Consider the following 115,343-nt stretch of genomic DNA (forward strand, 5'->3'; position numbering starts at 1 on the left):
GCATCGCTCGAGAAGTTCTCGCAGATCAGCGAGTGGTTCGACAAGATGCGCCGCGCGTTCGAAAAGGAAGGCTACAAGTCGAAGGCCTACCTGAAGGCGCAGGAAACGATCCAGACCGAACTGATGACGATCCGCTTCACCGCGCGTACCGTCGAGCGCCTGTGCGACACGCTGCGTGCGCAGGTGGACGAAGTGCGTCAGGTCGAACGTCAGATCCTGCACATCGTCGTCGACAAGTGCGGCATGCCGCGCTCGGAATTCATCGCACGCTTCCCGGGCAACGAGACCGATCTCGACTGGGCCGAGAAGATCACCGCCGAAGGCCATTCGTACAGCGCGGTGCTGTCGCGTAACGTCCCGGCGATCCGCGAACAGCAGCAGCGCCTGCTCGACCTGCAGGCGCGTGTCGTGCTGCCGCTGAAGGACCTGAAGGAAACCAACCGCCAGATGGCGGCCGGCGAACTGAAGGCGCGCCAGGCGAAGCGCGAAATGACCGAGGCGAACCTGCGTCTCGTGATCTCGATCGCGAAGAAGTACACGAATCGCGGCCTGCAGTTCCTGGACCTGATCCAGGAAGGCAACATCGGCCTGATGAAGGCGGTGGACAAGTTCGAATACCGTCGTGGCTACAAGTTCTCGACTTACGCGACGTGGTGGATCCGTCAGGCCATCACGCGTTCGATCGCGGACCAGGCGCGCACGATCCGTATTCCGGTTCACATGATCGAAACGATCAACAAGATGAACCGCATCTCGCGGCAGATCCTGCAGGAAACCGGTCTCGAGCCGGATCCGGCAACGCTCGCCGAGAAGATGGAGATGCCGGAAGACAAGATCCGCAAGATCATGAAGATCGCGAAGGAGCCGATCTCGATGGAAACGCCGATCGGCGACGACGACGATTCCCATCTCGGCGACTTCATCGAGGACAACAACACGGTCGCGCCGGCGGATGCAGCGCTGCATGCCAGCATGCGCGACGTCGTGAAGGATGTGCTCGATTCGCTGACGCCGCGCGAGGCGAAGGTGCTGCGGATGCGTTTCGGTATCGAGATGAGCACCGACCACACGCTCGAGGAAGTCGGCAAGCAGTTCGACGTCACCCGCGAGCGGATCCGTCAGATCGAGGCCAAGGCGCTGCGCAAGCTGCGTCACCCGAGCCGTTCCGACAAGCTGAAGTCGTTCCTCGAAGGGAACTGATTTCCAGCGTCTCTCCTGCGAACGCCGCCGGCATCCGCGTGATGCCGGTGGCGTTTGTCTCCTTTGTTGTTACAATGCCGGCCCGGCTTCGTTGCCGGGGTCGCGTGTAGCACGCGTCGTCATTCACCGGGGCTTGTAGCTCAGCGGTTAGAGCAGTCGACTCATAATCGATTGGTCGCGGGTTCGAACCCCGCCGGGCCCACCAGATTCGCTTCCAACGTTGTCCGAGGAAGTCTCGAAACCCGCGATGCCATAAGGCTTCGCGGGTTTTTTGTTTCCTGCGGTGTCCAGGGGATTCCATGGACAGTGACAGGGCAAGCGAGGGCGGCCGGTGGATTTTTCCCGTTATCTGTTGCCCCCGGACCTGTGCCAGCTTCGCGAATCGCCGTGAGTCCGGTGCGGCCATGCTCGGCGCCCGAGCGACGGCTATCGGACGATAGGGCCGTCCGTGGCGTGACGGATTGGCCCCGAGGCGGCGCCTAGAAATCCGAGCGCACCGTCAACATCACGTTGCGCGCGTCGCCGAATACGCTGTAATAGGTGCTGGGCGGACGAATGTAGTACCTGCGATTGAACACGTTATTCAATTGCAGCGACGCCGTCACGTGCTTGTTGAAACGATATCCCGCTTGTGCGTCGAAAACCGCATAGCCACCCTGTTCGACGCCACGCGAAATACGCGTTTGCGCGAGCATGCCGCCCCCGATCGAGAATCCGCGTAACGGGCCTTGCGAGAGCGTATATCGGGTCCACAGCTTGAACAGATGCTTCGGATCTGTGCCGTCGGTGAGATCGGGCGAATCGTTCTCGTAGTGGGCGTTCAGATACGTGTAGCCAGCATAGAGATTCCAGTCCGGCGTCGGCTGGCCGGTGAGTTCGAGTTCGATACCCTGATTGCGTGCCTTGCCTGCGGATACGTAATAGAACTGATGGGCAGGATCGGCAACGGCACGGTTGTCGTCGTTGATGCGGAACAGCGCGGCGTTCGCATTCAGGCGGCCATCGAGCAGGCTGCTTTTCATGCCCACTTCATACTGCTCTCCCGAGCGCGGCGGCAGGCCCGGCCCCGAGTACGTGCCTTGCGTTTGCGCATCGAGGAAACGCGCATAGTTGGCATAGGCCGTCAGCGACGGCACGATGTCCCACAGCAAGCCGGCGGACGGCAGGAAGCGATGATTGACCTGCGCGTTGGTCGTCCAGTCCGCGACGCTCGGCAACGTCGACTGCGTGCGGTCTTGCAGGAACGCCTCGCGGCCGCCGAGCACGAGCGTCAGCGGCGCGGCGAGCTTGATGCGCGCCTGCGCATAGACGCCGTATTGCACGGTGCGGTGATTGGTGCCGAACGTGTACGGTACGTCCACGGCGGGTACCGCATTGGGATCGTAGAGACTGTAGGCGCCCCCGTACGGGCCGCTCAACGCGCGGTAACCCGACTGCGCGCCCGAGGTCATCACCGCGTAGTTCGCGCCGATGGTCAGCGTATGCGTTTGCCCCCAGAGGCAGACCGGGCCGGACACATTGGTGTCCGCGCCGAACCAGTCGTAGCTCGTGCGCTGCCGCTGGTCTCCGAAACGCGCGAGGCCGTTTGCGGTTGCGCCGGGGCCGGAGTACGCGTAGTAGGCCTTGGAGAGTTCGTGGCGGTAGAACAGCGTGGTCGAGGCTTGCCACGCGCTTTCGAACCGATGCACGAGGTTGGCGTTGACCTCTTGCAACGAGGTGTACGCGTAGTTCCAGCTCGGGCTGAAGTTCCGCGTATATTCGCTCGGCACGCGCCCGGTGAGCGCGGTACGCGTGCTGTTCAGCACGCCGCCCGCACCGTAATCGATGCCGGAAATCGGCGAGACCTGATAGCCGCCCGAGAGCGACAGCGTCGTGCGCGGCGTGAGGTCCCAATCGAGCGCACCATAGGCCATCGCCTCCTTGCTGCGCGTGCGCTCGATGGATTGCATACCGGTGCTGCCCACGAGAACGGCACGTCCGCGCAGCGTGCCGTCCTTGTTCAGCGGCCCGGTGACGTCGATCATCTGGCGCACGCTGCCGAACGAATCGACCTGTGTTTCCGTGGCGAGGTGGAACTGATCCTGTGGGCGCTTGCGCACGAGATTGACGACGCCGCCCGGCTCACCCATGCCATCGATCGAGCCTGCCGGGCCGCGCAGGATTTCGACGCGGTCGTACATCGCCAGATCGAATTGCAACTGGTACTGCAGGCCGCTCAGTGTCGGGACCCCGTCGAATTCAATGCCGAGCTGCGAGCCGCGCGCGCGGAAGTACGCGGTACCGTCGCCGTAGTCGATCGAACTGACGCCGGTCACGGAGCGCAACGCCTGCTGGATGGTCGTGACGTTCTGGTCGTCCATCCGCTCGCGCGTGAGCACCGAGACCGAGTTCGGCGTCTCCTTGATCGATTGCGCGACTTTTCCGCCGATGGTGGCCCACTTCGCAGCGTAGCTGCCGCTGCCTTCGGTGGTCGCATCGGCGTCCCTTGTGCCCACCACCGTCAAGGCGGGCAGCATGTCGCCGGCCGGGGCCGGCGTGCCTTGCGCGTGCGCCCACGAGGAGGCGAGGCACAGCGCCGAAAAGGCGAGCGGGGCACCGCTGCATCGTCCCGTCGTCGCGCGCCGTGCGCGCGGGTGGTCTATTCTCGTTGTCATGGTTGATCATCCCGATGTTGAAAAATGTCGAACTGCTTCCTCCCGCCAGCGGCGGGTTGAAAAATGGGGGGACGATCGTTATCGACGGGCATCTGAGATGCCTCGTCTATCTGTAAATCAATGCACTACTGAATAACTTCCGGACCGACATCGTGGTCGATCCCGCGACCCGTGACGCAATTACCGCCGCAACCCGCGCAGCATCACGAGCGCGACGAGCCACGGTCCGCCGAGCAGCGTGGCGACGAGGCCGGTCGCGATTTCCTGCGGAAAAGCGATCTGCCGCCCGAGCCAGTCCGCCGTCACCATCAGCAGCGCGCCGAGCGTTGCGGCCAGATAAAGCTGCGGCACGGGGCGGCGCGCACCGGAAAACCGAGCGATATGCGGCGCGATCAGCCCGACGAACGACAACGGCCCGACAATCACGGTAGCCGCCGCCGTTGACATGGCCGCCAGCAGCAGCAACGCGAAGCGCGCGCGACCCACGGGCACGCCGACGCTCGCCGCGACGTCGGTGCCGAGCGCAAGAGCGGCGAGCCAGCGTCTGGTCAGCGGTGCAACGGCGAGCGTCAGGAGCGCCAGTGCCGCGACGCTCCAGGCGATGTCGGGCGCGACGTAGTAGGTGGATCCGATCAGCAGATCGACGAGCACGCCCGCGCGCGGATCGCCGCTTGACATCAGCGCGCCGACTACCGCGTTGAACAGCGCACTGATCGACAGCCCGACGAGCAGCAGGCGCTCGGGCGCGAATCGCGCGCGCCGTCCGAACCAGACGAGCAGCACCAACGTCGCGAACGTGCCGGCCACGCACCCTGCCACCAGTGCGGCGGGAACAAGGTGGTGACTGAGAAACAGTACGGCAACCATGCCGAACATGCCGCCGGAACCCACGCCGAGCACGTCGGGACTCGCCATCGGATTCGCGCTCATGCGTTGCAGCAGTGTTCCCGCGACGGCGAGCAGAGCGCCCGCCGCCAGCGCCGCGACGAGGTGGGGTACGCGCCAGAACAGCAGGCTTTCGATTTGCGTGAGCGTGGCGACGCTCGCGCCGGCGGGGCCGCGAGAGACCGCCAGCGACAGCACGCATGCGAGCGGTAGCAGCATGACCCACGCCAGCGCCATCGCGCGAGGCGCGCGACGCTCATGCCGGGGGGCTGCTGCAGTATGCGCATCGGGCCGCGTGCGCAAACGCGGCAGCAACCCGACGAGCAGCGGCACGCCTACGATCGCGGTCGCGCTTCCGGTCGCGATCACGTGCGCGGAAAACATGTCGGCCCGCGCGGCCGTGCGCACGATTTCATCGGTGAGCCACAGCAGCGCCGCGCCGGTGAGCGGTGACCACACGAGCCGCGCGCGCAATTGCCGCGCGCCGGCCAGGCGGGCCAGCAACGGCGCGGCCAGGCCGATGAAGCCGATGACGCCCACTTCGGCGACCACGAACGCCGTGAGCGCGACCGCGACGAACAACGCAGCGCCGCGCACCCATCCGACCGCGACACCAAGATGGCGCGCCGTCGTGTCGCCTGCGTCGAACAGACTCAGCGGACGATAGAGCAGTGCGGCGGCGCCCGCGCAGGCGGCGAGCTGCATGCCCAGATGCAGCGTCGGTTGCCAGCCGTTCTGGTCGAGCGCGCCGCCCCCCCAGATCTGCAAGCCTGCAAGCCGGTCGAAATGCACCACCGAGATCGCGAGACTGATCGCGCCGCAGTACAGGTTCACGACCATGCCGCCGAGGATCACGCCGAGCGGCGACATACGTTGCGCCCATGCCAGCGCGAACACGACGAGCATCGCGGCCGCGCCGCCCGCCAGCGCCAGCGTGCTTCGACCCATGGCCAACCAGCCGGGCATCCAGATCGTCGCGACAGACAGCGTGAGATACGCGCCGGGGAACACCCCGAGCGTCATGGGTTCCGCGAGCGGATTGCGCAGCACCTGTTGCATCAGCGCGCCCGCGAGACCGAGTGCGGCGCCGCACAGCAGGGTCATCGCGACGCGCGGCAGCAGGCTGTAGTGGACGAGCAGGGCCCCCACGTCCTGCGTGTCTGCGGTGGCCGCGAGCGCGCGCCACAAGGATGCGCTCGCCAGTGCGCGATGCACGTCCGTGGCGGTGAGGCACGCGGCGAGTACGGCCATGGCGCCGACCAGCGCCAGGCGCCGATCGCTTGTCCGCGCGATGCGTCCGGCCAGCACGAGATTACGCAAGGCCGCCTCCGCCTTGCTCCAGTGTGGCCAGTGCGATCGAGACGGCCGCGGCGAAGCGGTGCATCGACACCAGTCCGCCGAAGGCCGCGATCACCGGCAGGACTGCGACGCGTTTCTCGCGCACGGCAGGCAGCGCACGCCACAACGGGCTCTCGTTCAGCGCGGCACGCACGGCGGCGCGCAGCGGACCGATCAGCAGGATGTCCGCGTGCGGGACATCGAACAGGCGTTCCAGCGAGACGGCGGCCGAGCCGGTGACGGAGGTGCGCCACGGCGTGGCGACCGTTCGGCTCGCCGCGTCGCGAGGATGGGCGGCATTGTCGACACCGATGCGCGCGAGCACGTCGTCGAACAGACTACCCGTGCCATAGACGCGAAAATGTCGCTCGTCGAGTGCTTCGGCGACGATCACGGCTCGCGCCGGGTGAGCCCCGGTGTTCGCGATCCGGGTGGCCACCGACGCGAATTCCCGTTGCGCGGCGGCGATCAGCTCGGTGGCGCGTAGCGGCGCATCGATCGCTCGCCCCATCGCGGATGTTTCGTCGCAGAGCACCTCGAGAGGCCGTGCAGCGCTCATGTATGTGCCGAGCGTGAGCGTCGGCGCGATGCGTCGCAGCGGCGTCATCAACGCGGCATGCGCCGGCGTGACGATGATGAGATCCGGCGCGAGCGCGAGCAGCACCTCGAAATTCGGCTGATAGAGCAGGCCGACATCGGCGACGCCGGGCGGCAACGGCGGCGTCACGATGCCGCTCGCATACCAGTCGGGCAATGGAATGCCGACGGGCGCGCGCCCGAGTGCGAGCAGCGTTTCCGTGAGTTCCCAGTTGAGCACCACGATGCGATGCGGGAACCGCGTGACCGCGGCAGCGACGCATGGCGCGGAGAACCATGGGCCTGAGCCGGCGAGCGCGGTGAGCGCGACGAGCAGTTGCCGGCGGCGCGGATTCGCAACGAGCAGGTTCATGCCGGAAACCCCAGGCGCCGCCCGCTGACCGGATCGGCACTCACGCGCATCGGCACGCCGTAGATCGATTCGAGGTGCACCGGGTTCATGATGTCGGCGGCGCGCTCGCGCATCAGCAGACGGCCCTCGCGCAGCGCCACGATACGGTCGCAGAACCGCGCGGCCATGTTCACGTCGTGCAGAACGACGACGGCGCTCATCGCCCTCGTCGCGCAGAGCGTGCGCACGAGTTCGAGCACGGAGAGCTGATGGTTGAGGTCGAGCGCCGACGTCGGTTCGTCGAGCAGCATGCAGCGGCAGTCCTGTGCGACCAGCATCGCCAGCCATGCACGCTGACGCTCGCCGCCCGACAGGACGTCGACGGGACGATCGGCGTGACGGAGCACATCCGCTGCACGCATCGCGCGCTCGACGTGCGCGGCGTCTTCTTCCCCGAAGCGACCGAGTGCGCCATGCCACGGATAACGCCCGAGGGCGACCAGTTCGTGCACGGTCATACCGTCGGTGGGCGGCGTCTGCTGCGGTAAATACGCGACCTGACGCGCGAACTGGCGTGCGCCCCAGCCGGCGAGCGGCTTGCCCGCGTAGCGAATCGTGCCGGCAGTGGGGGCGAGCTGACGAGCGAGCAATTTGACGAGCGTGGATTTGCCCGAACCGTTGTGCCCGACCAGTCCGGTCACGCATGCGGGTTCGAGCGCGAGATCGATCGATTGCAGCAGGGGACGGCCGCTGGCGACGTACGACACGCGTTCGAGCGAGAACGTCGCGGCAGGGCCGGTGTTGCCGCATGCGGAGCGGGCTGCTTCGTCGCGCACGATTGGGCTCATGCCGCGCTCGCCATGTCGTTGCCGCCCGTACGCCGCGCATGGTCCGTGTCGGCGGTAATCGCGGCGATTCGCCCGTTCTCGAGCTTGACGAGCCGGTCGGCAAGATCGAAGTAGCGATCGTCGTGCGTGATGACCAGCACGGTCTTGCCGTTCGCCTTCAGCGCGGGCAACAGCGTGCGATAGAACACGTCCTTGAAGGCCGGGTCCTGATCGGCCGCCCATTCGTCGAAGACATAGAACGGTCGATCCTCCAGGAATGCGACCAGCAGCGCGAGGCGTTTGCGCTGACCTTGCGAAAGGGCGAGCGTGGAGAACGTGCCGTGCTCGATGCGCACCTTGTGGTCGAGTTGCAGCGCGACGAGCAACGTACGTGCCATCCCTTCGCGTTCGCCGGTCAGGCCGAGCAGCGAATCGAACAGATGGAAATCGCTGAAGACCACCGAAAAACGCTGTCGATACGCGGCGCGCGTCGCGTCGTCCACGGCGACGCCGTCGACGAGCAGACGGCCGCGCTCGGGCGCGTAAAGGCCGACGAGCAGCTTCGCGAGCGTGGTCTTGCCGCTGCCGTTGCCGCCGACGAGATACACGAGTTCCCCCGCGTCGAAGGTCAGATCGATGGGCCCGAGCGTGAACAGGCCATCGTCGCTTTCGCGCACATAACGATGTTCGACACCCTCGAACACGATGCGCGAGAATCCCTCGGCCGGGGCCGGTGCGGTGGCGGAATCGGCGTGATTGCCTGGTTCGGCCGGCAGCGCCGCCTCGAGCTCGCCGATGCGCTCGAACGCAACGCGTGCCGAGTTGAGCGACGGCAGCGCCGCGAGCAGCCCTTCGACCGGCATGATCAGATAGAGGAACACGAGCGCGTAGCCCGACATGACGTGCGCGTCGGCGCCGAACAGATGCGCGAGCACGAAAGTCGTCAGGCCGACGAAGCCGAACAGCAGCAAATTTCCCCAGCTTGCCGCGAGCGCGTGCAGCACATAACCGCGCGTGCGCTGCACGCGCACCGCCTCCACGTGCGGTGCGAGCTCGCTACAGACGAACGCGTTCGCACGCGCGCGATGCAGCTTGAGTTCCTTGGCGCCGTCGAACAACGCGCGAAACCGGTTCAGCAGCTTGTCCTCGCGGTCGCGCGATGCGCGCAGATGACGCAGCGCGCGGGTGCTCACCAGCTGCGTGCCGAGCGTGCCTGCCCCGAGCACGCCCAATGCGACCGCCAGGATCGGCAGCGACAGCATGCCGAGGTACGCGAGACACCCGACGATCACGGCGCCCTGCATCGCCATGGAGGGCAGGCTCACGAAGAACACGACGATGCTGTCGAGATCCTGGGTCAGCGCGCCCATCGCGCGGGCCGCGCCGCAGCGCTCCAGATCGCGGAACGACGCGGCGGTAATGCGGCCGATCGTCTGCATGCGCAGTTGCGCCTTGACGCGTTGACCGAGATACATGAATAGCGCCTGCGAGCCGATGCGCGTCACGAGTACCAGCGCGGCGAGCAGCACGAAGCGCATGCCCAGGTGCATCAGTTGTGCGCCCGACGCTTGCAACGCCTGATTGATGAGGGCCACGAGCGCCGCGTTCGCGAAGCCGCTCGCGAGACTCGCGAGCAACGCGACCGGCAGCAGCCAGCGTGAGTAGCGGATCAATGAGGCAATCAGAGGCATAAGTGGCGGAAGGTTCGTGCGGACGTGCAAGCTGCATGTGTCGTGTCTCATACATGAGAATGAGACGTATTAAATATGTCGGACGGGATTTGGCCGTGACCATTGATGGATAAGGAGATTAATGCCTCAAGCCGCCGAAAGGTAGACACTCGATATCGATTTTTTGACAAAATTTGGTGAATTTGAAATATCATGGCTCACCTCCTTTCGACCGTCTCCGATGAAGGCCTTCCTGCTCAAGCGCTATCCGCTGGCGCGGGTGCCGCTGCCGCGCGAAGTGGCCGCCACCCTCGTGAATTACCGTCAAGGCGAACGCGTTGCCTGGCATCAGCATCGTCATGGCCAGCTCGTCTTTGCAGCCAAGGGCGTCGTCCGCGTGCTCACACCGGCCCGCACATGGACACTCCCGCCGTCGCGGGCGGTGTGGCTGCCGTCGGACGTCGATCACGAACTGCACGCCGTGGGCGACACCGCGCTATGCAGCGTCTATGTGGAGCCCGAGGTGTTTCCGTGGTCCTGGGAAGAACCGGCGGTCATCGCCGTGTCGGTGTTGCTGCGGGAGCTCGCGCTCACGGTGGTCGACGGGGCGGATACTTATACGGCCACGAGCCGCGCCGGGCTGGCCGCGTCGTTGCTGATGAAAGTGCTCGCGGAAACGCCGAGCCTCGCCGAGCCTGGTGTGCCCTTGCCACGCGACGAACGCCTGCTCAAGCTGTGCGAGCACATGATGAACGACCCCGCGAGCGATCTCACGCTGGACTTCTGGGGCGAGCAATTCGGCGCCAGCGGCCGTACGCTCGCGCGCCGGCTGCATGCCGAGACGGGGCTGACGTTCGTGGCCTGGCGGCAGCAGATGCGTGTCGCGGAAGCGATCACGCGCCTCGCGCTCGGCCAGTCGGTTGCACAGGTGGCGAAGGATCTCGGGTATCGCAGCGCGAGCGCGTTCATCGTCATGTTCCGGCGGATCACCGGCGAATCGCCGCAGCGATATCTCGCGGCAGGTTGAGCGGCATGATTCGGACGGTCGGCGGTTCGGCGACATGACCGGCGGAAAACACGGAAATGGTGCAGTACCGATCGCAATCGAAGTATGCTGTGGCGCGGCACGGCCCGTGCGCGATACGCGTCGCGCAACGGACGGCCGACCCGCGCCGTGAGTCATCCGGCGACCAGAAAAACAGACTTCGCCGGGAGTGGGGACGGTCATCATGACCATGCTGCGTTCGTGGGGTGCGATTCTTTCGTTGCTGGCGCTCGTTGCGTGCGCCAGCCTTCCGCCGCAGGCCGATCGCGCGCCGACGCATGCGTTCACCGATACGGAACACACTCGCCTGGGCGCGGCGTTCCAGCAGCAGGCCAGCGCCCATCCCGGGCAGGATGCGTTCCATCTGCTGACCGATCCGGTCGATGCGCTGGATGCGCGCGTGCTGCTGGCCGACCGGGCCGACCGGTCGCTGGATCTTCAGTACTACATCTGGCACGACGACCTGACCGGACATGAACTGGCCGATGCGGTCATTCGCGCGGCCGATCGTGGCGTGCGCGTGCGCGCGCTGCTCGACGATCTCGGCACGAACGCGGACGACCGCAAGCTGCTCGAGATCAGTTCGCATCCGAACATCGAGATCCGGTTGTTCAATCCGGTGGCCACGCGCCGGTTCAAGAAGATCGGCACGGTGTTCGAGTTCGCGCGCGTCAACCGGCGCATGCACAACAAGGCGATGATCGCGGACAACCAGGTGGCGATCGTCGGTGGCCGCAATATCGGCGACGAGTACTTCGGCGCATCGTCGATGCTGGAGTTCGGCGATCTCGACGTCGTCGTCCACGGTCCGGCCGTGAAGGACATCTCGACCGAATTCGATACGTTCTGGAATTCTCCGTACGCGTATCCGATCGATGCGCTGGTCGGGCACGATGCGGCGCCGGGCGGGCTCGATCGCGAGCGCGAACGGCTGCGCGACTACCTGCGGGCGATGGAGGACAATCCGTACGTGCTCGAGGCCCGGCAGCGGCTCGACCAGATCGTGCATGGGCAGGGCACGGAACTGTCGTGGGGGCACGCGACGGTGCTGTACGACGATCCGTCGAAGATCGCGCATGCGCCGAAGGACGCCGACGGACACCTGATGCCGCAGCTGCGTGCGCTTGCATTGCAGCCTCGGCACGACCTGCTGATCGTGTCGCCGTATTTCGTGCCGGGCAAGGAGGCCGTCGAACGATTGCGGGCGCTCACGGCGCGCGGCGTGCGCGTGACGGTGCTGACCAACTCGCTTGCGTCGACCGACGTGGCGGCCGTGCATGCCGGCTACCGGCATTATCGAAGCGATCTGGTGAAGGCCGGCGTGCGGCTCTACGAGCGGCGGCCGTCGGGCGACAAGAGCATTTCGAAGCAGGTCATCATCGGCTCGTCGCGCGCGTCGCTGCACGCAAAGACCTACGTGTTCGATCACACGAGCATTTTCATCGGATCGATGAATCTCGATCCGCGCTCGTTGAACCTCAATACGGAGATCGGCGTTTACTGCGAGAGCCCGGCGATTGCGTCCCAGGTGGCGAACGATCTCGAAGCGCGACTCGACCGGATCGCGTGGCGTGTCGAGTCGCGCACCGATGCGGCCGGGCAGGGGCGGCTCAAGTGGATCCAGACCGATGCGGACGGGAAGGTCACCGAGATCGATCACGAGCCGGAGGTTTCAGCGGCGCGACGAATGGAAGTCTGGTTTCTGGGGTTGTTTCCGATCGAATCGCAACTGTGAGCGCCGCTCAGCGGCGCGGGCGGCCGAATCGTTCGATGACGGCCGCGAACTGCGTCGTCGCCGTTTCGATCGTCGCGTCGTCCAGCCCGGAATAGCCGAGCACGAAGCCGTTGTACGCGCGGCCCTCGCCGACGCGATAGCTGCTCAGCGGCTGCAGCAGCAGGCCATGCGCGGAGGCGGCGCGCGCGACTTCGGCGTCGTGCAGCGGCGCCGCGAGATCCGCCGACAGATGCATGCCGCCCGGGCTGTCACGCACGCTCAACACGGTGCCGAGGTGGCGCGCGAGGGCCGCCTCGAGGCGGCTGCGCCGGTCGGCATAACGCGACTTCATCGTGCGCAGATGCCGTGCAAAGAGGCCGGTGTCGATGAATTCGGCCATCGCGAGCTGATCGGCCGAATGACCGCGATGGACGAGCTCGCGCAGCGTCCGGGTGAAGCGCTCGACGAGGGCCGGCGGCACGACCATGAAGCCGAGCCGAAGCGCCGGAAACATCGTCTTGCTGAACGTGCCGAGATAGCAGACCGGCGCGTCGGGATGCAGGCCCTGTATCGCGGGCAGCGGCTGGCCGCCGTGACGGAACTCGCTGTCGTAGTCGTCCTCGATGATCCATGCCCCGCACGCGCGTGCATGCTCGACGAGCGTTGCACGCCGTTCCGGGCTCATCAGCGCGCCGAGCGGGTATTGATGCGAGGGCGTCGTATAGATCAGCCGGGGCGGCTGGTTACGCCACTGCTCGTCGGTGGGCGCCATCCCTTCGTGATCGACCTCGATCGGCACGAGATTCAGGCCGGTCGACCGGAAGGCCGTCCGGGCGCCGTTGTAGCAGGGATTCTCGAGCCAGCCGTATTCGCCGGGATTCGCAAGCATGCGCGCGCACAATTCGAGGCTGCCTTGCGTGCCGTCGGTGATGAATACCTGGCCCGTGTCGCAGCGCACGCCGCGCGACACGCGGATGTAGGCGGCCACCGCGCGCCTGAGTTCGGGCAGCCCTTCGACCGGGCCATACGCGAGCTGCGCGGGCTTGATGGTTTTCCACGTACGCTCGATGCAACGACGCCACTGCGCAACCGGGAATTCGTCCAGTGACGGGAGGCCGGGGACGAACGGCAGCATGCGTTCGGGCTCGGGATCGGCGCTCTCCAGCCCGTGCACGCGCGCCGACAGTTGCACTGACGGCGAGCCGTCGTCATGCGTGGCGCCTGCCCGGCCGCATCCGTCCCATAGCGTGATCGTGCCGTTGCGCGTGGCGGCCACGAAGCCTTCTTCCGCCAGGCGCTCGTACGCATAGACCGCCGAATTACGGGCAATGCCCAGCTCGGCCGCGAGCACGCGCGTCGATACGAGCCGCGTGCCGGGGGGAAGATGCCCGTCGAGCAGCAGTGCGCGCAGGCTCCGGTACAGCGCTTCCTGCTGGCTGTGTCGAGTCGTGCCGTCCTGCCGGGAGCGCGACGAGATGAGCAGCGCGAGATCCATGGGCTGGTTCCAGAAATTTCCGTTGTGCTGGTTCTTTTGAAGATGCCACGCGCATCGTATCGTTCACGTTCTTGCGATGTGCCCCGGCGCGCGGGGCGTTCCTGCGATCGTCGAGCGTATTGCACGTGCGTATTGTGATCGATTTGACGCGCGGCTGTCGACGCGCCCGGCGGCCGTACATGCGGGCGTCAACGCCTCACGATACCGATTTGATTAACTTTGTAGTCCGAATATATGAAAATCATGACCGCCATTTCTTCCTCGCCGCTGACCACCATTCGCCGCCTGTCCGAGCTGGCCAGTCACGATCGCGCGATGCTCCACCGCATCGTGGACGAGGCCTATGTCTGCCATATCGCGTTCGGCGACGGCGAGCACACGCACTGCATCCCGACCGCGCACTGGCAGTGGGGCGACGACCTTTATATTCATGGATCGAATGGCAGCCGGATGATCAAGGCGCTGTCGGCGGGCGTGCAGGCTTCGGTCGCGATCACGTTGCTCGACGGCCTCGTGCTGGCGAAGTCGGCCTTCAACCATTCGATGAATTACCGGTCCGCGGTGATCTACGGGCGGTTCGACGCGGTGGAGGACGGTGCGGAAAAACGCGCGGCGCTGGACGCCTTGATGGACAAGATCGCGCCCGGCCGCAGGCATGAAGCGCGGCCGGGCAATTCGAAGGAAATCAATGCGACCAGTGTGCTGCGGATTGCGATGGACGAAGCGGCGGTGAAAATCAGCGATTCGCTGCCGTCCGACAAGGACGAGGATCTGGCGTTTGCGGTGTGGACCGGAATACTGCCGCTGAAGACGGCGCGCGGCACGCCCGTGCATGCGGACGGCGGCGTGCCCGTGCCGGACTACGTGCGGAGCTGGGCCGATTGATCGGCGGATCGCCCGACGGCAGCGCGGCATTCGCGCTACCGTCGGCGGGACTTACCCCGGATGATGCTCGTGCGACTCATGCTGCGGGTGGGACTCGGGCGGGTGCGGATGCGGTGCCGCCGCGTGCTCGGTTGCCGGTTGCCGAGGGCGCGGTGCCGCGTGTTCCTGCAGCGGCGCTTCGGCGTGCGGCTGCATCTCCTTGCGTTGCTGCTGCTGAGCCTCGTTGCGTCGCTGGGCATCCGCGCGTTGCTGCTGCGCTTCGTTGCGTTGCTGGGCGTCCGCGTGTTGTTGCTGCGCTTCGTTACGTTGCTGGGCCTGCGCGCGTTCCTGTTGTTGCGCTTCGTTGCGTTGCTGCAGCGCTTCGCGTTGCTGCGCCGCGTTGTGCTGTTGCATTTCCTCGCGTTGTTGTTGCTGTGCTGCCGCATGATTTTCCTGCGCGGCTGCACGCTCCTGTTGCATCGCCTGCTGCCGCTCGTCGTGCGTCGTGCCGGACGGATGCTGCGCCGGTGCCACGGCATGTGGCGCATTCGCACGGTTCTGCGCGAATGCTTCTGGCGCGGGTCGCGTGCCGGGGCGCGCGTCGTTCGCGCCGAAGTGCGGCATCGTCATCGGCGCTGCGCCCGCGCGCGGCGCCATGGCCTGTCCGCGCATCGGTTCGGCACCCGGCTGTGCGGCATTGCGTTCGATCGTCGTGTTGTTGGTGGTGACGTTGCCGCCGTAGTTGTTCGTGATGCGCGTGTTGCGGATGTTGGTGATGTTGTTGATCACGGTGGTCGACTTCGTCACGTACGTGGTGTGGTTGTACACCACGGCCGGGCGCTGCCACCCGTCGTTCCACCTCGGGCCTTCCGGATGCGGTGCCCCCCAGTTCACGCCCCACGCATGCCAGCCCCAGTCGTGGTGTCCGAAGATCGCGGCGCCGACGGCGATGCCGACGCCGAACGTGATCACGCTGGCCGCCACGACTTCGCCGGTGCTGTATGCGGGCGGCCGGTAAACGTAGCCGGGGTAGGCCGATACCGGCTCGCCGTAGACGACGGTCGGGTTGTACGACGGCACGTACACGATATCCGGCTGCGCGGGCTCGATCTCGATTGCCTGCCCGGGCGGCGGCACGATCGCCGGCCCGGCGTACCCCACGGGCGCGTCGGTGGCCGGCGTATAGCCGGTCGGCGCGGCCCGCGCGACTTGCGTGACGCGTATCTGGCCGCCCGAGCGGAGATGGCCGGACGTGTGGGCGCGCTGGCGCATCACCTGGATCGCGTTCATCACGTCGGTCGGATCGTTGTAGTACGCCTGGCCGAGCGACGTGGTCCAGACCGGGTTCGACGCCATCTGCGACAGCACCGCGGGGAAGGCGGTCAGCGCCTTGACGGACGGATCCCACGGCTGCGCATCGGCGGCCGCCGCGAGTGCCTGCCCCTTCAATGCCGGATTCTGCGTGACCCAATTGTTCGCGGCGCTCACCTGGTCCGGATACGTCGCACCCGCCAGCACCAGCGCGACGAGCTTGTCGGGGAACAGCGCGATCGGCGCGACCATCTGGTAGAGCTGGTCGGCGCTCGGCGGCGTGTAGGCAACGGGTGTCGAGGCCGGCTGCGCGGCCGCGGCCGCGCTCGCGTCGCTCGCCGGTGCGGCGGGGCTGCCGTCGCCGTTCTTGTTGCAGGCCGACAGGCCGAGCAGCGACACGATGAGGGACGAAGCGATCAACGTCCTGACGGGGCGGTGTGCACGTGTGTTGTTCATGTTGTTGTCCGTTCGGTGTGGAGGCAGCGTTGGCAGGCACGCGGGCTGCGCGATCGGCTTGAGCACCGTGCCGCGATCGTCCGCGCCTGCGCCGGCGGCAGCGGCCGGCGCAGGCGGCAAGATCGTGTTCGCATGATGGAAGTCCCGCGACGAATCGTCATATTCGGTTAAACGCACGACACGCGCGGAAGTTGTCGGAGCGTTGTGTAACAGTGTGTACCTTGCGGTCCGTAAGCGGGCGGGCACCCGGCGGGTAAGGAACCTGAAAGTTGCTGGCGCAACGATTGCAAGGTCGGCGCGCGTATCGTCCCGCCCGATGCCGCTTCGCGAGCTGACGCGGAATGCAGAAAACCCGCGACGGCTTGCACCTGTCGCGGGCTTTTACGCGGTTGCGTGCGGTCCCGGGCGCGCGCAACGACGCGCACGCGGAACCGCGTCGGTCATCGGCGCATCAGCGTGCGAAGTCCGACGTGCTCTGGATGAATGTATTCAGCTTCGAGATGTTCACGCTGCCGAAGCCCGTCGTCGCGTCCCAGCCGGCCTTCGCCTTGTAGCCGTACGTGCCGCTGCCGTTGTTGCCGGACGTGACGTCGTGCAGCAACGCTGCGTTGGACGGGAAGTACTTGTAGATGCTCGACGCGGGGAAGCCGAGCGCATTGTTGTTGGCCGACTGCAGCCGCGCCCAGATGCCCGTGAAGATCGGCGCGGCGAGGCTCGTGCCGCCTTCGTTGTTCAGGTAGCCCGAGCCCCACAGCGTGTCGGAGGTCTGGCCGTTCACGACGAGAATCGCGCCGGTGCGCAGGTCGGCGTCGAAGCCGACGTCGGGCAGCGCGCGCTTGGTCGAGCCGGTCAGGGTCGACGACTGCCACGTCGGCGCGGCCTCGTACTTGCTGTACCCGCCGCCCGTCGACCACACCGTGCCCGGCTGCCAGCTCGGATCGTTCCAGACGATCTCGCTGTTGTACGCGTTGGTCGACGTATTCGTGAACAGCGTCGTGCCGCCTACGGCGATCACGTACGGCGACGTGGCCGGTTCGCTCACCGTGTAGGTCGAGCGCGACGGCGTGCCGCTCGCGCATTCGTACGCGCCGTGGTCGCCGGCCGACACGGAGAAGGTCTGCCCCTGCGCGACCGCCTGTTTGAAGATGGTGTCGTCGGTGGCCTGCGAGCCCGTGCTGTTGGCGGACGATTCGCACACGCCGAGCGACACGTTGATCACCTTCGCGACGTTGTCGGTCACGGCCTTGTTGTAGGCGGCGGTGATCGCGGTGAGCGTCATCGACGGCGCCACGTAGAACACGACCTGCTTCACGGCACCGCCTGCCGAGCCGACGATCGACTGGCTGTCGAGGTTCCATTCGACGGTGCCGTCGGTGTCGGTGTACGAACTGCCGGACGGGCCGGTCTTCACGATGGCGCTTGCGATCGTGCCGAGGCCGTTGTTCGCCGCGAACGTATTGAGGTCGCTCACCGTCTGCGACAGGTCGCCTTCGGAGATGACGCCGACGGTGGTTTGCGACGCGTTCGGCACGCCGTCGCCGCCGTAGATCGACGAGAACTCGGTCGGGTTGTGCGGCACCGCCGACGCGCCGGCCGGAATCGTCAGGTTGCTGGTGTTGCCTTGCGGCTTGCTGCCCGCACCGGTATGCATCAGCTCGACGTTCTGCAGCCCGAGCACCGCACCCACGATGTTGCCGATCGCGTTCGGCACTTGCGCGGCATCGGTATTCGCATAGACGCTGCGGCCGTTGCGCGTGAAGCGCTTGAGCGTCGTGCGGAATGCGGACTTGACGGTCGCCGCGGTGCCGGACGCGGATACCAGCAGGCGGTTCGGCGCGACCACGATGTTCACGAAACCTTCCTTGCGCAGGTGCGCGACGACGGACGCGACCTGCTGGTCGGTCGGCGCATATTGCGCGGCGAACTGCGCCGGCGTGAGGAACTGCCTGTAGTGCGGCGAGCCGGGCGTATGCAGATCGCGCAGGTACTGGTCGAGTTGCGCCTCGTTGCGCAGGTTCAAGCCGAGCACGATGTCGACCGATTCGCCGGGCGCCATCTCGATGGCCGACGCGGCGGCGGCGGCCGTGCTCGCGGCGGGCGCGCCGGCGGTACCGGCTTCGCTCTGCTGCACGAGCGGCAGGAATCCCTTGGTGCGGGTTTCCGTCCAGCCTGCCGCCGGTGCGGCATGGGCGGTCGCCATGCCGAACGAAGCGAATGCCGCGGCGGCGAGTGCGAGCTTGACGATGCGAATGTGCTTGTGTTTCTTGTCTGCAACCTGATTCATTTGAATTACCCCTCCGGTTGAACATCGAACGGCACGAACAACAACGGTCGACAGCGGTGCGGATCGTGCACCGCCGCTTGCTGCCGCATGCGTGCGGATGGCACGGACGCGACAGGGCCTTTCACCCGATCCGGAGAGATGGGTTTGCTCCGGGGGCGAAATACGGAAAACGCGATAACGGGAGGGCTGCGTCGCGCTGCGAGGCAGCCGCGCCGGACTGGATGCGGGCGGGATTGCTAGAGCAACAGTTTCGTTGTCCTGCTCATTTGATTCGATCCTTCGGCCCGCTGCCGGATGACAGCCGTCCAATGAGATGCATCGGGATATTGCATGCGCCGGTGTGCGAGAAAATCAGCCGGCGGCGAGCACTGCGGTGCGGCGGAAGCGAAAAAACGTAGAGCGGAATCGATTGCGTGGTGAGCAATCCGTCAGATTGCTTGCATCGGAAGTTATCAAGAACGAAAGCGCAGTGTCAAACTTTTTTTGATTATATGAAACAAAATTAAACCGAATAAAGCGCAATGATTTTGAAAAGATCGACGGCATTTTGTAATGCTCGAAACCGACAAGGAAGGTAATGCCGGAATCGATTCGTCGATCATTTCCGATTCGTTTCGTAATGGCCGGTTGCTATCGAGGAAACGCTCGAATGGCCGGCGGGTGCCGCGGAAGGTCGAATTCGAGAACGGCATTGCCGCGGGGCGAGGCGAGATGGCGCAACTGCCCGCCGTGCGCCTGGACGATCGCGCGCGCGACGAACACGCCGAGCCCGGATTCGACGAATCGTCGCGAACCTTCGTCTTCGATCCGGACGACGGCGCCCGCGGCGCGATCTTCGACGAAGAGCTTCAGCGTGGCCGGCGCGGAATGGCACCGCAGGTCGTCGAGCAGCGCGAGAACGGCCTGCCGGATGCGCGCGCCGTCGCAGGTCACGACGGTTGCGTCGGTCGTCAGATCGATGACGAACCCCGCTTCACGAAACGCTTCGCGGACCGAATCGATGGCACCGGCGATTTCGCGGTCGAGCGCCGTCGAGCACAGGTCGAGCGTCAACCCCTCCGGCCGTTCGGCAACCTGAAGGTCGTCGACGAACCGGAACAGGTCGTCGACATGGTGAAGCAGCGCGTCGCTTGACGATGCGTCGGCTTCGTCGACGAGCCCCTTGATGGCTTCGAGCCGGGTTTCGAGTGCCCGGAGATGTTTCAGTTGATGGGTCATCGCATTGAAGTCCTCGATGAAGCGCGACAGGCCGGACATGCAGCCGTCGCGGGAAATCGCACGCGCCGACCGATCGCCGGCGGCGATGCGGGCGGTGTCGGCGGCCATCGCGTCGGGTGCCGCGAGCGTACGGCGCATCTGCCGGAACAGGTCGAACGCGGCGGCCAGCAGGCACACGAACAGCACCGTCGCGAGCATCAGGTAAGTGGACGCGCTGCCGGTCATCGTGCCAGCCGCTGCATCGTGCGGGAATGCCGCCGGGTGACGCGACGCGTAAAGCAGGAAGGCAACGGTGCAGGCGGTCAGCACGGCGACGATTGCGTCCAGGCCGATCGCCTGTCCGATTTGCCGGCCGGGCTTCGCCGGCAACGTCACTGCAGGCCCCGCAGCCGGTAGCCGACACCGCGCATCACTTCGGGCATGCCCGGTGCGCCGGCCTGTTCGAGCTTCTTGCGCAGCCGGCAGATGTGGCTGTCGACCGTGCGCTCCAGCGCGCTCACGTCGGCCATGCACGCATCGAGCAGTTCGCCGCGCGTGAACACGCGGCTCGGCGATCGCGCCATGTGAGCGAGCAGCCGGAATTCCGTCAGCGTCAGCGTGATCGGTATCTCGGCGGAATCCGTCCGCACGCGGGCCAGATAGCTGTCGGTGTCGATCTCCAGGTCGCCGACGCGCAACATGAGCGCAGCCGGTGGCGCGGCCGACCGGCGCAGGATCGCGCGCAGCCGCGCGACGACTTCGGCCGGGTTGAACGGCTTGACGATGTAGTCGTCCGCGCCGGCGTGCAGCGCCTGCAGCCGGTCGAGGTCGCGGTCGAACGCGGTGAGGACGACGACGGGCGTGTTGCCGCGCCGCCGCAGCTCGGTGAGCACGTTCCAGCCGTTTTCCCGCGGCATCTTCACGTCGAGCAGGATCAGGTCGGGCTTCAGGTGCGGCTGTACGTCGAGCACCGCTTGCCCGTCGGCGACGCGGTAGGTGCGAAAGCCGTCGTGCGTCAGGTATGCATCGAGGATGTCGGAGATATCGGGTTCGTCTTCTGCAATCAGTATCAGGGAATTCGTCATGGGGTTCGCCGTGCGATGTCGAACAATCGGGGCAGCCCGTTGCCGGGCCGGATCGCGCCGTTCCGTCCCGCTGCCGCGCGGGATGGAGCGGCGCCGTTCGTTCAGTTCTGCACCACGCTCGCCGACGGTGCGACGTCCTTGTCCGTCAGGCCGCCGCCGAGCGCCTTGTACAGTGCAACGGCGTTGCCGAGCTCGCTGCGACGCAGGTCGAGCAGCGCCTGCCGTGCCGAGTAGAGCTGCCGCTGCGAGTCGAGCAGTTCCAGCCGCCCCTCGACACCCGCGCGATAGCGCAGGTTCGACAGGTCGGTGCGGCGCTCGGCCGAGCCGACCACGCGCGTCTGCGCGTCGATCTGCCGTCCGAAGGTCTCGCGCCCGGCGATACCGTCGGCTACTTCGCGGAACGCGGTCTGGATCGAGCGTTCGTACTCGGCGACGGCACTCGACTTGCGCACTTCCGCGAGACGCAGCTCGGCGCGCAGGCGCCCGCCCTGGAAGATCGGCACCGTGACCTGCGGCGCGAAGCTCCACGTGCGTTGTCCGCCGTCGAACAGGCTGCCCATCGCCGGGCTGAGGAAGCCGATCGACGACGTCAGCGACAGGCGCGGGAAGAACGCTGCGCGTGCGGCGCCGATATCGGCATTGGCGGCGACGAGATTCTGTTCGGCTTGCTGGATATCAGGACGACGGAACAGCAGTTCGGACGGCAGCCCGGCCGGCAGTTGCGTCATCACCGGTTGCTGCTGAAGCGGCACCGGCTCCGGCAGATCCTTCGGCAAATCGGTGCCGACCAGCAGGCGCAATGCGTTGCGTGCCTGCTCGACGGCGCGCGTGCGCGCTTCGAGATCGGCCGTGGCGCTCGCGACCTGGCCTTCGGCCTGTGCGATGTCGACGCCGCTCGCCTGATGCGCATCCTTCAGGCGGCGCGCGAGGTCGAGCGACTGTCGCCAGTCGGCGAGGGTGCGCTCGGACAACTGGCGTTGCTCCTGCGCGAGGCGTTCCGCGAAGTACGCGTCCGCGACGCCGCCGACCAGCGAGATCTGCACCGCGCGGCGGCCGTGATCGGTTGCGAGGTAGCGCGCAAACGCCGCATCCGACTGCGACTTCACGCGACCGAACAGGTCGATCTCGAACGCGCTGATGCCGACGTTCACGCCGTACTGGTTCTGCGTCGTGCCGAACAGCGGCGGACTCGACTGCGTGTCGTCCGACGTACGCTGGCGCGTGAAGCTCGCGCCGGCGCCGATCGACGGCAGGCGCGCGGAACGCTGGACGCCGTACTGCGCTTCGGCGGCCTCGACGTTCAGCGCCGCGACGCGCAGGTCGCGGTTGTTCTCGAGCGCGAGCTCGATCAGCCGCTGCAGGCGGCGATCGCCGAACATCGTGCGCCAGCCGAGATCGGCGGCGTTGGCCTGGAGGTCGGCGGCGGCGGCGGCGGCCGTGTAGGCCGTCGGCGCCGGCATCGAGGGCTTGACCAGCGTCGGCGCGAGCGAGCAGGCCGACAGGGCGAGGACGAGGGGGAGAATGAGCAATCGCATGGCATCAACCTTCCTGTCCGTGAGTCGGGGCGGCCGGCTGCTTGCGGGAAGCCCGCCATGCGCCGATGCGCTCCTGGATGCTCGTCACGAACACAAAGAAAACAGGGACGAAGAAAATGGCCAGCACCGTGGCGGTCACCATGCCGCCGAACACACCGGTACCGATCGCGTGCTGCGTTTCGGCGCTGGCGCCGGTCGCGATCATCAGCGGCACGACACCGAGGCCGAACGCGAGCGAGGTCATCAGGATCGGGCGCAGGCGCAGCTTCGACGCCTGCACGGCCGCTTCGACGAGCCCCTTGCCTTCCTCGCGCAGCTGCTTCGCGAATTCGACGATCAGGATGGCGTTCTTCGCGGACAAGCCGATCACGGTGATCATCCCGACCTTGAAGAACACGTCGTTCGGCATGCCGCGCAGCAGCACCGCCCCGATCGCGCCGATCAGGCCGAGCGGTACCACCAGCATCACCGACAGCGGGATCGACCAGCTTTCGTACAGCGCGGCGAGCACGAGGAACACGACGATCATCGACAGCACCATCAGCATCGGCGCCTGCGACGCCGACTGGCGTTCCTGCAGCGACTGGCCGGTCCACTCGACCGCGAAGCCCGGCGGCAGTTGCGCGGCGAGACGCTCCATCTCGGCCATGGCCGCGCCGCTCGACTGGCCCGGTGCGGCGTTGCCCGAGATCCGCGCGGACGGGTAGCCCTTGAAGCGCACCATCTGCAGCGGCGTCTCGGCCCATACCGGGCGAACCACTTCGGACAGCGGCACCATGCCGCCGGCCGCGTTGCGCACGTACAGCTTCATCACGTTGTCGATCTGCATGCGCGCCGGCGCGTCGGCCTGGATGATCACCTGCTGCATGCGGCCCGCGTTCGGGAAGTCGTTCACGTAGGTCGAACCCATCGCGGTCGACAGCGTGTCGCTGAGCGTCGTGAACGACACGCCGAGCGCTTGCGCCTTCGCACGGTCAATTTCGAGGCGGATGCTCGTGCCGGCAGGAAGGCTGTCCGGGTACACGCCCGCCACGACCTTGCTTTGCGCGGCGAGTTCGAGCAGCTTGACTTCCGCCGCCTTGAGCGCCGCCGCGCCCTGGTTGGCACGGTCTTCCAGACGCATCGAGAAGCCGGAGCTGTTGCCGAGTTCGTCGATCGCCGGCGGCAGCAGGCTCATCACCGTGCCTTCGGTCACGCCGGCCATCGCTTGCTGCGCGAGCATGCCTTCCTCGAGGGTCGACGCGCCGCCCCGGTTCTTCCAGTCCTTCATCACGGACCAGTTGATCGCCGCGTTCGGACCTTGCCCCGAGAAGCCGTAGCCGATCACGGAAATGCTCGACTGGATTGCCGGACGCGAAGCAAGATGCTTCTCCAGCGTCTCGACCACGTCGTGCGTACGTTCGGCGGTAGCGTCCGCGGGCAGCAGAAAGCTGGTGATGAAGTAACCCTGGTCCTCGTCCGGCAGGAACGACGACGGCAGGCTGCGGAAGCCGAACACCAGGGCGCCGGAGATCGCGACGAACACCAGCATCACCCGGCCCGTGCGGCCGACCAGGCGGCCGACGCGCGTCTCGTACCATTTCGTCAGGCGATCGAAGCGGCGGTTGAACCAGCCGAAGAAGCCGCGTTTCTCGTGATGGCCCGGTTCGAGCGGCTTGAGCATCGTCGCGCACAGGGCCGGCGTGAGCGTCAGCGCCAGCAGCGCCGAGAACAGGATCGACACGGCCATCGACATCGTGAACTGCTGGTAGATCACGCCGACCGAGCCGCTCGCCATCGCCATCGGCAGGAACACCGCGGTCAGCACCAGCGTGACGCCGATGATCGCGCCGGTGATTTCCTTCATCGCCTTCGAGGTCGCGTCCTTCGGCGACAATCCTTCCTCGGCCATCAGGCGCTCGACGTTCTCGACGACGACGATCGCATCGTCGACGATGATGCCGATCGCGAGCACCATGCCGAACATCGTCAGCACGTTGATCGAGAAGCCGGTCATCAGCATCACCGTGAACGTGCCGAGCATCGCGACCGGCGCGACGATGGCCGGAATCAGCGTATAGCGCACGTTCTGCAGGAACAGGTACATCACGAGGAACACGAGCACCATCGCTTCGAGCAGCGTGTGCAGCACCTTCTCGATCGAGATCTTCACGAACGGCGACGTGTCGAGCGGAATCGAGTAGGTCATGCCGGACGGCATCGACTTGCTCAGTTCGGCCATGCGCGCACGGATCGCGTCCGCGGTCTTCACCGCGTTGGCGCCCGGTGCGAGCTGCACGCCGGCGAGGGTGGCCGGCTTGTTGTTCTCGCGGCTCACGAACGTGTAGTTCTGCGAGCCGAGTTCGATGCGTGCGACGTCGCCGAGCACGACTTTCGAGCCGTCCGCGTTCGCGCGCAGCACGACCTTCGCGAACTCCTCCGGCGTCGTGAGCTGGCCCTGCGCGATGAGCGGCACTGTCACGCGCTGGCCCGGCAGCGCGGGCAGCGCACCGAGGCTGCCCGGCGCGATCTGCACGTTCTGCTGGCCGATCGCGGTCGTCAGGTCGCTCATCGACAGGCCGAAATTGATCAGTTTCTGCGGATCGACCCAGATGCGCATCGCGCGTTCGGAGCCGAACTGCAGCACCCGCCCGACACCGTCGATTCGCCGCAGTTCCTCGGACACGCTGCGCGCCATGTAGTCGGCGAGCGCTCCTTCGTCGAAGCGGCCGTTGTCGGAGCGCAGGCCGATCAGCATCAGGAAGCCGGACGACGCCGATTCGACGATCAGCCCGTTCTGGCGCACGGCCGCCGGCAGGCGCGGCTCGACCGACTTGATCTTGTTCTGCACGTCGACCTGCGCCATCTCCGGGTTGGTACCAGGCTTGAACGTCACGGTGATCTGCGCGGAGCCGGACGTATCGGCCGACGATTCGAAGTAGAGCAGGTTCCTGACGCCGGACAGTTCGCGTTCGATGAGGCTCAGCACGCCGTCGTTCATCGTCTGCGGCGTGGCGCCCGGGTAGTTCGCGGTGATCGTGACGGACGGCGGCGCGACCGACGGGTAGCGCGCGACCGGCAGTTGCGGGATCGCGATCAGCCCCGTCAGGATGATGAAGAGCGCGATCACCCACGCGAACACCGGGCGTCGGATAAAGAATTCAGCCATGACTGGTGGCTCCTCGTGACTCAGTGCGCGGACGCGGTGGTGGCCGCGTCGGGCGACTTCCAGTCGGTCGCGGCGGCCGGCGCGCCGTCGATCAGGCGTTCCATGCCTTCGACGACGATCTTCTGGCCGGCCTGCAGGCCCGACTTGATGCGGTAGCTGCGGTTCGTCAGCTCGCCGACCTCGACGGCCTTCAGATGCGCGGTGCCCTTCGCGTCGAGCACCCACACCTGCGGCTTGCCGCCCGCGCGCACGACCGCCTGTTGCGGCACCATCACCGCGCTGGCGTAGTGCGCGCGCGGAATGCGGGCACGCACGTACATGCCCGGCAGCAGCTGGCGTTTCGGGTTGTCGACCAGCACGCGCAGCAGCACGTCGCCGGTGCCCGGATCGACGTTGACGCCCGAGAACAGCATGCGTCCCTTCACGTCGAAGCGCGTGTCGTCGTCGCGCAGCACGTCGACCGGCAGGCCGTTGCCCGTCGCGCCCGGCTGCGCGGCAAGCGCGCCGCGCAGCGATTCGAGCGACGCGGCCGGCTGGCGCACGTCGACGTAGACCTGGTCGATCTGCTGGATGCGCGCCATCGGCTGGCTGTCGGTGCTCGACACCAGCGCGCCTTCGGTCACGAGCGCCTGGTCGATGCGGCCGGCGATCGGCGCCTCCACGGTGGCGAATTTCAGGTCGAGCTGGCGGCGCGCGAGCGTCGCGCGGGCCTGCGCGACGTCGGCGGCGGCCTGGTCGCGTTGCGACACGGCGTCGTCGTACACCTGGCGGCTGATCGCATCGGCCTCGACGAGCGGCTTGAAGCGCGCGGTCTGCACCTTCGCGCGTTCGAGCGCGGCCTGCGCGCGCTGCAGCGACGCGGCGGCCGTGTCCATATCGGCCTTGAACGGCGCCGGATTGATCTGGAACAGCGGCCGGCCCGCGCGCACCTCGGTGCCTTGTTCGAACAGCCGGCGCTGGACGATGCCGCTGACCTGCGGGCGGATCTCGGCGATCCGCACGGCCGCGACGCGGCCCGGCAGGTCTTCGCTCACGTCGAGGGGCGCGGCCGCGAGCGTCATCGCCGCAACCGGGATGGCCGGTGCGGCGGCCTGCTGTTCGGCGGGTCCGCACCCCGCCAGTACTGCCGCCGTCAGCGCGCATACCGCGCTGTAGCAGCATCGTTTCTGATTCTTCATGGCGACTCCAGGAAATGCAGGCAGTCCATTGCCTGCTTTGACGGAGCGGAGTGTGCGTGGATTAGTTGGCGTCTTTTATGCGGAAAGATGGAGATTCGATGGAGCCGGCGAAAGGAACCGAAAAGAGGGGGCGTGCGTCGCGACGGTCGAACGAATGGGGGCGGGGCGGTATCCTGCGTGCGGTGGTGCCGGCAATCCGCACGTTGACGCAGTCAACGAGGAGCGATCGCGGCCTGGCGAGCTACGCTGGCCGTCAGCCGAAAGACACGGCAGTTTGACGGCCAGTCGGACGCCGCGGTGTTCGGGCTCGATGCGCGCGATGGCTTGCGCCGGTTCGTGAGGACCGAACCGGCGGGGCGCTGGGCGAATGGAGTGACGAGGCGGCGCGGCTGCACCGGCTCGCGACGACAAGGCTGCCGCGCCCACGGCGGCTGGATGTCGCGCAGGCGGCGGGGCGCGAGCGGATGCTGCTGAATGCGGTGCGCGGCGACAACCTCGAACTGGCGGAACTCGCGCCGGCCGCGAAGATGACGATCGTTATCGACGTGTTGAAAGGCCGCGCACGAATCGCTCCTCCTATCCGTGCGCTATCCAAATTTCGTAGTACTCCTTTTGTTTTTACACGAATTCTCGCATTTGCTACGCATTCCCAGCGTCAGTCGCGATCCCGCCAGGCATTGGCGAAACGAAGGCCGTCGCCGAGCGTGCACTGGAACACCTGGGCCGGCGCGACGGGCTGGTACGTCGTGGGCGAAAGCGAGCGCACCGTTACCGTCGCGCTTTCGTCCTGCATCACGCGATACTGGATCAGCTCGAGCACCGTCGCGCCGCTCGGCTGGACGGTCAGGTGCTGGTTGGCGAACGCGAGCGTATTGCCGCCGACTTCCATGAAATCGCGTATCGCGAAACCGCCTGATACGGTGGGTACGGGTGCCCGGGTTGCGGCTTGCTGCGCGTTCTGGCACTGGTTCGGCGAGAAGATCGCGGTGACCGTCACGCCCGCGAAGAGCCGCGTGCGCAGCTGGCGATACGCATTGGCGCTGTCCGGTTGGGTGCCCGCGGCCGTTGCCGCGAGGCTGGTTGCCGCGCCGGCGGCAACCAGAACAATGGCGAAGCGATTCAGCATTTTCCTGTCTCCGTGCGATGAAACCAACGGCACCATAGCACGGTGCGCTCGCATGGTTCAGACGGTTGACGCGTAGTCGCGCTACGGTCTGGCACCGGCTTTACGCAGCACATCCGCGGCATCGGTGTTGTCGTGCGTCAGCGCGAGCTGCAGCAGCGACTGGCCGCGCCGGTCGACATGGTTCGGATTCGCGCCGTGCGCGACGAGCAGCGGAATCAGTTCGAAGCGATTGAACAGCGTCGCGAACCCCAGTGCGGTTTCGCCGGCGCCGTTCGTCTGGTCGATCGGGCAGCGTGTGTCGATCAGGCGGCGGGCGATGTCGGGTTCGTTCTTGAAGAGCGCACCCATCAGCGCCGTATTGCCGTGTCGATCGCCGATGCACGCGTTGGCGCCGGCCGACAACAGGTAGTCGAGTGCGGCGGGCTGGCCGTCGTACGACGCGAGTATCACGGCCGTAAAGCCGCGGCTGTCGGTAGTGTCGACAGGATACCCGGCGTCGTGCAACGCGCGCAGGATGTCGACGCGGCCGACGCGGGCGGCGTCGAACCAGTCGCCGTCATAGCGGCGCAGTGCGGCGGGATCGGCCTTGCCGTACGCCGGCCGGTCGGGCAGGTGCGCGCAGCCGGCGATCGCGGCCAGCGCCAGCGCCGTCGTCGCCACGCGAACCGCATGGGTGAAACGTTCTGATCGCATGAGGGTGTCCTGATGAAGAAATCGGGCCGGCGTGCGCGGCGCTCCCGCGCACGCCAGGCTGCGACCGGCGTCGCGCGATCAGTTGTCGCTCAGTTTCGCCGCAAGCGACTGCACCTGCTGAACGTTCGCGTGAACGGCCTGCGCGAGCCGCGTGCCGTAGTCGGCATCGGCCTTGTAGAAGTACGACAGCATCGCGTACTGGTTATGCGCGTTCTTCACCTGGCCGAGATCGCCGGACAGCGCGGTGACGAGGTCGTCCTTGTCCTGCTGCGACAGGCTGCGGTAGTACTCGCCGGCTTGACGGAACAACAGCTTCTTGTGGATCGCTTCCTGTTGCGTCGTGCCGCTGAGCGGCGTGCGGACCGACTTGTACTGCGGATCCTGCGCCAGCTCGTTCAGCGTCGACGGCTCGTAGTTCACCTCGCCCTTGCGATCGCCGAAGTTCATCTTGCCGTCCTGGTTGTTGTTGACCACCGGCACGACGGGGCGGTTGATCGGCAGGTCCATGTAGTTCGCGCCGAGGCGGTACATCTGCGTGTCGGCATACGCGAACAGGCGATCCTGCAGCATCCGGTCTTCGGACGGCTCGATGCCCGGCACGAGCCGCGACGGCGCGAACGCCGATTCCTCGGTTGACTGGAAGTAGTTGTCGGGCACGCGATTGAGCGTCATCGTGCCGATCTTGCGTTCAGGTACGCCGGTCCACACCTTCGTATCGTCCAGCGCGTCGAAGTCGAAGCGGTTCAGGTCCTTCGGCGTGAGCACCTGCACGTACAGATCCCACTTCGGGAAATCGCCTTGCTTCAGCGCGCCGTACAGGTCGTTCGTCATCATGTTCCAGTCGTGCCCGATCGACGCGGCGATCTCTTGCGGACGCAGGCCGTGCACGCCTTGCTGGCTCTTCCAGTGGAACTTCACGTAGTGCACGTCGCCCTGCGCATTGACGAACTTGAACGCGTGCACCGCGAAGCCGTCCATGCGACGGTACGAGTCGGGCATCCCGGCATCCGAGTACAGCATCGTCAGCATGTGGGTCGCTTCGGGGGTGTGCGCGAAGAAGTCGAACGCGAGGTTCGGGTCCTGCACGCCGGTCACGGCGCTCGGCTTGTTCGCGTGAACGAAGTCGGGGAACTTGATGCCGTCGCGAATGAAGAACACGGGCCAGTTGATGCCGACCATGTCCCAGTTGCCCTGCTGCGTATAGAACTTCACCGCGAAGCCGCGCGGATCGCGTGCCTGTTCGGGCGAGCCGCGATAACCCATCACGGTCGAGAAGCGCACGAACACCGGCGTGCGGGTGCCGGGCGTGAAGACTTTCGCTTTCGTCAGGTCGGAGATGTCGGCGCTCGGCACGAACTCGCCGAATGCCCCGGTGCCGCGCGCATGCACGACGCGTTCCGGAATGCGCTCGCGATCGAAGCGCTGCAGTTTCTCGATGAGCGCGGAGTCCTGCAGCAGCACGGGGCCGGCGGGGCCGGCCGTCTGCGAATTCTGGTTGTCGCCGACGGGCGCGCCCGTGTCGCGCGTGAGTTCGGCGGCATACGGGGAAGCGGAGAGGGCAACGCAGATCGCGGCGACTGCGTGCCGCAGCGCACGATGAGAGGATGAGGACATGACGATGGAACTCCTTGAATCCGATCGGTGGTGGGGAAGCCGACTGAATTAGAAGATATCGTCAGATGATTGGCTAATTGATATTCGATATGTTTTCGATAGCCGCGGTGTCGAAGCGGCGCGGGCCCGCTCGTTGCGGACGACCCGACCCGACCCGACCCGGTATTGTTGCGCGCGCAATGGGTTGTTGCGGCACGCGTGATGCGGCGACCGTGCGTCACGCGCGCCGGCGCCGTCACCCTGCGTTTGCCTGCCAGCCGAGCCCAAGGCTCTTCTGCACCGACACGTAGTCCTTGATCAGTTCGGCTTGCCCGGCAATCACGTTCTGCTGCGCGGACAGCGCTTCGCGTTGCGTATCGAGCAGGTCGATCATCGACGCGACGCCCGCACGATAGCGCTCGTCCATCAGCGAGCGCGAATGCACGGCCGATGTCTGCACCTTCGTCAAGGCGACGACGTGCTCGCGCTGGTGTCCATAGCGCTGCAATGCGGTGTTGGCATCCTGTAATGCGCCGAGCACGGCCTTCTGATAATTCGCTTCCGCTTCGTCGCGCGACGCTTCGGCTGCCCGTACCGCGCCGCGCGTGCGACCGAAGTCGAGGATGTTCCATTGCAGGTACGGCGCACCGACCCACGTGAAATTCTGCTTGCGGAACAGGTGCCCCGGGTCCGCCGCGCTGAAGCCGAGATCGCCGAGCAGCGTCACCTTCGGGAAATAGTCGGCCACATGCTCGCCGATCTGCGCATTGCTCGACGCGAGCCGGCGCTCGGCCGCGCGAATGTCGGGGCGTTGCTTGAGCAGCGTGGCCGGATCGCCGATCGCGACGTTGCCGGGCAGCGTCGGCAGCGGCACATCCGCGCTCGACAGCGCGGCATCGAGCGCGCCGGGCGCGCGGCCCGTCAGGATCGCGAGCCGGTCGAGCGACTCCGTCACCTGCGCGTCGAGCGGGATCAGCGACGCGCGCGTGTTCTCGACCTGCGTCTTCAGGCGTTCGATGTCCGCATCGGCCGCGACGCCGCGCGCGCGGCGCTGCTGCGTGAGTTCGAGCATCTTCTGCTGCAACCCGGCGGTTTGCCGCGACAGCGCAAGCCGCTGCTGCTGGTCGCGCAGGTCGACGTACGCATTGGCGACTTCGGCTGCGATCGACACCTGTGTATCGGCGAGGTCGGCATCCACTGCTTCGGCCTGTGCGGACGCGGCTTCGACCGCGCGGCGCGTACCGCCGAACAGGTCGATTTCCCAGGTTGCGTCGAAGCCCGCCGAATAGAGCTGCAGCGGGCCCGAGCCGCCCAGCGACGGCGACGTGCCGCCCGACGGGTTCGAGCCGTTCGACGGCAGCAGCGAACCGAGCGCGCTGATATCCGGTTCGCGCATGCGGACGGCCGCGGCGGTGGCCGACGCTTTCGGCAACTGGGCCGCACGCTGTTGCGAGAGCTGTGCACGCGATGCACGCAAGCGTGCCTGGGCCGCGTGCAGATCGGGGTTGAAGACGAGCGCGGCGGTGATCAGCTCGTCGAGCTGACGGTCGTTCAGCGCGCGCCACCACGCGCTCGGGGCGGGCGCGGCGGTGTCGACGCCGGCGGCAGGCGCACGCACGAACGTCGGCGCATCGGGGGCGGCGGGTGCGCCGCGATAGTCGGGGCCGACCGTGCAGCCGGCGAGCAGGCACGCGGCCGCGCACAGCGTGAGTGCGGGGCGGCGGGGCGGGAAGAAGGGTTTCATCGCGTAAGACGGTTCAATGGCCGGACGACATCGGTTGCGGCCCGCGCGGCGTTCTCAGCAGCAGCGCGAGCGGCACGCAGGCGAGCAGCGCGAGGCCCAGCAGATAAAAGGTTTCGGAGTAGGTCATCACGACGGCCTGGATCTGGATCTGCTGCGCCAGTTGTCCGAGCGCGCGCAGGTTCGAATACGCGAGGTCGCCGGTGTGCGAGAACCAGTTGGCCGCATAGGCGGACAGCCGGTCCTGTCCGATCAGCGAGTTGGCGGTCACCGATTCGCGGAGCATGGCTGTATGGTAGGTCGTGCGCCGGTCGATCACGGTGCCGATGATCGCGAGGCCGATCGAACCGCCGAGGTTGCGCGCCATGTTGTAGAGCCCGGCCGCGTCGCCCGAATCTTCACGCGCGACGGCCGCCATCGATGCCTGGTTGAGCGGCATCATCGCGAGCATCTGCGCGACGCCGCGGATCAGTTGCGACCACACGAAGTCGTGGCCGACGCTCTGCGCGGTCAGGCTGATGTCGAGCATGCAGCTCAGGCAGAACAGCAGCAGCCCCGAGATCACGAGGATGCGGAAATCGACCTTGCCGAGCAGGCGCGGCAGGATCGGCATCACGAGAAAGGCCGGCAGCCCCGACAGCAGCATGATCGCGCCGGCCTGTTCCGCGTTGTAGCCGGCGACGATCGCGAGGAACTGCGGCAGCAGGTAGGACACCCCGTACAGCCCGGCGCCGACCGCGGACACGATCACGATCACGCTTGCGTAGCGCGGGTTGCGCATCAGCGACAGCCGCACGATCGGCCGTGTCGCGAAGCGTTGCGACAGCGCGATCAGGATCATCCCGGCCAACGACACGATGCTCAGCGTGACGATCATCTGCGATTCGAACCAGCGTTCGCGCTGGCCTTCCTCGAGCACGACGGTGAGCGAGCTCAGGCCGATCGCGAGGCCGAAGATGCCGAGCCAGTCCGCGTTGAAGAACGCGCTCCAGTGCGGGCGGTCCGACGGCAGTCCGAACACCAGCAGCGCCATCAGCAGCAGGCACACGGGCAGGTTCAGGAAGAAGCACCAGCTCCAGCTCACGTTTTCCGCGAGCCAGCCGCCGAGCACCGGGCCGAACAACGGCCCGAGCAGCACGATCAGGCCGAACAGCGTCATCCCGACCGGCAGTTGCGACAGCGGCAGCCGCGTGCGGATGATCGTCTGCGCGGTCGGGATCAGCGCGCCGCCCGTGAAGCCCTGGCCGATCCGGCCGGCGATCATCATCGGCAGCGAGTGCGACCAGCCGCACATCATCGAGAACGCGATGAACAGCGCGGAGTTCGTCAGCAGGAAATTGCGCAGCCCGAACACGCGCGTGAGCCACGCGGCGAGCGGGATCATCACGATCTCCGACATCAGGTAGCCGGTCGAGATCCAGGTGCCTTCGGTGCCGGTCGCGCCGATTTCGCCCTGGATCTGCGGCAACGCGGAGTTCGTGATCGAAATGTCGAGCGTGGCCATCAGCGCGCCGAGCGCGCCGGCCGCGACCGCGATCCAGTCGGTGACGCTTGCGCGGCCTTCGTGCGGCGGCGCGGGCATCGTGGCGGACGTATCAGCCATGGCGCTGCTCGTCGCGGGCCGAACGCGTGTCGACGTCGACCGTGACCGACAGCCCCGGCAGCAGCATGCGCTGCGCGCGGGCGTTCGAGTCCAGGCGGATGCGCACCGGCACGCGCTGGACGATCTTCGTGAAGTTGCCGGTCGCGTTTTCCGGCGGCAGCAGCGCGAACTGCGCGCCGGTGCCGGGCGCGAAGCTGTCGACGACGCCGGACAACGTGCCGTCCGGCAGTGCGTCGACATGCAGCGACACGGGCTGGCCGATGCGCATGTTGCCGATCTGCGTTTCCTTGAAGTTCGCGACGAGATAGATCGAGTCGACCGGCACGACGGTCAGCAGCCGCGTGCCGGGCTGCACGTACTGGCCGACGCGTACCGTGCGATCGCCGACGCGGCCGGCGAGCGTGCTGCGCACGATCGTGTTGTCGAGATCGAGCTGCGATTGCGCGGCGCTGGCCTGCGCGGCCTCGAGCTGCGCGCGCGCCTGCTGGAGTTGCGCGGTGAACGACGCGATCTGCGTGCGCGCGGCAGCGATCGACGCGTTGTTCGCGGCCAGCGTCGCGGCGGCCTGGTCGCGTGTGCTCTTCAGGTCGGCGACGCGTTCGTGCGTTTCGGCGCCGGTTGCCGCGAGTGGCGCATAGCGCGTGTATTCGTCGCTGGCGTGCTGAGCATTGATGCGGGACACCTTCGCCTGCGCGTCGGCCTGCTCGAGATTCGCACGCTGCTGGCTGATGTCGGCTTCGGCGCGCGCGATGTCCGCACGGCGGGCGTCGACGGTGGCCAGCGCCTGCGCGAGCGCGACCTGGTACTGGCGGACATCGAGCCGCACGAGCGGATCGCCGGCCTTCACGGCCTGGTTGTCGCGGACATAGACGTCGGTCACGTAGCCCGCGACTTTCGGCGCGGCGGTCATGCTGTCCGCCTGCAGGTACGCATCGTTGGTGCTTTCGATGAAGCGGCCGACCGTCCACCAGCGGCCGAGCCAGACGGCGCCGCCGATGGCGGCGAGCACGGCGACGGCGAGCAGGATGCGCCGCTTCGATCCGCCGTTTCCGTTGCGCGGCGTTGTTCCGTTTTCCTGACGATCTGCTTTCTGTGGCGGGTGCTGGGGCGGGTCTTGCGGCGTCGACATGCGGGATCCAATTTATTCCAAGTGGAAGAATTATTCCAGTTGATAAAATTGTGTCAAGTAGAATATCGATCGATCGAACGACGAGGAAGGCATGAACGAAGCGAAGAAGCTGCGCCGCACGTCGGCAGGCGGCTACGCGCGCGGGGACGAAACGCGGCAGCGGATCATCGAGGCGGCAATCGAACTGTTCGGCGAACGCGGGTTCGCGGGCGCGTCGACGCGCGAGATCGCCGCGATGGCGGGCGTGAACGCGCCGGCGCTGCAGTACTACTTCGAGAACAAGGAAGGCGTGTACCGCGCGTGCGTGGAGACGATCGCGGAGACCGGCTGGCAGGTGTTCGCGCCCGCGGTCGGCCATGCATGGGCGATGCTCGATGCGCACGCGGAGATCGACGTGCTGATCGATGCGTTCATCGGGTTGCTGCGCGCCCTGTCGGACCGGATGTTCACCGCGCCGAAGACGATGAATCAGCGCATGTTCTTTGCGCGCGAGCAGGGCGGCCAGGAGCCGGCGAGCGCGAGCGAAATCCTGATGTCGCGCATGCGCAAGCCGCTGAACGACGTGAGCGCCGCGCTGATCGGCCGCATTTCGGGGCGGCCGGCCGACGATCCCGTCACGCGGTTGCGCGCGCTGAGCCTGTTCGGGCAGCTCACGGTATTCCACATCGCGCAGCGTTCGGCGCTGCAGTTGCTCGAGTGGGACGCGTTCGAGGGCGAGCGTGCGGCGCTGCTGATCGAGACGATCGCCGACCAGACGCGCGTGCTGCTCGAGCAATGGCACGTGCAGCGCGACGCGCCGGCGGCCGGGCCGGAAAGCGCCGCGAAGCGCGCGCCGGGTGCCGCCGCGTCGAAACGCGCGGCGAAACCGGGAACGGCACGCCCTGCGGCGAAAAAGACGGCGCGCGTGAAGAAACCCGCCGCGCGTTGAGCGATCAACCCGGCTTGCGCCCCCCGTTGCCGGGCGACGGCGGCCGGGGCGGCGTGTCGGGCGCGGTGATGTCGTCGGTGGTGTGGTCGCCTTCATCGCTGCCGGCAGGCCGCGTTCCGTCCGCATAGGCAACCAGGCTGCGCTGCGGATTGGCGATCTGGATCCCGCGCTCGCGGAAGGTCTCCGCGATCCGCCGGTTGAATTCGCGCTGCACGCTCCAGCGCGCCGAGTCCGTGCACTGCATCTGTCCGGCCAGCGCGAGCGCCGCACCGTCGACCTGGTCGATACCCCAGTAGCTGAAGTCCGACAGGATGCCGTCGCGGTACGTCGGATCGTCGCGCAACGCGGCGCCGATTTCCTTCAGCGTCGCGATCGCGCGATCGATGTCCTCGCCGTACGCGATGCTGACCTTGACGGCCGCGTTGCCGAGCCCGCGATTCGTATTGTTGACGGTCGTCACCGAGCTGAACGGGATCGTATACAGCGACCCGTCGCCCGCGCGCAGCCGCACGGTGCGGATCGACAGGTATTCGACCGTGCCCGACACGCCGGCGAGCGTGACCCAGTCGCCGACCTGCATCGCGTTTTCCATCAGCAGAAAGATCCCGGTGATGAAATCCTGCACGAGCTTTTGCGAACCGAAGCCGAGCGCGACGCCGAAGATGCTCGCCCCGGCCAGCAGCGGGCCGATGTTCACGCCGAGTTCGCTGAGGCCCGTCAGCACGACGACGAGCGCGATCATCACGAACAGCAGCGAGCGCAGCATCGGCAGCAGCGTGCGCAGCCGTGCCGCCCGCACCAGGTTGCCTTCGCGCGTCCAGCGCTGCAGGCGGCGCTCGATCGCGATGTTCGCGGCTTCCCAGACGACGAGCGCGACGATCGCCGCGATCGCGATCGTCACCAGCGCCGACGCGAGGCGGTGGCCGATGGTGCCCGTCCCGAACGCGCGGAAGACCGGCACGCCCCAGATCTGCAGCAACAGCACGAGGGTCACGACGCCGATCGCGCCCGATACGATCTGGCGCAGCAGCGGGTAATAGCGGTATGCGTGCAGATGGACGAGCGTGCGGTCCTCGTCGCGGCGCTGGAACAGCCGCGCGAGCGCGCCGAACACGACGATCGACACCATCCGCATGCCGATCATCACGGCGATCGAGCGGCCGCCGAGCGTGATCAGCACGCGGTAGCCGTTGTGGACGTCGAGCGCCCACACGAACCACAGCGCCATCACGACGAAGACCGACACGGGGGCCCAGGCGTCCGCGAGCGCATTGGCGACCACGGCGAAGGTCGGGCGGTCGGCGCCGGCCGTGCGGATCCTTGCTGCGACCGGCCGGCGGCACTGCAGGATCAGCACCGAGATCATCACGTGCCCGGCGAGCGCGACGGCTTTCAGCAGCGCGACGTGGCCGGCTTCGCTGAGGCCGAAGCTTGCGGCGATCTCGACCGCGGCCGTGCAGGCGCCGACCACGATCACGATCCGCGCGATCGAGCGCTGCGCGAAATCGGCCCATGCGTCGCTGATATGCAGCAGCCGCAGCTGTCGCGCGTCGGGCTGGAAGAACAGCCGGCTGACGATCGTGACGAGCCGGCAGATCACGTAGGTGTCGATCAGCGCTTCGAGCGCGGATTCGATCGGCGCGCCCGTATCGCCGAGCAGCGACATCGCCAGGCTCGCGACGCCGACGAACACGAGCAGCGGCACCGCGCGCAGCCCCAGGCTGACGAGCGCGCGCGGCATCCGGTGCAGCAGCGTGGTGTGACGCCGCGCATCGCCTTGACCGTGGGATGAAGGCGGCGCGGCTTCGGCAGCGTCGGTGGCATCGGGTGGGGCGGATGAGTCCGGCGGTGCGTCGTCGTCGGGCGGGACGGAATCGGGCGCGGCGGTACGCGATGGGCCGGCGCGCCGCGCCGCGACCGCAGCCAGCGCACGCCGCAGCAACCGCCTCGCGAGCCATTCGACGAAGAGCGCGGGCACGAGCACGGCGAGGATGGTCCAGGCCGCGTGCGTGAGCTCGGCGCGCGCGTCGGCGCGCACCAGCCTGTCATGCCACCAGTTGCCGACCGAGCCGACATCGAGCAGCGAGTGCAACGATTCCTTCAGCGCGCTGCCGATTTCGGTGGTCCAGTGCGCCCCCTGGCGAACGAGCATCGACGCGAGCCCGTTCGACGTGAGCGCGGTCGGGACCGCGGCGGCCGATGCGCTGCTCGCCGCGGCCGCATTGCTGGCGGTGGCCGCGGGCGCACTCAGTACGCCGACGGCTGCGATCGCGCGCAGCGTCGTTTCGACCTGCGCGCGATCGCGGGGGTTTTCGAGCACATTGAGTGCCTGCTGGGCCTGTTGCGGCGTCAGCGCGGGCGCGGTGCCGGAAGCGGCCGAAGCGGCGGCCGGAGCGGGGGCGGCCGCATGGGCGGCCGACACGACGGCGGCAAGCAGCCAGCCGAGGAGGAAATGTCGCATGGAGTGGGCATGCGGGTGCGCATCGGGGCGCGGCCCGCCGGGCTGAACGATGGACGGAAGTTAACATGATCGCGGCCGGACGCGAATAGTTCCGTCGACGACGATTCGAATCGGGCATCCCCAAGGCGGCGCGGGCGTTTGCAGTGCGCTCGCGCAGGCAAATCTCCGGTGCCGGCTCCAGATGGTCCGGCAATCGGGCGGGCACGGCTTGCCGAATCGCAAGATGCCTGTCACGCCCGTTTGCCGTCGGGCACGGGCAATCCCCTGCCACGTGCGCATTCGCCCGATCATGTGCGACGCATCGGATAAATTCGGTTTCCTGATGAATCAGGCATGTTCGTCGTGAAAGACCGGCAGCACGTGTTCGGCGATTTCCTCGATGACCTCGCGCACGGGTCGGTCCGATCCCGGGTTCAGCGTGACATGATGCGTGCCCGCCGCACGCATGTCCTGCAGGATGTCGACCAGCGCACGGCGCCCGGTTGCGTAGCCGAGCGACAGCGCGGTGGCCGGCGCATCGGGGTCCGCGGCGAGGTCGAGCCGCATCGACACGCCGAACGCGCGAAATTCCGGCGCGGGAAGCCGGTCGACCGCCGCGCGCCACATCGAATGGCGGGCGCGCTGCGTGTCCGGATCGCGGTGGTACGTCATCCAGCCGATCGCGTGTCGCGCGATCCAGTCGACGCTTTGTCCGCCCGAGCCGACCGCGAGCATCGGCACCGCATCGTCGCCGCTCGGCAGCAGCGTGAATTCGGGGGCGTCGGGCGGCGCCTGGTCGGGCAGCACGCGTGACGGTATGCCCAGCGCGGCCGCGACGACCTCCCAGTGTGCGCGGTAGCGGTCGCGACGCGTTTCCGCGTCGATGCCGAACGCCGCGTATTCGGGCGGCCGGTCGCCGGAGCCGAGCCCGAGGATGAAACGTCCGCCCGACAGCGTCGCGACCGACAGCGCGCCTTTCGCGATGTGCAGCGGATGTCGCAGCGGCAGTACGATCGCGCCGCTTGCCAGTGCGATCCGCCGCGTGCGCGATGCCAGTGCACCGAGCAGCACCCACGGGTCGAGATGGCCGACCGGGTCCGGGTAGTCGGCGCTGTTCAACGGCACGTCGCGAATCCACAGTGCGCGAAAGCCGAGTGTATCGGCCAGCTCGGCGAGTTCGAGCTGCTCGTTGAAGTCGGCGACGATACGGCCGCTGCGGAGCAGCGGCAGCGTGAGGCCGATCGATAACCGTCCGTCCGAAAAGACGCGACGAGCGACGTCGGGGCGGGCAGGGGCGGGCGTGGTCATGGCGGATCCTCGAGGGCGATGCAAAAGCGGACGCGCGGCGTTCCGTGTCCGAATGCTAGCGTGTTTGCGCAACGCGCGAGCCGTGCGGCATGCGGCATGCGGCGTGCGGCGTCCGCGGCGCTACGCGATTCGCAGCGTCACGCCGCGTCGAGCGAGGCCGGGGCGCGACGATGGTAGGACGATTGTCCGCGGCGCGCGGACGCAACGCGCCGGTCCCCGCCCGGGTGCCCGCTGCAGCGCGACCACGCGCAAGGCCGGCCATCGCCCCGTGCCGGCGGGCGTTTCAGTTTCGAAACGTTCGCGCTTCCTGACGGTGCGCGATCCTTTCGGACCGCCTTGCAGGTGCCCGCGCGGCCTTGCCGCGCGAAGCATGGTGCGCTCCTTGCATATCTGTAGGGGCCGTGAGTGTGATCGCGGGGGCGTAGTCGGCCCGGCGATCGCTTCAGTAGGTCGGACGCATCGGAGACGGGGACAAGAGAATGAAAAGAGACCGAATCGCAACGTGGCGTGTTGCAAACATGAATCGCCGACCTGCCAGGGTATTCGCTTCGCCGTTACGTGCGGCGACGTGAGCGCGCGGCTTTCCGTTCCATCCGAGCAATCGGGTTCGTTCTGAACGACGACGTGCACGCGGGATGCACGAGGCCGACCGGCGACGGTCGGCCGTCGGGGATGAGCCCCGAATGCATGCGGATGGCCCCCGGCCTGGATCCCGGACCGTCATGCCGTCGCGCAACGCAAGTCGTCGCGTGGCGGATGCGTTCGCGCGCCGCGCGTTGCGGTATGGCGGACCTGACCCGGACCGCACGGAAGCGCCGGTGGCGCGACGCGGCGCAGCATCGTGGAACACGCGTAGTCCAGGGGAAGCGTTCGCCGGTGGCTGCATGGCGGACGTCGCAACTTTGTGCTGTCAGTTGATCCACTACCCCGATGGATCAATTGTTGAAGCGCCCATCGCCGAGCGGCGAATGGGCGTCTTTTTTTGTGCGCCGGTTTTGCGCCCGGGGCCGCCGGCCGGATCGGGCGGCGTTATGTATCATGTGTTGGCGCGCGGGCCGCTCGTGCGGTCGCACGGCCGGCCCGCGCGCCCGATCACGCGTTGCCAACATGAACGACACAGCCTTGCACGACTCCTCAACCGCCGGCGTCGACCCGGCCGCGCTCGACGCGCTGCACGCGTTCGTCGAGCGGCATCCGCGCCTGCTCGTGCTGACCGGCGCGGGCATCAGCACCGATTCCGGCATTCCCGGCTATCGCGACCGCAATGGCCAGTGGATGCGCTCGCCGCCGATCCAGCTTCACGAATTCCTCGGTTCCGATGCCGCGCGGCGGCGTTACTGGGCGCGCAGCATGATCGGCTGGCCCGTCGTCGGCCGCGCGCAACCGAACGGGTCGCACGCCGCGCTGGCGCGGCTCGGCGGCGCGGGCCGGATCGAGCGCCTCGTCACGCAGAACGTCGACGGCCTGCATCAGCGCGCGGGCAGCGACGACGTGATCGAACTGCACGGCGGGATCCACGGCGTGACCTGTCTCGAATGCGGCGCACACCATGCGCGTGCGACGATCCAGACGGTGCTCGAGGCCGACAATCCCGACCTGCTGGGCGCGCAGGCCGAGCCGGCCGCGGACGGCGACGCGCACCTCGAATGGGCCGCGCTCGACACGTTCCGGGTGCCGGCCTGTCCCGCATGCGGCGGCTTGCTGAAGCCGGCGGTCGTATTCTTCGGCGAGAACGTGCCGCGCGAACGCGTGGCGCTGGCGTCGCAGGCGCTCGACGCGGCCGATGCGCTGCTCGTCGTCGGTTCGTCGCTGATGGTGTATTCCGGCTACCGCTTCTGCGTGTGGGCGCAGGCGCGGCACAAGCCGGTCGCCGCGCTCAATCTCGGCCATACGCGCGCCGATCCGATCCTGACGCTGAAGGTCGAGGCGCGTTGCGCGCCGGCGCTCGACGCACTGACGGCCCGTCTGGGGCTTGGCGGCAACCCCGTGGAGCATGCATCGTGACCGGCGCCCCGTCTTCGTCCGATCCCGCCGCGCGGTTGCTGGCGCCCGCGGCCGAACGCAACCGCGGGCCGATCCTCGACGTATTGCGCCGCGTGCTGCCGGCGAGCGGCAGCGTGCTCGAAATCGCGAGCGGCACCGGCCAGCATGTCGTCCACTTCGCACAGGCGTTGCCGGGCCTGCGCTGGCAGCCGAGCGACCCCGACGAACAGGCGCGGCACTCGATCGCCGCGTGGATCGCGCATGCGGGCCTCGCGAACGTCGCCGGGCCGCTGGCGTTCGACGTGCGCGAGGCATCGTGGCCGGTCGCGATGCTCGACGCGATCGTCTGCATCAACATGATTCACATTTCTCCGTGGGCCTGCACGGAAGCGCTGTTCGCGGGCGCGGCGCGGCTGCTGCGGCCGGGCGGCGTGCTGTTCCTGTACGGTCCGTACCGCCGCGAAGGCCGGCACACGGCGCCGTCGAACGAGGCATTCGACCTGCAGCTGCGCAGCCGCGACCCGTCGTGGGGCGTGCGCGATCTCGAGACCGTCGTCGCGCTCGGCCTCGATCGCGGGCTCGACTGTATCGAGGTCGTCGAGATGCCGGCGAACAACCTGAGCGTCGTGTTCCGGCGGTTGCCGCACGCGGAGCAATGACACGCCGGCGCGCATCGACGCCGGGTTTCCACTATCCTTTCGCCTGTGCGCGCGGCCCGGTTCGGGTCGCGCCCCGTTTTTTCCGGAGAATTGACTAATGGGCAAACAAGCAATCGGTGTGATCGGACTTGCGGTGATGGGCCGCAATCTCGCACTCAATATCGAGAGCCGCGGTTACGCGGTGTCGGTGTACAACCGCAGCCGCGAGAAAACCGACGAACTGATCGCCGAATTCCCCGGCCGCAACCTGGTGCCGACCTATACGCTCGAAGAATTCGTCGCGTCGCTGGAAACGCCGCGCCGGATCCTGATGATGGTGAAAGCCGGCGAGGCGACCGATGCGACGATCGCGTCGCTCAAGCCGCTGCTCGAGAAGGGCGACGTGCTGATCGACGGCGGCAATACGCACTTCACCGACACGATCCGCCGCAACCAGGAACTCGCGCAGTCGGGCCTGCACTTCATCGGCACCGGCGTGTCGGGCGGCGAGGAGGGCGCGCTGCGCGGCCCGTCGATCATGCCCGGCGGCCAGCGCGACGCGTACGACCTCGTCGAGCCGATCCTCAAGCAGATCGCCGCGAAGGCGCCGTCGGACGGCGAGCCGTGCGTCGCGTACATGGGCCCGGACGGTGCGGGCCACTACGTGAAGATGGTCCACAACGGTATCGAATACGGCGACATGCAGCTGATCGCCGAAAGCTACTCGGTGCTGAAGGACGTCGCGGGCCTGACCAACGACGAACTCGGCGCGGTGTACACCGAATGGAACCAGGGCGAACTCGACAGCTACCTGATCGAGATCACGTCGAAGATCTTCGGCAAGAAGGACGAGGAGACCGGCAAGCACCTCGTCGACGTGATCCTCGATCGCGCCGCGCAGAAGGGCACCGGCAAGTGGACGAGCCAGAACGCGCTGGATCTCGGCGTGCCGCTGCCGCTCATCACCGAGTCGGTGTTCGCGCGCGTGCTGTCGTCGCTGAAGACCGAGCGCGTCGCGGCCAGCAAGATCCTGTCGGGCCCGGCCGCCGCGCCGTTCGACGGCGATCGCGCCGCGTTCGTCGAAGCGGTGCGCCGCGCGCTGTACCTGAGCAAGGTGATCTCGTACGCGCAGGGCTTCGCGCAACTGCGCACGGCGTCGGAAGAGTACGGCTGGAACCTCGATCTCGGGACGATCGCGAAGATTTTCCGCGCGGGCTGCATCATCCGCGCGCGCTTCCTGCAGAAGATCACCGACGCCTACGCGAAGGATCCGGCGCTCGCGAACCTGCTGCTCGACCCGTACTTCAAGGACATCGCCGCGAACTACCAGACGGCGCTGCGCGACGTCGTGGTCGCCGCGGTCAAGGCCGGCGTGCCGGTCCCGGCGTTCGCGTCGGCGGTCGCGTACTTCGACAGCTACCGTTCCGAGCGGCTGCCGGCGAACCTCGTGCAGGCGCAGCGCGACTTCTTCGGCGCGCATACGTTCGAGCGTACCGACCAGCCGGGCAGCTTCCACGCGAACTGGTCGTAACCGGCGCGCGGGGGCGGCATTGTTGCGAAAATCTATTCTTTGAATAGGGTTTTTCTATCCCGGATGCCGATATTGTTGGCTCCGGGGAAACAGTGTTTTCGTTCTTTCATGGTTTTCCCTAGGTGCTGCCGGGACTAAACTCTGTTCCATCGCTGCAGACATGGTGTGTGCGGCGGAGCAAAAAAATCCCGGAGGTAATCATGAAATCGCTGATCGCAACGTTCGCCGCAGCTGCTGTCCTCGCCGTTCCCGCTGTCTCGTTTGCCCAAAACGCGCCCGTCACCCGTGCACAGGTGAAGGCCGATCTCGTCGCCGTCCAGCAGGCCGGCTACAAGCTGGGCAGCGACCGCACGAACTACCCGGAAGGCATCCAGGCTGCCGAAGCACGTCTGAACCCGCAACAAAACGTTGCCGCTGCCGACACGACCGGCTACGGCGCGCAACCGGCCGCCGCGCAAGAATCGGGCGCTCCGGCTGCTGCAAAGACCGGCTGGCAAGTCAAGCGTATCGCTGACGGCGCACCGGTCTACAAGGGTCGTTAATGGTGCGGCCGCCCCGGCGGCCGGATCCGACCCTCTGTAGTACAAACAGCCCGTCGTTCCATCATGCGGAACGGCGGGCTGTTTTCATTGGCGGCGCGTGACGCGCCGGCGCTCAATGCAGCGGGCGGCGGCCGCGCCCGATATCGCGGAACAGCGCTTCGGCCGGTTCCAGCACCTGCAGCCACGTTTCGTCGTAGCCGCTCAGCGTGTCGAGTGCGTCGCGCAGCCGTTCGATCGCGAGGATCGGCAGCTCGACGCTGTGGCGCGTGGCGCCCGTCATGTGCGCGACGCTCGCCAGCTGGACGAGCGCATCGGCCGCTTCGGCGACATCGGTCGCGAACAGCAGGTGCCGGTTGAGCAATTCGACCAGGCCGCTGGAGCCGGCGAAATCGTCGGCGTCGAGCTGCACGGAAAGAAACGTCGCGTTGTTCATTGTCATGCTCCTCGTTGTCATTGGATCGCGCTGCATCACCGAGTATAGGCGGCGATCGAAGCGGGGAATGTGACGGCGACGGGATGGGCTGCGCATGCGGCGGCGCGGGTGGAAAACCCGCCCGAAGCCCGCTTGAAGCCCGCCGGACGGCCCGCCCGGCGCGGCTCGCAGGCCGCCGCCACGCCCGTGCGGCGCTGCAAGATTGTTGCCGGAACCGGCAGCCGACGCGGTCCTGACCGCGACAAATGGTATCTTTGCCGGTCGGGACGACACTGGAAAGTGCGAAAAAGGGGCCGGTGAGCCCCTTCGCGCGGACGTTCCGCTGTGGAAACTGACGGCCGCGCGAGCGGTCGGATACTGATTGGTCCGGCCGTCCGGCCGGACATCGTGCGTCGCGCACCGGGGGGCGGTGGGCGGCGTCGCGACGCAAATCCGGGAGGACCCTTGAGAGAAACTATTCCCATCCACGATGCGCTGACGCGCTGGTTGCCGCAGGCGGCGCTCGTCGCTGCCGCCGTCGCGCTGTCGGGCTGTACGCTGACGCCGTGGACCGACAACTGGCAACCGGCGCGCCAGTCGACCCCGATGTCGGCTGCGACGCCGGGCGTGATCGCCGGCTATTACCGCGTGAACCCGGGCGATACGCTCGCGGGCATCGCGAGTGCCTACGGGCAACGCGTGCAGGACGTGGCCAGCTGGAATCACATGGCGCCGACCGACGCCGTGTCGCCCGGCCAGGTGCTGCGCGTGGCGCCGCCGTCCGCCGCGCCGTCGCCCGGGCAGCCGCCCGCCGCGGCCGCGCCGGGCTCGCTCGCGTGGCCGGCAACCGGCGTCGTCGCGACGCCGTTCGCGGCCGGCAAGACACGCGGCGTCGTGATCGCCGCGTCCGGGCCCGACCACTCGGTGCGGGCCGCGGCGAACGGGCGGGTGGTTTACGCCGGGTCCGGCGTCAAGGCATACGGCCCGCTCGTGATCCTGAAGCACGACAACGGCCTCATCACGGCCTACGGGCACAACGGCAAGCTGCTCGTCAACGAAGGCGACGCGGTTCGCCAGGGCCAGCCGGTCGCCGAGATGGGCACCGACGCGAGCGGTCGATCGACGTTCGAGTTCGAAGTCCGCCAGAACGGCAAGGTCGTCGATCCGATGAACTTCCTGCCGCGCAACGGCGGCTGACGGCCTGCATGACCCCGTGTGCGCCGGGCGGCGCACACGCTCCCGCCTTCATCCTTCCCCGAGCGTCGCGGTACCGGACTGTCTAGCGTGGTTGCCGAGCCAGCGGATACCCAGCGCGAGCGCCGCCGCGCCAAGCGCGATCAGCGAACACTGGATCGCGACCGGCAGGTAGCCGTGCGGCCGCGGATCGACGAACGGGTAGGGATACCAGTTCTCGAACGCGCCGCGCACGAGCGTATAGCCGAGATAGACGACCGGAAAACCGAGCCACGCGAACGCGCTGCTTCGCGCGATCGGCCGGCGCGGTTCCACGTACAGCCAGTCGCACAGCATCACGAGCGGCACGATCCGGTGCAGCACCCAGTTGTTGAACGCAGGCGTGACATGGCGCAGCGCATCGAGCCGCGCCAGCAGGAGTTCGTAGACGATCGCGGTGATCAGCACGTACAGCACGGCGGCGCCGCGCATCGATTCGTAGCGGGCCGAGCCGGGGCGGGCGATGCGCCAGAGTCCCGCGGCCAGCATCGCGGCCGCGTAGAGGCTGCTCAGTTGCGTGAAGTAGCTGAGATAGTTGCCGAGATGGAAGTCCGGCAGGCGCCAGTAGTCGGCGACGCTGTGTAGCGTGGTGGATACCGCGAGCAACGCGGCGGTCAGCCGATAGGCCGCAACGAAGAACGCCTTGCTCATGATGCCCGCGCGCCGTCGCACCAAAGCTTCATCGTGCCACAGCCGTTTGCGTGCGCGATGCGGACTTTCCATATGAGGGGCGCGCCGGCGATTCGTCGGATATTTGACCGCGCCGCGTAAAACCGGACGCCCGTGCGGCTACAATCGCGAAAGCTTTGTCGGGCGCGGGGCCGCTTGCCGCCCGCGCGCCTCCCCGCATACAACACGAGACGACGCATGAGAAACATCCTCGCGAAACAGACGCGCTACAGCTCGCCCGCGATCTTCTTCCACTGGGCCATCTTCGTGCTGGTGGCGCTGGCCTACCTGGCCATCGAGATCCGCGGCCCGAAGGGCAGCGACAGCCGCGCGTTCTGGATGAACGTGCACCTCACCGCCGGTACGTTCGTGCTCGTGCTGTCGGTGCTGCGCGTGCTGTGGCGCGTCGTCAGCCGCGTGCCGGAAGCGGTGCCGCAGGCGGCGCTGCTGCGCTGGCTGTCGAAGCTCGCGCATGTCGCGCTCTACGTGTTCATCCTCGCGCAGCCGCTGCTCGGCATCATGATGATCAACCTGGGCGGCAAGCCGGTGTCGCTCGACTGGCTCGGCGTGTCGTTCACGCTGGTCGGCCCCGATAAGGCGCTGCGGCCGACGATCAAGGAAGCGCACGAACTGATCGGCAACGCGTTCTACTTCGTGATCGGCCTGCATGCGCTGGCCGCGCTGTACCACCACTTCATCCGGCGCGACGACGTGCTGCGGCGCATGGCGCCCTGATCGCCTCATGCGTGGCGCGTCTCGCAGGCGGGGGCGCATGGTTGTGTCGACAACCATGCGCCCCCGCTCCGTTTACCGGCATGGGTGACTGGCCATCGCGGTGAACATTCTGTAACATCTCGGCTGCTTTTACATTCCGCTTACTCGCCGCTGCGCATGCTGCATCGACATCGTCACCTGACCGCCTGGCTCGGCGTGCTCGCGATCTGGATCGCGATCGCGGCGCCGCTGGTGTCGCAGTGGCGCATCGCGCAGGCGGCCACGCCGGACGCAATCGTCTGCAGTACGGAGCATGGCGCGCATCGGCCGTCCGATGCGCGCGGCATGCACGATCATGCGCTGCATCTCGACGCGTGCGGCTACTGCGGTTTCTTCGCTCATAGCCCCGCGCTCGGCGCGCCTGCCGCCGCGTCGTTCGCTTCCGTTCCCGCCGTTTCCGTTTCCGCCGCCGCGCCGCCTGTCGTCGCGGCGCGCGCCGACCGCTATCCGCGCGCGTATCCACGCGCACCGCCCGAGCGCGCCTGACGCGCTGTTCTCCGTTCCTACTCCCGCCGATATCCGTGCGGCCCGTCGCGGCCGCGTGGAGGGCGTCACTCGGGCTTTCGATCATGACCCATTTCCAGTTGCGTGCGCCGCGGGCGCCACGCAATACCCGTGCGCGGCGCGTGCCGCGAATGTTGAAACTTGCCGTGCCTTCGCTGGCCGTCGGCGCGCTGGCCGCGACTGCCGCGACTGCCGCGACTGCCGCGGCAGCCGAAACGGCGCGTGCGGACGTCGCGCCCGTGAACGAGTCGGCCGCGCCGCTGCCGCCCGTCGAGGTCGTCGCGTCGCCGCTGTCGACGCCGCTCGTCGTCGTCACGGATCCGAAGGCGCCGCGCCAGCCGCTGCCCGCCAGCGACGGCGCGGATTACCTGAAGACGATTCCCGGCTTCACGTCGATCCGCAGCGGCGGCACGAACGGCGACCCCGTGCTGCGCGGGATGTTCGGTTCGCGGCTGAACATCCTGGCGAACGGCATGCCGACGCTCGGCGCATGCCCGAACCGGATGGATGCGCCGACGTCGTACATCGCGCCGGAAAGCTACGACAAGGTCACCGTCGTGAAAGGGCCGCAGACCGTGCTGTACGGTCCCGGCGCATCGGCCGGCACCGTGCTGTTCGAGCGCGTGACGCCGCGTTTCGAGCGGCCGGGCATGCGCTTCGACGGCAGCCTGGTCGGCGGATCGTTCGGCCGCAACGACCAGAACCTCGATCTGACGGCCGGCACGCCGGACGTCTACGGCCGCGTGAGCGCGAACCACGCGCATTCGCAGGACTACAAGGACGGCAACGGCAACACGGTGCCGTCGCAGTGGGACAAGTGGAACGCCGACGCGGCGCTCGGCTGGACCCCCGACGACCACACGCGTGTCGAGCTGACCGCCGGCACCGGCGACGGCTATGCGCGTTACGCGGGCCGCGGAATGGACGGTGCGCATTTCCGCCGCGAGACGTTCGGGCTGTCGTTCGACAAGCGCCACCTCGGCGACGTGCTCGACCGGATCGAGGCGCGCGTGTACTACAACGAAGCCGATCACGTGATGGACAACTACACGTTGCGGCAGCCCGACCCGTCGAGCAGCATGCCGATGCGGATGGCGGCCGACGTGCGGCGCCGTACGGTCGGGGCGCGCGCGGCCGCGACGTTCCGTTTCGGCGACGACTTCAAGCTCGTGACGGGTGTCGACGCGCAATCGAACCGGCTCGACTCGCGCTCGTCGATGGGGCAGCAGAACTACCGCGACCAGCCGTGGGACGCGCAGGCGACGATGTGGAACGCGGGCGCGTTCGGCGAGCTGACGTGGTATGCGAGCGAAGTGTCGCGCGTGATCGGCGGCGCGCGCATCGACTACGCCGGCGCTCGCGACAAGCGCGCGATGAAGAGCGGGATGATGATGAGCAAGCCGAACCCGACCTTCGACGACGATCGCTCGCGCGTGTTGCCGAGCGGCTTCGTGCGCTACGAGCGCGATCTCGCGTCGCTGCCCGTCACGTGGTACGCGGGGATCGGTCATGCCGAGCGTTATCCCGACTACTGGGAACTGTTCTCCGCGACGCGCGGGCCGGCCGGTTCGGTCAACGCGTTCTCGGCGGTGCAGCCGGAGAAGACCACGCAGGTCGACATCGGCGCGCAGTACAAGAGCGACCGGTTCGACGTGTGGGTGTCGGCGTACGCGGGCTACGTGCAGGACTTCATCCTGTTCAACTACGCGGCCGGCATGATGGGCGCGACCACGCAGGCGACCAACGTCAACGCGCAGATCATGGGCGGGGAAGCGGGCGTGTCGTGGCGGCCGGTGGCGCCCTTGCGCGTCGAGACGTCGCTCGCGTATGCGTGGGGGCGCAACGTGGCGAGCGGCGATCCGCTGCCGCAGATGCCGCCGCTCGAGGCGCGCATCGGGCTCGAATACACGCGCGGCGCATGGTCGGCCGGCGGCCTGTGGCGGATCGTTGCGCCGCAGCATCGTTATGCGCCGAACGAGGGCAACGTGGTCGGCAAGGACTTCGGCCCGAGCGCCGGATTCGGCGTGCTGTCGCTGCACACGCAATACAACGTCAGCAAGACCGTGCAGGTCTCGGTCGGCGTCGACAACGTGCTGAACAAGGCCTACACCGAACATCTGAACCTTGCCGGCAACGCGGGCTTCGGCTATCCGGCGAACGCGCCGGTGATGGAACCGGGCCGGACCGCGTGGGTGCGCGTGAGCGCGAAGCTGTAGCGCGCGGCGCGTGTGCATTGCAGCATGCCTGCGCGTAAACGCGGCCCCGCCCGAACGGGCGGGGCGCGTCAACCGATTAGAGAACCGTATCTAGTCAGGGCGCAAACGTTCGCGACTCGTGATTCACTCCCGCATTCGACGCACACGATGCGCGCGATGCGGCGTGCGTGTCGATCCGGTGTCATTCGCACCGGCAGCACAATAATCAGGAGAACATGCATGGCCAGATCGATGCGTTCCAGGGTAATGGCAGGGGCAGTGGCATGCGCGATGAGCGTCGCACCGTTCGCGGCGACGACCGCGCTGACGACACTCGCGACGACGCGCTCGGCGATGGCGGCGACCGCGCCCGCCGACAACTACGCGGCGACGCGTTATCCGATCATCCTCGTGCACGGGCTCACGGGCACCGACAAGTACGCCGGCGTGCTCGAGTACTGGTACGGCATCCAGGAGGATCTGCAGCAGCACGGCGCGACCGTCTACGTCGCGAACCTGTCCGGCTTCCAGAGCGACGACGGCCCGAACGGCCGCGGCGAACAGCTGCTCGCCTACGTGAAGACGGTGCTCGCCGCGACGGGGGCGACCAAGGTCAATCTCGTCGGTCACAGCCAGGGCGGGCTGACCTCGCGCTATGTCGCGGCCGTCGCGCCCGATCTCGTCGCGTCGGTGACGACGATCGGCACGCCGCATCGCGGCTCGGAATTCGCGGATTTCGTGCAGAGCGTGCTCGCGTACGATCCGACCGGGCTGTCGTCGACGGTGATCGCCGCGTTCGTCAATGTGTTCGGGATCCTGACGAACAGCAGTCACAACACGAACCAGGACGCGCTCGCGTCGCTGAAGACGCTGACGACCGCGCAGGCGGCGACCTACAACCGGAACTATCCGAGCGCGGGCCTGGGCGCGCCGGGCAGCTGCCAGACCGGCGCACCGACGGAAACGGTCGGCGGCAACACGCATCTGCTGTATTCGTGGGCCGGTACCGCGATCCAGCCGACGCTTTCCGTGCTCGGCGTGACGGGGGCGACGGACACGAGCACCATTCCGCTCGTCGATCCCGCAAACGCGCTCGACCTGTCGACGCTTGCCCTGTTCGGCACCGGCACGGTGATGATCAACCGCGGGTCGGGCCAGAACGACGGGCTCGTGTCGAAGTGCAGCGCGCTGTACGGCAAGGTGCTGAGCACGAGCTACAAGTGGAACCACATCGACGAGATCAACCAGCTGCTCGGCGTGCGCGGCGCGTATGCGGAAGATCCGGTCGCGGTGATCCGCACGCATGCGAACCGGCTGCAGCGCGCGGGCGTGTAATCGATGACGGCACGTGAAGGGCGCGCGCCGCTGGCGCGGCGCGCAGCGGTCTACGGTGTCGTGGGGCTGGCGGCGATCGCCGCCGTCGCGATGTGGAGCGGAGCGGGCCGGCATCAAGGGGCGGTCGCCGCCGGTGACGCACCGGACGCGGCGGTGACGGGCGCGGCTGCCGCCTCGCCGCAGGCGGCCGTGCCGGCGAGCTCGGGCCTGCCGCCGTCGCTGGCCGGTTCCAGCGCGCCGCGGCTGCCGCTCGACGCCGGCGGCCATCTCGCGAAGTCGCGCGCGGTGCGCGATTTCTTCGACTATTGCCTGACGGCGCAGAGCGATTTGAGCGCGACCGCGCTCGATGCGTTCGTCGCGCGTGAAATCGCCGCGCAGCTCGACGGCACGGCGGCGCAGGCCGAGGCGCTCGACGTGTGGCACCGCTATCGCGCGTATCTGGATGCGCTCGCGAAACTGCGCGATGCCGGCGCGGTCGACAAGTCCGACCTGGGCGCGCTGCAGCTCGCGCTCGATCAGCGTGCGTCGATCGCGTATCGCACGCTCGGCGACTGGAGCCAGCCGTTCTTCGGCGCGGAGCAGTGGCGGCAGCGCTACGACCTCGCACGCTTGAAGATCACTCAGGATCGCTCGCTGACCGATGCGCAGAAGGCCGAGCGGCTCGCGGCGCTGGAGCAGCAGATGCCGGCCGACGAGCGGGCGGCGCAGCAGCGGATCGACCGGCAGCGCGCCGCGATCGACCAGATCGTTCAACTGCAGAAGCGCGGCGCGACACCCGACGCAATGCGCGCGCAGCTGACACAGACGCTCGGCCCCGAGGCCGCCGCGCGCGTCGCGCAGATGCAGCAGGACGACGCGTCGTGGCAGAGCCGCTACGCGGACTATGCGGCGCAGCGCGCGCAGATCGAATCGGCCGGCCTGTCGCCGCAGGACCGCGACGCGCGGATCGCCGCCTTGCGGCAACGCGTGTTCACGAAGCCCGGCGAAGCCGTGCGCGCGGCATCGCTCGATCGCGGGGCCGGCAGCATGCAATGACGCGGGCGGCCCTGGGTGGGGGCGGTCTGATGCGGCCTTATGCGGCCTTATGCGGCGCGTGTGATGTCGCGCGGCAGATGTTGCTCGATGGTATCGGCGAGCGTGTCGAACGCGGGCCCGATGCTTTCGTGCGGGACGCACGCATAGCCGAGCAGCAGGCCCTGCCGCGCGGTGTCGAGGTTGCTGTAGTAGCTCGTGAGCGGCCGAACGATCACGCCCGCGTCGAACGCGCTCTGCGTGACCGCGCGATCGTCGCACGCGTCGGGCAGGCCGAGCACCAGATGCAGGCCGGCCTCGTCGCCCATCACCGGGAGCGCGTCGCCGAAGCGCGTGCGGATCGCGTCGATCATCAGTTGCCGGCGCTCGCCGTACAGGGTGCGCATTCGTCTGACGTGCGAGGTGAGGTGACCGTCCATGATGAATTCGGCGAGCACGGCCTGCTGCATCAGCTGGCCTTCGCGGTACAGCTCGGACAGCCCGGTGCGGAACGTATCGACCAGATGTTCGGGCACGACCATGTAGCCCATCCGCAGCCCCGGGAACAGCATCTTGCCGAGGCTGCCGACGTAGATCACGCGGCCGCCGTCGTCGAGCCCCTGCAGCGACGCGAGCGGCCGGCTGCCGTAGCGGAATTCGCTGTCGTAGTCGTCCTCGATGATCCAGCAGCGGTGCTGGCGCGCGTATTCGAGCAGCATCCGGCGCCGTGCGAGGCTCATCACCATGCCGAGCGGGTACTGGTGCGACGGCGTGACGAGCACGAGCCGCGGCGGATGCTGCATGTCGCTCGCGCGCGGGTCGAGCCCTTCCTGGTCGACCGGCACCGGGGCGAGCGCGAGGCCGGCCGCCTGCAGCACGCTGCGCACGCCCCAGTAGCACGGCTCCTCGACCCACGCGCGATCGCCGATGTCGGACAGCAGCCGCACCGCGAGATCGATCGACTGGTGGATGCCCGTCGTGATGATCACCTGGTCCGGCGAGCATTTGACCGAGCGCGCGACGCGCAGGTAGTCGGCAAGCGCGCGCCGCAACGGCCGGTAGCCGCCGCCCGGCGCGTACGTCAGCAGCTCGGGATTGGCTTCCTTCCACAGCCGCGCCTGCAGGCGGCTCCACGTGCGGCTCGGGAATTCCGACACGTCCGGCACGCCCGGCATGAACGCACCCCACTGGCGCCGCGATACGCCCGCGTGCGCGATCAACTGCCGGCCGCGCGTCGACAGGCTGCCCTGCGCGTCCGGCGGCGGCAGTCCGTCGGCGGCCGATGGCGGCGGCGCCGCGCCCGGTGCATGGATCGCCGCGGCGTCAGGCCGCGTGTCGGCCACATAGGTGCCGCTGCCGGTCGTCGTCAGCACGTAGCCTTCTGCCGTCAGCTGGTCGTACACGTGCAGCACGGTATTGCGCGCGATCGACAGGTCGCCCGCGAGCGTGCGCGAACTCGGCAGTTTCGTCCCTGGCCCTAATTCCCCTGTCAGGATGGCCTGCTGCATCAGCTGCAGCAACTGCCGGTACATCGGCTCCGGCGAGCTGCGGTCGAGACGGCCGGAGAGCCAGTCGGCGACGATCACGGTATCCAAAGTGGTCCTACTTGGAATATTGAAATGGTTCCCTAGTATAGAACCGTGCGCACCGTATAGTGGCTCGCATCTCAAAATCATTTGTCGCGAAGCAAGGGGACAGCCACGATGAAGTCCGATGATGTGATCGTCAGCTTTCGCGGCGTGCGGAAGACCTACGACGGGGAAACGCTGGTCGTCAAATCGCTCGACCTCGACATCCACCGAGGGGAATTCCTGACGCTGCTCGGGCCGTCGGGTTCGGGTAAGACCACCTGCCTGATGATGCTGGCCGGCTTCGAATTCCCGACCGGCGGCGAGATCCGCCTCGACGGCGAGTTGCTGAACAACGTGCCGCCGCACAAGCGCAACATCGGCATGGTGTTCCAGAACTACGCGCTGTTCCCGCACCTGACGGTCGAGCAGAACGTCGCGTATCCGCTGACCGTGCGCAAGCTGCCGGCCGGCGAACGCGCGGAGCGCGTCGCGCACGCTCTGAAGATGGTGCAGATGGAGCGCTTCGCGAAACGCTATCCGGCGCAGTTGTCGGGCGGCCAGCAGCAGCGCATTGCGCTGGCGCGCGCGCTCGTGTTCGAGCCGAAGCTGGTGCTGATGGACGAGCCGCTCGGCGCGCTCGACAAGCAGCTGCGCGAACACATGCAGTACGAACTGAAGGCGCTGCACGAAAAGCTCGGCGTGACCTTCGTGTACGTGACGCACGACCAGGGCGAGGCGCTGACGATGTCCGACCGCGTCGCCGTGTTCGACAAGGGCATCGTGCAGCAGCTCGACACCGTGGACCGCCTGTACGAATCGCCGTGCAACGAATTCGTCGCGAACTTCATCGGCGACAGCAACCGGCTGCGCGGCACCATCGCACGCGTCGACGGCGAATTCTGCGAATTCCGGCTCGACGACGGCACGAAGCTCGTCGGCCGCCATATCGGCGAAGCCGCCGAGGGCGCGTCGGCCGTCGCGTGCATCCGCCCCGAACGCATGAGCCTCGCGGCCAGCGGCCACGCCAACGGCGCCGCCGCGAACCGCCTGAGCGGCGAAGCGCGCAGCCTCATCTATTTCGGCGATCACGTGCGCATGCGTTGTGCGCTGCCAGGCCAGGACGAATGCTTCGTGAAGGTGCCGCTGGGCACGGGCGCGCTCGACGCGTTCTCGCCCGGCGCGCCGGTCTCGCTCGCGTTCTCGCCCGAACACCTGCGCGTGTTCGCGTGATCCCGGTTTCCCCGCTTTTCCGCAGCACGTCGTCAACAACAAAGCCCATTTCCACCACGAGAGGAGAGGAACCATCATGAAACGAGCAAGCTTTACTGCACGCCGCACGGCACTCGCGCTGGCACTGATCGCGGTCGGTGCATCGGCATCGGCTGCGGAACTCACGGTCGTCAACTTCGGCGGCGCGAACGGCGACGCGCAGAAAGTCGCGTTCAACCAGCCGTTCGAGAAGGCGACCGGCAACAAGGTCACGGCCGTCGAGTACAACGGCGAGCAGGCGAAGGTGAAGGCGATGGTCGAGGCGAAGCACGTCAACTGGGACGTGGTCGAAGTCGAATCGGGCGACCTGAACCGCGGCTGCGACGAAGGCCTGTACGAGAAGCTCGACTGGTCGAAGATCGCGAAGAAATCCGACCTGATTCCGGAAGCGCCGCAGGTGTGCGGCGTCGGTTTCTTCGTGTGGTCGACCGCGCTGTCGTACAACGCGGACAAGCTGAAGTCGGCGCCGACCGGCTGGGCCGATTTCTGGAACGTGAAGAAATTCCCCGGCAAGCGCGGGATGCGCAAGGGCGCCCGCTACAACCTCGAATTCGCGCTGATGGCCGACGGCGTCGCGACGAAGGACGTGTACAAGGTGCTCGGCACGAAGGCCGGCCAGGACCGCGCGTTCAAGAAGCTCGACGAGCTGAAGCCGTACATCCAGTGGTGGGAAGCCGGCGCGCAGCCGCCGCAGTTCCTCGTCGCCGGCGACGTCGTGATGTCGACCGCGTACAACGGCCGCATCGATGCCGCGCAGAAGGAAGGCAAGAACCTGAAGGTCGTGTGGAACGGCAGCATCTACGACCTCGACTACTGGGCGATTCCGAAGGGCTCGCCGAACAAGGCGCTCGCCGAGCAGTACATCGCGTACTCGCTGACGCCGAAGCCGCAGCAGGCCTATGCGCAGCACATCGCGTACGGCCCGGCGAACGTCGCGGCGATCAAGTCGCTCGACGCGAAGACGCTCGCGAACCTGCCGAACTCGCCGGCCAACGGCAAGAACGCGGTGCTGGAAGACATCGGTTTCTGGACCGACCACAGCGACGAGCTCGAGCAGCGCTTCGCGGCATGGGCGACGAAGTAACCGGTCAGGCTTCCTGAAAGGTGTCCTGATGCAACCGGCCGCGCGACGCGTCGATCGTGTCGCGCGGCATTCCGCCGGAACGTGCCCGGCCGGAGAGAACCGTTGAATACGATGACGATCGCGCCTTCCTCGCCGTCGACCGCCGCGCTCAAGCGCGAGCTGAAGGCCGCCGAGGCCCGCAAGCGCACGATGGCGCTGTTGCTGGTCGCGCCGCTCGCGATTTTCCTGCTGCTGATCTTCGTCGTGCCGATCGGCACGCTGCTCACGCGCGCGGTGCAGAACCCGGAGATCGCGACCGCGTTGCCGAATACGGTCGCCGCGCTGTCGGGCTGGGACCGCAAGGCGCCGCCGGCCGACGCCGCGTATGTCGCGCTCGCGGCCGACATGACGAAGGTGGCCGACAGCGAGGCGATGGGTGCGCTCGCGCGGCGCCTGAACACCGAGATTCCCGGCTATCGCTCGCTCGTCGCGAAGACGGCGCGCGCGATGCCGCTGAAGGGCGACAACGGCGCGGCGCTGACGCCCGCGCAGACCCGCGAGAAATTCGTCGACCTCGATTCGCGCTGGGGCGACGTCGCATACTGGCAGGCGATCGCGAAGAACGGCAGCCAGGTGTCGCCGTTCTACCTGCTCGCCGCGCTCGACCACAAGCAGGACGGCTTCGGCCACGTCGTGCAGGCCGATCCCGACCAGTCGATCTATCTCGCGATCTTCGGCCGTACGTTCGTGATCGGCATCGCCGTCACGCTGTTCGCGCTGCTGCTCGGCTATCCGCTCGCGTACTGGATCTCGACGCTGTCGGAGCGGCGCGCGAACCTCGTGATGATCCTCGTGCTGATTCCGTTCTGGACCTCGGTGCTCGTGCGCGTCGCCGCGTGGATCGTGCTGCTGCAGAGCGAAGGGCTCATCAACAAGGCGCTGATCGGCAGCGGGCTGATCTCGCACCCGCTGACGCTGCTGTTCAACCGCGTCGGCGTGTACATCTCGATGACGCACATCCTGCTGCCGTTCATGATCCTGCCGCTGTACAGCGTGATGAAGTCGATCCCGCCCACTTACCAGCGCGCGGCCGTATCGCTCGGCAGCCATCCGTTCGCCGCGTTCTGGCGCGTGTACGTGCCGCAGACCTATCCGGGCGTCGGCGCGGGCGCGCTGCTCGTGTTCATCCTCGCGATCGGCTACTACATCACGCCCGCGCTGCTCGGCGGGCCGAACGACCAGATGGTCAGCTACTACGTCGCGTACTTCACGAACGTGACGATCAACTGGGGCATGGCGTGCGCGCTCGGCGGGCTGCTGCTCGCGGCGACACTCGTGCTGTACGCCGTGTACGGGCGCTTCACGCGCACGAACGTGAGCCTCGGCTGAGCGCCGCGCACTACGAAACGGGAAGGGGATTCGGACCATGAAACTCGCCAGGCCGCTGTTCGCGCCGCACATGTCGTTCGTCGAGCGCGCGTGGTACGTCGCGCTGCGCGTGCTCGTCGTGCTGACGCTGCTGTACCTGATCCTGCCGGTGCTCGCGATCGTGCCGCTGTCGTTTTCGTCGAGCACGTTCCTCGTCTATCCGATTCCGGGTTTCTCGACACGCTGGTACGAGAACCTGATCGCATCGGACGAGTGGCGGATGGCCGCGAAGAACAGCTTCATCGTCGCGCCGTCGGCCACCGTCGTCGCGACCGTGCTCGGCACGCTCGCGGCGATCGGTCTCACGAAGGCCGATTTCCGCGGCAAGGGATTGCTGATGGCCGTGCTGCTGTCGCCGATGATCGTGCCGGTGGTCGTCGTCGGCGTCGGCATGTACCTGTTCTTCGCGCCGCTCGGGCTGGCGAACACGTACACCGGCCTGATCGCCGCGCATGCGGCGCTCGGCGTGCCGTTCGTCGTAACGACGGTCGCCGCGACGCTGCAGGGCTTCAACCAGAACCTGGTGCGCGCGAGCCTGTCGCTCGGCGCGAATCCGGTGTCGACCTTCTTCCGCGTGACGCTGCCGGTGATCGCGCCGGGCGTGATGTCGGGCGCGCTGTTCGCGTTCGCGACGTCGTTCGACGAAGTGGTCGTCACGCTGTTCCTCGCGGGCGCGGACCAGACCACGCTGCCGCGCCAGATGTTCACCGGTATCCGCGAGAACATCAGCCCGACGATCGCTGCGCTCGCAACGATCCTGATCATCTTTTCGACGAGCCTGCTGCTGGCGCTCGAATGGCTGCGCGGGCGCAATGCACGGCGCGCGGTATCGTAACGATGCCCGCACGCAACGGCCGGCGCGCCGCCGCGCGTTGCGTGCCCGACGAGGCTCACGTAGCCGGCCTGGTGCGCCGAAGCTTTCGTTTGACTGACTGACGAAGCGGTTGCCTGCACGTTCGATGCGGCTCTGCAACAATACGGTTCGCGGTGCCGCGCGTTCCGTTTGCTGCGCAGGGAGCACGCGTTGGTTGCCGCGCCGCTCAATCCGCGACGCCGTGCGTCGCTCGTCAGCCGAGCCTCATCTTGTCCGAATTCGCTTCCCCCGCCGGCGCCCATGAGCCGGCCGTCAACTGGCGCGCGATGTCCGCGGTGCTGCTGGCCGTCGCGCTCGCGACGCTCGACACCGCGATCGCGAACACCGCGTTGCCCGCGATCGCCGCCGACCTGCATGCGTCGCCGGCCGCTTCCGTATGGATCATCAACGCGTACCAGCTCGCGATGGTCGCGACGCTGCTGCCGTTCGCGTCGCTCGGCGACATCGTCGGCCACAAGCGCGTGTACATCGCCGGGCTCGCGGTGTTCACGCTCGCCTCGCTCGGCTGTTCGCTCGCGTCGACGCTGCCGATGCTGACGGCCGCGCGGATCGTGCAGGGCTTCGGCGCGAGCGCGATCATGAGCGTCAACGTCGCGCTGATCCGCGGCCTGTTTCCCGCGCACCGGCTCGGACGCGGCGTCGGCTTCAATGCGCTCGTCGTCGGCGTGTCGTTCGCGGTGGGGCCGACGATCGCGTCGCTGATCCTGTCGGTCGCCGCGTGGCCGTGGCTGTTCGCGGTGAACGTGCCGCTCGGCGTGATTGCGCTCGCCGTGGCGGTTCCGTCGCTGCCGCAGACGGCGCGCGGCAAGCATGCGTTCGATCCGGTCGCCGCATTGTTCAACGTGATCACGTTCGCGTCGCTGATCTTCGCGCTCGGCGAATTCGCGCAGCGCGGGCCGCTTTCGATCGTGTTCGCGTCGGCCGCGGTTGCGCTCGCGTTCGGCTGGCTGCTGATCCGCCGCCAGGCCGGGCACCCGGCGCCGATGCTGCCGGTCGACCTGTTTCGCCGGCCCGTGTTCACGCTGTCCGCACTGACGGCCGTGTGTGCGTTCGCCGCGCAGGGGCTGGCATTCGTGTCGCTGCCGTTCTATTTCGAAACCGTCCTGCATCGCAGCGCGGTCGAGACGGGTTTCCTGATGACACCGTGGTCGGCGATCGTCGCGTTCGCCGCGCCGATCGCGGGCCGGTTGTCGGATCGTTATCCGCCCGGCCTGCTCGGCGCGATCGGGCTCGCGTTGCTGAGCGCGGGCATGGTGTCGCTCGCCGCGCTGCCGATGTCGCCGAGCGTCGTCGACATCGGCTGGCGGATGATGCTGTGCGGCGCGGGCTTCGGCTTCTTCCAGTCGCCGAACCTGAAGGCGCTGATGTCGAGCGCGCCGCCCGAGCGCAGCGGCGGCGCGAGCGGGATCATCGCGACGGCGCGGCTGATCGGGCAGGCAACGGGCGCGGCGCTGGTGGCGCTGTCGTTCGGGATCGCGGGGCGTCACGGGCCGACGCTGGCGTTGATGCTCGGCGCGGGGTTCGCCGGCGCGGCGAGTGTCGCGAGCGGGCTGCGGTTGTTTGCGCCGTCGCATCGCGCGGGGGTGCCGGCCGCGCCGGAACGCGTGCCGGCGCAGCCGGCGGAACAGCGTACGGGACAGTAACGAGCCGGCGCGCGGCAAACGCCGCCGCGCACCGGCCTTCATGCATCGCTCAGAACCCGCCCGACTTGATCAGCTGGTTGAGGTTCGCGATGTTCAGGCTGCCGAAGCCGGTGGTCAGATCCCAGCCGGTGCCGGCGGTATAGCCATACCCCTGATAGCCGTTGTTGCCCGACACGACGTCATAACGCACGAGCGACGGGTGCGACGGGATGTCCGCGTAGAAGTTGCCGGCCGGGAAGCCCAGGCCCGTGCCGTTCGCCGCGAGCAGGCGCGCCCAGAAGCCCGTGAAGATCGGCGCGGCGAGGCTCGTGCCGCCGATCTGCTGCAACTGGCCGTAGTTGTAGATGTACGCGCCGGTGCTCTGCGCGGCGTCGAACGAGACGTCCGGCAGCTGGCGGTTGCTGCCCGACTGCCACGACGGTGCGGGCAGGATCGTGCTGACGCCGCCGCCCGTCGCCCACAGCTTGCCGTTGCCGTCGAGCCCTTCGTTCCACACGGTCTCGTTCGAGAACGCGCCTGCCGACGTCGTGTAGAGCGTCGTGCCGCCGATCGCGAGCACGTGCGGCGACGCAGCCGGCCACGACACCGTGTAGTTCGCGCCGTCCGGATAGCCGCGGTTGTTGCACTCGTACACGCCTTCGTCGCCCGACGATACCGAGAACGTCTGACCCTGGGCGGCTGCCGTCGTGAAGATCTGCTCTTCGGCGTCGATCGTGCCGTCCGCGTTCGCATCGGTTTCGCACCAGCCCAGCGACACGTTGATCACCTTCGCGGTGTTGTCCGATACCGCGCGGTTGAACGCCTGCGTGAGGCCCGTGTTGCCCGAGGCGTTGAGGTCCGCCATGTAGAACACGAGCTTGCCGACCTGGCCGCCGGCCGAGCCGACGATCGATTGGCTGTCGAGGTCCCATTCGCCCTGGCCGTCCTGGTCGTCGGTGTAGCTGCCGCCGGAGCCGTTGGTCTTGACGGTCTGCGTCGATACCGTGCCGTAGCCGTTGCTCGACGTGAACTGCTTCAGGTCCTGCAGCGTCTGCGACACGCCGCCGATCGTGATGATGCCGACGGTCACGCCGGCCGCGGTCGGCACGCCGGTGGCGTTGTAGAGGCCGGGGAATTCCTTCGGATAATGGCCCGTCGCCGTGCCGGCCGCGAGCGCCTGCGGCTTCGCGACGTTGCCGATGCGCAGCATCGGCCGCGCCCGCGCGACGCTCTGCAGCCCGAGCACCGAACCGACGACGTCGCCGAGCGCCCGCGGCACTTGCGCGGTCGACGCATTGGCGAAGCCCGAGCGGCCGGCGTACTCGAAGTGCACGAGCGACGTGTTGAACGCCGTCTTCACCGTGGCGGCCGTGCCGCTGGCGGAGACCAGCAGGCGGTTCGGCGCAACCTCGACGTTCACGAAGCCGCTCTTGTGCAGATAGTCGACCACCGACTTCACCTGTGCATCGGTCGGCGCGTAGTCGGCGAGGAACTGCTCGTGCGTCAGGTACTGGCGGTAATGCGCGCTGCCGGGCCGGTTCACGTCGCGCGCCAGTTGCTTGAGCTGCGCGGCATTGCGCAGCTTCAGGCTGACGACGACGTTGGTCGTTTCACCGGCTGCCAGTTCGAGCGACGGCGCCGCACTGCGGGCCATCAACTGCGGGCCGGTCAGAAAGGCCTTGGTATGAGTATCGACCCAATCCGTCGTCGCGTGCGCCGCGGCGGCGGCGAACACGAACGGCGCCACGCACGCGAGGCGGCGGGGCGACGGAAGGGGAAGGGCAAACCAGGTGTTCCTTTTCATCGGGAGTCCTTTTTAGGAGAAGCGACGTTACTGGAACCCCCGGCCCTTGTGGGGCCGCGAGCGGTGACGAGCGTAGGGCGTCGGTGTCGTTCGGGTAGCTGCCATTTTCCGCAGCTGTCAGTTCTGACATCGGGGCGGCCGCACGCGCGCGCCGCCTCGTGCGCGCGGCCGATGGCCCGCTCGGCGAACGGAACCGGTTCGCCGCACGATGGCCTGGCAACGGGCGACGTTCGCACGCACGAGTCGTTCGTCGTCGCTTCGGAACATGCGCGATCGCGGAGTGGACGGGCGCGTGCATGCATGTCGTTTGCGTGTCCGTCGTTGCGCGCCGAGTCGCACTATGTGGTCAATGGAAGCGGCCTGTCAGGAACCGATGCGCGGATGCACACGAACGGGGCGGGCCGTGCACAAACGTTTCTCGAACTGTGGAACAGCCTGTCGGGCAGTCTTGCAGGCGCCTTTCGGATCGCGTGTCGCAATCGTGGATTAGAGGGGTTATTCGAATTTGGCGGCGGGCGCGAGCCGGTGCGGCGGGCCGCCCGCACCGGCAGGATCGAACGACACAGCTCGCGAAATCCCGCCTTGACGCGCTGCAATCCGCGGATATCCTTCAATCAATAACCGATGGGTTATGGATTTTGGAACGACATGCAGAACGCTCACGACATGCTTTTCAGGACGCTTGCCGATCCGACGCGCCGCGCGCTTTTCGAGCGGCTGTGCGAGGAGGGCGAGCTGACGGTTGCCGCGCTGACGGCCCATGCGGGCGTCTCGCAGCCGGCCGTGTCGAAGCACCTCGGTGTACTGAAGCAGGCCGGGCTCGTGAACGACCGTCACGAAGGCCGGCAGACGCACTACAGCGCGCAGCCGCAGGCGCTGGCCCCGCTGATCGACTGGACGAGCCAGATGGCAGGTTTCTGGCAGAGCCGGTTCGACGCCCTCGAAGATCTGCTCAAAAGGATGGATCAGTAATGAACCAAGCCACTACCGAAACGCGCGCCGTCGTCGTCGACCGCGAACTGCCTCATCCGCCGGAGAAGATCTGGCGTGCGCTGACGCAACCGCACCTGATCGAGGCGTGGCTGATGAAGAGCGACTTCGAGCCCGTCGCGGGGCGCGCATTCAGCTTCCGGGCGGACTGGGGCTCGGTCGACTGCACGGTCCTGACGATCGAGCCGCCGCGCACGCTGTCCTATACGTGGGCCGCGCATGGCCTCGAAAGCGTCGTCACGTGGACGCTCACGCCGACGCCGGCCGGCACGCACCTGCGCATGGAGCAGGTCGGGTTCCGCACGGATCAGGAGCAGGCGTACCGTGGCGCGCAGCATGGCTGGGTCCGGTTCTTCGCGTCGCTCGAGCAGGTGCTGGCGGGCCCCGACGAAGGCACGGAGGTCCGCGCATGAGTACCGCGGACCTCACACCGTCGGCGCGCATCGATGCGCTGATCGCCGGTATCACCGACTGGCGCGGCAAGACGTTCGCCGACCTGCGCCAGACGATCCTCGCTGCGCAAGCGGGCATCGTCGAGGAATGGAAGTGGATGGGCAGCCCCGTCTGGTCATGCGACGGGATGATCGCGGTTGCGAACGCGCACAAGGGCAAGGTGAAGCTGACCTTCATGCACGGCGCGCAGCTCCCCGATCCCGACAAGCTGTTCAACGACGGCCTCGACGGCAATGCGCGACGCGCGATCGATCTGTTCGAAGGCGACCGGGTCGACAAGCGGGCGCTGAAGAACCTCGTGCGCGCGGCGATCGAATACAACCGCGCGCATCTGAAGAAGAACGCGCGGGGCGCGGCGGCGAAGGCGCGCGGCAGCAAGGCGGCGTAGGGCGGCGCAGCGCGCAGGCAAAAAAAGCCCGACACGAGGTCGGGCATCCAAATCGGCCGCAACCGCCGCGAGGCGGCTGCGGCACCTGCAAAGGCAGGGCGCTTACGCGGCGAGCAGCGAGCGCAGCACGAACGGCAGGATCCCGCCGTGCTTGTAGTAGTCGACTTCGATCGGCGTATCGATGCGCAGCAGCACCGGCACGCGCTGCGTTTCGCCGTTCTTGCGGTGGATCACGAGCGTGACGTCCTGCTGCGGCTTGAAGTCGTCGCCGAGGCCTTCGATGTCGTACGTCTCTTCACCGGTGATGCCGAGCGACTGGACGCTGTCCGCGCCCTTGAACTGCAGCGGCAGCACGCCCATGCCGACCAGGTTCGAGCGGTGGATCCGCTCGAAGCTGCGTGCGATCACGGCCTTCACGCCGAGCAGTTGCGTGCCCTTCGCGGCCCAGTCGCGCGACGAGCCCGTGCCGTACTCTTCGCCCGCGAACACGACGGTCGGCGTGCCGGCGGCGACGTACTGCATCGCCGCGTCGTAGATCGACTGCTGTTCGCCGCTCGGCTGGTGGATCGTCAGGCCGCCTTCGACGCGCGTGCCGTCCGCCTTCGCCGGAATCATCAGGTTCTTGATCCGGACGTTCGCGAACGTGCCGCGCATCATCACGTCGTGGTTGCCGCGGCGCGAGCCGTAGCTGTTGAAGTCGGCCTTCTGCACGCCGTTTTCCTTCAGCCACTTGCCTGCCGGCGAGTCTTCCTTGATCGAGCCTGCCGGGCTGATGTGGTCGGTCGTGACCGAATCACCGAAGATGCCCAGCGCGCGCGCGCCCTTGACCGTCGGGATCGACGCGGCCGGCTCCATCGAGAAGTCGTTGCCGAAGAACGGCGGCTCGGCGATGTACGTCGACTTCGGCCAGTCGTAGACCTGGCCCGATTCGCCCTCGATCTTGCTCCAGAGGTCGCCCTTCTTGGTCAGCTTCGAGTAGTTGTCCTCGAACTTCTTCGGGTCGAGCGCGAACTTGAGCAGCGCGTGGATTTCCTCGCTCGTCGGCCAGATGTCGCCGAGATAGATGTCGCGGCCGCCCTTGCCCTTGCCGACCGGTTCCGTCATCAGGTCGCGCGTGATGTTGCCGGCGATCGCGTACGCGACGACCAGCGGCGGCGACGCGAGGAAGTTCGCGCGGATGTTCGGGTGGATGCGCGCTTCGAAGTTACGGTTGCCCGACAGCACGGCTGCCGCGACGATGTCGTTCTTCGTGATCGCTTCGTTCAGTTCCGGCGTCAGATCACCCGCGTTGCCGATACAGGTCGTGCAGCCGTAGGCCGCGACTTCGAAGCCGAGCTTCGACAGGTAGGGCAGCAGGCCCGTCTTCGTCAGGTACTCGGTGACGATGCGCGATCCCGGCGCGAGCGAGGTCTTGATCTTCGGATCGACCGTGAGGCCGGCTTCGACGGCCTTCTTCGCGAGCAGGCCGGCGGCCAGCAGGACGCTCGGGTTCGACGTGTTCGTGCACGACGTGATCGCGGCGATCAGCACGTCGCCGTTCTTCACGTCGACGCCGTTGCTCGTCGTGTATTGCGTGCCCAGGTCGTCCGCCTTCTTCGCGAAGCCGTTTTCCGCGACCGGCTTCGAGAACAGGTCGGTGAACGTCGACTTGACGTTGCCGATCTCGATGCGGTCCTGCGGGCGCTTCGGGCCGGCCAGCGACGGGGCGACCGTCGCCAGATCCAGCGTCACGACCTTCGTGTAGTCGATGTCGCCGGCCTTCGGGATGCCGAACAGCTTCTGCGCCTTGAAGTAGTTTTCGAACGCGGCGATTTCGGCCTTCGTGCGGCCCGTGCCTTCGAAGTAGTCGATCGTCTTTTCGTCGACCGGGAAGAAGCCCATCGTCGCGCCGTATTCCGGCGCCATGTTGCCGATCGTCGCGCGGTCTGGCAGCGACAGCGACTTCGTGCCTTCGCCGAAGAACTCGACGAACTTGCCGACGACCTTCTCCTTGCGCAGCATTTCGGTGATCGTCAGCACCAGGTCGGTGGCCGTCACGCCTTCGCGCAGCCGGCCCTTCAGCTCGACGCCGACGACGTCCGGCGTCAGGAAGTACACCGGCTGGCCGAGCATGCCGGCTTCCGCCTCGATGCCGCCCACGCCCCAGCCGACCACGCCGATGCCGTTGATCATCGTCGTGTGGCTGTCGGTGCCGACGAGCGTGTCCGGGTAATACACGGTGTCGCCGCCGTCCGTCTTCTTGTGGACGCCGCGCGCGAGGTATTCGAGGTTCACCTGGTGGACGATGCCCACGCCCGGCGGCACGACCTTGAACGTGTCGAATGCCTGCATGCCCCACTTCATGAACTGGTAGCGCTCGTTGTTGCGCTGGAATTCCAGTTTCATGTTCAGGTCGAGCGCGTCCTTCTGGCGGAAGTAGTCGATCTGGACCGAGTGGTCGACGACGAGATCGACCGGGACCAGCGGCTCGATCTTCTTCGGGTTCTTGCCCGTACGCTCGGCGACGCCGCGCATGGCCGCGATGTCGGCGAGCAGCGGCACGCCCGTGAAGTCCTGCAGCACGACGCGCGACACGACGAACGGAATCTCGTCGACGCGCTTCGCGGTCGGCTTCCAGTTCGCGAGCTGCTCGATGTGCTCTTCGGTGATTTTCTTGCCGTCGTAGTTGCGCAGCACGGACTCGAGCACGATACGGATCGACACCGGCAGGCGTTCGATCTTCGTCTTCAGCTCCTTGCCGAGTTGCGGCAGCGAGTAGAACTTGCCTTTGCCGGAACCGCTGTCGAATTCCTTGAGGGTCTTGTGGAGATTGTGGGCCATGGTGATTTTCCTGGGTTTAAGGCTAGGAAACTACGTGTCCTGTAGATGACGGCTAAATCACATACAGATCGACGTACTGATCGACCGGCATCGCTTCGAGCTTTGCCTGGTCCAGCGACACGTCGAGAATCGCTTGTTGCTGCTTGGCCGGGAAACGGCGGGCGAGGTTGGTCCTGAACTTGTCGACCAGGAGCGGGATGCCGTCCGTGCGGCGCCGCCGATGGCCGAGCGGGTATTCGACCGCCACTTCGGCAAGCTTCGATCCGTCCGTGAATTCGATCGTCAGCGCATTCGCGATCGATCGCTTGTCCGGATCGTGATAATCCTTCGTGAACTGCGGATCCTCGACGCACACGGTCTTCGCGCGCAGCGCGTCGATGCGCGGGTCCGCCGCGGCCGAATCTTCATAGTCGGCGGCGGTCAGCCGGCCGAACAGCAGCGGCACGGCGACCATGTACTGGATGCAGTGGTCGCGGTCGGCCGGGTTGGCGAGCGGGCCCTGCTTGTCGATGATGCGGATCGCGGCCGCATGCGTGCGGATCGTGATCCGGCCGATGTCGTCGATCGTGCGGCCCGCCGCGGCGAGCCGCGCATGCAACTGCAGCGCGGCCTCGGCGGCCGTCTGCGCATGGAATTCGGCGGGGAACGCGATCTTGAACAGCACGTTTTCCATCACGTACGTGCCGTACGGACGCTGGAAGCGGAACGGCCTGCCGCCGAACAGCACGTCGTAGAAGCCCCAGGTTTGCGCGGTGAGCGCCGACGGGTAGCCCATTTCACCCGTTTTCGCGATCAGCGCGAGGCGCACCGCGCGGGACGTGGCGTCGCCGGCCGCCCACGACTTGCGCGAACCGGTGTTCGGCGCGTGGCGGTAGGTACGCAGCGCGTGGCCGTCGACGAACGCGTTGGACACCGCGTTGATCAGCTCGTCGCGCGTGAGCCCGAGCAGCCGGCCGACGACGGCCGTGGACGCGACCTTCACGAGCAGCACGTGGTCGAGCCCGACCGCGTTGAACGAATTCTCGAGGGCGAGGCAGCCCTGGATCTCGTGGGCCTGGATCATCGCGACCAGCACGTCGCGCATCGGGAGCGGCTTCCGGCCGGCCGCGACGGCCGTGCGGGAAAGCCAGTCGGCCGTCGCCAGGATGCCGCCGAGGTTGTCGGACGGATGGCCCCATTCGGCGGCGAGCCAGGTGTCGTTGAAGTCCAGCCAGCGGATCATCGCGCCGATGTCGAATGCGGCCTGGACGGGATCGAGCTGGAAGGACGTGCCGGGCACCTTCGCGCCGTTCGGCACGATCGTGCCGGGCACGACGGGGCCGAGCAGCTTGGTGCAGGCAGGGTAGGACAGCGCCTCGAGTCCGCATCCGAGCGTGTCGATCAGGCAATGACGCGCCGTCTCCAGCGCGAGCGCGCTGTCGATGCCGGTGTTCAGCACGTAGTCGACGATATCGACGAGTACCGTATCCGGAGCAGGGCGGACGTTGGAGACCGGGGCGGACATCGAGGGGCCGAGGGGAACGCGCTTAGTTCGTTGCCGGCTTCAGTTCGTTCGACTGCGTCGGTGCCGGCGTGCCTTGCGCCATTTCCGGCGTCACGCACTCGTCCGCGAGGCGCTCGCCGCCGTTGGCGTCGGAGAACAGCATCGCCTTGGTCGGGATCACGACCAGCTTGAAGCCTGCTGCCGGATCGTAGAACGTGTCGGCGCCCGTCGTCGTGGCTTGACGCGGCAGCTTGTAGTTCTTCTTCGCCCAGTGAACCGTGACGACCTGGTCGCGCTTCATGTCGCCGGCGAGATCGAACGACAGGCCTTCCTTACAGGACCACTTGACCGCGCCGTCCGGTACCGGATCGACCTTGGCCGCTGCGCGCGCCTGCGCCTTCTTGCTGCGCGGGATGATGCGCTTGGCCGGTGCCGGGCGCTTGGCCGTGGCTTTTTTCGCGGTCGTGGTGGCCGTACCCTGGGCAAACGCGCTCGGAGCCGACACCAGCATCGTGGCGGACAAGGCGCCGATGGCGGTAGCGATCAGGAGTTTCTTCATGGAGTCAGAACCTTTCGATAATCAGTTGACAAGGGCCGGCAATCGAAACCGCCGGCCGGTTTGAAACTGCACGCGCCCCGAAAGCGCGCAGCGGCCGCTATTTTCACCTATTTGGCCGCGCAGATATCAGGTTTTCGGGCTCCGTTACGTTTTTTGTCGTTTCGCAAACCTCTGTCCGGCTTGCGTCCCGGCGAATGCATGAAACGCGTGGTTCGGCCGGCGGCGCGCGCTCAAGGCGCGCCGCCCGCGGCGGCCGGGCCGAACAGCGGCGCGGCCTCGGCCGGAACGGGCTGGCCGGTGGCGCGCGCACGGCGCAGCACCGACCAGTAATAGCGATAACTCGCGCGATCGTGCAGCGTATCACCGTGGCGCGTCGGGCCCCAGTCGGCCGCCTGCGCGGCCAGCAGGATCTCGGCGGCCAGCGCGACCTCGTCGGTGCGCGGCGCGAACGCGTCGACGATCGGGCGGATCTGCGCGGGGTGGATGCTCCACATCCGCGTGAACGCGAATTCGTCGCGCGCCCGGCGCGCATCGCCGGCCACGACGCCCATGTCGCGCACCTCGGTCGTCACGTTGTGCGACGGCGTCTTGCCGTGCGCGTGGCAGGCCGCGGCGATGTCCAGCTTCGCGCGGCGCACGAGCGGATGGTCGAACTGGCCGGGCGAGCGCATCGCGGAATCGGGAATCGCGCCATGGTGCGCGGAGACGAAGTCCATCAGACCGAAGCTCAGCGTGCCGACCGTCGGCAGCGCGGCGAGCGCGGCCGCCTGCGCCAGCGCGCCGTGCGTCTCGACCAGCACGTCCACCGGGATCGGATGTGCGATGCCGAGCTCGCGGCGCGTGCCTTCGATGAACGCGGTCATTTCCGCGGCATCGGCCGCGGCCGCGATCTTCGGGAGCGTGATGTAGGCCGGTGCACGCGCGGCGCGCAGCACGATGCGGACGTCGTCGCGCCAGTGCGGGTGGGAAAAGTCGTGGATCCGGACGCCGACGCGGCCGAAGCGGTTCTCGTCGCTGCCGAGCAGGTCGGCGACGAGCGCCGCATGCGCGGCTTCCTGGCCGACGGCGGCGCCGTCCTCGCAGTCGAGCGTGATGTCGAATACGGGACCCAGTTCGGCCTGCAGCGCGAGCGACTTGCGCATCAGCTTTTCGCTGCCCGCGTAATGATCGCAGCAGGGCAGGATCGCGGGCGGGGACGCCCCGTCGTACAGCACTTGTGCAGGAGTGAGCGCGGCCATCTGTTCGACGTCAGGGGAGCGTGTCAGCGTGGAGAAAATCGGATTCGGGCAGGTTCTGGGCCGGTGCGCCGTGGGGGCGGGGCGGCAAAACGTGCGCGGATCGGATCGTTCGGCCGGGCCGGCGGCCGGCCGGCCCGGGCCGAAACCGGGTGGCCCGAGGGCCGCCCGGCACCGGCGCGTGATGCTTAGTTCTTCAGCAGGTGGGCGACGCCGTCGCGCTCCTCGAGCAGCTCGGCCAGCGTGCCGTCCATCTTCTCGCGCGAGAACGCGTCGATTTCCAGGCCTTCGACGCGCTTGTACTCGCCGTTTTCGCAGACGACCGGCACACCGTAGATGATGTCTTCGGGGATGCCGTACGAACCGTCCGACGGGATGCCCATCGTGACCCACTTGCCGTTCGTGCCGAGCACCCAGTCACGGACGTGGTCGATCGCCGCGTTGGCCGCCGACGCCGCCGACGACAGGCCGCGCGCTTCGATGATCGCCGCGCCGCGCTTGCCGACGGTCGGGATGAACGTGTCGCGGTTCCACACGTCGTCGTTGATCAGCTTCAGCAGCGATTCGCCTTCGGCGGTCGCGAAGCGGAAGTCCGGGTACATCGTCGGCGAGTGGTTGCCCCACACGGCGAGCTTCTCGATCGACGCGACCGGCTTGCCCGACTTGGCGGCGAGCTGCGACAGCGCGCGGTTGTGGTCGAGGCGCAGCATGGCCGTGAAGTTCTTCTTCGGCAGATCCGGCGCCGACTTCATCGCGATGTAGGCGTTCGTGTTCGCCGGGTTGCCGACGACCAGCACCTTCACGTCGCGGCTCGCGACTTCGTTCAGCGCGGCGCCCTGAACCGTGAAGATTTCAGCGTTCGCCGACAGCAGGTCCTTGCGCTCCATGCCCTTCGAGCGCGGACGTGCACCGACCAGCAGCGCGACGTCGGCATCCTTGAATGCGACCTTCGGATCGTCGGTGATCACGACGCCCGCGAGCAGCGGGAACGCGCAATCGTCGAGTTCCATCACGACGCCTTTGACGGCGGCTTGGGCTTGCGGGAGGTCGAGCAGTTGCAGGATGACCGGCTGGTCCTTGCCGAGCAGGTCGCCGTTCGCGATGCGGAACAGCAGGGAGTAAGCGATTTGACCTGCGGCGCCGGTGACGGCAACGCGCTTTGCGGGCTTAGCCATTGAAAATCTCCAGGACGGATGAAGCGTTGGACGCGAGCGAAAACGCCATTCTATGCGCGTTGTGCGTAGCGTTGCATTGAAGCAGGGCGGAGGACTCGCGATGGCAGACGCGGTGAACCTGGAGACGGCCGTGGCACGTAGCCGGGGACGCGCTGTTGCACCCGCGAACCCTTGCTCGACCGGGAGTGTAGGAGCCGTCACGCGCAAAGTCAAACGGTATCATATGTCTTATATAAGACAGATGTTTTGCGGAAATTGAGTGGACGAAAAAGTGCGGTTTGTGATGAAATGCGCGCCATGACATCGAACCAGGCGAATACCGCGAATCAGACCGGCGCAGGCGGCCCAGGGCAGCCGGGCGCGGGCGATCCCGCACCTTCGCCCGCGGCGTCGCCGTCGCCGACGTTCAGCCCGTTATACCAGCAGATTAAGTCATTGATCACGCAAAGTCTCGAATCCGGCGAATGGAAGCCGGGCGAGATCATTCCGAGCGAAGTGGAGCTCGCGGCCCGCTACAAGGTCAGCCAGGGCACCGTTCGCAAGGCGATCGACGAGCTGGCCGCCGAAAACCTCGTGGTCCGGCGGCAGGGCAAGGGTACTTTTGTTGCAACGCACAACGAGGATCGCGCGCAGTTCCGCTTCCTGCGTCTGCTGGCCGACGACGGCGCCGAACACCCGCACGTGAGCCGCCTGCTCGAATGCCGTCGCCTGCGTGCGCCGGCGGAGATCGCGCGGCAGCTCGACCTGAAGCCGGCCGACCCGGTCGTGCAGGTGCGCCGGCTGCTGGAGTTCGACGGCGAAGTGACGGTGCTCGACGAGATCTGGCTGCCGGGCGCGATGTTCCGCGGGCTCACGTTCGAGCGGCTGAGCGAGTACAAGGGGCCGCTCTACGCGATGTTCGAGACGGAATTCGGCACGCGGATGATTCGCGCGACGGAGAAGATCCGCGCGGTCGCGGCGGAGCCGTCGGTGGCGGACCTGCTGCATGTGCCCGCGGGTTTCCCGTTGCTGTCGGTCGAGCGCGTGTCCTATACATACGGGGACCGGCCGGTGGAAGTGCGTCGCGGCTGGTATGTCACAACCGGGTACTACTATCAGAATGACTTGAGTTGAGCAGCTTCGGCTCAAGCCGAGTGCGTTCGCGATTCCCACGCTCGCGAAGCACGTTTCGGGCCGCCTTTGTTCGTGTTCGCGCAACTATCCAGAGCAGACTTTCGCTGCAGCGCGATATAAAAAGGCGCTAAAATCGCGGATTAGTGTGACAACATAGTAGGGGTCTAGCATGACTGATGCAGTAAGAAAGCCGAGGCCGGAATACCGGAACATCGGATTCGGCGATATCACGATGAAATATCGCATGCCGCTGGCGGCGATATTGTCGATTCTCCATCGAGTCAGCGGCGCGCTGCTGTTCTTGTTCCTGCCGTTCCTGCTGTTCCTCTTCGACCAGAGCCTCACGTCCGAGCTCAGCTTCGAAGTCTTCAAGGCTTTCCTCTCCAACATCATCGTCAAGCTGATCGTCCTCGCACTGTCGTGGGCCTTCTTCCACCATTTCTGCGCCGGCATTCGCCACCTGCTGATGGACGTCAACCACGACGCCGTCACGAAGGAAGGCGGCAAGCGGACGGCCGTCGTCGTCTTTGTCGTCTCGATCGCGCTGACGATCGCCATGGCACTCAAACTGTTCGGAGCATTCTAAGAAAATGGCAGCCAATAACCGAATCGGCTCGAAGCGCCTCGTCGTCGGCGCTCACTACGGCCTGCGCGACTGGCTCGCGCAGCGCATCACCGCCACCATCATGGCGGTCTACACGGTCATTCTGCTCGTCCTGTTCTTCGGCGCGCACGATTTTTCGTACGAAGGCTGGGCATCGATCTTCGCCGCGCAATGGATGAAGCTCGCGACCTTCGTGATGCTGCTTTCCCTCTTCTACCACGCATGGGTCGGCGTGCGCGACATCTGGATGGACTACGTGAAGCCCGTCGGTGTGCGCCTGCTGCTGCAATCGCTGACCATCGTCTGGCTGCTCGCATGTGCGGGCTACGCCGCGCAGATTCTCTGGAGAGTGTAAAGAATGGCTGCAATCAAAACTAACCTGCCGCGCCGCAAGTTCGACGTGGTGATCGTCGGCGCGGGCGGCTCGGGCTTGCGCGCAGCGCTGCAACTGTCGCGCGCGGGCCTGTCGGTCGGCGTGCTGTCGAAGGTGTTCCCGACGCGCTCGCACACGGTGGCCGCGCAGGGCGGTATCGGTGCGTCGCTCGGCAACATGAGCGAAGACAACTGGCACTTCCACTTCTACGACACGATCAAGGGTTCCGACTGGCTCGGCGACCAGGACGCGATCGAATTCATGTGCCGTGAAGCGCCGAACGTCGTGTACGAACTCGAGCACTTCGGCATGCCGTTCGACCGCAACGCGGACGGCACGATCTACCAGCGTCCGTTCGGCGGCCACACCGCGAACTACGGCGAGAAGCCGGTCCAGCGCGCGTGCGCGGCCGCCGACCGTACCGGTCACGCGCTGCTGCACACGCTGTACCAGCAGAACGTCGAAGCGAAGACGCAGTTCTTCGTCGAATGGATGGCGCTCGACCTGATCCGCGACGCGGAAGGCGACGTGCTCGGCGTGACGGCCCTCGAGATGGAGACGGGCGACGTCTACATCATGGAAGGCAAGACGACGTTGTTCGCGACGGGCGGCGCAGGCCGGATCTTCGCGGCGTCGACCAACGCGTTCATCAACACCGGCGACGGCCTCGGCATGGCCGCGCGTTCGGGCATCGCGCTGCAGGACATGGAGTTCTGGCAGTTCCACCCGACCGGCGTGGCCGGCGCGGGCGTGCTGATCACCGAAGGCGTGCGCGGCGAAGGCGGTATCCTGCGCAACGCGAACGGCGAGCGTTTCATGGAGCGCTACGCGCCGACGCTGAAGGATCTGGCGCCGCGTGACTTCGTGTCGCGTTCGATGGACCAGGAAATCAAGGAAGGTCGCGGCGTCGGTCCGAACAAGGATCACGTGCTGCTCGACCTGTCGCACATCGGCGCCGAGACGATCATGAAGCGTCTGCCGTCGATCCGCGAAATCGCGCTGAAGTTCGCGAACGTCGACGCGATCAAGGAACCGATCCCGGTCGTCCCGACGATCCACTACCAGATGGGCGGCATCCCGACCAACATCCACGGTCAGGTCGTCGGCACGTCGCGCGATCACAAGGAACCGGTCAACGGCTTCTACGCAGTGGGCGAATGCTCGTGCGTGTCCGTGCACGGCGCGAACCGCCTCGGCACGAACTCGCTGCTGGACCTCGTGGTGTTCGGCCGTGCGGCCGGCAACCACATCGTCGAGCACGTGAAGAACCAGAAGGAACACAAGCCGCTGCCGGCCGATGCAGGCGAATTCTCGCTGGCGCGCCTGAACAAGCTCGACAAGTCGACGTCGGGCGAATACACGCAGGACGTCGCGAACGACATCCGCGCGACGATGCAGAAGCACGCGGGCGTGTTCCGCACGTCGGCGCTGCTGAAGGAAGGCGTCGAGCAGATGGCCGGCCTGGCGGCGCGCGTGGACAACATCCACCTGAAGGACAAGTCGAAGGTGTTCAACACCGCGCGCGTCGAAGCGCTCGAGCTGGAGAACCTGATCGAAGTGGCGCGCGCCACGATGGTGTCGGCGGAAGCGCGCAAGGAAAGCCGTGGCGCGCACGCACACAGCGACTACGAACATCGCGACGACGAGAACTGGCTGCGCCACACGCTGTGGTACAGCGAAGGCGATCGCCTCGACTACAAGCCGGTTCAAATGAAGCCGCTGACGGTCGAATCCGTGCCGCCGAAGCCGCGCACGTTCTAAGCCGAGTCAAAGGAATCCGAAATGGCAAAACGCATTTTTGAAGTCTACCGCTACGATCCGGACAAGGACGCAGCGCCGCGCATGCAGACGTACGAGCTCGAGATCCAGCATGAGCGCATGCTGCTCGACGCACTGGTGAAGCTGAAGGCCGTCGACGAGACGCTGTCGTTCCGCCGTTCGTGCCGCGAAGGCGTGTGCGGTTCGGACGCGATGAACATCAACGGCAAGAACGGTCTCGCGTGCCTGACGAACCTGAACGACCTGCCGCAGAAGATCGTGCTGCGTCCGCTGCCGGGCCTGCCCGTCGTGCGCGACCTGATCGTCGACATGACGCACTTCTTCAACCAGTACCACTCGATCAAGCCGTACCTGATCAACGACGCGCCGCCGCCGGAGAAGGAACGTCTCCAGTCGCCGGAAGAACGCGACGAGCTCGACGGCGTGTACGAGTGCATTCTGTGCGCGAGCTGCTCGACGTCGTGCCCGAGCTTCTGGTGGAACCCGGACAAGTTCGTCGGCCCGGCCGGCCTGCTGCAGGCTTACCGCTTCATCGCGGACAGCCGCGACACGGCCACCGGCGAGCGTCTCGACAACCTGGAAGACCCGTACCGTCTGTTCCGTTGCCACACGATCATGAACTGCGTCGACGTTTGCCCGAAGGGCCTGAACCCGACGAAGGCGATCGGCAAGATCAAGGAACTGATGGTCCGCCGCGCGGTTTAAGGCCGGGTTGCAATGAGCGACGATTCGCATCAATCCGACCCGCACCGTCGCGCGCGCCTTCGCTGGCGCGCGCGGCGGGGTCTGCTGGAAAACGATATCGTATTCGAGCGTTTCTTCGGCAGATACGAGCATGACCTCACCGATGCAGACGTAGGCGCGTTGTCGCGCCTGCTCGATCTGAGCGACAACGACCTGATGGACTTGCTCCTCGCGCGCAAGGAACCAGAGGGCGACCTAGACAGCCCGGATATTCACCGGCTGTTGGAGATGCTGCGCAACGTGTAACGCCAAGGTGTAACGCGCTGTGCCCGTTATCGAATCCCGTTTCTTTATTTCGATTGAGGATGTGCCATGACTCCGTCTGATGTTAAAGCCACGCTATCGTTCAGCGACAACTCGCCGAGCGTCGAACTGCCGATCTACAAGGGCACGATGGGCCCGGACGTAATCGACATCCGCAAGCTGTACGGCCAGACCGGCAAGTTCACGTACGACCCGGGCTTCATGTCGACGGCGGCTTGTAATTCGGCGATCACGTACATCGACGGCGACAAGGGCGAGCTGCTGTACCGCGGCTACCCGATCGACAACCTCGCGCAGAACGCGGACTTCCTCGAAAGCTGCTACCTGCTGCTGAAGGGCGAGCTGCCGAACGCAGCGCAGAAGAAGGAATTCGTCGACACCGTCACGAAGCACACGATGGTGCACGAGCAAATGCACTTCTTCTTCCGTGGTTTCCGCCGCGACGCGCACCCGATGGCGATCCTGGTCGCCGCGGTCGGCGCGCTGTCCGCGTTCTACCACGACTCGCTCGACATCAACGACCCGCGTCACCGTGAAGTGTCGGCGATCCGCATGATCGCGAAGCTGCCGACGCTCGTCGCGATGGCGTACAAGTACAGCATCGGCCAGCCGTTCGTGTATCCGAAGAACTCGCTGTCGTACAGCGCGAACTTCATGCACATGATGTTCTCGAACCCGTGCGAGGAGTACAAGGTCAACGACGTGCTCGTCCGCGCGCTCGACCGTATCCTGATCCTGCACGCCGACCACGAGCAGAACGCGTCGACGTCGACGGTCCGCCTCGCCGGTTCGTCGGGTGCGAACCCGTTCGCGTGTATCGCCGCCGGTATCGCATGTCTGTGGGGCCCGGCGCACGGTGGTGCGAACGAAGCCGCGCTGAACATGCTCGAGCAGATCGGTTCGCCGGACAACATCCCCGAATTCATCAAGCAGGTGAAGGACAAGAATTCGGGCGTGAAGCTGATGGGCTTCGGCCACCGCGTGTACAAGAACTACGATCCACGTGCGAAGCTGATGCGCGAAACGTGCTACGAAGTGCTGAACGAACTGGGCCTGCACGACGACCCGCTGTTCAAGCTCGCGATGCAGCTCGAGAAGATCGCGCTGGAAGACGAATACTTCGTGTCGCGCAAGCTGTACCCGAACGTCGACTTCTACTCGGGCATCGTCCAGCGCGCGCTGGGCATCCCGACGTCGATGTTCACGTGTATCTTCGCGATGGCACGTACGGTCGGCTGGATCGCACAGTGGAACGAAATGATCGCCGATCCGGAACAGAAGATCGGCCGTCCGCGCCAGCTGTTCATCGGCGACACGCCGCGCGAAGCGAAGCCGATCGACGCACGTTAAGTCGTGTGCGGCGCGAACGGCCGGCAGGCCGCTCGCGTCGGGCAATCGCAACGCCACGACACCCCGACGGGTCCGCCCGTCGGGGTGTTTTCATTTGTGCGGTGAATTGGCGCGGCGCTCCAGCGAGGGCGGGCGGGTATCGAGTGCCGGCGCGTCGTCGTCGGGGGCGTGGCCGTGCTGCTTGAAGAACTGCCGGTACGCGCCCGGCGTCATCCCGCGCGCGGCGAGGAACTGGCGGTTGAAGTTCGCGGCGTTCGGAATGCCGCAGCGCGCGGCTACCGTCGCGATCGGCCAGTCGGTGCCGACGAGATGACGGCACGCGTGCGCGAGTCGCAGCCGTTGCAGGTAGCGGCCGACGCTTTCGCCGAGATGCCGGACGAACAGGCGCTGCAGCGTGCGCTCGGACATGTGCGCGGCGGCGGCGAGCGCGTCGATGCGCAGCGGTTCGTGAAAGCGCCGGTCGATCGCATCGAGCACGCGGTCGAGGCGTTCGGCTTCGGGCGCGGCCGCGTCGGCGGACGGTGCCGTGCCGTCCGGCCGGTCATACGCGTGCGCGGTGGCGAGCGGCGTGCCGCCGGCTTCGGCGAGATCGGCGAGCGTGTCGAGCGCCGCCGCGAGCCGTGCGCGCGGCGACGGATCGAGCAACCGCGGCAGTCGCGCCCGCATCGCGCGGGCGGCTTCCACGTCGAAACGCAGGCCGGGCGCCGCGCGACGCAGCAGCGAGCGCAGCGGCGCGTATTCGGGGCAGCAATCTGCCAGCCGCCGCACCCAGTCGCCGTCGAACCAGACGACGAGCGCGACTTCGGGCGCCGCGCGATCGATGCGCGCGTTCGACGACCACGTATGCGGCAGGTTGGGCGGCACGAGCACGAGATCGTCGTCCGCGTAGCGCGCGACGTGATCGCCGATGAAGCGCTGGCCGCGGCTGTTGAGCGTCAGCGTCAGTTCGTACTCGGGATGGCGATGCCATTCGAACGGGATGCGCGCGAGCTGGCGGTGATACACGCGGATCGAACAGCCTGGCGAGAACGTCACATGCTCGTACTGCGGTTTCATCGCGGCCTCCGGTAGGGGCGGGTAGCGCGTCGTGGCATGATCGAGAACGCAATCGTCACCACGGAGCGATGCCATGTTTTCACACGTTTGCGTCGGCGTCAGCGATACGACGCGCGCCTACGATTTCTACGCGCCGCTGTTCGCGGCACTCGGGCTGCGCCTGAAATTCCGCGAGCCGGACGGCTGGTCGGGCTGGATGCCGGCCGATGCCGACCGGCCGCTGTTCTTCTTCGGCCGGCCGCTCGACGGCCGCGCGCCCGAACCGGGCAACGGGCACACGGTCGCGTTCGTCGCGCCGGCCCGCGCGCTCGTCGATCGCTGCCATGCGCTCGCGCTGCGGCACGGCGGTACCTGCGAAGGGCCGCCGGGCCTGCGCCCGGACTATCACCGCGACTACTACGGCGCCTATTTTCGCGATCCGGACGGCAACAAGCTCTGCGTGGTCTGTCATCGTCCGGAGTAACGCGCGGTTGTCAGAATTGTATCGATAGTTGACCGGATAGCGGTGATGGCGGCCTCGTACCGGCCGTACGCTGACAGCACATCACGATACGCTTCAGCGAGGAGACCACGATGCAACTGACGATTGACGATCTGCCGGCCGCGATTCGCGCGGCGAAACGGGTGCTGCGCGCCGACCTGCCCGGTTACGCGGCGTCGTTTCGCGAACTGGAGGGCGACATCGCGCGGCAGGTCGAGGCGATCCGCCGCGCGCACGCGCACGGCCATGACGTGATCCCGGTCGTGCCGTTCGCGGATATCGCGGGCGGCACCGTCGATCCTCGCGCGATCGCCGCCATCCGCACGCACGGCGCGGTCGTGATTCGCGGCGTATTCGACGCGCATCAGGCGCGCGACTGGAACGACGAGATCGGTGCGTATCTGGATGCGAACCGCTTCGCCGAGCGGTTGAATGCGCGTGCGGAAGACCGCTATTTCGGCAATCTCGCATCGGGCAAGCCGCAGATCTACGGCGTCTACTGGTCGAAGCCGCAGGTGGCCGCGCGCCAGTCGCCGGCGCTGACGCAGGCACGTGTGTTCCTGAACCGCCTGTGGCGGCACGCGGATGCCGTGCGCATGCATTTCGATCCGGACCAGGTGCCGGCCTATGCGGACCGGATTCGCCGCCGGCCGCCCGGCTCGACGTCGCTCGGGCTGTCGCCGCACGTCGACGGCGGCTCCGTCGAGCGCTGGCTCGGGGCGAACTTCCGGCAGGTCTACCGGCACGTGCTGGCCGGTCGCTGGCGCGATTACGATCCGTTCGACGCCGCGTTCCGTCCCGACGTGGAAGAGATTCCGTCGCCGGCCGTCTGTTCGATGTTCCGCACGTTCCAGGGCTGGACCGCGCTGACGCCGCAGGGGCCCGGCGACGGCACGCTGCAGTTGATCCCGGTCGCGAACGCGATGGCCTACGTCGTGCTGCGCGCGCTGCAGGACGACGTCGCCGACGACGACCTGTGCGGCGCGCGTCCCGGCCGCGCGCTGTCGATCCGGCCCGAATGGCATGCGCTGCTGCTCGACGCGCTGGTGCCGATCCCGCACATGGCGCCGGGCGACGCGGTGTTCTGGCACGGCGACGTCGTGCATGCGGTGGAGGATGCGCACCGCGGCAGCGGCGACAGCAACGTGATGTACATCGCGGCCGCGCCGGGCTGCGCGAAGAACGACGCATACCTGCGGCGTCAGCGGTCCGCGTTCGTGCGCGGCGAGAGTCCGCCCGATTTCCCGGCCGATCATTTCGAGGTCGATTTCGACGGGCGTGGCGACGAAGGCGACCTGACGGTGCTGGGCCGAGCGCAGATGGGGTTCGGGCCCGGCGCGTGACGGCCTTCTGCCGAATCCGCTGCGTGCCGCGCGCAATTCGACGCAATCGGCTGTCGGCGCTGCCGAAATCGACGCGAATTGCGCAATTTGGCTTCCGATAATGGTCCGGACACAACGCCGCGGGCCCTTGCGCCGCAAGGGTGCGGCGCAGACCATGGAGGAGTCGATGCAATTCACGCAAGCGATCGTTCGCCGTCCGGCACCGTCGTGTGGCGCGGGCCTGACCACCGCCGCACTCGGCGCACCCGACTACGACAAGACGCTCACGCAGTTTCATGCGTATTGCGACGCGCTGCGCACGCTCGGCGTCGCGCTGACCGAGTTGCCGCCGCTGGACGCGTTCCCCGATTCGCACTTCGTCGAGGACGTCGCGGTCGTGACGCCGGAATTCGCGGTGATCACGCGCCCCGGCGCCCCTGCGCGGCGCGGCGAGACGGTGCATATCGAAGCGGCACTCGCCGCGCATCGCGACCTGCTGCCGATGCAGGACGGCCGTCTCGACGGCGGCGACGTGATGCTGGTCGGCAAGTGCTTCTACATCGGCCTGACGGGCCGCACCGACGCCGAAGGCATCGCCGCGTTCGAGGCGCTGGTGTCGCGCTACGGCTACTCGGTCGTGGCGGTACCGGTCGGCGCGGGACTGCACCTGAAGTCGGTCGTCAACGCGCTCGGCGACGACACGCTGCTCGTGACCGAAGCGCTGGCCGCGCATCCGGCGTTCGCCGGCTATCGCCGGATCACGGTCTCGGCCGCTGACGAATACGCGGGCAACACGCTGCGCGTGAACGGCACGCTGATCACGCCGGCCGGTTATCCGCGCGTTCACGATGCGATCGCGTCGCTCGGCATGCCGCTGCACGTGATCGACACGAGCGAGTTCCGCAAGATGGACGGCGGCCTGACCTGCCTGTCGCTGCGGTTCTAGCCGATTGGCGCGCGGCCGCTTCGGCCGGATAATGTGGCCCCGCGCGGACGAGGACACGTTCCGCGCACCAGCCACGACCGACCGGAGCGAACGCGGATGACCGACAAGAAGAGGCAGCTCGACAAGATCGATCTCCGGATCCTCGACATCCTGCGTACCGACGGGCGGATTTCCTACCGGAAGCTGTCGGAGCGCGTGAACCTCACGCCGCGGCCCTGCCAGGCGCGCGTGGAGCGGCTCGAGGCGCTCGGCGTGATCGAAGGCTACCGCGCGGTGATCAAGGCGCCGCGCGCGACCAAGCCGATCGTCGTGATCGCGCAGATCGTGCTGGCCGACCACGGGCGTTCGCAGGCGCCGTTCGAGGACGAAATGCGGGCGAATCCGGCCGTGCTCGATTGCTGGCTCGTCAGCGGCACGTTCGATTTTCTGGTGCGGCTCGCGTGCGAGGATCTCGACGAGTACCGGCGGATCGCCAACGTGTGGCTGGAAAGCCCGCGATTCCGGATCGAGAAGATCGTGACGACGGCCGAACTGCAGGCGATCAAGCGCAGCGTCGTGTGATGCGCCCGGCCGGGCAGGACCCGGCTCGACGCGAATGACCAGGCCAATCGATTCGCATCCCGAATCAATAAAATTGGCGGAAGAAGCCGGAACCAATCAGGGTGAACACTATGGATGCTATGCAAGCGGCAGTGGAGACGGCTGCGCCGTCCGGGACGACGCTCAAGCGCCGTCTGCAGGGCCGCCACATCGCGATGATCGCGATCGGCGGCTCGATCGGCACGGGGCTGTTCGTCGCGTCGGGCGCGTCGGTTGCGCAGGCGGGGCCGGGCGGGGCGATCGCCGCCTATATCGCGATCGGGATCATGGTCTATTTCGTCGTCACCGGGCTCGGCGAGATGGCGGCGCTGATGCCCGTGTCGGGCTCGTTCGCGATCTACGGCGAGAAGTACGTCGACGAAGGCTTCGGCGTCGCGCTCGGCTGGACCTACTGGTACAGCTGGGCCGTGACGATCGCGATCGAGCTGGTCGCCGCGCAGATCGTGATGCGCTACTGGTTTCCGGCGGTGCCGGGCATAGGGTGGGGCGCGGGCTTCCTCGTGCTGATCTTCCTGCTCAATACGCTGTCGGTGCGCGGCTTCGGCGAATCGGAATACTGGTTCTCGCTGATCAAGGTCGTCACCGTGATCGCGTTCATCGCGGCGGGGCTGCTGATCGCGGCCGGCGTGCTCGGCAGCGGGCATACCGGCAGCGGGCATACCGGCACCGGGCATCCGGTCGGCTGGCGCAACTTCACGACGGGCGACGCGCCGTTCGTCGGCGGCGTGCACGCGATGATGAGCGTCGCGCTGATCGCGGGTTTCTCGTTTCTCGGCACCGAGCTGGTCGGGATCGCGGCCGGTGAATCGGAAAATCCGCGCAAGACGATCCCGCGCGCGGTGAAGCAGATCTTCTGGCGGATCATGCTGTTCTACGTGCTCGCGATCTTCGTGATCGGCCTGCTCGTGCCGTACACCGACCCGAACCTGCTGAAGAGCGACGTGACCGACATCGGCGTGAGTCCGTTCACGCTGGTGTTCAGCCATGCGGGCTTCCCGCTTGCCGCCGGCGCGATGAACCTGGTGATCCTGACGGCCGTGCTGTCGGCCGGCAATTCCGGCACCTACGCGGCGACGCGGATGCTGTACAACCTCGCCGCGGAAGGGCGCGCGCCGGCGATGTTCGCGACGCTGTCGCCGGGCGGCGTGCCGCGCAACGCGCTGTACGCGACGATGGCCGTCGGCGGGCTGTGCTTCCTCACGTCGCTGACCAACAACCAGCGCATCTATCTGTGGCTGTTGAACACGGTCGGCATCACGGGCTTCATTGCGTGGCTCGGCATCGCGGTCTGCCATTACCGGTTCCGCAAGGGTTTCCTGAAGCAGGGCTACCGGCTCGACCAGTTACCGTACCGCGCGAAGTGGTTCCCGTTCGGGCCGCTGTTCGCGATCGCGATCTGCATCGTGATTTCGCTCGGGCAGGACTATCAGGCGTTCTTCGCGGCGCGCATCGACTGGATGGAAGTGCTGTCGATCTATGTCTGGATTCCGCTGTTCGTCGCGATCTGGTGGGCGTATCGCCGCGCACGCAAGAGCCGGCTCGTGCGCTACGAGGAGATGGAGATCGGGCCGTGGCTGGCGCGCGCGGTCGACGGGGCGGCGGATGCGCGCGAGTCGTCGCGCGGCGCGTAGCGGGCGGGCCGCTCGCGTGACGGCCGGCCGCGGGCCGCGATAACATCGCGATTCGCACGGCGTGCTGCCCGGGCCGGTGGCATGCCGCGCGTTTCCCGATCGATTTCGCGTCCAGCACACAACATGACAACCCAGCCGAACCGCGTTTCCTCCCCGTCACTTGCCTCCCGCGCCAGCGTGCGCGAGATCGCCGATGCCGTGCGCGCGGCCGGACGGCGTGCCGTCGACGTCGCTGACGACGCGCTCGCGCGTCTCGCGGCGATCGCGCCGCTCAATGCGATGGTGCACGTCGATGCCGAGCTGGCCCGCCGCACGGCCGAGCGCATCGATGCCCGCGTCGCGCGGGGCGAGGCGCTGCCGCTCGCGGGCGTGCCGTTCGTGATCAAGGACAACCTCGATACCGCCGCGATGCCGACGCTCGGTGCGAGCCCGGCGCTGGGCGGCTATCGCGCAACCGGCGATGCGCAGACCGTACGGCGCCTGCTCGAAGCCGGTGCGGTGCCGCTGGGCAAGGCGAACATGCACGAACTCGCGTTCGGCATCACGAGCGGCAACGGGCATTTCGGCGCGGTCGGCAATCCGCATGATCCGCAGCGCATCGCCGGCGGGTCGAGCGGCGGAACGGCGGCCGCGGTCGCGGCCGGCATCCCGTTCGGCCTCGGCACCGACACGGGCGGCTCGGTGCGCATTCCGGCCGCATTCTGCGGCGTGTACGGGCTGCGGCCGTCCGCGCAGCGCTATTCGCCGCATGGCGTGCTGTCGCTGTCGCCCACCCGCGATACGGTCGGGCCGATCGGCCACGGCATCGACGATTTGCTGCTGCTCGACGCCGTGCTGACGCGCGACGACAGCGTGGCCGTCGCGCCGGAATGGCCGCAGTTGCGTATCGGCGTACCGGGCGCGCCTTACTTCGACGCGCTCGACCCGGGCGTTGCGGCCCGCATCGAACACGCGTTCTCGTCGTGCGTGGCGGCCGGCGCGACGCTCGTGCCGCTGCCGGCGATGCCGCTGCACGACGCGAGCGAGGCCTGCGGCCTGCCGATCGTGGCGTTCGAGGCGAACCGGTACTGGCGCCGCTTTGCGGCCGAGCGGCTGCGCATTCCGTTCGAGACGTTCGTCGAACGGATCGCGAGCGACGACGTGCGCGGCATCTTCCGCTCACTCGTCGAAGCGCCGGTCGAGGCCGACGCCTATGCGGAAGCGATCGTGTGCCGGCAGCGTCTCGTGCACTGGTACGACGATGCGTTCGGCGCGCCGGTCGACTGCATCGCGATGCCGACGGTGCCGGGCGAGCCGCCGTCGCTCGGCGACACCGCCGCGATGACGCCCGAACAGGGCGCTGCGCTGTTCGCGCGCGTCGTGCGCCAGACGTCGCCGGCGACACTCGCCGGCGTACCGTCCGTGTCGATCCCGGCCGGGCTCTCCACGCGGACGGGGCTGCCGGTCGGGCTCATGCTGGAGGGGCCGTGGGGCAGCGACCGGCGCCTGCTCGCGATCGCCCGCCGGATCGACGCGCGGCTGCGGGATCGCGCAGCGGCCGCCTGAGCCGCGGCCGCGTTCAGGCCAGATAGGCCTTCATGAAGTCGACCCACGCGCGCACTTTTTGCGGCACGTGCGTGGTCGACGGATACAACGCGTAGACGGCCTGCGGCGGAAACCGGTAGTCGGGCAGTGCGTCGACCAGCGCACCGCACGCGAGGTCGTCGCGCACGAGCCATTCGGGCAGCAGCGCGACGCCGCTGCCCTGGCGCGCGAGCACGCGCAGCACCGACGCGTTGTCGACGACGACGCGCGGCTTGGCGCCGGGCCGGAAGGCATGCGGGTTGCCGTCGCGGTCCGTGAGCGTCCAGGTGGCGATGCGCTCGAGCCGCGTATGCCCGAGCTGTGGCAGGCGCGCGAGCACGTCGGGCGAGTCGATGCGGGACAGGCCCGCGGCGGCGAGCAGCGACGGCGCGATCACGGGCCGCACTTCGTAGGTCGCCAGGCACGCGCCGCGGTAGGGCAGGTCCTGGAACTGCTCGAGGCGCCCGAGGCGAATCGCGACGTCGACGCGCTCCCGCACCAGGTCGACCTGCGCCGCATGCGTCTCGAGCCGCACGCGCAGCGCGGGATGGCGCTGCATGAACGCATGCAGCGCGGGCGCGACCACCATCGTCCCGTACTCGACCGTCGACGTCACGCGCAGCACGCCGTGCATCCCGCCGTGCTCGCTGCGGGCGTCGTCGATCGCGCTCTCGGCTTCCTCCAGCACGCGCAGGCAGCGCGCATGGAAGCGCTCGCCCGCGTCGGTCAGCTCGACGCGCCGCGTCGTGCGCGTGAACAGCGTGACGCCGAGTTCGGCTTCGAGCTGCTTGATGTTGAAGCTGACCGCGGCCCGGGCCTGATTCAACTGGGCGGCGGCGGCCGTAAACGACCCCGCTTCCACGACGGCGCGGAAGACGGCGAAACGATCGAGACTCACCATGGCGTGTCGGCTGCTTTCCGGAAAACCGACATGTTGCCCTGATTGTCAAAATTTTTCGACCAGTCTTGCCGTCCGGACGGTCTTATCGACGCGCGCGTCGAACCTTACACTGCGGCGTTTCGTTCGTCTTCCGCCACATGACCGATCGCTCGAAAATCGCCGCCGTCTACCTGCTCGGGTTCGCGATCGACCTCGCCAACATGTTCGTCATCAACGCCGCGTATCCGACGATCCAGCGCGAGCTGCACGCATCGGTCGCGCAGCTGGCGTGGATCGGCAACATGTACGTGCTCGGGCTGACCGTCGTGATCCCGCTCGGCACCTGGCTGGCGCGGCGTTTCGGCGAGCGCCGGCTGCTGATCGCGTCGCTGGTGCTGTTCGCGCTCGGCAGCGTCGGTGTCGGCCTGTCGGCGTCGATCGGCGCGCTGCTCGCGTGGCGCCTGATCCAGGGGCTCGGCGGCGGGTTGCTGATCCCGGTCGGGCAGACGATGGCCTATCGCGCGTATCCGCCGGATGCACGTGCCCACCTGACGTCGATCGTGATGATGGTCGCGCTGCTCGTGCCCGCCTTGTCGCCGGCGCTCGGCGGCGTGATCGTCGATCGCGCGTCGTGGCGGGCGATCTTCTTCGGCATGGTGCCGCTGGCCGCCGCGACCAGCGTGCTCGCGTTCGCGTGGCTGCCGCCGGACGCAGCGGGCGAACGTCCGCCGGCGCTCGATGCCCGCGGCCTCGCGTTGAGCGCCGTGGCGCTGGTCGCGCTGCTGCTCGGCCTGACGTTCGCGGGCCAGCCGGGGGGCGGCCGCCTGGCGATCGCGCCGCTGTCGGTCGCGCTGGTCGCCGGTGGCGCGTACGTCGCGCATGCGCGACGCGCGGCGGCCCCGCTGCTCGACCTGCGCCTCGTCGCGCAGCCGCTGCTGCGGATCGGCTTGATCGTCTATCTGTGCGTGCCGGGCGTGTTCACCGGCGTGAACCTGGTCGCGGCGCTGTACCTGCAGAACGCGCTCGGGCTCAGCGCGACGCATACGGGCGCGCTGATGGTGCCGTGGGCGATCGCGTCGTTCGTCGCGATCGCGACGACGCGGCGCTGTTTTCCGAAGTGGGGCGCGAAGCCGCTGTTCATGAGCGGGATCGCGATCGATGCGATCGGCATCGTGCTGCTCGCGACACCGCTCGCTGGTTTCGAGGCCGGGCGCGTGCTGGCTTTCGTCGCGATGGGGCTCGGCGCCAGCATGTGCACGAGCACGTCGCAAAGCGCGGCGTTCCTCGACGTTCCCGCCGCGCGGATGGGCGACGCGAGCGCGCTGTGGAACATCAACCGGCAGTTGAGCTTCTGCCTCGGCGTCGCCGTGCTGGGCAGCGCGCTGAATTTCCTGCTGTCGACGCATGGCGACGACGCGCGGCTGTCTTACCAGCAGTGCTTCGGCCTGGCCGCGTTGCTGACGCTGCTGCCGCTGCCGTTCGTCGCGCGCCTCGCCCTGCACCGCGCGCCTGCCGCGCGACCGGTTTCCCAACGTACGCAAGTGTCGAAATGAATCCGTCCAACCCGTTTTTCCAGGAAGTGGTCGACGCGCACGTCGACATCGAGCAATGGTTGTCCGGCCATGCGTCACGCGACGCGCTCGCGCCGCTGATCGCGCGTTTTTCGCGGCGTTTCTCGATGATTTCGCTGCAGGGGCATGCGCTGGATTTCGCGGATATCGACGTCCTGTTCTCGCGCGGCCACGGCGCGCGTCCCGGGCTGCGGATCGCGATCGACGAACTGCACGAAGTGAGCGCGTGGCAGGGCGGCGCGGTGATTGCCTATCGCGAGACGCAGGTCGACGGAGCGGGGCGGCGCATCGTGCGCCGTTCGACCGTCGTATTCGAGCGCGACGCGAACGGCCGCATCGGCTGGCTGCGCCTGCATGAAACACCGGTGACGGGCTGACCGTCGCCACCGCGCCCGCCGCCGCGTGCCTGGCGGCGGGCGTACGCAGTCCGAGCGGCACGACAAGCAGAAACCTGAGAGATGACGATAAAAACAATCGAATCCGCGCGCCGCAAGGGCGCGCGGCAACAACGCGTGCGCGGCCGGAGGTGCGCATGACGGCGCCCGGGTTCACCGATGGGGTGGCGGCGCTCGTGCGCGATACCGAGGTGCACAAGGATCTTTACCTGTCGCCGCGGATCTTCGAACTGGAGATGCGCCACCTGTTCGCGAACACATGGGTGTACGTCGGCCACGTCAGCCAGATTCCGGACACCGGCGACTACGTGACGACGACGATCGGCGCGGAGCCGGTCGTGATGGTGCGCCACGTCGACGGATCGGTGCGCGTGCTGCACAACCGGTGTTCGCACAAGGGCACGCAGCTCGTGACCGACGCGTGCGGCAACACGGGTACGTTCTTTCGCTGTCCGTACCACGCATGGTCCTACCGGACCGACGGCAGCCTCCATGCGATTCCGCTGCGGCGCGGCTACGACCAGACCGGTTTCGAATCGTGCGAGGCGAGCAAGGGCATGCAGGCGGTCGGCGCGACCCACGAGCATCGGGGCTTCGTGTTCTGTCGGCTGAACCCGGAGGGCGTCGGCTTCCACGACTATTTCGGCGCGGCGCTGTCGTCGCTCGACAACCTGGTCGACCGCTCGCCGGAAGGGCGCGTCGAAGTCGCGGGCGGCGTGTTCCGGTACGTGCATGCGTGCAACTGGAAAATGCTGGTCGAGAACCAGACCGACACCTGTCACCCGATGGTCGCGCACGAGTCGTCGGCCGGCACGGCCGTGCGCGTCTGGGAGCGTGACGGCATGGAAGGCGCGAAGCCGATGGCGGTGGAACTGCTGGAGCCGTTCATCCAGCCGCATGCGTTCTTCGAGCGGATGGGGCTGCGCGTGTGGCCCAACGGGCACGGTCACACCGGCACCGCCGATTCGATCCATGCGCGCTATACGCCGATTCCCGGCTACCACGAGAAGATGACGGCGGCGTACGGCGAAGCGCGCGCGGCCCGCATTCTCGGCGAGGTGCGCCACAACACGGTGCTGTTCCCGAACGCGATGGTGAAGGGGCCGATCCAGATCCTGCGCGTGTTCAAGCCGCTCGCGGCCGACCGCACGCTGGTCGAATCGTGGTCGTTCCGTCTTGCGGGCGCACCCGATTCGATGTTCGAGCGCACGCTGGCCTACAACCGGCTGATCAACGCGCCGACGTCGATCGTCGCGCACGACGATCTCGAGATGTACGAACGCGCGCAGCGCGGCCTCGCGACGCAATCGCGCGACTGGGTGCATGTGGGACGGCTGTTCGATCCGCACGAGCACATGCACGCGACGGCCGAGACGAACGGCACCAGCGAGCTGCAGATCCGCAACCAGTTCCGCGCGTGGCTGCGCTATATCGCGCCCGCATCGACGAAGGAGGCCGCCGATGCGCACGTTTGCTCACGATGAACTCGCCGCGTTCGTGTATCGCGAGGCGCGCCTGCTCGACGAGCGGCGCTACGAAGACTGGCTCGCGCTGTACGCGGACGACGCGCGCTACTGGATGCCGTTGTCGCCGGATCAGCCCGATTCGGTGCTGCATGGCGCGCTGATGGACGAGGACCGGTTGCTGCTGCGCATCCGCATCGAGCGCCTGGCCGGCCGCCGCACGTTCTCGCAGCAGCCGGCGAGCCGCGGCCATCATCTGCTCCAGCAGCCGTACGTCGAGCGCGCCGACCCGGCGCGCGGCGTGTACGTGTTGCGCACGCCGTTCCATTACGTCGAAGCGCGGCGCGACGAGCAGACGCTGTTTGCCGGCTGGTACACGCACGAACTCGCGGTCAGCGGCGACGCGTTGCGCATCCGCGTGAAGCGCGTCGACCTCGTCAACGCCGATGCGCCGCTCGGCAGCATCCACCTGCCCGTGTGAGCGCGGGCTCGCGCTGCCGGTTTCCTTCCCTGGTTTGGTCCCGATTCCATGAACGCCCCTGAACGCCTGCCGCACACGCTACCGTACATCGACACGCTGTACGACTATGGCGCTTTCCTGTCCCGTACCGGCGGCCGTGTCGGTACGCTGGCGGCCGAAAGCGCGCGCGATGCGCGGATCGCGATCGTCGGCGCGGGCGTCGGCGGGCTCGTCGCGGCCTGCGAACTGCTGCGCGCCGGTGCGCGGCAGGTCGTCGTGTTCGAGGCGAACCGGGCGCGCGTCGGCGGACGCCTGCTGACGCAGTCGATCAATCCCGAGCATCCGCACCTGCTCGCCGAAATGGGCGCGATGCGCTTTCCGCCGTCGCAGGCGGCGCTGTATCACTACCTGGACCGGTTCGGCGTCGACAGCGCATCGGCGTTTCCCGATCCCGGCATCGTCGACACGGAGATTCACTATCAGGGCCATGCGTACCGCTGGCCGGCCGGCGAAGCGCCGCCGGCGCTGTTCGAGCGTGTCGACCGCGGCTGGCGCGCGTTCATCCGCGACGGCGTGCGGCTCGACGACGGCACGTCGCTACCGGCGCCGGCCGAACTGACGGCGCTGCTGCGCGCGCATCGCTACGACGATGCGCGGTGCGGCTGGCAGCAGTACATCGACCGCTTCGGCGACGAGTCGTTCTATTCGGCGATCGTGAAGATCTTCACCGGCGCGACGCCGCCCGGCGGCGTTCGCTGGCGCAAGAGCGAGGACCTGCGCCTGTTCGGCACGCTCGGCATCGGGTCGGGCGGCTTCCAGCCGGTCTATCGGGCGTCGTTCCTCGAAATCCTGCGGATCGTCGTCAATGAGCTCGAGGTCGACCAGCGGCTGATCCCGGCCGGCATCTTCGCGCTCGCGCAGGGGCTGCTGGACGACGGCGCCGACGGCGTGCGCGTGCGCGACTGCATCGTTCACGCAGCGGTGCGCGGCGTGACGAAGCAGCCCGACGGTACGCTTGCGCTCGCACTCGACGACGGGGCGACCCGCGTGTTCGATCGCGTGATCGTCGCGACGACGACGCGGGCGATGCAGGTCGGCATGGGGATGACGGGCATCGCGAACTTGTTCGCCCCGGACGTCGTCCGCGCGATCAACGAAACGCACATGGTCAGCTCGTCGAAGCTTTTCGTGCTGACCCGCGACAAGTTCTGGCTCAAGCACGGGCTGCCGCACAACATCCAGACCGACACGCTCGCGCGCGGCATCTACTGCCTCGACTACGCGCCCGACGATCCCGACGCGCACGGCGTCGTGCTGATCAGCTACACGTGGGAAGACGATTCGCACAAGATCCTGTCGCTGACCGACAAGATCGAGCGGTTCAAGCGCCTCGTGGCCGAGATCGGCGTCGTGTCGCCGGCGTTCGCCGCGCATCTGCGCCCGCTCGACGACGATTACGCGCGCAACGTCACGAGTCACGACTGGCTGTCGGACCGTTACGCGCTGGGCGCGTTCAAGCTGAACTACCCGGGCGAGGACATCCACTCGCAGGCGCTGTTCTACCAGTTCCAGACGGCGGCGGATCCGTCGTCGGACCGCGGGATCTATCTGGCGGGCTGCTGCTGTTCGTTTACGGGCGGCTGGATCGAGGGCGCGGTGCAGACCGCGATCAATGCGGCGAGCGCGGTGATCCACAGCCTCGGCGGCACGCTGGCCGACGGCAATCCGCTCGACGCGATGCGCAGCCGCTATCGATATGGCGATTGAACGGCGCCGTTACCGGTCGAGCTCCGGGTAGTGCCGGAAGATCCCCATGTCGTTGAACGGGATGCGGCGCGCCGACGCGAGATAGCGCGCGACGGGCGGATGCCGCGCGACGCGATCGTGCAGCGCGACGAGCGCCGCGACTTTCCGCTCCGCGCGTTTCATCGCCTTCGGAAACGCATAGCGCAAGCCTTCGATCAGCTGGAACATCGACAGGTCCGCGTAGCTGAGAGCGGTGCCCGCGATGTAGCCGCTGCCGTGCGGATTCTGCCCGAGCACGCGATCGAAGTAGCCGAGGAATTTCGGCAGCCGGTTCTCGATGAAGTCGGCCGCGCGCTCCGCGGCTTCCGCCTTCTGGTCCTCGTAGTAGAGGCAACTGGCGATCGGGTGATGCGTGTCGTGGATCTCGGTGACGAAGTCGGCGACGGTCAGCTGGAGCTGGTGTACCCACAGCCGGCCGGCTTCGTCGTCGGGCGCGAGCCCGAGCCGCGCGCCGAGAAACAGCAGGATGTTCGCCGTCTGCCCGACGACCACGTCGCCCGCCTTCAGGAACGGCGGCGCGAACGGCACGCACTCGGCCTTCGTGCTGTCCATCATGCGCATCATCGCCGACACGCCCATCCCGCGCCCCGATTCGCGTGCGACATCGACATAGTCGGCTTCGGCCGCCTCGAGCGCGAGCCGCACGTACTCGCCGCGGCCCTGGATCTCGGGCCAGTAATAGAGTTCATATCGCATGCTGTTGTCCTGTTCGTTGAACCGGCTGCCGCCGGCCTCGTGACGACCGGGCGGCCGCGCGCCGCCCGTTGCGAATAGACAGTCTAGGCGATCGAACGAAAAGCGCCGTGCGCGGCATCATGCGTCGCGTGCGCGCTCGCCGCCTTTCGGGCCGTGGAAGAACACCCGGGTCGAGAAGTCGTCGGAGAAGCCGGCGAGGCGATGCGCCGCGTGGGCGGGGACGAACAGCGTGTCGCCGGCCGCGACGCCGCATTCGCGCCCGTCGACGACGAAGCGCGACGCGCCGGTTGTGATCACGTCGATCTCGTCGCGCGTGTGCGGCGTCTGCCCGTCCTCGACGTGCGGCCGGTACAGCTCGACATCGCGCGTGCCGTGGCGAAACAGCGTCGTGAACAGCGTGCCTTCGTCGTCGAGGCGCGCAAGCGATTCGTTCAGGCCGAGCTTCATCGTGGCGGGCTCCGGGGCCGGATCGTGAGGGAACGCGGCTTGCGCCATGGTAATGCGGGTGCCGATATGTCGAAACGCCGCGCCAGTCGCGAGCGCTCCACCGGCGAAACAGGCGCGCGATTCGCTCGCCGCAGGTGAAACAAGATCGTCCATCGGCGAAACGGCGCGGCGATCGAACGGATTCGGCCGTTACTTTCACCGCAATTTAACCAACGCCGCCTAGGATCGCGCTGCATCGATCGATGGCACGTCGCGCTGCCGGTTCGCGCGCGGTTGCCCGATTGCCTTTTCCCTGGACCCCGCGAATTTCGTCGATCCTGCCTGTCCTCACGCACGGTCGTCATTCGCATCATGGCGTAGCGTGTACATGAGTCAGCATTCCCCGGCTTCGTCCCGAAGAAAATTCCTCGCCGCCGCGCCAGCCGTCGCGGCCTCTTCCCTGTTGAGCGCCTGCGGCGGCGACGACGTCACGTCGGCGCCGGTCACCGACAGCGCGCTGGCCGCGCAGATGTCCGCGAAACTGAACGCGCAGCTCGGCGACGCGGCGACCGTCGACGCGATCGTCCCGGCGATGTCCGACGTCGGCTTCACGTGGGACCTGCCGACCGTGGCCGCCGCGCAGATCGGTGCGATCGTCGCGTACAGCTTCGGCAACCGTCCGAACGCGTCGAGCGGCAACACGTCGAGCATCGGCGGCAACCAGGCGGCGCTGCCCGATCCGGGGCCGGTGAACGAGGCGCTGGCGGACGCCGTGTACCGCATCCGCCAGCTGAAGCCCGTCAAGGTCTATGCGCAATGGGAAATCGCGCGGTTTCTCGTGTCGAAATACGGGATGGGCGCCGACGTGTTGTCGTCGGTCGAACCGGTGATCGCGAACGACGGCTCGATCGTGTACCTGAGTACCGCGGGCGTCGCGGCGGTCGCCGTGTCGCGGGCGGGCGGGGCGGCGGCGATGGGCACCGTCGCGGTGGTCGGCCATCGCGATCACGCGAAGCGCTGCATCCAGACGTCGCAACAGGGGGGCATGAAGGCGGCGGCCGTCACCGAGGTGCCGCTGCCGACGGTGTACGACCCGCAGTCGGGCCAGCCGTGGACGCGCAACCGCAGCCTCTACCTCGTGCACGACATGTATGCGCAGATGCTGACGCGCGCGATGACCGCGACGACGCAGGCCTACCCGAAGGGCTGACGCCCGCCGATCCCCCATCGACGCTCATGACCATGCATACCCGTCGCCATTTCCTGGCTTCCACCTCCGTCCTGGCCGCGTCGTGCGCGGCCGTCACGCCCGTGTTCACGAGCGCCGCGCCGGCCACGGATGCCGAACTGCAGCGCCAGATGCTCGGCAAGCTGACGAACGAACTGAACGATCGCGCGACCGCCGCCGCCGAAACCGGTTATCTGCTCGACACGTTTTTCTCGTGGACGCCGCCGAGCGTCGCGGCGGCCGCCATCGATACGATCGTCGCATACAGCTTCGGCAGCCGCGCCGGCGCATCGGCCGCCGCACCCGTACCGGGCCCCGTCAACGAGGCGATTGCCGATACCGTGTTCCAGCTTCGGCAGAAGGTCGCGGCACCGATCTTCGCGCAGCAGGAGGTCGCGAGCGTGCTCGCGTCGACATACGGGCTCACGGCCGGCGTGACGTCGATCGCGACGCCCGCGGTCGCCGCCGGCAGCCCGATTCCGACTCCCGACGGCGTCGCCGCCGCGATCGTCAGGCAGGCGGGCGCGGCCGCGGCGCTCGGCAAGGTCGGCGTCGTCACGCATTCGGACCAGGCGTCGCTCGCCGTGCGCGCGTCGAATGCGGCGGGGATGCAGGCGGCGGTGCCGGCAGGCCTCGCGCTGCCGTCGCGCTACGACACGTCCGCGCAGATGGCGGCCATGCGGCGGCGCGATCTCTACCTGCTGGGCAACGCCGGCATGCAGCTCGCGATGCTGCGGCTCGACCTGATCAACCGCGCGTACCCGAACGGCTGATGCGCCAGCCACGGGGCGCGGCGCGCGACCCGGGCGATGCGGCCGCGCGATCGCCGCCCGCCGGATCGTGCGTGCCCCGTTTTGCCGGGTAATGCCGATACAGGTATTGGCACTACCAGCCAAACTACTGTTTTTAATGGGTTTTTTCGCGCCCGGCCTGAGCCGGGGCGCACGCTGCGTGGCATAATCGACTTCATCCGCAAGGCTTGTAGTCACAACGACCCCGCATACCCATGGCACAGACTCTCTACGACAAACTGTGGAACACCCACGTGGTCCACACCGAGGAAGACGGCACGACCCTGCTCTACATCGACCGTCAGCTGCTGCACGAAGTCACGAGCCCGCAGGCGTTCGAAGGGCTGAAGATGACGCATCGCCCGGTGTGGCGCATCAGCGCGAACCTCGCCGTGTCGGACCACAACGTGCCGACGACGGACCGCAGCCACGGCATCGCCGATCCCGTCTCGAAGCTGCAGGTCGACACGCTCGACGCGAACTGCGATGCGTTCGGCATCACGCAGTTCAAGATGAACGACGTGCGCCAGGGCATCGTCCACATCATCGGGCCGGAACAGGGCGCGACGCTGCCGGGCATGACGATCGTGTGCGGCGATTCGCACACGTCGACGCACGGCGCGTTCGGCGCGCTCGCGCACGGCATCGGCACGTCGGAAGTCGAGCACGTGCTCGCGACGCAAACCCTGCTGCAGAAGAAGAGCAAGAACATGCTCGTGAAGGTCGAGGGCGCACTGCCGCGCGGCTGTACCGCGAAGGACATCGTGCTCGCGATCATCGGCAAGATCGGTACGGCGGGCGGCACGGGCTACGCGATCGAATTCGGCGGCTCGACGATCCGCGCGCTGACGATGGAAGGCCGCATGACCGTCTGCAACATGGCGATCGAAGCCGGCGCGCGCGCGGGCATGGTCGCGGTGGACGACACGACGATCGATTACCTGAAGGGCAGGCCGTTCGTGCCGACCGGCGCGGAATGGGATCAGGCCGTCGAATACTGGCGCCAGTTCAAGTCGGACGACGGCGCGCAGTTCGACCGCGTGGTCGAGCTGAACGCGGCCGAGATCGTCCCGCAGGTCACGTGGGGCACGTCGCCGGAAATGGTCACGTCGATCGACGGTCGCGTGCCCGATCCCGAGCGCGAGAAGGATCCGGTCAAGCGCGACGCGATGGAGCGCGCGCTGGCCTACATGGCGCTCGAGCCGAACACGCCGATCGAATCGATCAAGGTCGACAAGATCTTCATCGGCTCGTGCACGAACGCACGGATCGAGGATATCCGCGCGGCCGCGTATGTCGTGAAGAAGCTGAACCGCCGGATCGCATCGAACGTGCGGCTCGCGATGGTCGTGCCGGGTTCGGGCCTCGTGAAGGCGCAGGCCGAGCGCGAAGGGCTCGACAAGGTGTTCACCGACGCGGGCTTCGAATGGCGCGAGCCGGGCTGTTCGATGTGCCTCGCGATGAACGCCGACCGGCTCGATCCGGGCGAGCGCTGCGCGTCGACGTCGAACCGCAACTTCGAGGGCCGGCAGGGCGCGGGCGGTCGCACGCACCTCGTGAGCCCCGCGATGGCGGCAGCCGCGGCGATCGAAGGTCACTTCGTCGACATTCGCCAGCTGGGGTAACGCGTGACGGCAACGAAGGTCATCGCGCGGCTGGTTGCCGCGCTGGCGCTGGCGGGGCTGGGCTTCGGCCTCGCGGGCTGCAATACCGTCCGCGGCTTCGGCGAGGACGTCAACGCCGCGGGCAACGCGCTCAAGCGCGCCGCGGACTGACACCGCCACCGAGAATTTGTCGATGTGTGCCGGCCGCGTGCCGGCCCTTCAACCGGATAGACGGATCATGGAAAAATTCACTGTACATACCGGCGTCGTGGCGCCGCTCGATCGCGAGAACGTCGACACCGACGCGATCATCCCGAAGCAGTTCCTGAAGTCGATCAAGCGCACGGGCTTCGGTCCGAACGCGTTCGACGAATGGCGCTACCTCGATCACGGCGAGCCGGGCCAGGACAACTCGAAGCGTCCGCTGAATCCGGACTTCGTGCTGAACCAGCCGCGCTACCAGGGCGCATCGGTGCTGCTCGCCCGCAAGAACTTCGGCTGCGGCAGCTCGCGCGAGCACGCACCGTGGGCGCTGCAGCAGTACGGCTTCCGCGCGATCATCGCGCCGAGCTTCGCGGACATCTTCTTCAACAACTGCTACAAGAACGGCCTGCTGCCGATCGTGCTGACCGAGCAGCAGGTCGATCACCTGTTCAACGAGACGGCGGCGTTCAACGGCTTTCAACTGACGATCGACCTCGACGCCCAGGTCGTGCGCTCGGGCGACGGCCGCGAGTATCCGTTCGAGATCACCGCGTTCCGCAAGTACTGCCTGCTGAACGGCTTCGACGACATCGGCCTCACGCTGCGCCACGCGGACAAGATCCGCCAGTTCGAAGCGGAGCGGCTCGTGAAGCAGCCGTGGCTCAACACCAAGCTGGTCGGCTGATCGTGCCTTTCGGGCGGGCGCGCCAGCGGCGCGTTCGCCGGCCTGCCTCATACAACCTACCCAGTCAGGAATTTCGCATGAAGATTGCAGTGCTGCCCGGCGACGGCATCGGTCCGGAAATCGTCAAGGAAGCCGTGAAGGTGCTGAACGCACTCGACGAGAAGTTCGAACTCGAACAGGCGCCGGTCGGCGGCGCCGGCTACGAGGCGAGCGGCCATCCGCTGCCCGACGCGACGCTGGCGCTCGCGAAGGAAGCCGACGCGATCCTGTTCGGCGCGGTCGGCGACTGGAAGTACGATTCGCTCGAGCGCGCGCTGCGCCCCGAGCAGGCGATCCTCGGGCTGCGCAAGCATCTCGAGCTGTTCGCGAACTTCCGCCCGGCGATCTGCTATCCGCAGCTCGTCGATGCCTCGCCGCTGAAGCCGGAACTCGTCGCGGGCCTCGACATCCTGATCGTGCGCGAACTGAACGGCGACATCTACTTCGGCCAGCCGCGCGGCGTGCGTGCGGCACCGGACGGCCCGTTCGCCGGCGAACGCGAAGGCTTCGACACGATGCGCTATTCGGAACCGGAAGTGCGCCGCATCGCGCACGTCGCGTTCCAGGCCGCCCGCAAGCGCGCGAAGAAGCTGCTGTCGGTCGACAAGTCGAACGTGCTCGAAACGTCGCAGTTCTGGCGCGACGTCATGATCGACGTGTCGAAGGAATACGCGGACGTCGAGCTGTCGCACATGTACGTCGACAACGCGGCGATGCAGCTCGCGAAGGCGCCGAAGCAGTTCGACGTGATCGTCACGGGCAACATGTTCGGCGACATCCTGTCCGATGAGGCGTCGATGCTGACGGGCTCGATCGGCATGCTGCCGTCGGCGTCGCTCGACAAGAACAACAAGGGCCTGTACGAGCCGTCGCACGGTTCGGCGCCGGACATCGCGGGCAAGGGCATTGCCAACCCGCTCGCGACGATCCTGTCGGCCGCGATGCTGCTGCGCTACTCGCTGAATCGCGCGGAGCAGGCCGATCGCATCGAGCGCGCGGTGAAAACGGTGCTCGAACAGGGCTACCGTACGGGCGACATCGCCACGCCGGGCTGCCGGCAGGTCGGCACGGCGGCGATGGGCGATGCGGTGGTCGCGGCGCTGTAAGGCAACGCGGCAGTAATATAGAAAGGGCGCGAACAGGCCGGGAAAATCGGCCGGTTCGCCCCCGGTTGGCCGTTGTGCGGGCCACCGGCTTTGTGTAGACTCGAACGATGGCGCTGATTTCCCTGATCTCCCCGGTCCTGAAACTCCACGGCAACACTGCCCGTGCGGGTGCGCGCGCCATCGTCATCACGAAAACCATTACCACGAAAACGATCATTAAACGCTGATCGCCGTCGTGCCCGCCTGTTTCCCCGCGCGGTCACGCGGGGACGGAAATGGCGGGGAAGCTCCATTCAAAGCAAAGGGTTAGTCATGAACGTAGGTCTCGTAGGTTGGCGCGGCATGGTCGGCAGCGTCCTGATGCAGCGCATGCAGGAAGAAGGCGATTTCGACCTGATCGAACCGGTGTTTTTCAGCACCAGCAACACGGGCGGCAAGGCGCCGTCGTTCGCGAAAAACGAGACTACGCTCAAGGACGCGACCAACGTCGACGAGCTGAAGAAGTGCGACGTGATCATCACGTGCCAGGGCGGCGACTACACGAACGACGTGTTCCCGAAGCTGCGCGCGGCCGGCTGGAACGGCTACTGGATCGACGCGGCATCGTCGCTGCGGATGAAGGACGACGCGGTCATCATCCTCGACCCGGTCAACCTCGACGTGATCAAGGACGCGCTCGTCAAGGGCACGAAGAACTTCGTCGGCGGCAACTGCACGGTCAGCCTGATGCTGATGGCGCTCGGCGGCCTGTTCCGCGAGAACCTCGTCGACTGGATGACGGCGATGACCTACCAGGCCGCATCGGGCGCGGGCGCGCAGAACATGCGCGAGCTGCTGTCGCAGATGGGCACGCTGAACGGCGCGGTGCAGGAACAGCTGGCCGATCCGGCGTCGGCGATCCTCGACATCGACCGCCGCGTGCTGGCCGCGATGAACAGCGATGCGATGCCGACGAGCCACTTCGGCGTGCCGCTGGCCGGTTCGCTGATTCCGTGGATCGACAAGGATCTCGGCAACGGGATGTCGAAGGAAGAGTGGAAGGGCGGCGCGGAAACCAACAAGATCCTCGGCAAGCCGGCCATGGGCGAGCCGGGCTCGATCCCGGTCGACGGCCTGTGCGTGCGGATCGGCGCGATGCGCTGCCACTCGCAGGCACTGACGATCAAGCTGAAGAAGGATGTGCCGCTCGACGAGATCAACGGCATCCTCGCGTCGGCGAACGACTGGGTGAAGGTCGTGCCGAACGAGCGCGAAGCGTCGATGCGCGACCTGTCGCCGGCGAAGATCACGGGCACGCTGACGGTGCCGGTCGGCCGCCTGCGCAAGCTCGCGATGGGCGGCGAATACCTGTCCGCGTTCACGGTCGGCGACCAGCTGCTGTGGGGCGCGGCCGAGCCGCTGCGCCGCATGCTGCGCATCCTGCTCGACAAGTAAGCCTGTCAGCATGTCCGGCCCGCGGGCCGGACTGCGCGCGATGACGCGCCGCGTCGGCCCCCGGTTCGGGGCTGGCGCGGCGCGTTTTTCATGTGCGAATGGATCGGCGCATGCTCGGCAGCGTCTGGTCGACTGCCTGCCGCGTCTTGATCGTCCGCGGGCTGCCCGGCGCGGCGATGATTTTCATCCATTGATGCGGCTGTGTTCGATCTGCCCGGCGGCCGGCCGCGGCATGCGGACCCGGGCGGCGCGATGGCCCGATCGCCGGGCGGCCGCGCCCGGTTGCACCGGCCGGCGACGAATTCGGCCCGAATGCGATCGCGTGAAGTAAACTACGCGGTTACGACGCACAGACCCGCCGAAAGCGTCGCGTTCCGCGCGACGCTTTTGCATTTCTGCGGCAACTTTATTGACGCCTTCAACCGCGAATCCGAGCCGCGCCCGCGCGCGGCGATAGAGCCCACGATGTCCCGAATTTCCTTGTTTCCGCGTCAGTCCCGTCTGTCGCGCGCCGTGCGTGGCGCGCTGGCGATCCTGGCGCTCGGCGCAGCCGCATCGGCCTGGGCCGTCGGCACCGTCGAACTGCCGGCGTCCGCCGCCGGCGGCGCCGTACCGCTTACCGTGACGGTCCAGCCGGGCCAGTCGCTGAACGACATCGCGAAAGCGGCCACGCAATCGCATGATCCCGGCGTGCTCGCGCGTGCCGGCCGCGCGCTGTTCGACGCCAATCCGCAAGCATTCATGAAGCGCGACGCGAGCCGCCTGAAAGTCGGCGCGACGCTGACCGTGCCCGCGCTCGACGCGACCGGCGCGGCGCTCGCGCCGGCCAGTGCCGCCGCTGCCTCGGCCGCGGCAGTGGCGTCCGCGCCTGCCGCCGCATCGGGCGGGGCGGCGGAAGCGCAGCATGGCGCGTCCGCGCCGCATCCCGGGTCGGCCGTGCAATCGGCGCCGGCCACGCCGGCCGTTCATGCGGCGCCGGTGAGCGGCGCGAGCGTCGCGACGGGCGCGGGGGCGTCGGCTTCGGTCGGCGCGTCGGCGGCACACGGCGCGTCGACGGCCGACAGCCTGCCGCCGGCGGCACCTGCCGCGGGCGCGAGCGGCCCGCATGTATGGAGCGGTGCGATCCAGTCCGCGCCGCCGTCCGCGAGCGAGGCCGCGGTCCAGCCGGTGCCGGGCAGCCAGGTTTCGGGTTCGCGCGAGCCGGCCGGTGCGGCGCCCGCGACCGGCGCGTCGCAGCCGCGGCCGTCGAGCCTGCAGCAGTTGCTGGCGCTGAAGAATCGCGTGCTGATGGAATTGCAGAAGCACGGCATCGGCAAGCCGGGCACCGCGAACGACGTTGCGCCGGCACCCGCGCCGGCACCCGCCGCGCCGCGTCCGGCCGCGAACGACGCGGGTGCGTCGGCAGCGGCGCCGGCGGCAAGCGAAGCCGCGTCCGCGGTCGCCGCCAGCGCGGCGCAATCGGCATCGGCGCCTGCGCGACCGGCCGCTCCTGTCGCGACGCCGGCGCGCCGTACCGAGCAGATGGACTGGCGTCCGGCCGCCGTGGCCGGCGCGGCCGTGATCGTGCTCGCGGCCGGCTTTGCGTGGCGCAAGCGCAGGAAGGGGCGCGAGACGGGCGATGCGGGTGAGGTGGCCGCTGCAGCCGGTACTGCCGCGGCCCCGGAGGCCGAAGCGGCGCCGTCGCTCGACCGCGAGTTGCCGATCCTGCCCGAGATGCCGGTCGCGCGCGACGCCGCGTCGGATCAGTATCTTGCCGCGGCGACTGCCGCCGCGGCCGAAACGGTCGAGCCGGCTGTCGCCGATGCACCGTCGGCGCCGGAGGCCACGAAGCCGCATGACGAGCAGCCCGGATTGCCGCCCGCGCAAGCGGCCGTGGCGCCGGTGAACGAGGTGGCGCCGGCTCAGGCTGCGCACGGCGCAGAACCGGCCGAAACGGCCGCTGCCAAGCCGGCCGACACGCCTGCCGCGCCTTCGGCGGCCGACGCGCAGCACGCGACGCTGATGCAGAACGCGATCAGCGCGCTGAACAGCCTCGACATGCCGTTGCCGCCGCGAACGTCGGAGGACGCACCGCTGACGCCGGACGAGCTGTCCGCGCGGGCAGGGCAGTCGGACATCGATGAAATCGCAACTAACGGTCAAGTCGAATCGCATCCGCCGATTGACGTGAACCATCCGACCCCGGAACATCCGGCCGACCAGGACGACGAGTACGATTGGGATCCGGACGCGGCAACGCCCGCCGGCCACGCGGGCAGCCCGTCTGCGCTGTCGTCGCTGCCGCCGCTCGGCGGTGCGCAGTTCGGCGCGCTGAAGCTCGATTTCGATCTCGACCTCCCGTCCGCGCCGGGCGCCGCGCTGCCCGCGCTGCCCGCGCTGACCGCGGACGAGCTCGCGCGCATCGCGCGCAACAAGCTCGATCTCGCGTCGGAGTACGTCGAACTGGGCGACTTGTCCGGCGCGCGGACGCTGCTGCAGGAAGTGATCGACGCGAACGACACCGCGACGCGCGACGATGCGCGCGCGTTGCTCGCGAAACTGGCGGACGAGGCGTGATGCGGATCGCACTGGGCATCCAGTACGACGGCGCGGCGTTCTGCGGCTGGCAGGCGCAGCCGCACGGCAAGACCGTGCAGGACCGGCTCGAGCACGCGCTGGCCGAGTTCGCGCGGGTGCCGCTGCATACGACGGTCGCTGGCCGGACCGACACCGGCGTGCACGGGCTCGGGCAGGTCGTGCACTTCGACACCGAGCTCGAACGCGAGGTGTTCTCGTGGGTGCGCGGCACCAACGCGTTCCTGCCGCCGACCGTATCGGTGCAATGGGCGAAGCCGATGCCGGACACGTTCCACGCGCGTTTCTCGGCGTTCGAGCGCACCTATTACTACGCGCTGTACGTGCATCCCGTGCGCTCGCCGATGCTGGCCGGGCGTGCGGGCTGGATCCACACGCCGCTCGACGACGACGCGATGCGCGCCGCCGCCGCGCACCTGATCGGCGAGCACGATTTTTCGTCGTTCCGGTCGTCGGAATGCCAGTCGAAGACGCCGGTCAAACACCTGTATCAGATCGACGTGCGGCGCGCGGGGCATTTCATCCATTTCCGCTTCCGCGCGAACGCGTTCCTGCATCACATGGTGCGCAACCTGATGGGCTGCCTCGTCGCGGTCGGGCGCGGCCGCTATCCGGCCGACTGGCTCGCCGACGTGCTGGCCGGGCGCGATCGCAACCTGGCGGCGCCCACGTTCATGGCCGACGGGCTGTATCTGGCCCACGTCGGCTACCCGGCGGAATTCGCCGTCCCGCCCGCGCAGCTCGGCAGCGTGCCGTGGAGCAGCGTCTGGGCCGATCTGGACCCTCAATCATGACGGATCAAGCCGTGTCTTCCCCGCCTTCCGCCGCCGGCCTGGCGCCGCGCACGCGCATCAAGCTGTGCGGGCTGTCGCGCCCCGAGGACGTGCTGCACGCGGCGGCGCTCGGCGCCGATGCGATCGGCCTCGTGTTCTACCCGAAAAGCCCGCGCGCGGTGACCCTCGCGCAGGCGGCCGAGCTGGCGAGCCTCGCGCCGCCGTTCGTGTCGGTGGTCGGGCTGTTCGTGAACGCGACCGAGGCCGAGATCGAGGCCGTCGTGCGCGACGTGCCGCTGACGATGCTGCAGTTCCACGGCGACGAGACGCCGGAGCAGTGCGACGCGCTCGGCCGCGCGGCACGGCTGCCGTGGTTGCGCGCGGTGCGCGTCGGCCCCTCGACGCAGCCGTCCGATTTGGTAGAATCGGCTCTTCATTATTCGAAAGCGCGCGGCCTCCTGTTCGACACCCTGGTGCCGGATTACGGCGGTAGCGGCAAGGTCTTCGATTGGTCTCTTATTCCCGCAGAGCTCGCGCATCGGGCCGTTTTGAGTGGTGGCTTGAGCGCGCAAAACGTCGGTGATGCGATCCGCCAGCTGCGTCCGTTTGCTGTCGATGTCTCGAGTGGCATCGAAGTGGCGGGCGCAAAGGGCGTGAAGGATCACGCCCGAATGGCGGCGTTCGTACGCGCGGTGCGCGAAGCGGACGCCCGGTGATGCAAGCGGTGTGGCCCCGAAAGCGGGGCGCCCCGACCGATCGAGAGAGACATCATGTACAACCTTCCTGACGATCGCGGCCACTTCGGCCCGTATGGCGGCGTGTTCGTCGCCGAGACGCTGATTCACGCGCTGGACGAACTGCGCGACGCGTATGAAAAATTCCGGAACGATCCCGGCTTCGTCGCCGAATACGAGCGCGAACTGAAGTATTTCGTCGGCCGCCCGTCGCCGATCTACCACGCGCAGCGCTGGAGCGAGATGCTCGGCGGCGCGCAGCTCTACCTGAAGCGCGAAGACCTGAACCACACCGGCGCGCACAAGATCAACAACGTGATCGGCCAGGCGCTGCTCGCGAAGCGCATGGGCAAGAAGCGCGTGATCGCCGAAACCGGCGCGGGCCAGCACGGCGTCGCAACCGCGACGATCTGCGCGCGTTTCGGGATGGAGTGCATCGTCTACATGGGCGCCGAGGACGTGCGCCGCCAGGCCGCGAACGTCTACCGGATGAAGCTGCTCGGCGCGACGGTCGTGCCGGTCGAGTCGGGCTCGCGCACGCTGAAGGACGCGCTGAACGAAGCGATGCGCGACTGGGTCACGAATATCGAGAGCACGTTCTACATCATCGGCACGGTCGCGGGCCCGCATCCGTACCCGATGATGGTGCGCGACTTCCAGCGCGTGATCGGCGACGAGTGCAAGGTGCAGATGCCCGAACTCGCGGGCCGGCAGCCCGACGCGGTGATCGCCTGCGTCGGCGGCGGGTCGAACGCGATGGGGATCTTCTATCCGTACATCGACGATCAATCGGTGCAGCTGATCGGCGTCGAGGCGGCTGGCGACGGCCTCGACACGGGCCATCACGCGGCGTCGCTGATCGCCGGCAGCCCGGGCGTGCTGCACGGCAACCGCACGTACCTGCTGCAGGACGACAACGGCCAGATCATCGAGACGCATTCGGTATCGGCGGGCCTCGACTATCCGGGCGTCGGTCCCGAGCACGCCTGGCTGAAGGACAGCGGCCGCGCGCAGTACGTGCCGATCACCGACGACGAAGCGCTGAAGGCGTTCCACGACTGCTGCCGGATCGAGGGGATCATCCCCGCGCTCGAGTCGAGCCACGCGATCGCGTATGGCGTGAAGCTCGCGCCGACGTTGCCGAAGGACAAGATCCTGCTCGTCAACCTGTCGGGCCGCGGCGACAAGGACATGCACACGGTCGCCGAGCGATCGGGCATCGACCTCTGACCCCGACCGATGCGTGACCTGATCGAAGAGCCGGGCGGCGGCGCCGCGAGCGAGGCGGAGGCGGTTCAGCCCGCCGCCGCCGCGCCGCGCGCGCTGCCGTCCGGTATCGAGCTGCATAACCGCGATTTCCTGACCGAGGCCGCGCACCTGCCGGACGCGTCGATCGACCTGATCGTCGCCGATCCGCCGTACGGGCTCGGCAAGGACTACGGCAACGATTCGGACAAGCGTTCGGGCGACGATTTCCTCGCGTGGACGCGCGAGTGGCTCGAGCTCGCGATTCCGAAGCTGAAGCCGAGCGGGTCGATGTACATCTTCTGCACGTGGCAGTACGCGCCGGAAATCTTCAGTTTCCTGAAGACGAAGCTCACGATGGTCAACGAGATCATCTGGGACCGGCGCGTGCCGAGCATGGGCGGCACGACGCGCCGTTTCACGTCGGTGCACGACAACATCGGCTTTTTCGCGGTTTCCAAAGCGTATTACTTCGATCTCGATCCGGTCCGCATCCCGTACGACGCCGATACGAAGAAGGCCCGCTCGCGCAAGCTGTTCGAAGGCAGCAAGTGGCTGGAGATGGGCTACAACCCGAAGGACGTCTGGTCGGTCTCGCGCCTGCATCGGCAGCACGCGGAGCGCGTCGATCATCCGACCCAGAAGCCGCTGGAAATCATCGAGCGGATGGTGCTCGCAAGCTGCCCGCCGGGCGGCCGCGTGCTCGATCCGTTCATGGGCAGCGGCACGACCGCGGTGGCCTGCGCACGGCAGGGGCGCGACTTCGTCGGCTACGAGATCAACGAAAGCTATTGCGCGATCGCGCACGAGCGCGTCAGCGCGCTCGCCGCGCCGGCGTGCGCGTGAATCGCGCCGCCGCATCGCCGAACGCAACGCCATACTTTGTATGGGGCCGGAGCAAGCGCTGACGCGCCCACTCCGGATCGACACAGGAAAATTGCCATGTCCCGTATTCAGCAGACCTTCGCCGCGCTCGCCGAACAAGGCCGTAAGGGCCTGATCCCGTTCATCACGGCCGGCGACCCCGATCCCGCGAAAACCGTCGAATTCATGCACGCGCTCGCCGCCGGCGGCGCGGACGTGATCGAGCTCGGCGTGCCGTTCTCGGACCCGATGGCCGACGGCCCCGTGATCCAGCGCTCGTCGGAGCGCGCGCTCGCGCGCGGCGTCACGTTGAAGAGCGTGCTCGCCGACGTGAAGCGTTTTCGCGAGACCGACCCCAAAACCCCCGTCGTGCTGATGGGCTATGCGAACCCGATCGAACGGATGGGCGTCGACGCGTTCGCGGCCGACGCGCATGCGGCCGGTGTCGACGGCGTGCTGGTGGTCGACTATCCGCCGGAAGAGGCGGGCGTATTCGCCGAAAAGATGCGTGCCGCGCAGATCGATCCGATCTTCCTGCTGGCGCCCACGTCGACCGACGAACGTATCGCCGATGTCGGCAAGATCGCGAGCGGCTACGTGTATTACGTGTCGCTCAAGGGCGTGACCGGCGCGGGAAATCTGGATGTTTCGAGCATTGCGGGTAAAATCCCGGCCATCAAGTCGCGCGTGCCGGTTCCGGTGGGCGTCGGCTTCGGGATCCGCGACGCCGAAACGGCGCGTGCGGTGGCCGAAGTGTCGGACGCCGTCGTGATCGGCAGCCGCCTCGTGCAGCTGCTCGAGAGCGCTGCGCCGGACGCCGCCGCCGCCGCGCTGAAGACCTTCATCGCCGAGCTGCGTGCCGCCCTGGACGGCGCGGGCAAGGCGGCGCGATAAACACAACACAGGAAGCGGGCGGGCCAGTCGGCCCGGCCCGCCACGGAACAGGAAACCATACGATGAGCTGGCTCGACAAACTGTTGCCGCCGAAGATCAAGCAGACCGATCCGAAAAGCCGCAAGGGCATTCCGGAAGGCCTGTGGGTCAAGTGCCCGTCCTGCGAGGCCGTGCTGTACCGCAACGACGTGGATGCGAACCTGCACGTGTGCCCGAAGTGCGATCACCACATGCGCATCGGCGCGCGTGAACGCCTCGACGGGCTGCTCGATCCGGAAGGCCGTTATGAAATCGGTCAGGAAATCGTGCCGGTCGACACGCTGAAGTTCAAGGACAGCCGCAAGTACCCCGATCGTCTGAAGGAAGCGATGGACGAGACGGGCGAGACCGACGCGATGGTCGTGATGGGCGGGGCGATCCACACACTGCCGGTCGTCGCGGCCTGCTTCGAGTTCTCGTTCATGGGCGGCTCGATGGGTTCGGTCGTCGGCGAGCGCTTCGCGCGCGGCGCGCAGAACGCGCTGGAGCAGCACGTGCCGTTCATCTGCTTCACGGCGTCGGGTGGCGCACGGATGCAGGAAAGCCTGCTGTCGCTGATGCAGATGGCGAAAACCACCGCGATGCTGACCAAGCTGGCCGAAGCGAAGCTGCCGTTCATCTCGGTGCTGACCGACCCGACGATGGGCGGCGTGTCGGCAAGCTTCGCGTTCCTCGGCGATGTCGTGATCGCCGAGCCGAAGGCGCTGATCGGCTTCGCCGGCCCGCGCGTGATCGAGCAGACGGTTCGCGAGAAGCTGCCGGAAGGCTTCCAGCGCGCCGAATTCCTGCTGAAGACGGGCGCGATCGACATGATCGTCGACCGTCGCAAGATGCGCGACGAAATCGCGCAGTTGCTCGCGCTGCTGCAGCGACAGCCGGCCGACGCGCTGGCTTGACCGGCGCAAGGTTGTGAACTCTGCGCGTCGCCTGGCTTCAGCGTCAGGCGGCGCGCTTCGTTTTTTGGCGTAGTGGCGGTACCGATCCAGATTTGATCCGATGAGCACTTTCCCCACTCTCGACGCGTGGCTTTCGCACCTCGAACGCGCGCACCCGGTCGGCATCGACATGGGCCTGACCCGTATCGGGCAGGTCAAGGCGGCGCTGCAGCTCGAATTCGCGTGCCCCGTCATCACCGTCGGCGGCACGAACGGCAAGGGCTCGACCTGCGCGTTCCTCGAGACGATCCTCGTGCGCGCGGGCTACAAGGTCGGCTGCCATACGTCGCCGCACCTGCTCGAATTCAACGAGCGCGCCCGCGTGAACGGGCAGAACGTCACCGACGACGAACTGCTGCCGCATTTCGAGGCCGTCGAGGCCGCGCGCACGTCGCTGTCCGCGCCCGTGTCGCTCACGTATTTCGAATTCACGACGCTCGCGATCCTGCACCTGTTCGCGTCACGCGGGCTCGATGCGGTGATCCTCGAGGTCGGCCTCGGCGGCCGGCTCGATGCGGTCAACATCATCGATACCGATTGCGCGATCGTCACGAGCATCGACATCGACCACACCGAATACCTCGGCGACACGCGCGAGAAGATCGCGTTCGAGAAGGCCGGGATCTTCCGCGCGGGCAAGCCGGCGATCTGCGGCGATCCGGCCGCGCCGCAAACGCTGATCGACCACGCCGAGGCGATCGGCGCCGATCTGTGGCTGGTCGGTCGCGATTTCCGCTACGAGGCGCAGGCGGGCGCGGAGCGCCAGCAATGGAGCTACCTCGGCCGCGAGAAGCGCTATCCGGCGCTCGCGTATCCGGCGCTGCGCGGCGCGAATCAGCTGATCAATGCATCGGCCGCGCTCGCCGCGCTGGAGGCGCTGCGCCCGGTGCTGCCGGTGTCCGCGCAGGACATCCGGCTCGGGCTCGCGAACGTCGAGCTGCCGGGGCGCTTCCAGGTGCTGCCCGGCAAGCCGGCGATCGTGCTCGACGTCGCGCACAACCCGCACGCAGCGGCCGTGCTCGAGCAGAACCTCGGCAACATGGGCTTCTTCCCGTACACGTATGCGGTGTTCGGCGCGATGCACGACAAGGACATCGACGGCGTGCTGCAGCACCTGAAGGGCGAGATCGACCACTGGTGCGTGACCGACCTGCCGCTGCCGCGCGCGGCCTCGGCGGAGCAGCTCGAAGCCGCGCTGCGCAAGGCCGGCGTGGAGGAGGGGCCCGATTCGAGCGTGACGCGTTACGCGTCGCCGGCAGAAGCGTTTCGCGATGCACTAAAAAGAGCATCCGAGAATGATAGAATCGTGGTTTTCGGCAGTTTCCATACGGTTGCCGGCGTGCTGGCCTACCGTAAATCGCAGCAACACTGACTGACGGGCAGTTTCGGACTCAGCCATTCATGGGAATTTTCTCGTTCGGCAAAAAAGACGACGACGCGCCCTCGCGGCGCGGCGGTCGCACCGGGACCTCCCGGAACGTGCGCACGGAGCGCACCACCGAGCGCGTCGAGCGCCGCTCGCGCCGCACCGAGCGTCCGGAATCGGACGCACTGCTCCTCGATCCGACCCTTCCAGAAAAGCAACGCGCGCGCCGTCGCCTCGTCGGCGCGATCGCGCTCGTCGTGGCGGCCGTGATCGTGCTGCCGATGGTGCTCGATTCACACCCGAAGCCCGTCACGGACGACATCGCGATCGACATCCCGAACCGGCCCGCGCACCAGGCGGTCGCGCCGCGTGACGACGATGCGGCCGACGTGCAGGCAGGCGTCGCGCATGACGAACCGCCGGCATCCGACACGGCCGTTGCGGCCGCGCCGGCACCCGTACCGGCGCCCGCGCCCAAGCCGGCCGCGAAACCCGATACGACGACCACGGCGAGCGTGACGCCGCCGAAGCCCGCGCCGAAGCCGGCCGCCCCCGCGGCGAAACCGGCCGCGCCGAAGCCCGCGCCCGTCGCGAATGCCGACGCCGCGAGCCCGGACAGCGGCGACGCGTCGTCGCCGGCATCGCCGGCCGGTGCGCGCTTCGCGGTGCAGCTCGGTTCGTTCAAGGACGACGCGACGGCCCGTTCGTGGGCAACCAAATTGAAATCGGCGGGAGTGCCCGCATATGTCGAGCATCGCAAGCAGGCGGACGGCAGCACGGCTACACTGTTGCGTGCGGGCCCGTTCGCGGATCGCTCGGCGGCCTCCGCCGCGATCGCGAAGGTGCGCGAAGCCGGGTTGACGCAGTAACACGATGCTGACGGCTTTCGACTACGCTGTATTGGCGGTGATTGTGTTGTCGGCGCTGCGCGGGGCGTGGCGCGGCTTCGTATCGGAGATATTCGGGCTGATCGGCTGGATTGCGGCGGTCGTGATCGCGGGCCGCTACGTCGGGCTGGTCGTGCCGTACATTCCGGCGAATTGGCCGGGCGGCGCGCTGACGCAGTGGGTGATCGCCTTCGCGCTGCTCGTGATCGGCGTCGTGCTGGTCGCCGGTGTCGCCAACGCGCTGCTGTCGCGGATCGCGCAGGCCAGTGGCCTGGGCGGCGTCGACCGCTCGCTGGGCATGATGTTCGGGCTCGTCCGCGGCTGTGTGCTGGTGGTGCTGCTGGTCGCGGCGGCCGGGCTGACCGAACTGCCCAAACAGGATTTCTGGCGCAATGCGCTATTGCGTCCTTTCGCCGAACAGGGCGTGCACGAGCTGAAGCAGCTCCTGCCCGACGGCATGGCCCAGTACGTACGCGTGTGACGACGCGGCTGGGCAGGACGGAACCGTTTTTGTCATTCTGAAGGACATGCCATGTGCGGCATCGTAGGCGTTATCTCCCAATCCCCGGTCAATCAGCTGATCTATGACAGCCTGCTGCTGCTGCAGCATCGCGGTCAGGACGCGGCGGGCATCGCGACGGCGGACGGCAGCAATTTCCACATGTACAAGGCGAACGGCATGGTGCGCGACGTGTTCCGCACGCGCAACATGCGCAGCCTGCCCGGCACCTACGGCATCGGCCAGGTGCGCTACCCGACGGCCGGTTCGGCGTCGAGCGAGGCCGAGGCGCAGCCGTTCTACGTGAACGCGCCGTTCGGGATCATCCTCGCGCACAACGGCAACCTGACGAACTGGCAGCAGCTGAAGGACGAGATGTTCCGGATCGACCGCCGGCACATCAACACCAATTCCGACAGCGAAGTGCTGCTCAACGTGTTCGCGCACGAGCTGCAACTGTCGACCACCGGCCTCGAACTCGATCCGGCGTCGGTGTTCAAGGCGGTCTCGGGCGTGCATCGCCGCCTGGAGGGGTCGTACGCGATCGTGTCGCTGATCGCCGGCTACGGCCTGCTCGCGTTCCGCGATCCGTTCGGCATTCGTCCGCTCTGCATCGGCAAGCTCGAGACCGAGCACGGTACCGAATGGATGGTCGCGTCGGAATCGGTGGCGGTAGAAGGCATCGGTTTCGAATTCGTGCGCGACCTGGAGCCGGGCGAAGCGATCTTCATCGACAAGGCCGGTAATTTCCACAGCCAGCAGTGCGCGGAGAACCCGACGCTGAATCCGTGCATGTTCGAATACGTGTACCTCGCGCGTCCGGATTCGTGCCTCGACGGCGTGCCCGTCTACAACGTGCGCCTGCGCATGGGCGACTATCTCGCCGAGAAGATCAAGCGCGAGCTGCCGAACGTGCCGATCGACGTCGTGATGCCGATTCCCGATTCGTCGCGCCCGGCCGCGATGCAGGTCGCCGCGAAGCTCGGCGTCGAGTATCGCGAAGGCTTCTTCAAGAACCGCTACGTCGGCCGCACGTTCATCATGCCGGGGCAGGCCGTGCGCAAGAAGTCGGTGCGCCAGAAGCTCAACGCGATGAGCATCGAGTTCAAGGACAAGAACGTGCTGATCGTCGACGATTCGATCGTGCGCGGCACGACCTCGCATGAAATCGTGCAGATGGCGCGCGATGCGGGCGCGAAGTCGGTGATCTTCGCGTCGGCCGCGCCGCCCGTGAAGTTCCCGAACGTGTACGGCATCGACATGCCGACGCGCGGCGAGCTCGTCGCGCATGGCCGCACCGACGAGGAAGTCGCGAAGATGATCGGCGCCGACCACCTGATCTACCAGGACGTCGACGACCTGCGCCGCGCGGTGCGCGACATCAACCCGAAGCTCGAGCGCTTCGAGGCATCGTGCTTCGACGGCAACTACATCACCGGCGACGTGACGCCCGAGTATCTGGATGCGATCGAGCGCGCGCGTCTCGCGCCGGCGTCGCAGGCCGATCGCGATACGGCCGGCGACACCGAACGTTCGCAGATGAACCTGCAGCTGTCGGTCGAGTGACACCGGCGCACGCTTGTATCGAGGCGTGATAGGATGTGGCCTTGCGTCGATTTGATATCAGCTTGCGGACGCGGGGCACCTTCCCAAAACAGCTAAAGCGAAGGCCGGCGGCAGCCGGCCCGAGTCGATCGCTGTCGTACCGCACCGAAGCCCGCTGATGCCGACGCATAGCGGGCTTTTTGTTTTTTTGGCCTGGTTTTGATCTGGCCTGCGCGACGCGCGCGGCCATCGGATACGGAAAACGGAACATGGACGACTCCCTCAACTTCGACACGCTTGCCGTGCGCGCAGGCACGCTGCGCAGCGACTTCAACGAGCACTCGGAAGCGCTGTTCCTCACGTCGAGCTTCTGCTTCTCGAGCGCGGCCGATGCGGCCGAGCGCTTCGCGAACTCGGAAGACTACTTCACCTATTCGCGCTTCACGAACCCGACCGTCACCATGTTCCAGGAGCGTCTCGCGGCGCTCGAGGGCGGCGAGGCGTGCATCGCGACGGCGTCGGGGATGGCCGCGATCATGTCGGTCGTGATGTCCGCGCTGCAGGCGGGCGACCATCTGGTCAGCTCGCGCAGCCTGTTCGGCTCGACGCTCGGGATGTTCTCGCAGATCTTCAGCAAGTTCGGGATCACGACGACCTTCGTCGACCCGACTGACCTGAACGCATGGCAGGAAGCCGTGCGGCCGGAAACGAAGATGTTCTTCCTCGAGACGCCGTCGAACCCGCTGACCGAACTCGCCGACATCGAGGCGATCGGCAAGATCGCGAAGGCCGCGAACGCGCTGTTCGTCGTCGACAACTGTTTCTGCAGCCCGGTGCTGCAGCAGCCGCTGAAGCTCGGCGCGGATGTCGTGATGCACTCGGCGACGAAATTCCTCGACGGGCAGGGCCGCGTGCTCGGCGGCGCGCTGGTCGGCTCGAAGGAATTCATCATGGGCAAGGTGTTCCCGTTCGTGCGCAGCGCGGGCCCGACGTTGTCGGCCTTCAACGCATGGGTGCTGCTGAAGGGAATGGAGACGCTGTCGCTGCGCGTCGAGAAGCAATCGGCGAACGCGCTGGAAATCGCGCGCTGGCTCGATTCGCATCCGGCCGTGGCGCGCGTGTTCTATCCGGGCCTCGAATCGCATCCGCAGCATGCGCTCGCGAAACGCCAGCAGAAGGCGGGCGGCGCGATCGTGTCGTTCGAGCTGAAGGGCGACACGCCCGAGCAGCAGCGCGCGAACGCCTGGCGCGTGATCGACAGTACGAAGCTGGTGTCGATCACCGGCAACCTCGGCGACACGCGCACGACGATCACGCATCCGGCCACCACGACGCACGGCCGCATCACGCCGGAAGCGCGCGCGGCGGCCGGGATCACCGAAGGGCTGATCCGCCTGGCGGTCGGCCTCGAGCACGCAGCCGACGTTCGTGCCGATCTGGCGCGCGGCCTCGAGGGCTGAGTCGAGCGGCCGGTTTCCGGGCCGGCATGAATGACACGGGCCGCTCGAAAGAGCGGCCCGTTGTCGTTTCGGCGCACGCGACGGCGCGTGCGATTCGTTGCCCGGTTCAGCCGGCGTGCGCGGGCGGCGTGTCGCGCATCGCGTCGACCATCCATCGCAGCGTTTCGTCGAGCGGCGTGACCGGCAAGTCGCCCACCGCGCGCCGCAGCTTGTCGCGCGACCCGCTCAGGCTTTTCACCTCGTTGTGCCGCACGAAGCGCGGATCGATCGTCACGTCGATCACGTAACCGGCGATGCGCGACAGCATCGCGAGCACTTCCTTCAGCGAATACGCGCGCTCCGAGCACACGTTGAACGTCTCGCCGGCCGGTGCGGCTTCGACCAGCTTCAGATAGGCGGCCGTCACGTCGCGTACGTCGGAGAAATCGCGGCTCACGTCGAGGTTGCCGAGCGAGATCCGCGGGGCGTTGCGCGCGTAGTGCGCGACGAGCTTCGGCAGCAGGTAGGCGTCGCTCTGGCCGACCCCCGTGTAGTTGAACGGCCGCGCGATCACGATCGGCAGCCGGTCGGCCCACAGCTTCGCCGCATATTCCATCGCGAGCTTGCTGACCGCGTAGTCGTTCGCCGGGGCCGGCGCGACGGTTTCGTCGAGCACGCCGGCCGTCGAGTTGCCGTAGATGTTCGCGCTGCTGGCCAGCAGCACGGCCGACGGGCGGCGGTCGAGGCCCGCGAGCGCGGCCAGCAGGTTGCGCGTGCCGGTGATGTTGACCGCGTAGGTCTGCGACGGCTCGTCCTGCGCGACGTGCGCGCGCGCGGCGAGATGCACGACCGCATCGGGACGCGCGTCGGCCGCGGCCGCGCGCATCGCATCGGCGTCGAGCAGATCGACGGGCAGCAGCGTGCAGTGCGCGAACGCCGGATCGTCGGGCCGCGGCGCGCCGGGCGCGATCGTGCCCCAGACGTCATAGCCGGCCGCCTGCAGGCGTTCGGCCATGTAGCGGCCCGTGAAGCCCGTCAGGCCCGTGACGAACGCACGGCGCGACGGGCGTCCGGTTTCAGAACGTGTCATGGTGTTGGTTCCGCGTCAAATCCGCTTCGACCATCATCTGGCAAAGTTGTTCGAGCGTCGTCTTCGGTGCCCAGCCGAGCTTGGCCTTGGCCTTGTCCGCGCAGCCGATCAGCAGGTCGACCTCGGCAGGGCGGTAGAACTTCGGATTCACTTCGACGAGCACGTTGCCGGTCGCCGCGTCGAGGCCGCGCTCCTGTTCGCCCTTGCCGGCCCATTCGATCTGGTAGCCGGCCGCCGCGAAGGCCATCCGCACGAAGTCGCGCACGGTCTCGGTGCGATTGGTCGCCAGCACGTAGGTGTCGGGCTCGTCGGCCTGCAGCATGCGCCACATTCCTTCGACGTATTCGAGCGCGAAGCCCCAGTCGCGTTTCGCATCGAGGTTGCCGAGCTCGAGGCGCGTCGCCTTGCCGAGCTTGATCTTCGCGATCGTGTCGGTGATCTTGCGCGTGACGAACTCGCGGCCGCGCAGCGGCGACTCATGGTTGAACAGGATGCCGCTGCTGCCGAACAGGCCGTACGACTCGCGGTAGTTCACGGTCATCCAGTGCGCGTACAGCTTCGCGACGCCGTACGGGCTGCGCGGATAGAACGCGGTCGTTTCGGTCTGCGGAATCGCCTGCACCTTGCCGAACATCTCCGACGTCGACGCCTGGTAGAAGCGCGTTTTCGGGCTCACGACGCGGATCGCCTCGAGCAGGTTCAGCGGGCCGATGCCGGTCACCTCGGCGGTCGTCGCCGGCTGGTCGAACGAAACGCCGACGAAGCTCTGCGCGGCGAGGTTGTACAGTTCGTCGGGCTGCGTGCGTTCGAGCAGGCGCAGGCTCGAGCCGGCGTCGGTCAGGTCGTGTTCGACGAGCGTGAGGTTCGGGTGCGTGTCGACGCCGAGCTCGGCGATGCGCCAGAAATTCA

The 115,343-nt window shown here is 67.4% G+C and carries 97 protein-coding genes and 1 tRNA gene (2 of these 98 cut by a window edge); 62 read left to right on the forward strand and 36 right to left on the reverse strand.

From position 1 onward, the window contains the following. Together rpoD and VXM69_RS05865 are read left to right on the forward strand one after the other, a co-directional pair. Window positions 1-1,200, forward strand: partial view of an RNA polymerase sigma factor RpoD gene (gene rpoD, locus VXM69_RS05860; RefSeq protein WP_367189143.1) — the 3' end only. It extends 1,221 nt beyond the left edge of the window; the window shows 1,200 of its 2,421 coding nt (coding positions 1,222-2,421); the start codon falls outside the window, past its left edge; its stop codon occupies window positions 1,198-1,200. Window positions 1,201-1,329: 129 nt separating this feature from the next. Then, window positions 1,330-1,405: transfer RNA gene (locus VXM69_RS05865), tRNA-Ile, on the forward strand. 274 nt (window positions 1,406-1,679) lie between these two features. Here the strand turns inward: VXM69_RS05865 and VXM69_RS05870 are convergent. The 5 genes from VXM69_RS05870 to VXM69_RS05890 form a co-directional block, all read right to left on the reverse strand. Further along, window positions 1,680-3,854 (reverse strand): TonB-dependent siderophore receptor, encoded by a 2,175-nt coding sequence (locus tag VXM69_RS05870; protein ID WP_367189144.1) that lies wholly within the window; start codon window positions 3,852-3,854, stop codon window positions 1,680-1,682. A 180-nt stretch (window positions 3,855-4,034) separates the two neighbouring features. After that, a complete protein-coding gene (gene fhuB, locus VXM69_RS05875) occupies window positions 4,035-6,059 on the reverse strand; it encodes a Fe(3+)-hydroxamate ABC transporter permease FhuB (protein WP_367189145.1) in 2,025 nt (674 codons plus the stop codon). Beyond that, entirely contained in the window at window positions 6,052-7,026 is a 975-nt protein-coding gene (locus tag VXM69_RS05880) for an iron-siderophore ABC transporter substrate-binding protein (RefSeq protein WP_069705004.1), read from the reverse strand. The genes fhuB and VXM69_RS05880 overlap by 8 nt, the downstream gene beginning before the upstream one ends. Then, window positions 7,023-7,853, reverse strand: coding sequence for an ABC transporter ATP-binding protein (locus VXM69_RS05885; RefSeq protein ID WP_034185747.1), 831 nt, complete (start codon window positions 7,851-7,853; stop codon window positions 7,023-7,025). The genes VXM69_RS05880 and VXM69_RS05885 overlap by 4 nt, the downstream gene beginning before the upstream one ends. Further along, window positions 7,850-9,505 (reverse strand): cyclic peptide export ABC transporter, encoded by a 1,656-nt coding sequence (locus VXM69_RS05890; RefSeq protein WP_367189146.1) that lies wholly within the window; start codon window positions 9,503-9,505, stop codon window positions 7,850-7,852. Before VXM69_RS05890 ends, VXM69_RS05885 begins: the two co-directional genes overlap by 4 nt. 238 nt (window positions 9,506-9,743) lie before the next feature. Between VXM69_RS05890 and VXM69_RS05895 the strand changes: the two genes are divergently transcribed. Both VXM69_RS05895 and VXM69_RS05900 read left to right on the forward strand, forming a co-directional pair. Further along, window positions 9,744-10,529 (forward strand): helix-turn-helix domain-containing protein, encoded by a 786-nt coding sequence (locus VXM69_RS05895; protein WP_034185749.1) that lies wholly within the window; start codon window positions 9,744-9,746, stop codon window positions 10,527-10,529. A gap of 202 nt (window positions 10,530-10,731) precedes the next feature. Then, window positions 10,732-12,282: a phospholipase D family protein gene (locus VXM69_RS05900; protein WP_124668828.1), complete on the forward strand. Its 1,551-nt coding sequence runs from the start codon at window positions 10,732-10,734 to the stop codon at window positions 12,280-12,282. A 7-nt stretch (window positions 12,283-12,289) separates the two neighbouring features. On the opposite strand, the gene VXM69_RS05905 is transcribed toward VXM69_RS05900, so the two are convergent. After that, entirely contained in the window at window positions 12,290-13,756 is a 1,467-nt protein-coding gene (locus tag VXM69_RS05905; protein ID WP_367189147.1) for a PLP-dependent aminotransferase family protein, read from the reverse strand. Between the two features lie 234 nt (window positions 13,757-13,990). On the opposite strand from VXM69_RS05905, the gene VXM69_RS05910 reads away from it, so the two are divergent. After that, window positions 13,991-14,641, forward strand: coding sequence for a pyridoxamine 5'-phosphate oxidase family protein (locus VXM69_RS05910; RefSeq protein WP_226226823.1), 651 nt, complete (start codon window positions 13,991-13,993; stop codon window positions 14,639-14,641). Window positions 14,642-14,692: 51 nt separating this feature from the next. On the opposite strand, the gene VXM69_RS05915 is transcribed toward VXM69_RS05910, so the two are convergent. The 13 genes from VXM69_RS05915 to VXM69_RS05975 form a co-directional block, all read right to left on the reverse strand. Continuing rightward, window positions 14,693-16,387: a DUF3300 domain-containing protein gene (locus VXM69_RS05915; protein WP_367189148.1), complete on the reverse strand. Its 1,695-nt coding sequence runs from the start codon at window positions 16,385-16,387 to the stop codon at window positions 14,693-14,695. A gap of 451 nt (window positions 16,388-16,838) precedes the next feature. Next, entirely contained in the window at window positions 16,839-18,671 is a 1,833-nt protein-coding gene (locus VXM69_RS05920; RefSeq protein ID WP_034185753.1) for a protease pro-enzyme activation domain-containing protein, read from the reverse strand. Window positions 18,672-19,301: 630 nt separating this feature from the next. Further along, the gene (locus tag VXM69_RS05925) at window positions 19,302-20,264 is read right to left on the reverse strand and encodes a sensor histidine kinase (RefSeq protein WP_367189149.1); all 963 of its coding nucleotides are present in this window, start codon (window positions 20,262-20,264) and stop codon (window positions 19,302-19,304) included. Then, complete coding sequence (locus VXM69_RS05930) at window positions 20,261-20,953, reverse strand: response regulator (protein WP_034185754.1); 693 nt, start codon at window positions 20,951-20,953, stop codon at window positions 20,261-20,263. Before VXM69_RS05930 ends, VXM69_RS05925 begins: the two co-directional genes overlap by 4 nt. Window positions 20,954-21,054: 101 nt before the next feature. After that, on the reverse strand, window positions 21,055-22,488 hold the full coding sequence (locus VXM69_RS05935) for an efflux transporter outer membrane subunit (protein WP_367189150.1): 1,434 nt from the start codon (window positions 22,486-22,488) through the stop codon (window positions 21,055-21,057). Window positions 22,489-22,492: 4 nt separating this feature from the next. Next, a complete protein-coding gene (locus tag VXM69_RS05940; RefSeq protein WP_367189151.1) occupies window positions 22,493-25,636 on the reverse strand; it encodes a multidrug efflux RND transporter permease subunit in 3,144 nt (1,047 codons plus the stop codon). A 20-nt stretch (window positions 25,637-25,656) separates the two neighbouring features. Beyond that, window positions 25,657-26,814, reverse strand: a complete 1,158-nt coding sequence (locus VXM69_RS05945; protein ID WP_367189152.1) for an efflux RND transporter periplasmic adaptor subunit — start codon at window positions 26,812-26,814, stop codon at window positions 25,657-25,659. A gap of 655 nt (window positions 26,815-27,469) precedes the next feature. Then, window positions 27,470-27,940 (reverse strand): VirK family protein, encoded by a 471-nt coding sequence (locus VXM69_RS05950; protein ID WP_226226818.1) that lies wholly within the window; start codon window positions 27,938-27,940, stop codon window positions 27,470-27,472. An 81-nt stretch (window positions 27,941-28,021) separates the two neighbouring features. Continuing rightward, window positions 28,022-28,633 carry an ankyrin repeat domain-containing protein gene (locus VXM69_RS05955; protein ID WP_367189153.1) on the reverse strand — a complete coding sequence of 204 codons (612 nt, stop codon included), beginning with the start codon at window positions 28,631-28,633 and terminating at the stop codon, window positions 28,022-28,024. Window positions 28,634-28,711: 78 nt separating this feature from the next. Continuing rightward, entirely contained in the window at window positions 28,712-30,247 is a 1,536-nt protein-coding gene (locus tag VXM69_RS05960) for a catalase (protein ID WP_200086679.1), read from the reverse strand. A 235-nt stretch (window positions 30,248-30,482) separates the two neighbouring features. Beyond that, complete coding sequence (locus VXM69_RS05965; protein WP_367189154.1) at window positions 30,483-31,970, reverse strand: efflux transporter outer membrane subunit; 1,488 nt, start codon at window positions 31,968-31,970, stop codon at window positions 30,483-30,485. Window positions 31,971-31,983: 13 nt separating this feature from the next. Then, complete coding sequence (locus VXM69_RS05970) at window positions 31,984-33,570, reverse strand: MDR family MFS transporter (protein ID WP_034185762.1); 1,587 nt, start codon at window positions 33,568-33,570, stop codon at window positions 31,984-31,986. Beyond that, entirely contained in the window at window positions 33,563-34,699 is a 1,137-nt protein-coding gene (locus VXM69_RS05975) for an HlyD family secretion protein (RefSeq protein WP_301741895.1), read from the reverse strand. The genes VXM69_RS05970 and VXM69_RS05975 overlap by 8 nt, the downstream gene beginning before the upstream one ends. A gap of 91 nt (window positions 34,700-34,790) precedes the next feature. On the opposite strand from VXM69_RS05975, the gene VXM69_RS05980 reads away from it, so the two are divergent. After that, complete coding sequence (locus VXM69_RS05980; protein ID WP_049032077.1) at window positions 34,791-35,627, forward strand: CerR family C-terminal domain-containing protein; 837 nt, start codon at window positions 34,791-34,793, stop codon at window positions 35,625-35,627. A gap of 4 nt (window positions 35,628-35,631) precedes the next feature. On the opposite strand, the gene VXM69_RS05985 is transcribed toward VXM69_RS05980, so the two are convergent. After that, entirely contained in the window at window positions 35,632-38,088 is a 2,457-nt protein-coding gene (locus tag VXM69_RS05985; protein ID WP_367189155.1) for a mechanosensitive ion channel family protein, read from the reverse strand. Window positions 38,089-38,415: 327 nt separating this feature from the next. Then, window positions 38,416-39,375 (reverse strand): LLM class oxidoreductase, encoded by a 960-nt coding sequence (locus tag VXM69_RS05990; protein ID WP_124668836.1) that lies wholly within the window; start codon window positions 39,373-39,375, stop codon window positions 38,416-38,418. A gap of 1,107 nt (window positions 39,376-40,482) precedes the next feature. On the opposite strand from VXM69_RS05990, the gene VXM69_RS05995 reads away from it, so the two are divergent. From VXM69_RS05995 to VXM69_RS06010, 4 genes are all read left to right on the forward strand, one after another. After that, window positions 40,483-41,379: an NAD-dependent protein deacetylase gene (locus VXM69_RS05995; protein WP_034185767.1), complete on the forward strand. Its 897-nt coding sequence runs from the start codon at window positions 40,483-40,485 to the stop codon at window positions 41,377-41,379. Continuing rightward, window positions 41,376-42,017: a DUF938 domain-containing protein gene (locus VXM69_RS06000; RefSeq protein WP_367189156.1), complete on the forward strand. Its 642-nt coding sequence runs from the start codon at window positions 41,376-41,378 to the stop codon at window positions 42,015-42,017. Before VXM69_RS05995 ends, VXM69_RS06000 begins: the two co-directional genes overlap by 4 nt. Before the next feature lie 97 nt (window positions 42,018-42,114). Further along, window positions 42,115-43,527, forward strand: coding sequence for an NADP-dependent phosphogluconate dehydrogenase (gene gndA / locus VXM69_RS06005; protein ID WP_049031130.1), 1,413 nt, complete (start codon window positions 42,115-42,117; stop codon window positions 43,525-43,527). 200 nt (window positions 43,528-43,727) lie between these two features. Next, complete coding sequence (locus VXM69_RS06010; protein ID WP_034185770.1) at window positions 43,728-44,069, forward strand: DUF4148 domain-containing protein; 342 nt, start codon at window positions 43,728-43,730, stop codon at window positions 44,067-44,069. Between the two features lie 112 nt (window positions 44,070-44,181). Here the strand turns inward: VXM69_RS06010 and VXM69_RS06015 are convergent, their stop codons facing one another. Continuing rightward, the gene (locus VXM69_RS06015) at window positions 44,182-44,502 is read right to left on the reverse strand and encodes a hypothetical protein (protein WP_034185771.1); all 321 of its coding nucleotides are present in this window, start codon (window positions 44,500-44,502) and stop codon (window positions 44,182-44,184) included. 444 nt (window positions 44,503-44,946) lie between these two features. On the opposite strand from VXM69_RS06015, the gene VXM69_RS06020 reads away from it, so the two are divergent. Continuing rightward, a complete protein-coding gene (locus VXM69_RS06020) occupies window positions 44,947-45,678 on the forward strand; it encodes a LysM peptidoglycan-binding domain-containing M23 family metallopeptidase (RefSeq protein ID WP_059558375.1) in 732 nt (243 codons plus the stop codon). 48 nt (window positions 45,679-45,726) lie between these two features. Here the strand turns inward: VXM69_RS06020 and VXM69_RS06025 are convergent, their stop codons facing one another. After that, window positions 45,727-46,365 carry a Pr6Pr family membrane protein gene (locus VXM69_RS06025; protein ID WP_034185978.1) on the reverse strand — a complete coding sequence of 213 codons (639 nt, stop codon included), beginning with the start codon at window positions 46,363-46,365 and terminating at the stop codon, window positions 45,727-45,729. A gap of 216 nt (window positions 46,366-46,581) precedes the next feature. Here VXM69_RS06025 and VXM69_RS06030 point away from each other — a divergent pair, with 216 nt between their 5' ends. From VXM69_RS06030 to VXM69_RS06050, 5 genes are all read left to right on the forward strand, one after another. Then, the gene (locus VXM69_RS06030) at window positions 46,582-47,118 is read left to right on the forward strand and encodes a cytochrome b (RefSeq protein ID WP_034185773.1); all 537 of its coding nucleotides are present in this window, start codon (window positions 46,582-46,584) and stop codon (window positions 47,116-47,118) included. A gap of 156 nt (window positions 47,119-47,274) precedes the next feature. Beyond that, window positions 47,275-47,643, forward strand: coding sequence for a DUF2946 domain-containing protein (locus VXM69_RS06035; protein WP_200087979.1), 369 nt, complete (start codon window positions 47,275-47,277; stop codon window positions 47,641-47,643). Window positions 47,644-47,726: 83 nt separating this feature from the next. Beyond that, the gene (locus VXM69_RS06040) at window positions 47,727-49,877 is read left to right on the forward strand and encodes a TonB-dependent copper receptor (RefSeq protein ID WP_367189157.1); all 2,151 of its coding nucleotides are present in this window, start codon (window positions 47,727-47,729) and stop codon (window positions 49,875-49,877) included. A 219-nt stretch (window positions 49,878-50,096) separates the two neighbouring features. Next, window positions 50,097-51,191: a triacylglycerol lipase gene (locus tag VXM69_RS06045; RefSeq protein WP_367189158.1), complete on the forward strand. Its 1,095-nt coding sequence runs from the start codon at window positions 50,097-50,099 to the stop codon at window positions 51,189-51,191. Window positions 51,192-51,194: 3 nt separating this feature from the next. Beyond that, window positions 51,195-52,226 (forward strand): lipase secretion chaperone, encoded by a 1,032-nt coding sequence (locus tag VXM69_RS06050; protein WP_367189159.1) that lies wholly within the window; start codon window positions 51,195-51,197, stop codon window positions 52,224-52,226. 47 nt (window positions 52,227-52,273) lie between these two features. On the opposite strand, the gene VXM69_RS06055 is transcribed toward VXM69_RS06050, so the two are convergent. Next, window positions 52,274-53,797, reverse strand: a complete 1,524-nt coding sequence (locus VXM69_RS06055) for a PLP-dependent aminotransferase family protein (protein WP_034185778.1) — start codon at window positions 53,795-53,797, stop codon at window positions 52,274-52,276. A gap of 108 nt (window positions 53,798-53,905) precedes the next feature. Here VXM69_RS06055 and VXM69_RS06060 point away from each other — a divergent pair, with 108 nt between their 5' ends. The 5 genes from VXM69_RS06060 (at window position 53,906) to VXM69_RS06080 (ending at window position 60,050) form a co-directional block, all read left to right on the forward strand. Next, entirely contained in the window at window positions 53,906-55,003 is a 1,098-nt protein-coding gene (locus VXM69_RS06060) for an ABC transporter ATP-binding protein (protein ID WP_034185779.1), read from the forward strand. Window positions 55,004-55,079: 76 nt separating this feature from the next. Then, window positions 55,080-56,126: an ABC transporter substrate-binding protein gene (locus tag VXM69_RS06065; RefSeq protein ID WP_034185780.1), complete on the forward strand. Its 1,047-nt coding sequence runs from the start codon at window positions 55,080-55,082 to the stop codon at window positions 56,124-56,126. Window positions 56,127-56,237: 111 nt separating this feature from the next. After that, window positions 56,238-57,494 carry an ABC transporter permease gene (locus VXM69_RS06070; RefSeq protein ID WP_034185979.1) on the forward strand — a complete coding sequence of 419 codons (1,257 nt, stop codon included), beginning with the start codon at window positions 56,238-56,240 and terminating at the stop codon, window positions 57,492-57,494. Between the two features lie 37 nt (window positions 57,495-57,531). Then, window positions 57,532-58,368: an ABC transporter permease gene (locus VXM69_RS06075; protein ID WP_049032914.1), complete on the forward strand. Its 837-nt coding sequence runs from the start codon at window positions 57,532-57,534 to the stop codon at window positions 58,366-58,368. Between the two features lie 248 nt (window positions 58,369-58,616). Beyond that, window positions 58,617-60,050: an MFS transporter gene (locus VXM69_RS06080; RefSeq protein WP_034185782.1), complete on the forward strand. Its 1,434-nt coding sequence runs from the start codon at window positions 58,617-58,619 to the stop codon at window positions 60,048-60,050. A 49-nt stretch (window positions 60,051-60,099) separates the two neighbouring features. Here VXM69_RS06080 and VXM69_RS06085 read toward each other — a convergent pair whose 3' ends face one another. After that, window positions 60,100-61,833 (reverse strand): protease pro-enzyme activation domain-containing protein, encoded by a 1,734-nt coding sequence (locus VXM69_RS06085; protein WP_200087969.1) that lies wholly within the window; start codon window positions 61,831-61,833, stop codon window positions 60,100-60,102. A gap of 648 nt (window positions 61,834-62,481) precedes the next feature. Here VXM69_RS06085 and VXM69_RS06090 point away from each other — a divergent pair. From VXM69_RS06090 to VXM69_RS06100, 3 genes are read left to right on the forward strand one after another with little or no spacing between them, the layout of a single operon-like run. Beyond that, window positions 62,482-62,805 carry a helix-turn-helix transcriptional regulator gene (locus VXM69_RS06090; RefSeq protein WP_034185784.1) on the forward strand — a complete coding sequence of 108 codons (324 nt, stop codon included), beginning with the start codon at window positions 62,482-62,484 and terminating at the stop codon, window positions 62,803-62,805. Next, entirely contained in the window at window positions 62,805-63,236 is a 432-nt protein-coding gene (locus VXM69_RS06095) for an SRPBCC domain-containing protein (RefSeq protein ID WP_034185785.1), read from the forward strand. The genes VXM69_RS06090 and VXM69_RS06095 overlap by 1 nt, the downstream gene beginning before the upstream one ends. Continuing rightward, on the forward strand, window positions 63,233-63,664 hold the full coding sequence (locus tag VXM69_RS06100) for a DUF1801 domain-containing protein (protein ID WP_049028709.1): 432 nt from the start codon (window positions 63,233-63,235) through the stop codon (window positions 63,662-63,664). The genes VXM69_RS06095 and VXM69_RS06100 overlap by 4 nt, the downstream gene beginning before the upstream one ends. Window positions 63,665-63,766: 102 nt before the next feature. On the opposite strand, the gene acnA is transcribed toward VXM69_RS06100, so the two are convergent. From acnA to VXM69_RS06125, 5 genes are all read right to left on the reverse strand, one after another. Further along, window positions 63,767-66,484, reverse strand: coding sequence for an aconitate hydratase AcnA (acnA, locus tag VXM69_RS06105; RefSeq protein WP_034185788.1), 2,718 nt, complete (start codon window positions 66,482-66,484; stop codon window positions 63,767-63,769). A gap of 52 nt (window positions 66,485-66,536) precedes the next feature. Further along, a complete protein-coding gene (locus tag VXM69_RS06110; protein ID WP_367189160.1) occupies window positions 66,537-67,988 on the reverse strand; it encodes a bifunctional 2-methylcitrate dehydratase/aconitate hydratase in 1,452 nt (483 codons plus the stop codon). Between the two features lie 22 nt (window positions 67,989-68,010). Further along, window positions 68,011-68,526, reverse strand: coding sequence for a hypothetical protein (locus VXM69_RS06115; protein ID WP_034185790.1), 516 nt, complete (start codon window positions 68,524-68,526; stop codon window positions 68,011-68,013). 230 nt (window positions 68,527-68,756) lie between these two features. Further along, a complete protein-coding gene (locus tag VXM69_RS06120; protein WP_226226809.1) occupies window positions 68,757-69,764 on the reverse strand; it encodes an aldolase/citrate lyase family protein in 1,008 nt (335 codons plus the stop codon). 185 nt (window positions 69,765-69,949) lie between these two features. Continuing rightward, window positions 69,950-70,936: a malate dehydrogenase gene (locus VXM69_RS06125; RefSeq protein WP_006754984.1), complete on the reverse strand. Its 987-nt coding sequence runs from the start codon at window positions 70,934-70,936 to the stop codon at window positions 69,950-69,952. A 288-nt stretch (window positions 70,937-71,224) separates the two neighbouring features. Between VXM69_RS06125 and VXM69_RS06130 the strand changes: the two genes are divergently transcribed. The 7 genes from VXM69_RS06130 (at window position 71,225) to gltA (ending at window position 77,163) form a co-directional block, all read left to right on the forward strand. Continuing rightward, window positions 71,225-72,049 carry a GntR family transcriptional regulator gene (locus tag VXM69_RS06130; protein WP_080287700.1) on the forward strand — a complete coding sequence of 275 codons (825 nt, stop codon included), beginning with the start codon at window positions 71,225-71,227 and terminating at the stop codon, window positions 72,047-72,049. 169 nt (window positions 72,050-72,218) lie between these two features. After that, on the forward strand, window positions 72,219-72,635 hold the full coding sequence (gene sdhC, locus VXM69_RS06135) for a succinate dehydrogenase, cytochrome b556 subunit (RefSeq protein ID WP_034185792.1): 417 nt from the start codon (window positions 72,219-72,221) through the stop codon (window positions 72,633-72,635). A gap of 4 nt (window positions 72,636-72,639) precedes the next feature. Then, window positions 72,640-73,008: a succinate dehydrogenase, hydrophobic membrane anchor protein gene (sdhD, locus tag VXM69_RS06140; RefSeq protein ID WP_011355745.1), complete on the forward strand. Its 369-nt coding sequence runs from the start codon at window positions 72,640-72,642 to the stop codon at window positions 73,006-73,008. Between the two features lie 3 nt (window positions 73,009-73,011). Further along, entirely contained in the window at window positions 73,012-74,787 is a 1,776-nt protein-coding gene (sdhA, locus tag VXM69_RS06145) for a succinate dehydrogenase flavoprotein subunit (RefSeq protein WP_034185793.1), read from the forward strand. A gap of 21 nt (window positions 74,788-74,808) precedes the next feature. Further along, window positions 74,809-75,510 (forward strand): succinate dehydrogenase iron-sulfur subunit, encoded by a 702-nt coding sequence (locus VXM69_RS06150; RefSeq protein ID WP_011658352.1) that lies wholly within the window; start codon window positions 74,809-74,811, stop codon window positions 75,508-75,510. Between the two features lie 12 nt (window positions 75,511-75,522). Further along, the gene (locus tag VXM69_RS06155) at window positions 75,523-75,795 is read left to right on the forward strand and encodes a succinate dehydrogenase assembly factor 2 (protein ID WP_011548107.1); all 273 of its coding nucleotides are present in this window, start codon (window positions 75,523-75,525) and stop codon (window positions 75,793-75,795) included. Window positions 75,796-75,861: 66 nt separating this feature from the next. Continuing rightward, window positions 75,862-77,163 carry a citrate synthase gene (gene gltA, locus VXM69_RS06160; protein ID WP_034185794.1) on the forward strand — a complete coding sequence of 434 codons (1,302 nt, stop codon included), beginning with the start codon at window positions 75,862-75,864 and terminating at the stop codon, window positions 77,161-77,163. Between the two features lie 90 nt (window positions 77,164-77,253). On the opposite strand, the gene VXM69_RS06165 is transcribed toward gltA, so the two are convergent. Further along, window positions 77,254-78,219, reverse strand: a complete 966-nt coding sequence (locus VXM69_RS06165) for an AraC family transcriptional regulator (RefSeq protein WP_301741882.1) — start codon at window positions 78,217-78,219, stop codon at window positions 77,254-77,256. 73 nt (window positions 78,220-78,292) lie between these two features. Between VXM69_RS06165 and VXM69_RS06170 the strand changes: the two genes are divergently transcribed. From VXM69_RS06170 to iaaH, 6 genes are all read left to right on the forward strand, one after another. Beyond that, window positions 78,293-78,682 (forward strand): VOC family protein, encoded by a 390-nt coding sequence (locus tag VXM69_RS06170; RefSeq protein WP_034185795.1) that lies wholly within the window; start codon window positions 78,293-78,295, stop codon window positions 78,680-78,682. A gap of 110 nt (window positions 78,683-78,792) precedes the next feature. Further along, window positions 78,793-80,043, forward strand: coding sequence for a DUF1479 domain-containing protein (locus tag VXM69_RS06175; RefSeq protein WP_049030376.1), 1,251 nt, complete (start codon window positions 78,793-78,795; stop codon window positions 80,041-80,043). A 166-nt stretch (window positions 80,044-80,209) separates the two neighbouring features. Then, window positions 80,210-80,968, forward strand: coding sequence for a dimethylarginine dimethylaminohydrolase family protein (locus VXM69_RS06180; RefSeq protein ID WP_034185982.1), 759 nt, complete (start codon window positions 80,210-80,212; stop codon window positions 80,966-80,968). 96 nt (window positions 80,969-81,064) lie between these two features. After that, window positions 81,065-81,529 (forward strand): Lrp/AsnC family transcriptional regulator, encoded by a 465-nt coding sequence (locus VXM69_RS06185; RefSeq protein WP_034185797.1) that lies wholly within the window; start codon window positions 81,065-81,067, stop codon window positions 81,527-81,529. A 110-nt stretch (window positions 81,530-81,639) separates the two neighbouring features. Beyond that, complete coding sequence (locus VXM69_RS06190) at window positions 81,640-83,199, forward strand: amino acid permease (RefSeq protein ID WP_069705030.1); 1,560 nt, start codon at window positions 81,640-81,642, stop codon at window positions 83,197-83,199. A 123-nt stretch (window positions 83,200-83,322) separates the two neighbouring features. After that, the gene (gene iaaH, locus VXM69_RS06195; RefSeq protein ID WP_367189161.1) at window positions 83,323-84,744 is read left to right on the forward strand and encodes an indoleacetamide hydrolase; all 1,422 of its coding nucleotides are present in this window, start codon (window positions 83,323-83,325) and stop codon (window positions 84,742-84,744) included. Window positions 84,745-84,757: 13 nt separating this feature from the next. Here iaaH and VXM69_RS06200 read toward each other — a convergent pair whose 3' ends face one another. Beyond that, complete coding sequence (locus VXM69_RS06200) at window positions 84,758-85,663, reverse strand: LysR family transcriptional regulator (RefSeq protein ID WP_034185800.1); 906 nt, start codon at window positions 85,661-85,663, stop codon at window positions 84,758-84,760. Window positions 85,664-85,800: 137 nt separating this feature from the next. On the opposite strand from VXM69_RS06200, the gene VXM69_RS06205 reads away from it, so the two are divergent. The 5 genes from VXM69_RS06205 (at window position 85,801) to VXM69_RS06225 (ending at window position 91,298) form a co-directional block, all read left to right on the forward strand. Next, a complete protein-coding gene (locus tag VXM69_RS06205) occupies window positions 85,801-87,195 on the forward strand; it encodes an MFS transporter (protein WP_367189162.1) in 1,395 nt (464 codons plus the stop codon). Continuing rightward, window positions 87,192-87,590 (forward strand): hypothetical protein, encoded by a 399-nt coding sequence (locus tag VXM69_RS06210; RefSeq protein WP_059558356.1) that lies wholly within the window; start codon window positions 87,192-87,194, stop codon window positions 87,588-87,590. The genes VXM69_RS06205 and VXM69_RS06210 overlap by 4 nt, the downstream gene beginning before the upstream one ends. 155 nt (window positions 87,591-87,745) lie before the next feature. Further along, the gene (locus VXM69_RS06215) at window positions 87,746-89,092 is read left to right on the forward strand and encodes an aromatic ring-hydroxylating dioxygenase subunit alpha (RefSeq protein ID WP_034185803.1); all 1,347 of its coding nucleotides are present in this window, start codon (window positions 87,746-87,748) and stop codon (window positions 89,090-89,092) included. After that, window positions 89,070-89,552: an aromatic-ring-hydroxylating dioxygenase subunit beta gene (locus tag VXM69_RS06220; RefSeq protein WP_034185804.1), complete on the forward strand. Its 483-nt coding sequence runs from the start codon at window positions 89,070-89,072 to the stop codon at window positions 89,550-89,552. Before VXM69_RS06215 ends, VXM69_RS06220 begins: the two co-directional genes overlap by 23 nt. Window positions 89,553-89,600: 48 nt before the next feature. Next, a complete protein-coding gene (locus VXM69_RS06225) occupies window positions 89,601-91,298 on the forward strand; it encodes an FAD-dependent oxidoreductase (protein WP_226226806.1) in 1,698 nt (565 codons plus the stop codon). 9 nt (window positions 91,299-91,307) lie between these two features. On the opposite strand, the gene VXM69_RS06230 is transcribed toward VXM69_RS06225, so the two are convergent. Next, complete coding sequence (locus tag VXM69_RS06230; RefSeq protein ID WP_367189163.1) at window positions 91,308-92,033, reverse strand: glutathione S-transferase; 726 nt, start codon at window positions 92,031-92,033, stop codon at window positions 91,308-91,310. A 117-nt stretch (window positions 92,034-92,150) separates the two neighbouring features. Then, on the reverse strand, window positions 92,151-92,480 hold the full coding sequence (locus tag VXM69_RS06235; protein ID WP_367189164.1) for a cupin domain-containing protein: 330 nt from the start codon (window positions 92,478-92,480) through the stop codon (window positions 92,151-92,153). 367 nt (window positions 92,481-92,847) lie between these two features. Between VXM69_RS06235 and VXM69_RS06240 the strand changes: the two genes are divergently transcribed. From VXM69_RS06240 to VXM69_RS06335, 20 genes are all read left to right on the forward strand, one after another. Beyond that, complete coding sequence (locus tag VXM69_RS06240; RefSeq protein WP_367189165.1) at window positions 92,848-93,669, forward strand: hypothetical protein; 822 nt, start codon at window positions 92,848-92,850, stop codon at window positions 93,667-93,669. A gap of 32 nt (window positions 93,670-93,701) precedes the next feature. Next, complete coding sequence (locus VXM69_RS06245) at window positions 93,702-94,460, forward strand: Tat pathway signal protein (RefSeq protein WP_367189166.1); 759 nt, start codon at window positions 93,702-93,704, stop codon at window positions 94,458-94,460. Between the two features lie 233 nt (window positions 94,461-94,693). Continuing rightward, window positions 94,694-96,103, forward strand: coding sequence for a 3-isopropylmalate dehydratase large subunit (leuC, locus tag VXM69_RS06250; RefSeq protein WP_034185808.1), 1,410 nt, complete (start codon window positions 94,694-94,696; stop codon window positions 96,101-96,103). Window positions 96,104-96,106: 3 nt separating this feature from the next. After that, window positions 96,107-96,253 carry an entericidin A/B family lipoprotein gene (locus VXM69_RS06255; protein ID WP_034185809.1) on the forward strand — a complete coding sequence of 49 codons (147 nt, stop codon included), beginning with the start codon at window positions 96,107-96,109 and terminating at the stop codon, window positions 96,251-96,253. A 67-nt stretch (window positions 96,254-96,320) separates the two neighbouring features. Next, the gene (gene leuD, locus VXM69_RS06260; RefSeq protein WP_034185810.1) at window positions 96,321-96,971 is read left to right on the forward strand and encodes a 3-isopropylmalate dehydratase small subunit; all 651 of its coding nucleotides are present in this window, start codon (window positions 96,321-96,323) and stop codon (window positions 96,969-96,971) included. 77 nt (window positions 96,972-97,048) lie between these two features. Continuing rightward, a complete protein-coding gene (leuB, locus tag VXM69_RS06265) occupies window positions 97,049-98,116 on the forward strand; it encodes a 3-isopropylmalate dehydrogenase (protein WP_034185811.1) in 1,068 nt (355 codons plus the stop codon). A gap of 107 nt (window positions 98,117-98,223) precedes the next feature. Then, window positions 98,224-98,343, forward strand: a complete 120-nt coding sequence (locus VXM69_RS06270) for a hypothetical protein (protein ID WP_006756675.1) — start codon at window positions 98,224-98,226, stop codon at window positions 98,341-98,343. An 85-nt stretch (window positions 98,344-98,428) separates the two neighbouring features. Beyond that, window positions 98,429-99,550 (forward strand): aspartate-semialdehyde dehydrogenase, encoded by a 1,122-nt coding sequence (asd, locus tag VXM69_RS06275; RefSeq protein WP_034185812.1) that lies wholly within the window; start codon window positions 98,429-98,431, stop codon window positions 99,548-99,550. Window positions 99,551-100,015: 465 nt separating this feature from the next. After that, window positions 100,016-102,106, forward strand: a complete 2,091-nt coding sequence (locus VXM69_RS06280) for a FimV/HubP family polar landmark protein (RefSeq protein ID WP_367189167.1) — start codon at window positions 100,016-100,018, stop codon at window positions 102,104-102,106. Beyond that, complete coding sequence (truA, locus tag VXM69_RS06285) at window positions 102,106-102,918, forward strand: tRNA pseudouridine(38-40) synthase TruA (RefSeq protein WP_059558344.1); 813 nt, start codon at window positions 102,106-102,108, stop codon at window positions 102,916-102,918. Before VXM69_RS06280 ends, truA begins: the two co-directional genes overlap by 1 nt. Beyond that, window positions 102,915-103,613, forward strand: coding sequence for a phosphoribosylanthranilate isomerase (locus tag VXM69_RS06290; RefSeq protein WP_034185814.1), 699 nt, complete (start codon window positions 102,915-102,917; stop codon window positions 103,611-103,613). The genes truA and VXM69_RS06290 overlap by 4 nt, the downstream gene beginning before the upstream one ends. Window positions 103,614-103,667: 54 nt before the next feature. After that, window positions 103,668-104,861 (forward strand): tryptophan synthase subunit beta, encoded by a 1,194-nt coding sequence (trpB, locus tag VXM69_RS06295; protein ID WP_049035173.1) that lies wholly within the window; start codon window positions 103,668-103,670, stop codon window positions 104,859-104,861. Between the two features lie 9 nt (window positions 104,862-104,870). Further along, window positions 104,871-105,722 (forward strand): site-specific DNA-methyltransferase, encoded by an 852-nt coding sequence (locus tag VXM69_RS06300; RefSeq protein WP_034185816.1) that lies wholly within the window; start codon window positions 104,871-104,873, stop codon window positions 105,720-105,722. A gap of 96 nt (window positions 105,723-105,818) precedes the next feature. Next, on the forward strand, window positions 105,819-106,634 hold the full coding sequence (gene trpA / locus VXM69_RS06305; RefSeq protein WP_034185817.1) for a tryptophan synthase subunit alpha: 816 nt from the start codon (window positions 105,819-105,821) through the stop codon (window positions 106,632-106,634). Window positions 106,635-106,696: 62 nt separating this feature from the next. Further along, window positions 106,697-107,569, forward strand: coding sequence for an acetyl-CoA carboxylase, carboxyltransferase subunit beta (gene accD / locus VXM69_RS06310; protein ID WP_006484412.1), 873 nt, complete (start codon window positions 106,697-106,699; stop codon window positions 107,567-107,569). 100 nt (window positions 107,570-107,669) lie between these two features. Beyond that, window positions 107,670-108,980: a bifunctional tetrahydrofolate synthase/dihydrofolate synthase gene (gene folC / locus VXM69_RS06315; RefSeq protein ID WP_200087948.1), complete on the forward strand. Its 1,311-nt coding sequence runs from the start codon at window positions 107,670-107,672 to the stop codon at window positions 108,978-108,980. A 29-nt stretch (window positions 108,981-109,009) separates the two neighbouring features. Then, complete coding sequence (locus VXM69_RS06320; RefSeq protein ID WP_069705038.1) at window positions 109,010-109,843, forward strand: SPOR domain-containing protein; 834 nt, start codon at window positions 109,010-109,012, stop codon at window positions 109,841-109,843. Window positions 109,844-109,847: 4 nt separating this feature from the next. After that, window positions 109,848-110,342: a CvpA family protein gene (locus VXM69_RS06325; protein WP_034185820.1), complete on the forward strand. Its 495-nt coding sequence runs from the start codon at window positions 109,848-109,850 to the stop codon at window positions 110,340-110,342. Window positions 110,343-110,393: 51 nt separating this feature from the next. After that, complete coding sequence (gene purF, locus VXM69_RS06330; protein WP_034185821.1) at window positions 110,394-111,926, forward strand: amidophosphoribosyltransferase; 1,533 nt, start codon at window positions 110,394-110,396, stop codon at window positions 111,924-111,926. Between the two features lie 248 nt (window positions 111,927-112,174). Then, window positions 112,175-113,365 carry an O-succinylhomoserine sulfhydrylase gene (locus tag VXM69_RS06335; protein WP_034185822.1) on the forward strand — a complete coding sequence of 397 codons (1,191 nt, stop codon included), beginning with the start codon at window positions 112,175-112,177 and terminating at the stop codon, window positions 113,363-113,365. Window positions 113,366-113,471: 106 nt separating this feature from the next. Here the strand turns inward: VXM69_RS06335 and VXM69_RS06340 are convergent, their stop codons facing one another. Together VXM69_RS06340 and gmd are read right to left on the reverse strand one after the other, a co-directional pair. Beyond that, window positions 113,472-114,434, reverse strand: coding sequence for an NAD-dependent epimerase/dehydratase family protein (locus VXM69_RS06340; protein WP_367189168.1), 963 nt, complete (start codon window positions 114,432-114,434; stop codon window positions 113,472-113,474). Beyond that, window positions 114,421-115,343: the 3' portion of a GDP-mannose 4,6-dehydratase gene (gmd, locus tag VXM69_RS06345; protein ID WP_034185824.1), read on the reverse strand. 124 nt of this gene lie beyond the right edge of the window; only the last 923 of its 1,047 coding nucleotides appear in the window; its start codon lies beyond the right edge, outside the window — the gene reads right to left on this strand; it ends in the stop codon at window positions 114,421-114,423. The genes VXM69_RS06340 and gmd overlap by 14 nt, the downstream gene beginning before the upstream one ends.

This window comes from Burkholderia sp. Ed8, from assembly GCF_040761425.1.
Classification (GTDB): domain Bacteria; phylum Pseudomonadota; class Gammaproteobacteria; order Burkholderiales; family Burkholderiaceae; genus Burkholderia; species Burkholderia seminalis.

Bases quoted from the DNA above. Each gene is read 5' to 3' on its own strand.
- VXM69_RS06175 (WP_049030376.1), top strand. From the start codon at position 78,793: ATGCAACTGACGATTGACGATCTGCCGGCCGCGATTCGCGCGGCGAAA.
- VXM69_RS06320 (WP_069705038.1), top strand. From the start codon at position 109,010: ATGGGAATTTTCTCGTTCGGCAAAAAAGACGACGACGCGCCCTCGCGG.
- VXM69_RS06225 (WP_226226806.1), top strand. From the start codon at position 89,601: ATGAACGCCCCTGAACGCCTGCCGCACACGCTACCGTACATCGACACG.
- VXM69_RS06240 (WP_367189165.1), top strand. From the start codon at position 92,848: ATGAGTCAGCATTCCCCGGCTTCGTCCCGAAGAAAATTCCTCGCCGCC.
- VXM69_RS05900 (WP_124668828.1), top strand. From the start codon at position 10,732: ATGACCATGCTGCGTTCGTGGGGTGCGATTCTTTCGTTGCTGGCGCTC.
- VXM69_RS06070 (WP_034185979.1), top strand. From the start codon at position 56,238: ATGACGATCGCGCCTTCCTCGCCGTCGACCGCCGCGCTCAAGCGCGAG.
- VXM69_RS06090 (WP_034185784.1), top strand. From the start codon at position 62,482: ATGCAGAACGCTCACGACATGCTTTTCAGGACGCTTGCCGATCCGACG.
- VXM69_RS06165 (WP_301741882.1), bottom strand. From the start codon at position 78,219: ATGAAACCGCAGTACGAGCATGTGACGTTCTCGCCAGGCTGTTCGATC.
- VXM69_RS06230 (WP_367189163.1), bottom strand. From the start codon at position 92,033: ATGCGATATGAACTCTATTACTGGCCCGAGATCCAGGGCCGCGGCGAG.
- leuD (WP_034185810.1), top strand. From the start codon at position 96,321: ATGGAAAAATTCACTGTACATACCGGCGTCGTGGCGCCGCTCGATCGC.
- VXM69_RS05905 (WP_367189147.1), bottom strand. From the start codon at position 13,756: ATGGATCTCGCGCTGCTCATCTCGTCGCGCTCCCGGCAGGACGGCACG.
- VXM69_RS06210 (WP_059558356.1), top strand. From the start codon at position 87,192: ATGAATCCGTCCAACCCGTTTTTCCAGGAAGTGGTCGACGCGCACGTC.
- VXM69_RS06170 (WP_034185795.1), top strand. From the start codon at position 78,293: ATGTTTTCACACGTTTGCGTCGGCGTCAGCGATACGACGCGCGCCTAC.
- VXM69_RS06075 (WP_049032914.1), top strand. From the start codon at position 57,532: ATGAAACTCGCCAGGCCGCTGTTCGCGCCGCACATGTCGTTCGTCGAG.
- VXM69_RS06060 (WP_034185779.1), top strand. From the start codon at position 53,906: ATGAAGTCCGATGATGTGATCGTCAGCTTTCGCGGCGTGCGGAAGACC.
- VXM69_RS05885 (WP_034185747.1), bottom strand. From the start codon at position 7,853: ATGAGCCCAATCGTGCGCGACGAAGCAGCCCGCTCCGCATGCGGCAAC.
- VXM69_RS06190 (WP_069705030.1), top strand. From the start codon at position 81,640: ATGGATGCTATGCAAGCGGCAGTGGAGACGGCTGCGCCGTCCGGGACG.
- VXM69_RS06050 (WP_367189159.1), top strand. From the start codon at position 51,195: ATGACGGCACGTGAAGGGCGCGCGCCGCTGGCGCGGCGCGCAGCGGTC.
- VXM69_RS05995 (WP_034185767.1), top strand. From the start codon at position 40,483: ATGAACGACACAGCCTTGCACGACTCCTCAACCGCCGGCGTCGACCCG.
- VXM69_RS05930 (WP_034185754.1), bottom strand. From the start codon at position 20,953: ATGACGAATTCCCTGATACTGATTGCAGAAGACGAACCCGATATCTCC.
- trpA (WP_034185817.1), top strand. From the start codon at position 105,819: ATGTCCCGTATTCAGCAGACCTTCGCCGCGCTCGCCGAACAAGGCCGT.
- VXM69_RS05980 (WP_049032077.1), top strand. From the start codon at position 34,791: ATGAACGAAGCGAAGAAGCTGCGCCGCACGTCGGCAGGCGGCTACGCG.
- VXM69_RS06220 (WP_034185804.1), top strand. From the start codon at position 89,070: ATGCGCACGTTTGCTCACGATGAACTCGCCGCGTTCGTGTATCGCGAG.
- VXM69_RS06155 (WP_011548107.1), top strand. From the start codon at position 75,523: ATGAGCGACGATTCGCATCAATCCGACCCGCACCGTCGCGCGCGCCTT.
- acnA (WP_034185788.1), bottom strand. From the start codon at position 66,484: ATGGCCCACAATCTCCACAAGACCCTCAAGGAATTCGACAGCGGTTCC.
- VXM69_RS05915 (WP_367189148.1), bottom strand. From the start codon at position 16,387: ATGAACAACACACGTGCACACCGCCCCGTCAGGACGTTGATCGCTTCG.
- VXM69_RS06035 (WP_200087979.1), top strand. From the start codon at position 47,275: ATGCTGCATCGACATCGTCACCTGACCGCCTGGCTCGGCGTGCTCGCG.
- VXM69_RS06205 (WP_367189162.1), top strand. From the start codon at position 85,801: ATGACCGATCGCTCGAAAATCGCCGCCGTCTACCTGCTCGGGTTCGCG.
- trpB (WP_049035173.1), top strand. From the start codon at position 103,668: ATGTACAACCTTCCTGACGATCGCGGCCACTTCGGCCCGTATGGCGGC.
- VXM69_RS06010 (WP_034185770.1), top strand. From the start codon at position 43,728: ATGAAATCGCTGATCGCAACGTTCGCCGCAGCTGCTGTCCTCGCCGTT.
- VXM69_RS06340 (WP_367189168.1), bottom strand. From the start codon at position 114,434: ATGACACGTTCTGAAACCGGACGCCCGTCGCGCCGTGCGTTCGTCACG.
- VXM69_RS06110 (WP_367189160.1), bottom strand. From the start codon at position 67,988: ATGTCCGCCCCGGTCTCCAACGTCCGCCCTGCTCCGGATACGGTACTC.
- VXM69_RS05975 (WP_301741895.1), bottom strand. From the start codon at position 34,699: ATGTCGACGCCGCAAGACCCGCCCCAGCACCCGCCACAGAAAGCAGAT.
- VXM69_RS06040 (WP_367189157.1), top strand. From the start codon at position 47,727: ATGACCCATTTCCAGTTGCGTGCGCCGCGGGCGCCACGCAATACCCGT.
- VXM69_RS06125 (WP_006754984.1), bottom strand. From the start codon at position 70,936: ATGGCTAAGCCCGCAAAGCGCGTTGCCGTCACCGGCGCCGCAGGTCAA.
- gltA (WP_034185794.1), top strand. From the start codon at position 75,862: ATGACTCCGTCTGATGTTAAAGCCACGCTATCGTTCAGCGACAACTCG.
- VXM69_RS05910 (WP_226226823.1), top strand. From the start codon at position 13,991: ATGAAAATCATGACCGCCATTTCTTCCTCGCCGCTGACCACCATTCGC.
- VXM69_RS06280 (WP_367189167.1), top strand. From the start codon at position 100,016: ATGTCCCGAATTTCCTTGTTTCCGCGTCAGTCCCGTCTGTCGCGCGCC.
- sdhD (WP_011355745.1), top strand. From the start codon at position 72,640: ATGGCAGCCAATAACCGAATCGGCTCGAAGCGCCTCGTCGTCGGCGCT.
- VXM69_RS06030 (WP_034185773.1), top strand. From the start codon at position 46,582: ATGAGAAACATCCTCGCGAAACAGACGCGCTACAGCTCGCCCGCGATC.
- VXM69_RS05965 (WP_367189154.1), bottom strand. From the start codon at position 31,970: ATGAAACCCTTCTTCCCGCCCCGCCGCCCCGCACTCACGCTGTGCGCG.
- VXM69_RS06100 (WP_049028709.1), top strand. From the start codon at position 63,233: ATGAGTACCGCGGACCTCACACCGTCGGCGCGCATCGATGCGCTGATC.
- gndA (WP_049031130.1), top strand. From the start codon at position 42,115: ATGGGCAAACAAGCAATCGGTGTGATCGGACTTGCGGTGATGGGCCGC.
- VXM69_RS06200 (WP_034185800.1), bottom strand. From the start codon at position 85,663: ATGGTGAGTCTCGATCGTTTCGCCGTCTTCCGCGCCGTCGTGGAAGCG.
- VXM69_RS06085 (WP_200087969.1), bottom strand. From the start codon at position 61,833: ATGAAAAGGAACACCTGGTTTGCCCTTCCCCTTCCGTCGCCCCGCCGC.
- VXM69_RS06115 (WP_034185790.1), bottom strand. From the start codon at position 68,526: ATGAAGAAACTCCTGATCGCTACCGCCATCGGCGCCTTGTCCGCCACG.
- sdhC (WP_034185792.1), top strand. From the start codon at position 72,219: ATGACTGATGCAGTAAGAAAGCCGAGGCCGGAATACCGGAACATCGGA.
- leuC (WP_034185808.1), top strand. From the start codon at position 94,694: ATGGCACAGACTCTCTACGACAAACTGTGGAACACCCACGTGGTCCAC.
- VXM69_RS06095 (WP_034185785.1), top strand. From the start codon at position 62,805: ATGAACCAAGCCACTACCGAAACGCGCGCCGTCGTCGTCGACCGCGAA.
- VXM69_RS05895 (WP_034185749.1), top strand. From the start codon at position 9,744: ATGAAGGCCTTCCTGCTCAAGCGCTATCCGCTGGCGCGGGTGCCGCTG.
- VXM69_RS05970 (WP_034185762.1), bottom strand. From the start codon at position 33,570: ATGGCTGATACGTCCGCCACGATGCCCGCGCCGCCGCACGAAGGCCGC.
- iaaH (WP_367189161.1), top strand. From the start codon at position 83,323: ATGACAACCCAGCCGAACCGCGTTTCCTCCCCGTCACTTGCCTCCCGC.
- VXM69_RS05920 (WP_034185753.1), bottom strand. From the start codon at position 18,671: ATGAATCAGGTTGCAGACAAGAAACACAAGCACATTCGCATCGTCAAG.
- VXM69_RS05880 (WP_069705004.1), bottom strand. From the start codon at position 7,026: ATGAACCTGCTCGTTGCGAATCCGCGCCGCCGGCAACTGCTCGTCGCG.
- VXM69_RS06235 (WP_367189164.1), bottom strand. From the start codon at position 92,480: ATGAAGCTCGGCCTGAACGAATCGCTTGCGCGCCTCGACGACGAAGGC.
- VXM69_RS05950 (WP_226226818.1), bottom strand. From the start codon at position 27,940: ATGCTGAATCGCTTCGCCATTGTTCTGGTTGCCGCCGGCGCGGCAACC.
- asd (WP_034185812.1), top strand. From the start codon at position 98,429: ATGAACGTAGGTCTCGTAGGTTGGCGCGGCATGGTCGGCAGCGTCCTG.
- purF (WP_034185821.1), top strand. From the start codon at position 110,394: ATGTGCGGCATCGTAGGCGTTATCTCCCAATCCCCGGTCAATCAGCTG.
- VXM69_RS06290 (WP_034185814.1), top strand. From the start codon at position 102,915: ATGACGGATCAAGCCGTGTCTTCCCCGCCTTCCGCCGCCGGCCTGGCG.
- VXM69_RS05960 (WP_200086679.1), bottom strand. From the start codon at position 30,247: ATGTCCTCATCCTCTCATCGTGCGCTGCGGCACGCAGTCGCCGCGATC.
- VXM69_RS05935 (WP_367189150.1), bottom strand. From the start codon at position 22,488: ATGCGATTGCTCATTCTCCCCCTCGTCCTCGCCCTGTCGGCCTGCTCG.
- truA (WP_059558344.1), top strand. From the start codon at position 102,106: ATGCGGATCGCACTGGGCATCCAGTACGACGGCGCGGCGTTCTGCGGC.
- VXM69_RS06335 (WP_034185822.1), top strand. From the start codon at position 112,175: ATGGACGACTCCCTCAACTTCGACACGCTTGCCGTGCGCGCAGGCACG.
- VXM69_RS05955 (WP_367189153.1), bottom strand. From the start codon at position 28,633: ATGCGATCAGAACGTTTCACCCATGCGGTTCGCGTGGCGACGACGGCG.
- VXM69_RS06150 (WP_011658352.1), top strand. From the start codon at position 74,809: ATGGCAAAACGCATTTTTGAAGTCTACCGCTACGATCCGGACAAGGAC.
- VXM69_RS05870 (WP_367189144.1), bottom strand. From the start codon at position 3,854: ATGACAACGAGAATAGACCACCCGCGCGCACGGCGCGCGACGACGGGA.
- VXM69_RS05945 (WP_367189152.1), bottom strand. From the start codon at position 26,814: ATGAAGAATCAGAAACGATGCTGCTACAGCGCGGTATGCGCGCTGACG.
- VXM69_RS05985 (WP_367189155.1), bottom strand. From the start codon at position 38,088: ATGCGACATTTCCTCCTCGGCTGGCTGCTTGCCGCCGTCGTGTCGGCC.
- VXM69_RS06120 (WP_226226809.1), bottom strand. From the start codon at position 69,764: ATGGCCGCGCTCACTCCTGCACAAGTGCTGTACGACGGGGCGTCCCCG.
- VXM69_RS06025 (WP_034185978.1), bottom strand. From the start codon at position 46,365: ATGAGCAAGGCGTTCTTCGTTGCGGCCTATCGGCTGACCGCCGCGTTG.
- VXM69_RS05990 (WP_124668836.1), bottom strand. From the start codon at position 39,375: ATGACCACGCCCGCCCCTGCCCGCCCCGACGTCGCTCGTCGCGTCTTT.
- leuB (WP_034185811.1), top strand. From the start codon at position 97,049: ATGAAGATTGCAGTGCTGCCCGGCGACGGCATCGGTCCGGAAATCGTC.
- VXM69_RS06325 (WP_034185820.1), top strand. From the start codon at position 109,848: ATGCTGACGGCTTTCGACTACGCTGTATTGGCGGTGATTGTGTTGTCG.
- VXM69_RS06270 (WP_006756675.1), top strand. From the start codon at position 98,224: ATGGCGCTGATTTCCCTGATCTCCCCGGTCCTGAAACTCCACGGCAAC.
- VXM69_RS06015 (WP_034185771.1), bottom strand. From the start codon at position 44,502: ATGAACAACGCGACGTTTCTTTCCGTGCAGCTCGACGCCGACGATTTC.
- folC (WP_200087948.1), top strand. From the start codon at position 107,670: ATGAGCACTTTCCCCACTCTCGACGCGTGGCTTTCGCACCTCGAACGC.
- VXM69_RS05940 (WP_367189151.1), bottom strand. From the start codon at position 25,636: ATGGCTGAATTCTTTATCCGACGCCCGGTGTTCGCGTGGGTGATCGCG.
- VXM69_RS06185 (WP_034185797.1), top strand. From the start codon at position 81,065: ATGACCGACAAGAAGAGGCAGCTCGACAAGATCGATCTCCGGATCCTC.
- VXM69_RS06245 (WP_367189166.1), top strand. From the start codon at position 93,702: ATGCATACCCGTCGCCATTTCCTGGCTTCCACCTCCGTCCTGGCCGCG.
- accD (WP_006484412.1), top strand. From the start codon at position 106,697: ATGAGCTGGCTCGACAAACTGTTGCCGCCGAAGATCAAGCAGACCGAT.
- VXM69_RS06180 (WP_034185982.1), top strand. From the start codon at position 80,210: ATGCAATTCACGCAAGCGATCGTTCGCCGTCCGGCACCGTCGTGTGGC.
- VXM69_RS06045 (WP_367189158.1), top strand. From the start codon at position 50,097: ATGGCCAGATCGATGCGTTCCAGGGTAATGGCAGGGGCAGTGGCATGC.
- sdhA (WP_034185793.1), top strand. From the start codon at position 73,012: ATGGCTGCAATCAAAACTAACCTGCCGCGCCGCAAGTTCGACGTGGTG.
- VXM69_RS06130 (WP_080287700.1), top strand. From the start codon at position 71,225: ATGCGCGCCATGACATCGAACCAGGCGAATACCGCGAATCAGACCGGC.
- VXM69_RS06065 (WP_034185780.1), top strand. From the start codon at position 55,080: ATGAAACGAGCAAGCTTTACTGCACGCCGCACGGCACTCGCGCTGGCA.
- VXM69_RS06300 (WP_034185816.1), top strand. From the start codon at position 104,871: ATGCGTGACCTGATCGAAGAGCCGGGCGGCGGCGCCGCGAGCGAGGCG.
- VXM69_RS06215 (WP_034185803.1), top strand. From the start codon at position 87,746: ATGACGGCGCCCGGGTTCACCGATGGGGTGGCGGCGCTCGTGCGCGAT.